At 66.4% G+C, this 88,100-nt stretch carries 86 protein-coding genes and 1 pseudogene; 12 read left to right on the forward strand and 75 right to left on the reverse strand.

Translation table 11 applies throughout. The features are described 5' to 3' along the window. The 19 genes from VNN77_18380 to pheA all read right to left on the reverse strand — a co-directional run. Positions 1 to 226 (reverse strand): DUF5946 family protein (locus VNN77_18380; GenBank protein HXG53369.1); only part of this gene is annotated, 226 nt, incomplete at its 3' end. 149 nt (positions 227 to 375) lie between these two features. Then, on the reverse strand, positions 376 to 789 hold the full coding sequence (locus VNN77_18385) for a hypothetical protein (GenBank protein ID HXG53370.1): 414 nt from the start codon (positions 787 to 789) through the stop codon (positions 376 to 378). Further along, positions 782 to 1,069, reverse strand: a complete 288-nt coding sequence (locus tag VNN77_18390; GenBank protein HXG53371.1) for a hypothetical protein — start codon at positions 1,067 to 1,069, stop codon at positions 782 to 784. Before VNN77_18390 ends, VNN77_18385 begins: the two co-directional genes overlap by 8 nt. 194 nt (positions 1,070 to 1,263) lie before the next feature. Then, positions 1,264 to 2,442 (reverse strand): integron integrase, encoded by a 1,179-nt coding sequence (locus VNN77_18395; protein HXG53372.1) that lies wholly within the window; start codon positions 2,440 to 2,442, stop codon positions 1,264 to 1,266. Beyond that, on the reverse strand, positions 2,385 to 3,965 hold the full coding sequence (locus VNN77_18400) for a DNA polymerase Y family protein (GenBank protein HXG53373.1): 1,581 nt from the start codon (positions 3,963 to 3,965) through the stop codon (positions 2,385 to 2,387). Before VNN77_18400 ends, VNN77_18395 begins: the two co-directional genes overlap by 58 nt. Then, positions 3,943 to 4,542, reverse strand: coding sequence for a recombinase A (locus VNN77_18405; protein HXG53374.1), 600 nt, complete (start codon positions 4,540 to 4,542; stop codon positions 3,943 to 3,945). Before VNN77_18405 ends, VNN77_18400 begins: the two co-directional genes overlap by 23 nt. Positions 4,543 to 4,595: 53 nt before the next feature. Further along, entirely contained in the window at positions 4,596 to 4,997 is a 402-nt protein-coding gene (locus tag VNN77_18410) for a four helix bundle protein (GenBank protein HXG53375.1), read from the reverse strand. Positions 4,998 to 5,076: 79 nt separating this feature from the next. Further along, positions 5,077 to 5,685 (reverse strand): transcriptional repressor LexA, encoded by a 609-nt coding sequence (lexA, locus tag VNN77_18415; protein ID HXG53376.1) that lies wholly within the window; start codon positions 5,683 to 5,685, stop codon positions 5,077 to 5,079. Between the two features lie 279 nt (positions 5,686 to 5,964). Then, entirely contained in the window at positions 5,965 to 7,557 is a 1,593-nt protein-coding gene (locus tag VNN77_18420) for a VWA domain-containing protein (GenBank protein ID HXG53377.1), read from the reverse strand. 21 nt (positions 7,558 to 7,578) lie between these two features. Beyond that, positions 7,579 to 8,976: a magnesium chelatase gene (locus VNN77_18425; GenBank protein ID HXG53378.1), complete on the reverse strand. Its 1,398-nt coding sequence runs from the start codon at positions 8,974 to 8,976 to the stop codon at positions 7,579 to 7,581. Between the two features lie 61 nt (positions 8,977 to 9,037). Continuing rightward, complete coding sequence (locus VNN77_18430) at positions 9,038 to 9,529, reverse strand: HIT domain-containing protein (GenBank protein HXG53379.1); 492 nt, start codon at positions 9,527 to 9,529, stop codon at positions 9,038 to 9,040. Next, entirely contained in the window at positions 9,526 to 9,831 is a 306-nt protein-coding gene (locus VNN77_18435; GenBank protein HXG53380.1) for an integration host factor subunit beta, read from the reverse strand. Before VNN77_18435 ends, VNN77_18430 begins: the two co-directional genes overlap by 4 nt. A gap of 59 nt (positions 9,832 to 9,890) precedes the next feature. Then, positions 9,891 to 10,790, reverse strand: coding sequence for a signal peptide peptidase SppA (sppA, locus tag VNN77_18440; protein HXG53381.1), 900 nt, complete (start codon positions 10,788 to 10,790; stop codon positions 9,891 to 9,893). Positions 10,791 to 10,818: 28 nt separating this feature from the next. Continuing rightward, the gene (locus VNN77_18445) at positions 10,819 to 12,561 is read right to left on the reverse strand and encodes a 30S ribosomal protein S1 (GenBank protein ID HXG53382.1); all 1,743 of its coding nucleotides are present in this window, start codon (positions 12,559 to 12,561) and stop codon (positions 10,819 to 10,821) included. Positions 12,562 to 12,582: 21 nt separating this feature from the next. Beyond that, positions 12,583 to 13,281, reverse strand: coding sequence for a (d)CMP kinase (cmk, locus tag VNN77_18450; protein HXG53383.1), 699 nt, complete (start codon positions 13,279 to 13,281; stop codon positions 12,583 to 12,585). 1 nt (position 13,282) lies between these two features. Then, on the reverse strand, positions 13,283 to 14,572 hold the full coding sequence (aroA, locus tag VNN77_18455; GenBank protein HXG53384.1) for a 3-phosphoshikimate 1-carboxyvinyltransferase: 1,290 nt from the start codon (positions 14,570 to 14,572) through the stop codon (positions 13,283 to 13,285). Further along, positions 14,569 to 15,432, reverse strand: a complete 864-nt coding sequence (locus VNN77_18460) for a prephenate dehydrogenase/arogenate dehydrogenase family protein (GenBank protein ID HXG53385.1) — start codon at positions 15,430 to 15,432, stop codon at positions 14,569 to 14,571. Before VNN77_18460 ends, aroA begins: the two co-directional genes overlap by 4 nt. A gap of 74 nt (positions 15,433 to 15,506) precedes the next feature. Then, entirely contained in the window at positions 15,507 to 16,604 is a 1,098-nt protein-coding gene (gene hisC, locus VNN77_18465) for a histidinol-phosphate transaminase (GenBank protein ID HXG53386.1), read from the reverse strand. After that, positions 16,601 to 17,677, reverse strand: coding sequence for a prephenate dehydratase (gene pheA / locus VNN77_18470; protein HXG53387.1), 1,077 nt, complete (start codon positions 17,675 to 17,677; stop codon positions 16,601 to 16,603). Before pheA ends, hisC begins: the two co-directional genes overlap by 4 nt. 245 nt (positions 17,678 to 17,922) lie before the next feature. On the opposite strand from pheA, the gene VNN77_18475 reads away from it, so the two are divergent. Together VNN77_18475 and murJ are read left to right on the forward strand one after the other, a co-directional pair. Beyond that, positions 17,923 to 18,813 carry an RluA family pseudouridine synthase gene (locus tag VNN77_18475; protein HXG53388.1) on the forward strand — a complete coding sequence of 297 codons (891 nt, stop codon included), beginning with the start codon at positions 17,923 to 17,925 and terminating at the stop codon, positions 18,811 to 18,813. Between the two features lie 273 nt (positions 18,814 to 19,086). After that, on the forward strand, positions 19,087 to 20,718 hold the full coding sequence (gene murJ / locus VNN77_18480) for a murein biosynthesis integral membrane protein MurJ (protein ID HXG53389.1): 1,632 nt from the start codon (positions 19,087 to 19,089) through the stop codon (positions 20,716 to 20,718). Here the strand turns inward: murJ and VNN77_18485 are convergent. Both VNN77_18485 and VNN77_18490 read right to left on the reverse strand, forming a co-directional pair. Beyond that, the gene (locus VNN77_18485) at positions 20,715 to 21,350 is read right to left on the reverse strand and encodes an O-methyltransferase (protein ID HXG53390.1); all 636 of its coding nucleotides are present in this window, start codon (positions 21,348 to 21,350) and stop codon (positions 20,715 to 20,717) included. The two genes, murJ and VNN77_18485, sit on opposite strands and share 4 nt — an antisense overlap. A gap of 34 nt (positions 21,351 to 21,384) precedes the next feature. Beyond that, positions 21,385 to 22,134 (reverse strand): SDR family NAD(P)-dependent oxidoreductase, encoded by a 750-nt coding sequence (locus VNN77_18490; GenBank protein HXG53391.1) that lies wholly within the window; start codon positions 22,132 to 22,134, stop codon positions 21,385 to 21,387. A gap of 92 nt (positions 22,135 to 22,226) precedes the next feature. On the opposite strand from VNN77_18490, the pseudogene VNN77_18495 reads away from it, so the two are divergent. Continuing rightward, positions 22,227 to 23,174, forward strand: a pseudogene (locus VNN77_18495) (GTP-binding protein). Between the two features lie 306 nt (positions 23,175 to 23,480). On the opposite strand, the gene VNN77_18500 reads toward VNN77_18495, so the two are convergent. The 3 genes from VNN77_18500 to mutL form a co-directional block, all read right to left on the reverse strand. Continuing rightward, a complete protein-coding gene (locus tag VNN77_18500) occupies positions 23,481 to 24,872 on the reverse strand; it encodes a M20/M25/M40 family metallo-hydrolase (GenBank protein ID HXG53392.1) in 1,392 nt (463 codons plus the stop codon). After that, the gene (gene miaA / locus VNN77_18505) at positions 24,869 to 25,819 is read right to left on the reverse strand and encodes a tRNA (adenosine(37)-N6)-dimethylallyltransferase MiaA (protein HXG53393.1); all 951 of its coding nucleotides are present in this window, start codon (positions 25,817 to 25,819) and stop codon (positions 24,869 to 24,871) included. Before miaA ends, VNN77_18500 begins: the two co-directional genes overlap by 4 nt. A 73-nt stretch (positions 25,820 to 25,892) precedes the next feature. Further along, positions 25,893 to 27,635, reverse strand: coding sequence for a DNA mismatch repair endonuclease MutL (mutL, locus tag VNN77_18510; GenBank protein HXG53394.1), 1,743 nt, complete (start codon positions 27,633 to 27,635; stop codon positions 25,893 to 25,895). 331 nt (positions 27,636 to 27,966) lie between these two features. On the opposite strand from mutL, the gene VNN77_18515 reads away from it, so the two are divergent. After that, complete coding sequence (locus tag VNN77_18515; GenBank protein HXG53395.1) at positions 27,967 to 28,764, forward strand: bifunctional nuclease domain-containing protein; 798 nt, start codon at positions 27,967 to 27,969, stop codon at positions 28,762 to 28,764. A gap of 16 nt (positions 28,765 to 28,780) precedes the next feature. Here VNN77_18515 and VNN77_18520 read toward each other — a convergent pair whose 3' ends face one another. Beyond that, positions 28,781 to 30,217: a UbiD family decarboxylase gene (locus VNN77_18520; GenBank protein ID HXG53396.1), complete on the reverse strand. Its 1,437-nt coding sequence runs from the start codon at positions 30,215 to 30,217 to the stop codon at positions 28,781 to 28,783. Positions 30,218 to 30,350: 133 nt separating this feature from the next. Here VNN77_18520 and rfaE2 point away from each other — a divergent pair, with 133 nt between their 5' ends. Beyond that, positions 30,351 to 30,821, forward strand: a complete 471-nt coding sequence (gene rfaE2, locus VNN77_18525; GenBank protein HXG53397.1) for a D-glycero-beta-D-manno-heptose 1-phosphate adenylyltransferase — start codon at positions 30,351 to 30,353, stop codon at positions 30,819 to 30,821. A gap of 2 nt (positions 30,822 to 30,823) precedes the next feature. After that, positions 30,824 to 31,015, forward strand: coding sequence for a 50S ribosomal protein L28 (gene rpmB / locus VNN77_18530; GenBank protein HXG53398.1), 192 nt, complete (start codon positions 30,824 to 30,826; stop codon positions 31,013 to 31,015). A gap of 218 nt (positions 31,016 to 31,233) precedes the next feature. On the opposite strand, the gene VNN77_18535 is transcribed toward rpmB, so the two are convergent. From VNN77_18535 to VNN77_18745, 43 genes are all read right to left on the reverse strand, one after another. Beyond that, on the reverse strand, positions 31,234 to 33,435 hold the full coding sequence (locus VNN77_18535; protein HXG53399.1) for a bifunctional (p)ppGpp synthetase/guanosine-3',5'-bis(diphosphate) 3'-pyrophosphohydrolase: 2,202 nt from the start codon (positions 33,433 to 33,435) through the stop codon (positions 31,234 to 31,236). Positions 33,436 to 33,443: 8 nt separating this feature from the next. After that, positions 33,444 to 34,088, reverse strand: coding sequence for a guanylate kinase (gmk, locus tag VNN77_18540; GenBank protein HXG53400.1), 645 nt, complete (start codon positions 34,086 to 34,088; stop codon positions 33,444 to 33,446). Further along, positions 34,085 to 34,939 carry a YicC/YloC family endoribonuclease gene (locus VNN77_18545; protein HXG53401.1) on the reverse strand — a complete coding sequence of 285 codons (855 nt, stop codon included), beginning with the start codon at positions 34,937 to 34,939 and terminating at the stop codon, positions 34,085 to 34,087. Before VNN77_18545 ends, gmk begins: the two co-directional genes overlap by 4 nt. After that, positions 34,936 to 35,946, reverse strand: a complete 1,011-nt coding sequence (rfaE1, locus tag VNN77_18550) for a D-glycero-beta-D-manno-heptose-7-phosphate kinase (GenBank protein ID HXG53402.1) — start codon at positions 35,944 to 35,946, stop codon at positions 34,936 to 34,938. Before rfaE1 ends, VNN77_18545 begins: the two co-directional genes overlap by 4 nt. Beyond that, complete coding sequence (locus VNN77_18555; protein ID HXG53403.1) at positions 35,943 to 37,061, reverse strand: glycosyltransferase family 4 protein; 1,119 nt, start codon at positions 37,059 to 37,061, stop codon at positions 35,943 to 35,945. Before VNN77_18555 ends, rfaE1 begins: the two co-directional genes overlap by 4 nt. Continuing rightward, the gene (locus VNN77_18560; protein HXG53404.1) at positions 37,042 to 37,851 is read right to left on the reverse strand and encodes a glycosyltransferase family 2 protein; all 810 of its coding nucleotides are present in this window, start codon (positions 37,849 to 37,851) and stop codon (positions 37,042 to 37,044) included. The genes VNN77_18555 and VNN77_18560 overlap by 20 nt, the downstream gene beginning before the upstream one ends. A gap of 43 nt (positions 37,852 to 37,894) precedes the next feature. Then, on the reverse strand, positions 37,895 to 38,806 hold the full coding sequence (locus VNN77_18565) for a glycosyltransferase (protein ID HXG53405.1): 912 nt from the start codon (positions 38,804 to 38,806) through the stop codon (positions 37,895 to 37,897). A 7-nt stretch (positions 38,807 to 38,813) separates the two neighbouring features. Further along, positions 38,814 to 39,740 (reverse strand): glycosyltransferase, encoded by a 927-nt coding sequence (locus VNN77_18570; GenBank protein ID HXG53406.1) that lies wholly within the window; start codon positions 39,738 to 39,740, stop codon positions 38,814 to 38,816. Beyond that, positions 39,740 to 40,672: a glycosyltransferase family 2 protein gene (locus VNN77_18575; GenBank protein HXG53407.1), complete on the reverse strand. Its 933-nt coding sequence runs from the start codon at positions 40,670 to 40,672 to the stop codon at positions 39,740 to 39,742. Before VNN77_18575 ends, VNN77_18570 begins: the two co-directional genes overlap by 1 nt. 2 nt (positions 40,673 to 40,674) lie before the next feature. Next, positions 40,675 to 41,364, reverse strand: a complete 690-nt coding sequence (locus VNN77_18580) for a class I SAM-dependent methyltransferase (protein ID HXG53408.1) — start codon at positions 41,362 to 41,364, stop codon at positions 40,675 to 40,677. Between the two features lie 14 nt (positions 41,365 to 41,378). Then, positions 41,379 to 42,269, reverse strand: a complete 891-nt coding sequence (locus VNN77_18585; protein HXG53409.1) for a lipopolysaccharide kinase InaA family protein — start codon at positions 42,267 to 42,269, stop codon at positions 41,379 to 41,381. Continuing rightward, a complete protein-coding gene (locus tag VNN77_18590) occupies positions 42,253 to 43,398 on the reverse strand; it encodes a glycosyltransferase family 4 protein (protein ID HXG53410.1) in 1,146 nt (381 codons plus the stop codon). Before VNN77_18590 ends, VNN77_18585 begins: the two co-directional genes overlap by 17 nt. Beyond that, positions 43,395 to 44,123, reverse strand: a complete 729-nt coding sequence (locus VNN77_18595; GenBank protein HXG53411.1) for a methyltransferase domain-containing protein — start codon at positions 44,121 to 44,123, stop codon at positions 43,395 to 43,397. Before VNN77_18595 ends, VNN77_18590 begins: the two co-directional genes overlap by 4 nt. A 70-nt stretch (positions 44,124 to 44,193) precedes the next feature. After that, positions 44,194 to 45,954, reverse strand: coding sequence for a glycosyltransferase family 39 protein (locus VNN77_18600; protein HXG53412.1), 1,761 nt, complete (start codon positions 45,952 to 45,954; stop codon positions 44,194 to 44,196). Next, positions 45,924 to 46,772, reverse strand: coding sequence for a lipopolysaccharide kinase InaA family protein (locus VNN77_18605; protein ID HXG53413.1), 849 nt, complete (start codon positions 46,770 to 46,772; stop codon positions 45,924 to 45,926). Before VNN77_18605 ends, VNN77_18600 begins: the two co-directional genes overlap by 31 nt. Next, the gene (locus VNN77_18610) at positions 46,762 to 47,814 is read right to left on the reverse strand and encodes a glycosyltransferase family 9 protein (protein ID HXG53414.1); all 1,053 of its coding nucleotides are present in this window, start codon (positions 47,812 to 47,814) and stop codon (positions 46,762 to 46,764) included. The genes VNN77_18605 and VNN77_18610 overlap by 11 nt, the downstream gene beginning before the upstream one ends. Next, the gene (locus VNN77_18615) at positions 47,811 to 48,506 is read right to left on the reverse strand and encodes a lipopolysaccharide kinase InaA family protein (protein ID HXG53415.1); all 696 of its coding nucleotides are present in this window, start codon (positions 48,504 to 48,506) and stop codon (positions 47,811 to 47,813) included. Before VNN77_18615 ends, VNN77_18610 begins: the two co-directional genes overlap by 4 nt. Positions 48,507 to 48,618: 112 nt before the next feature. Then, entirely contained in the window at positions 48,619 to 49,704 is a 1,086-nt protein-coding gene (waaF, locus tag VNN77_18620) for a lipopolysaccharide heptosyltransferase II (GenBank protein ID HXG53416.1), read from the reverse strand. Beyond that, a complete protein-coding gene (locus tag VNN77_18625; protein ID HXG53417.1) occupies positions 49,701 to 49,874 on the reverse strand; it encodes a Trm112 family protein in 174 nt (57 codons plus the stop codon). Before VNN77_18625 ends, waaF begins: the two co-directional genes overlap by 4 nt. Positions 49,875 to 49,991: 117 nt before the next feature. After that, the gene (locus VNN77_18630; protein HXG53418.1) at positions 49,992 to 50,849 is read right to left on the reverse strand and encodes a VOC family protein; all 858 of its coding nucleotides are present in this window, start codon (positions 50,847 to 50,849) and stop codon (positions 49,992 to 49,994) included. Beyond that, on the reverse strand, positions 50,846 to 51,934 hold the full coding sequence (gene lpxK / locus VNN77_18635; GenBank protein ID HXG53419.1) for a tetraacyldisaccharide 4'-kinase: 1,089 nt from the start codon (positions 51,932 to 51,934) through the stop codon (positions 50,846 to 50,848). Before lpxK ends, VNN77_18630 begins: the two co-directional genes overlap by 4 nt. A 23-nt stretch (positions 51,935 to 51,957) precedes the next feature. Continuing rightward, positions 51,958 to 53,223 carry a 3-deoxy-D-manno-octulosonic acid transferase gene (locus VNN77_18640; protein ID HXG53420.1) on the reverse strand — a complete coding sequence of 422 codons (1,266 nt, stop codon included), beginning with the start codon at positions 53,221 to 53,223 and terminating at the stop codon, positions 51,958 to 51,960. 10 nt (positions 53,224 to 53,233) lie between these two features. Next, positions 53,234 to 54,988 (reverse strand): ABC transporter transmembrane domain-containing protein, encoded by a 1,755-nt coding sequence (locus tag VNN77_18645; protein ID HXG53421.1) that lies wholly within the window; start codon positions 54,986 to 54,988, stop codon positions 53,234 to 53,236. Continuing rightward, positions 54,985 to 56,157, reverse strand: coding sequence for a lipid-A-disaccharide synthase (gene lpxB, locus VNN77_18650; GenBank protein ID HXG53422.1), 1,173 nt, complete (start codon positions 56,155 to 56,157; stop codon positions 54,985 to 54,987). Before lpxB ends, VNN77_18645 begins: the two co-directional genes overlap by 4 nt. Continuing rightward, a complete protein-coding gene (locus tag VNN77_18655; protein ID HXG53423.1) occupies positions 56,157 to 57,083 on the reverse strand; it encodes a Gfo/Idh/MocA family oxidoreductase in 927 nt (308 codons plus the stop codon). Before VNN77_18655 ends, lpxB begins: the two co-directional genes overlap by 1 nt. Positions 57,084 to 57,102: 19 nt before the next feature. Continuing rightward, the gene (gene lpxI, locus VNN77_18660; GenBank protein HXG53424.1) at positions 57,103 to 57,909 is read right to left on the reverse strand and encodes a UDP-2,3-diacylglucosamine diphosphatase LpxI; all 807 of its coding nucleotides are present in this window, start codon (positions 57,907 to 57,909) and stop codon (positions 57,103 to 57,105) included. A gap of 36 nt (positions 57,910 to 57,945) precedes the next feature. Then, positions 57,946 to 58,722 carry an acyl-ACP--UDP-N-acetylglucosamine O-acyltransferase gene (gene lpxA / locus VNN77_18665; GenBank protein HXG53425.1) on the reverse strand — a complete coding sequence of 259 codons (777 nt, stop codon included), beginning with the start codon at positions 58,720 to 58,722 and terminating at the stop codon, positions 57,946 to 57,948. 16 nt (positions 58,723 to 58,738) lie between these two features. Further along, on the reverse strand, positions 58,739 to 59,185 hold the full coding sequence (gene fabZ / locus VNN77_18670) for a 3-hydroxyacyl-ACP dehydratase FabZ (protein ID HXG53426.1): 447 nt from the start codon (positions 59,183 to 59,185) through the stop codon (positions 58,739 to 58,741). Between the two features lie 27 nt (positions 59,186 to 59,212). Then, entirely contained in the window at positions 59,213 to 60,250 is a 1,038-nt protein-coding gene (gene lpxD, locus VNN77_18675; protein ID HXG53427.1) for a UDP-3-O-(3-hydroxymyristoyl)glucosamine N-acyltransferase, read from the reverse strand. Next, a complete protein-coding gene (locus VNN77_18680) occupies positions 60,247 to 60,762 on the reverse strand; it encodes an OmpH family outer membrane protein (protein ID HXG53428.1) in 516 nt (171 codons plus the stop codon). Before VNN77_18680 ends, lpxD begins: the two co-directional genes overlap by 4 nt. 44 nt (positions 60,763 to 60,806) lie before the next feature. Then, the gene (bamA, locus tag VNN77_18685) at positions 60,807 to 63,224 is read right to left on the reverse strand and encodes an outer membrane protein assembly factor BamA (protein HXG53429.1); all 2,418 of its coding nucleotides are present in this window, start codon (positions 63,222 to 63,224) and stop codon (positions 60,807 to 60,809) included. Positions 63,225 to 63,305: 81 nt separating this feature from the next. Beyond that, on the reverse strand, positions 63,306 to 63,983 hold the full coding sequence (locus VNN77_18690; protein ID HXG53430.1) for an ABC transporter ATP-binding protein: 678 nt from the start codon (positions 63,981 to 63,983) through the stop codon (positions 63,306 to 63,308). Then, positions 63,976 to 65,226 carry a lipoprotein-releasing ABC transporter permease subunit gene (locus VNN77_18695; GenBank protein HXG53431.1) on the reverse strand — a complete coding sequence of 417 codons (1,251 nt, stop codon included), beginning with the start codon at positions 65,224 to 65,226 and terminating at the stop codon, positions 63,976 to 63,978. Before VNN77_18695 ends, VNN77_18690 begins: the two co-directional genes overlap by 8 nt. 19 nt (positions 65,227 to 65,245) lie before the next feature. Beyond that, positions 65,246 to 66,751, reverse strand: a complete 1,506-nt coding sequence (gene lysS, locus VNN77_18700) for a lysine--tRNA ligase (protein HXG53432.1) — start codon at positions 66,749 to 66,751, stop codon at positions 65,246 to 65,248. A gap of 69 nt (positions 66,752 to 66,820) precedes the next feature. Continuing rightward, complete coding sequence (gene metF / locus VNN77_18705) at positions 66,821 to 67,684, reverse strand: methylenetetrahydrofolate reductase [NAD(P)H] (protein HXG53433.1); 864 nt, start codon at positions 67,682 to 67,684, stop codon at positions 66,821 to 66,823. Between the two features lie 96 nt (positions 67,685 to 67,780). Then, complete coding sequence (locus tag VNN77_18710) at positions 67,781 to 68,206, reverse strand: group 1 truncated hemoglobin (GenBank protein ID HXG53434.1); 426 nt, start codon at positions 68,204 to 68,206, stop codon at positions 67,781 to 67,783. A 32-nt stretch (positions 68,207 to 68,238) separates the two neighbouring features. Beyond that, entirely contained in the window at positions 68,239 to 68,559 is a 321-nt protein-coding gene (locus VNN77_18715; GenBank protein ID HXG53435.1) for an SUF system Fe-S cluster assembly protein, read from the reverse strand. A 19-nt stretch (positions 68,560 to 68,578) separates the two neighbouring features. Then, a complete protein-coding gene (sufT, locus tag VNN77_18720) occupies positions 68,579 to 69,133 on the reverse strand; it encodes a putative Fe-S cluster assembly protein SufT (GenBank protein ID HXG53436.1) in 555 nt (184 codons plus the stop codon). A 21-nt stretch (positions 69,134 to 69,154) separates the two neighbouring features. Then, entirely contained in the window at positions 69,155 to 69,601 is a 447-nt protein-coding gene (locus VNN77_18725; protein ID HXG53437.1) for an SUF system NifU family Fe-S cluster assembly protein, read from the reverse strand. Beyond that, positions 69,601 to 70,848 carry a cysteine desulfurase gene (locus VNN77_18730; protein ID HXG53438.1) on the reverse strand — a complete coding sequence of 416 codons (1,248 nt, stop codon included), beginning with the start codon at positions 70,846 to 70,848 and terminating at the stop codon, positions 69,601 to 69,603. The genes VNN77_18725 and VNN77_18730 overlap by 1 nt, the downstream gene beginning before the upstream one ends. Positions 70,849 to 70,856: 8 nt before the next feature. Next, positions 70,857 to 72,182 (reverse strand): Fe-S cluster assembly protein SufD, encoded by a 1,326-nt coding sequence (gene sufD, locus VNN77_18735; protein ID HXG53439.1) that lies wholly within the window; start codon positions 72,180 to 72,182, stop codon positions 70,857 to 70,859. A gap of 23 nt (positions 72,183 to 72,205) precedes the next feature. Further along, the gene (gene sufC / locus VNN77_18740) at positions 72,206 to 72,964 is read right to left on the reverse strand and encodes a Fe-S cluster assembly ATPase SufC (GenBank protein HXG53440.1); all 759 of its coding nucleotides are present in this window, start codon (positions 72,962 to 72,964) and stop codon (positions 72,206 to 72,208) included. A gap of 13 nt (positions 72,965 to 72,977) precedes the next feature. Continuing rightward, entirely contained in the window at positions 72,978 to 73,430 is a 453-nt protein-coding gene (locus VNN77_18745; GenBank protein ID HXG53441.1) for an Rrf2 family transcriptional regulator, read from the reverse strand. Between the two features lie 138 nt (positions 73,431 to 73,568). On the opposite strand from VNN77_18745, the gene def reads away from it, so the two are divergent. From def to VNN77_18760, 3 genes are all read left to right on the forward strand, one after another. Then, entirely contained in the window at positions 73,569 to 74,102 is a 534-nt protein-coding gene (def, locus tag VNN77_18750; GenBank protein HXG53442.1) for a peptide deformylase, read from the forward strand. A gap of 45 nt (positions 74,103 to 74,147) precedes the next feature. Next, positions 74,148 to 75,443 (forward strand): 5-amino-6-(D-ribitylamino)uracil--L-tyrosine 4-hydroxyphenyl transferase CofH, encoded by a 1,296-nt coding sequence (gene cofH, locus VNN77_18755; GenBank protein ID HXG53443.1) that lies wholly within the window; start codon positions 74,148 to 74,150, stop codon positions 75,441 to 75,443. A 253-nt stretch (positions 75,444 to 75,696) separates the two neighbouring features. Beyond that, positions 75,697 to 76,332 carry a hypothetical protein gene (locus tag VNN77_18760; protein HXG53444.1) on the forward strand — a complete coding sequence of 212 codons (636 nt, stop codon included), beginning with the start codon at positions 75,697 to 75,699 and terminating at the stop codon, positions 76,330 to 76,332. Here the strand turns inward: VNN77_18760 and VNN77_18765 are convergent. The 3 genes from VNN77_18765 to hisS are packed head-to-tail and all read right to left on the reverse strand — an operon-like array spanning position 76,316 to position 80,087. Further along, positions 76,316 to 76,972 (reverse strand): hypothetical protein, encoded by a 657-nt coding sequence (locus VNN77_18765; GenBank protein HXG53445.1) that lies wholly within the window; start codon positions 76,970 to 76,972, stop codon positions 76,316 to 76,318. The two genes, VNN77_18760 and VNN77_18765, sit on opposite strands and share 17 nt — an antisense overlap. Before the next feature lie 45 nt (positions 76,973 to 77,017). Then, positions 77,018 to 78,814: an aspartate--tRNA ligase gene (gene aspS, locus VNN77_18770; protein HXG53446.1), complete on the reverse strand. Its 1,797-nt coding sequence runs from the start codon at positions 78,812 to 78,814 to the stop codon at positions 77,018 to 77,020. Positions 78,815 to 78,818: 4 nt separating this feature from the next. Next, on the reverse strand, positions 78,819 to 80,087 hold the full coding sequence (gene hisS, locus VNN77_18775; GenBank protein HXG53447.1) for a histidine--tRNA ligase: 1,269 nt from the start codon (positions 80,085 to 80,087) through the stop codon (positions 78,819 to 78,821). A 461-nt stretch (positions 80,088 to 80,548) separates the two neighbouring features. Here hisS and VNN77_18780 point away from each other — a divergent pair, with 461 nt between their 5' ends. From VNN77_18780 to VNN77_18790, 3 genes are all read left to right on the forward strand, one after another. Next, entirely contained in the window at positions 80,549 to 81,598 is a 1,050-nt protein-coding gene (locus VNN77_18780; protein ID HXG53448.1) for a cupin domain-containing protein, read from the forward strand. 17 nt (positions 81,599 to 81,615) lie between these two features. Then, positions 81,616 to 82,548, forward strand: coding sequence for an LLM class F420-dependent oxidoreductase (locus VNN77_18785; protein ID HXG53449.1), 933 nt, complete (start codon positions 81,616 to 81,618; stop codon positions 82,546 to 82,548). Between the two features lie 94 nt (positions 82,549 to 82,642). After that, a complete protein-coding gene (locus VNN77_18790; GenBank protein ID HXG53450.1) occupies positions 82,643 to 83,647 on the forward strand; it encodes an asparaginase in 1,005 nt (334 codons plus the stop codon). Positions 83,648 to 83,731: 84 nt separating this feature from the next. On the opposite strand, the gene VNN77_18795 is transcribed toward VNN77_18790, so the two are convergent. The 4 genes from VNN77_18795 to VNN77_18810 are packed head-to-tail and all read right to left on the reverse strand — an operon-like array spanning position 83,732 to position 87,949. Continuing rightward, on the reverse strand, positions 83,732 to 84,901 hold the full coding sequence (locus tag VNN77_18795) for an ABC transporter permease (GenBank protein HXG53451.1): 1,170 nt from the start codon (positions 84,899 to 84,901) through the stop codon (positions 83,732 to 83,734). Between the two features lie 4 nt (positions 84,902 to 84,905). Next, positions 84,906 to 86,066: an FtsX-like permease family protein gene (locus VNN77_18800; protein HXG53452.1), complete on the reverse strand. Its 1,161-nt coding sequence runs from the start codon at positions 86,064 to 86,066 to the stop codon at positions 84,906 to 84,908. A gap of 10 nt (positions 86,067 to 86,076) precedes the next feature. Then, positions 86,077 to 86,751 (reverse strand): ABC transporter ATP-binding protein, encoded by a 675-nt coding sequence (locus VNN77_18805; protein HXG53453.1) that lies wholly within the window; start codon positions 86,749 to 86,751, stop codon positions 86,077 to 86,079. Between the two features lie 10 nt (positions 86,752 to 86,761). Next, a complete protein-coding gene (locus tag VNN77_18810; GenBank protein HXG53454.1) occupies positions 86,762 to 87,949 on the reverse strand; it encodes an efflux RND transporter periplasmic adaptor subunit in 1,188 nt (395 codons plus the stop codon). Positions 87,950 to 88,100: the final 151 nt, after the last annotated feature.

Below are 88,100 nucleotides of genomic sequence, written 5' to 3' on the forward strand. Positions count from 1 at the left end.
GTCCCGAAAACCCTCTTTCAACGTGCAGGTATAGTCCAACGAGCGCAAACGTCAGCCTGATCGGCTTGGTTTGCTCATCCGCGTGCTGTGCAGCCCACGCATCGACGACATGTTGATGAATAAACTCGAGACCTCCGTGACCGAGTGTGTAGCATTGCAGTTGCTCATAGGATTGCTGCTCGGAAATCTCATCACGCTTTGGGGTTGCTTCGTCTACCTTTTCCACTTGGACTCACCAGAATGTCAAGCACCCTTGGGACGCTCGTGATACTAATGCTCCCGCCGCCATCCGCCCAACGTCCACGCCCACCGGCGCGCGCCCACGAATACATGCATGGCACGGCGCTGGCGCGCGCGTCCGCGTGGGGCGTGGGGTTAGGCGTCCTTCTCCGCAATGGCCTTCGCCTCGCGTTTCATTTCTGAAACAACATCGTCAACGGACGGCGCGCGGACCGCAATTACCATGGCAATGATCGTCCACACGAGGGATGCAACACCAGATAACACGAAGATTGCCTCCCACGTTGTTGCCTTTAGCCCAAATGCGTCGCGAAAAGTTGCTGTAGCAAATGCTGTGACAATTGCGACAAGAAGTCCCAAGGGGGCAATCCAACCGCGCTTCTGTTCCAGCTTGCGCAGATGGGTCATCAGGACCAGGCGTACCCTGTCTTCGGTGATCACGATCGCGTCTTGCCCCAGATTCATATGAACCTTCGTGTCACGTGCGATTTGGTCAGCGATCGACTTGGTGTCGATAGATACGGGCGCAGCGGCGGGGTTCTCAGCCATTGGCACCCCCTGCCTTCGAGGGCTCGGACTCCGGTAGCAGTCCGAGCGCACCAAGTGCATGCTGCGACATAAATCCGCACTGGTTACAAACCACAACCACGGAGGGCACACTTGGGCCGCCAATGACCAGACCCCCGAGTTCAGTCTGGATCGGCTGGTTGAAGTAGCCGCCCAGCAGAGAGAAGCTTTGATTGCCACAGCGCGGACAAGGCAAACGTGCTTTTCGCTTTTCGAGAGCCTCGATGATCTTTTTCTTTTGGCTCTCGCTAATTTCTGCCATGGCTAACCTCGGATCGTAACCTCGGGTTCTTGACGCCTAACCAATGAGTATACTGACCAGCGATATTGGGTTACCGGGAATCACTGCGATGAAATTTACTCCTTCAATCAACATTTTGTCAACGAACCCTTTTCGAGGTATATCCAATATCGCTGGTCTGTATAGCACAAATATACCTGCATGGACCGGCCGGATCACAACCCATCGGCTGGACTCCGAACGCCCTTGCCACCCCGGTTCAAGACGTGCGTGTAAATCATTGTCGTGCTCACATCGTTGTGTCCCAATAATTCTTGGACCGTTCTGATATCGTACCCGTTTTCCAATAAATGCGTGGCAAAGGAATGGCGTAAGGTGTGACAGCCCGCTGGCTTGAAAACACCCGCTTTTAGCCGCGCTTCTTTGAACGCGCGTTGCAAAACCGACTCATGCAAATGATGCCGGCGTTTTTCCCCAGTCACAGAATCGGTGTAATGACTGGTCGCCGGAAATACCCATTGCCAGCCCCATTCTCTACCCGCATTTGGATATTTTCGGTCGAGAGCATTCGGTAAGGAAACCCGGCCCAGCCCCCGTTCTAGATCCGCTTCATGCTGCGCGCGGGCTTCTCGAAGATGCTGAGCCAACGAATCTCGGACCGCGCTGGGCAGCATGGTATAGCGATCTTTGTTTCCTTTTCCTGATCGAACGACGATCTCGTTGCGAGAGAAGTCGATATCTTTGACCCGCAGTCGACAGCATTCCATCAGTCGCAAACCACCACCGTACAGAAGAATCGCCATCAAACGTGGAACGCCGTTCATCCGATCGATCACGTTCTTGACTTTGTCTTTCGTGAGCACCACCGGGAGCCGTTTTGGTCTTTTCGCCCGGACGACGCCCTCGATGTAGCCGATCTTTTTGCCCAGCACGTCTTTATAAAGAAATAAAAGTGCGTTGAAGGCTTGGTTCTGGGTCGAGGCGCTGACGTGGAGATCGGTTGCAAGAGCGGAAAGAAACCGACCGATTTCCGCCTCGCCCATTTCCGCTGGATGACGCTTATTATTAAAAAAAATAAAACGCTTGATCCAGTGAACGTACGCCTTTTCCGTCATGTAACTGTAATGCCGGGTACGAATCGCCTGGCGGACCTGGTCGAGCAGCCTCGGTTTCGGAGATGTTGGAGGCGGCTGGACGCGGGTTTGCTTCTGTATCCCGCCCTCGATCACGGCGAGTGTGCGGTTCATCGATTTTGACACATGAACGGTTCCCATAGCCTTGCTCCCCTCTTTAAGAGTTGGAACCATTGGAACTTCCGGAACAGTTGGAGCTTCAGTTATTCGATCGTCCCCTGCAAAAACCACCTTCTTCTTACCCGGTCGTAATAAAGCCACAAAAGATCGCCGCGGCGGGTTTCGGCGAAGTAGTAGTCGCGCCGGATCTCGCGGTTCCACCAGCCGCCGGAAAAGATGTACGGCCCGACGAGTCTGTCGACGCTGCCGTGCCTCGGCCCGAGGACGAGCCAGCCGTCCTCGTGGGTGCTGCGGGGGGCGCAGTCCAGGGGGATCGGTTTGGAGAAAATGCGGCGGATCAAAAAGTTCTCGTTCGAGCAGTTCAAGCCGTTCGATCGCTGCGCTCCGTTCAAACCGTCTTCGTTCGAGTCATCCAAATCGTTAGAGCCGTTATCGGGGGAAGCGCTCGAAACGTTTACTCTGGGGAGGGAGATGCGGTCGAGTGATTCCCAGGCGAAGCGGGCTTCGGGAAGATGTCCGTCTGCGAGCCTGGCGCGCACGACGGCCCCTTCCCCGAACTCCGCGCGCAGGCGCGCCAGCGCCCGGTTGGCGGCCTCGAGGTCGCGCGCCGGCCTTTCGGCGAACAGCCGGAGCTGCTCGCGCGTCGCCGGGCATTCCTCGGCGCTGAGCGCGACCTCCGTAACGCCCCCCGCGAGCTGCAACGACTCCAGCCGAAGGCGCACCAGATCGAGGATCTGCGCCTCGTCCAGCGTCGGCGCCGCGGGGCGCAACCGCTCCTCGATCCTTCCGCCCCGATCGATCAAAAGCGAGAGCCTCAAGGCCAGCAGCGCCCGGCCGCGCGCCGCCACAGCCGCGAGCACGGGGCGGAGGAGCTGCTTGACCAGGAAGAGCAGGCGCGCGGAGTCGCTTTCCGGGCCGTCCAGGATGTGCCGCTCTCCGGCGGGCTCCTCGGGTCTGGCCGGGTCGAGCGGCGCCCAGAGATCGCCCGAGGCCATCCGGTGGAGGCGGTAGGCCGCCGCTCCGAAGCGCTCGTAGAGGCCGACTGCCGGCAGCTCGAGCAGCTCCCCGACGGTGGTGACGCCGAGCTTGAAGAGCGCGTCGCGAAACTCGGGCTCGATCTCCAGGCGCGCGAGCGGCACACTCTCCGCGGCCCGTTTTTCCTCTGCCGGATCGCGAAAGACCGTGATCCCCTGTCTCGTCCTGGCCGCGGCATAGGTGCCGAAGCGGCTGAAGCCTACCGCCACGGCGGCGCTGAACTTCTGCGCCGCGACGTCCGAACGAATCGCGGCTGCCCACTGCTTCGGCGAGGCGTAGAGGCGGCCGAGCCCGTCGCCGTCGAGCCAGAAAACCCCGGCCTCTTCCGCCGAGGGCTCGACGCGTGGAGAAAACCGCATCAATCGACCGCACAGCGTCTCGACCGCCGCCTCGACCTCGCGCGATGAGACCGCGCCGGCGCGCAACCCGGCCGCCAGAGCGAGCGCGGCGGAAAAGCTGAGCCCGGGAAGCACGCCCGCCCGGCGGGCTCTTTCGTTGACGCAGAGGACCGGCGCCTGCGGCCTGTTCTCGGCGACCACGGCGGCGGGATGGGAAGCCCACTCCGGGTGGCGCCTCAGCAGGATCTGCAGCGGGAACGCCGCGAGATTAGCGCAGGCCAGCCGGCCCATGGCAAACCTCCGTGTGACTCCACGTCGGCCCGCGCCGCTTGTCCTTGAGCACGCGCAACGCGCACGTGAAGCGGCGGGCCTCCGCCCGGTTGCGCTCCGCCTGGACGCGCAGCGAAACCAGCGAGCTCAGGGAAAAACGCCGCCGCTCCTTGGCCGTCAGGCAGACCAGGGCGGTATGGTGGTGGTGGGCCAAGCCGCACAGCCGGCTCTGAAGCGGCATGGGAACGTCGGCCTCGCCGAGGTCGAGCACGACGAGGCCGAAGCCGCCGGAGCGCAACAGCTTCTCCCCGGCGCGAGCGATCTGCTCGGGCCGGCCCACGCGCACGACGGCGAGCGCACCGAGATCGACCCCCCGCTCCGCCGCGTCGGGCGGATAGAACGAGCTTTCCTCGAGCGTGACCCAGCCCACCGCCTCGCCGCGCTGCTGCGCCTGGAGGACCAGGCCGAAGGCGGCCGTCAGCGCGGCCGACGCCCCGGCGCCCGAGATCTCGACGAAGCGACCGGATAAGGCAGAATGAGACCATGGTGAAATTTCGACGGCCTGTGAATCAAATTTTCGGGCCGGAGCAAGAAGCATACGAAACGTTCAAGGTTCAAAAGTTCAATGGTTCAAGGTAAAAAACGAGAAAGCTACAGATCCACCCCATCTTTGTATTTCGAACCTCTCATTCCGCTGCGCTTCAGATATTGGATCAGATTGCCGATCATGCCCGACAGCCGTTTGAATGAACTGAGCAACTTCTCCGCGTCGCTTTCCGAAATATAGCCCTGGTCGAGAGCGACGCAGAGCTGGGAACGTACTTCTCCGCAGGACCCTTTGGCGACGTAAAGAAACTGCATGAACTCCTGATTGCCGCCTCGTTCGAAACCTTCGGCGATGTTCGACATGATTGAAACCACCGCACTCCGAATCTGGCTGCGGAGACTGAAATCTCGCCGAAACTTCGGAGGCGCCGTCAGACGATAAATTTCCTGAACCAGACGGCGCGCCTCTCTCCAGATCTCCAGATCCTCGAAGTGTTCTACGCGCATGGGCGTCCCTTGCGTTGAGAATTTTATTTGTCGAAATTTTCTAAACCTTGAACTTTTGAACCATTGAACCCTTGAACTCTTAAAATTTCCTCACCAGTCCCACCACCTTTCCCAGGATGCGGAACTCGCCGCGGGAGACGGTGATCGGCTCGTACCTGTCGTTCTCCGCCCGGAGGATGACCTTTCCCTCCTCCTTGTAGAACCGCTTCAGGGTCGCCTCTCCTTCGATCAACGCGCAGACGATGTCGCCGCTCTCCGCCGCCGACTGCTGCTTGACGATCACGCGGTCGCCTTCGAGAATCCCGGCGCCGATCATGCTGTCTCCCTTGACCGTCAGGGCGAAGAGCTTCCCCGAGCCCATGTCGTCGGGGATCCTCAGGATCCCCTCGACGTTTTCCTCGCTGAGCAGGGGCTTTCCGGCAGCGATCTTGCCGACGATCGGGATCTCGCGGAGCGAGACGGCCGCGGGCCGCCCCGAGGCGTCCATAACCTCGATGGCGCGCTTGCCGACCCGTCGGATGTAGCCCTTCTTCTCCAGGGCCTTGAGGTGGTCGAAGACGCCGTTGGTCGAGGCGATCCGGAACCGGCCGCCGATCTCGGCGATCGACGGGGCATAGCCTTTTTCCCGGATCGACCGCAGGAGAAACTCGTAGATCTCCCTTTGCCGGAGGGTGAGCGCGGGAAGCATGAGACCCGCTATACTGAAAATAATTTCAGGTGTCAAGAGCGTAAAAAATGGTTCAAGCCGTTCAAGCGGTTCAAACCGATTAAAAAAGCGGTCCCCGGACGCTCACCAGAGCGACCGAAGACCCCTGACCGGGAAGAGCAAAAACAGGAAGGCCAGGTTTGTGATTTTCTACCTTGAACTTTTGAACCCTTTGAACCTTTGAACCGCACCGCTTGAACGGAGCGCAGCGGTTGAACGGCTTGAACGGTTTGAACGGGAGCGCAGCGACTATTCGCGCGTTCAGACCCTTTTCCTTTGGTGCGACATGTAGTCGACCAGGAGGTACTCGCCCAGGCGGTCGGGCCGGGTGTAGAAGGCACGGCCCTTGTTGATGCGGGTGAGGTCGTCGACGAAGCCGCGAAGAACCGGGCTGTCGTCGAGCATGAAGGTGTTGATGGTGATGCCCTTGCGGGTGATCCGTTCGGCTTCCTTGAGCGTTTCTTCGGCCGCCCGCTGGCTGATCCCGCCGAAGCTCAGCGGCCACTCGCAGTACAGCCGCCCCTGCCGACAGTACGCCGTCGGCTGGCCGTCGGTGATGACGATCATCTGCTGGTTCGGGCTCGGCCGCCGCTCGAGCAGCTCCGCCGCCAGGTGCAGCCCGTCCTGCAGGTTCGTGAACGGGTCGCCCATGTTCCAGGTGGCCTGCGGCAAATCCTTCGCCTTGAGCTCCACCGCGCGCGTGAAGAAGCCGACGATGCCGAAGTAGTCGCGCGGGTAGAGCGTGCGCACCAGCGCCTCCATCGCCAGCGCCACCTTCTTGGCCGCCGCGAACCGTCCCTCCCAGCTCATCGACCAGCTCATGTCGAGGAGCAGCACCGTCGCCGCGCGGGTGGTGTGCTCGGACTCGTAAACCGAGAAGTCGCCGGGGTCGATCCGCACCGGCACGCCGCCGCCGCGTATCAGCGCGTTCTTGAGCGTCTGGATCATGGCGATCCTGAGCGGGTCTCCCTGCACGTAGGGGCGGGTCTCTTCCGTGATCTGCTCGTGGCTGCCGCGGCGGTTGAGCGAATGGCGCCCGATGCCGTCGCGCCGGAGCTGGCGGTAGATGTCGCGCAGCGCGAGCTGGCCCACGCGCCGCACCGCACGCGGCGTGAGCTCGAAGCGCTCGCCCTGCTCCACCACGTAGCCGCCCTCCTCGAGCAGGGACTGCATCCGCATGATCCCCTCGAAGTCCTGCTTCGGATCGCCGCCGAGGAGCTTTTCGAGGAGCTCCCTGTCGACGTCCTTGAGCTGCATGCTGGAGAGCTGCCCTTCGAGCCGGCGCAGCTCCTCCATGCGCTCCATGATCTCCATCGACTTCTGGAAGTCCGCCGGCGTCTGGCCGCGGAACAGGCTACCCTCGCGCCGGAGCCAGTTCTCCAGCTTGCGGATCTTGTCGAGGTCCTGGAGCAGTTTCCGGAACTCTTCCTCGGCGCGGGAGCTCTCGAACTCGTAGGCGGCGAGCTTCTCGACCGCTTCGCTCACCTTGCGCGGCAGGTCCTCGAGAAACTCCCGCTTGGCGCGGGTCTCCCGCCCCGCCTGATCCATCTCGTCCAGGGCGCGCCGCTCCTCCTCCACCACCGACTCCAGCCGCTCCTCCAGCTCGTCCATCGCGGACTGCAGCCGGTACTGGTCGTAGAGCTTGCGCATCTCCCGGGCGATCTGGGAGAGCAGGTCGTCGAGTCCCTTGGTCTGCTTCTCGCCGCGCTTCAGCCCCTTCTGCATCAGCCGCCGCATCGCCTGCTGCAGGTCGCCGCTGTCGTTCATGTAGTCGTTGAGCTGGTCGAAGACGGTTTCGGCGTCGAGTCCCTCGCGTCCGGAACCGTTCCAGCGGCTGTACCGAAAGTGCACCACGGCTTACCCGTTTCGGCGGCGCTATTTCCCGTAGGTCGCGCGGCCGCCCTCGATTTCCTTGTTCAGCTTCTGGTGGAGATGGAGCCCCTCCAGGACGAACTCCGTGGCCGACGCCATGAGCGCCGGCGACTCCTGGATCCCGAGCGTGCGGATCGCCTCCTTGAGGCCCGGGATCTCCTTGATCCCTTCCAGATAGTCCTGCGACGGCATCTGGTCCGAAACCTCCACCCCCCAGCCCGAATTGAAGTAGTCTACCACTTTTTGCAGCGAATTGAGAGTGAAATGCTGGTCGAAGACCTTGAGGATCGCCCGGTTGAGGAGCTTCTCGATCAGCTCGTCCTCCTTCTTGTCCTCGCCCACGTACTCCAGCTCGATCTTGCCGCTGGTCGAGGCGAGCACCGAGTGGAGGTCGCTGATGCGCGGGACGATCTCCCCCTCGTTGCACCGCAGCGCCCGCTTCTCGGCGTTGCTCACCAGCGTCTCGTAATTGTTGATGGTCACGCGCACGCTCACGCCCGAGGACTGGTTGATCTCGGTCGATTTGCGGGCTTCGAACGTGAGCTGCCCGAGGATCTGCTTCATGAACTCCGGCACCTCGACCTTGCGGCTGCGCCGGTCGATCGGGACCGCCTCCTGCTCCATGATACGCAGCTCGTCCTCGATGCTCTTCGGATAGTGCGTCCGGATCTGGACGTCGAAGCGGTCCTTCAGCGGCGTGATGATGCGCCCGCGGCTGGTGTAGTCCTCCGGGTTGGCGCTCGCCACGATGACCACGTCCAGGGGAAGGCGGATCTTGTACCCCTTGATCTGGACGTCCTTCTCCTCCATGAGGTTGAAGAGGCCCACCTGCACTTTCTCGGTGAGGTCGGGCAGCTCGTTGATCGCGAAGATCCCGCGGTTGGTGCGCGGCACCAACCCGTAGTGGATCGTCTCCTCGTCGGCCAGGTAGCGGCCTTCGGCGACCTTGATCGGATCGATCTCGCCCACCAGGTCGGCGATCGAGACGTCCGGCGTCGCCAGCTTTTCCGCGTAGCGCGCGTCGCGGTCGATCCAGTCGATCGGCAGGTCGTCGCCCATTTCCTGGGCCTTGCGGCGGCAGACGCGGCAGATCGGGCGGTAGGGGTTGTCGTTGATCTCGCAACCCTGGACGATCGGAATCCGTTCGTCGAGCAGGCTCACCAGCCCGCGGATGATGCGGGACTTGCCCTGACCCCGTTCTCCCAGGAACACCATGTGGTGGCCCGACAGGATGGCGTTTTCGATCTCCGGGATGACCGTTTCGTCGTACCCGACGATGCCGGGCAGGATCCGCTTGCCGCTCTGCAGCGCCTGCACCAGATTCTTGCGCATCTCTTCGCGAACCGGCAGCACGGCGATGCCGGCCTTCTTGAGCTCTCCCAGGGTCTTTGCCTCGTTCACGTCGATCCGCCTCCTTGGTCGGTGTTCGCGCCGTCAGATGTCCGGGTCGTTCCCGTCTCTTCTAGGGTAGCAGATTTTCAAAGAAAGAGCGCAGTCGGTCATAGCTGTCGGCCAGGTGCTGTGGCATCACGCGGGTGTCGCTGAGGACCGGCATGAAATTGGTGTCGCCCTCCCACCGCGGCACGATGTGCCAGTGGAGGTGGTCCTCCACCCCGGCCCCGGCGCACTTGCCGAGGTTCATGCCGATGTTGATACCGCCCGGCTTCAGCGCCCGCCGGATGATGTCGACCGAGCGCCGGAGCGTCTCGTTCAGGTCGACGTATTCCTCGTTGGAAAGGCTCGAAAGGTCCTTCTCGTGCCGCTTCGGGGCCACCAGAAGATGGCCGTTGTTATACGGGTACTTGTTGAGCATCACCCCCGTGTGCGGCGTCTGCGCCAGAACCAGGGCCTCGCGCCAGTCGCTCTGGCGGAAATTGTCGCAGAAGATGCAGCCCGATTCGTCCGCGCCCCGATCGATGTAGACCATCCTCCAGGGCGCCCAGAGCTGCTTCACTCGGAGGCTCCCGTCTGGGGCATCTTGCCGTCCACCCGAAAGCGCAGCTCCTTGCCCACCTTGAAGAACGGAACGCGTTTGGCCGCCACGGAAACCAGCGCGCCGCTCTTGGGGTTGCGCCCCTGGCGCGCGCGACGATGCTTCACGACGAAACTGCCGAAACCGCGGATCTCGATCCGTTCGCCCTGGGCGAGCGCCTCGGTCATGGAGTCGAAGATCGCGTTCAAGATCACTTCCGAGTCTCTGCGCGAAAGATGAGGAAACCGCTTGTTGACCTCGTCGATCAGATCCCTTTTCGTCATAGACCCCCCTCACGACACGAAAAACATTTTTACCCTAAAAACGGCTCCTTCCCAACGGGCTACTGCAGCAGCGCCGGCGACCACTCGTAGCGCAACCAGCCCAGCTCGCCGCGGCCCAGACGCCTGCCCGTCAGCAACATGAACAGCCGCTCCCACCACCGCTCCTGTTCGGGTTGCGAATAGTAGATCGCCGGCTCCTCCTCGAGGCCGCCGCGCCGCGCGGCGAGGTCGATCGCGTACTCGAGATTGCCCAGGTGATCGACGAGCCCGAGCTGCTTCGCCTGCGCCCCCGAGTAGACCCGGCCGTCGGCGAGCTTGCGCACCTCCCCCTCCTCCATCCCCCGGCCCTTGGCGACGGCGGCGACGAACTGGCCGTGCACGTTGTCGATCAGCCCCTGGAGGATCGTCCGACCCTCCGGGGAAAGCGGCTGGAAGGGCGAGCCGATGTCCTTGTTCGGCCCGCTCTTGATGCTGTAGCCCTTGATCCCGATCTTCTTCATCAGCTCCTCGACGTTGCTCAGCTGCATGATCACGCCGATCGAGCCGGTGAGCGTGCCCGCGTTGGCGACGATCTGATCGCAGGCGCTCGCGATGTAGTAACCGCCCGAGGTCGCCATGCCTCCCATCGAAGCGACGACCGGCTTCTTCTTCCTGGCCTTTTGCAGCTCGTCGAAGATTTCCTGCGTCGGCCCGACCGCTCCGCCCGGAGAGTCGATGCGGACCACGATCGCCTTGATCCACGGCGCGTCGCGGAAGCGCTTGAGCTCCGCGACCACCTCGCGCGAGTCCTCGATCGCTCCCGCGATCTCGACGATCGCGACGCCGTCGCCGGAAAAAAGCGAGAGCGCCTTGGGATCCCCGCCGGTCAGGTAGGCGTAGAAGAAGGACGCCGAGAAGAAGACCAGAACGAGGACGAAAAGCGCGCCCAAACCCTTCAGAATCGGATGTCTTCCGCCCATGGTACCGCCCGCCGGTCGGAGCGCGCGCCTACTTGGGCTTGCGCCCCGACTGGTTTTCCTCGTCGCGGTCGAGGCGCAGCTCCTCGTTCAGGAGCGACTCGAACGAGAACATGCTCCCTTGCTTTTCCCGCTTGAGGTAGCTCTCCATCTCCTGGCGCTCCTCGGTCTTGCGCAGGGCACGGATGCTGAGGCCGATTTTTCTTTCGTTGGGGTCGACGTGGATGACCTCGGCCGCCACCTCGTCGCCCACCTTGAAAAGCGCCGAAGGCTTCTCGACGCGCTCGGTGCTGAGCTGCGAGACGTGGATCATCCCCTCGACCCCCTCTTCCAGCTCCACGAAAACGCCGAAATCCGGAACGCTGGTGACGCGGCCCTTGACCTTGGTGCCGACGGGATACTTCTCCGCGATCAGCTTCCACGGGTCCGTGGTGAGCTGCTTGATACCGAGCGACATCCTCTCGTTCTCGACGTTGATCCCCAGGACCTTGGCCTCCACGATGTCGCCCTTCTTGTAAAGCTCCGAGGGGTGCTTGATCTTCTTGGTCCAGTGAAGGTCGGAAACGTGGACCAGTCCGTCGATGCCCTCCTCGACGCCGACGAAGATGCCGAAGTCGGTGATGTTGCGGACGGGGCCCTTGACGATCGAGCCGACGGGATACTTCTGGCGCGCCTCTTCCCACGGATTGGGCATCACCTGCTTGAGGCCGAGCGAGATGCGGCGGTGCGCCGGATCGACGTTGAGGATCACCACTTCGACCTGCTGGCCCGGCTGGAGGATTTTCGAAGGGTGGGAGACCTTGCGCGTCCAGGACATCTCGGAGACGTGGATCAGCCCCTCGATCCCGCTTTCCAGCTCGACGAAGGCGCCGTAGTCCATCAGGCTGATCACCTTCCCCCTGACGCGCGAGCCCACAGGGTAGCGTTCCGCGACGGTGTGCCAGGGATCGGGAGTGAGCTGCTTGATGCCGAGCGAGATGCGCTCCTTTTCGCGGTCGAACTTCAGCACCACGACCCTGACGGTCTGGCCGACCTGGAGCACCTCGGAGGGATGGCTGATGCGCCCCCAGGACATGTCGCTGATGTGCAGGATACCGTCGATGCCGCCCAGGTCGACGAAGGCGCCGTAGCTGGTGATGTTCTTGACCGTCCCCTCCAGGATCACGCCCTCTTCGAGAACTTTGAGGATCTCCTGCTTGAGCGCTTCCCGCTCCTTTTCCAGGAGAACCCGGCGGGAAAGGACGACGTTGCCGCGCGGGCGGTTGAATTTCAGCACCGCGAACCGGTCCCGCAGGCCGATGAACTTGTCGAGGTTTCGCGCCGGCCGAATGTCCACATGGGAGCCGGGTAGAAAGCCCGGCACCCCGACGTCGACCTTGAAGCCGCCCTTGACCTTGCCGACGATCACTCCTTCGATGCCCCCGCCCTCGTGGTAGGCCTTCTCGATCTCCTCCCACACTTTCATGTTCTGCGCGCGCAGGCGCGACAGGACGATCCCGCCCCCTTCGGCCTCCGAGGAATCGAAGAAGACGTCGACCTGATCCCCGACCTTTACCTGAAGGTTTCCCTGGCGGTCCTGGAACTCGTGAATCGGGATCTGCCCCTCGGACTTGTAGCCGACGTCGATCAGGACGTGCGTGGCGGTGATCCCCACCACCGTGCCCTTGACGACGCCCCCGGGCTTGACCGCGCGCAGGCTCTCCTCGAAGAGGGCTTGAAAATCATTCGCGCCGCCGGCCGCGGCGCTCTTCTTCTCCAGTTCGTTTTCACTCATGGACCACGACTCCGATCCTTATTAATTTTCGGACAACTTCGCTCGAACGATCCGCATGACGCGCTCGGCCACCTCGGCGGCGCTCAGCGTCGAGGAATCGATCGCCACCGCGTCTTGCGCCCGGCGCAGCGGCGCGAGATCGCGCTCGCTGTCGCGCCGGTCCCGCTCCTCGATCTCCCGCACGGTGCTCTCGAAATCGACGTCGCGACCCGCGGCGCGCAGCTCCAAAAAGCGCCGCCGCGCCCGCTCGCCGACCGAAGCATCCAGGTAGATCTTCACCTCCGCCTCGGGAAAGACCACGGTGCCGATGTCTCTCCCTTCCGCCACCAAACCGCCGCGAGCGCCGATCGCCCGTTGCAGCTCCAGCATCTTGTCCCGCACGACCTTCAGCGCCGACGCTTTCGAGGCCATCTGGCTCACCTCGGGATCTCTGATGGCGTCGGTGACATCGACCCCGTCCAGATAGACCCGCGGGCTCCCGTCGCAGTCCACGAGATCGATACTGGTCCGATTCACCAGATCCTGCAACCGCTCCAAGCTCCTCAAATCTATTCCTTCCTTCAGCACTTTCAAGGCGATCGCCCGGTACATAGCGCCGGTGTCCAGATAAGTAAATCCTAGCTCTTTGGCCACCCGCTTCGCCAGGGTGCTCTTGCCCGCGCCCGAGGGACCGTCGATGGCGATGATGAACCGCCTCGGCTGCGGATCTCCCGGCGCCATGCTACTGCGACCGCAAGCCGTCGAGCAACTCGAAGAAGCCCGGAAACGAGATCGCCACGCAGCCCGCGTCGTCGATCTCCGCTCCGCCGTCGCACACGAGCCCGGCGACCGCCAGCGCCATCGCGACCCGGTGATCCCCGAAGCTCCGCACGGCCGCTCCCCTGAGCCGCCCTCGGCCTTGAATTACCATACCGTCGTCCCGCTCCTCCACCTCGACCCCCAGCCGGCGAAGCCCTTCGGTCATCGCCGCGATCCGGTCCGATTCCTTGTAACGAAGCTCCTTCACTCCGCGCATGGCCGTCGTGCCCCGGGCCGCCGCCGCCGCCACCGCCAGGACCGGGTATTCGTCGATCGTGCGGGCGGAGAACTCCGGGCCGATATCGACGCCTTCAAGGGGACGGTATCGGACCCGCAAATCGGCCACCGCCTCGCCGGTTTCCACGCGCGGCTCGAGGCGCTCGATCGACGCCCCCATCCGCTCGAGGATCTCGATCACCCCGGCCCGCGTGGGGTTTATCCCCACTTCGCGGATCACGATCTCGGAGCCCGGCACGATCGAGGCCGCAACCAGGAAAAACGCCGCCGAGGAGATGTCCCCGGGAACACGCACCTCCCGCCCGCGAAGCCTTTGCCCGCCCCGCACCGAAACCCTGGTTCCCTCGGCGCTCACCTCTCCGCCGAAGCCCCGGATCATGAGCTCGGTGTGGTCGCGGGAGAGCTGCGGCTCCGTGACGGTCGTGACCCCCTCGGCCTGCAGCCCCGCCAGCAAAATCGACGATTTCACCTGCGCGCTCGCCATCGGCATCCGGTAATCGATCGCCTTCAGCGCACCCCCGTGGATCCTGAGCGGCGCAAGCCCGGAGCCGTCCCGGCTTTCGATCCGCGCGCCCATCAGCGCAAGCGGCTCGATGATCCGGCGCATCGGCCGCCGCCGCAGCGAATCGTCGCCGTCGAGGCGGCTTTCGAACGAGCGGCCCGCCAGTACTCCGGAGAGAAGCCTCATCGTCGTCCCCGAGTTGCCGCAGTCGATGGTCGCGGCCGGCGCTTTCAGCCCCTCGAACCCGCGCCCCTCGATCCAGAGCGCGCCCCCCTCGCTCCGGATCGGGACCCCCAGGCTCCGGAACGCTTCCACCGTCCGCCGGTTGTCCTCTCCGCCGGAGAGATTATGCACGCGCGTCGGCCCCTCGGCGATAGCGCCGAAGATCACCGCCCGGTGACCGATCGACTTGTCGCCGGGCACCGTCAGCTCGCCCCGAAGCGGCTCTCTGGCTTCGCCGACCCGTCTCGTCACGGTATCTGAGCCCTGATCTCGTTCGCCCGGGCGAACTCCCTTTCCAGGGCGTCTCCCCGCCCGTCGCGGATCCAACGGTTGATCTCCTGCAGGCGGCCGATGTAATCCGAGAGCGCCTTTCCCACCGCACGACGATTCATCAGACAGATGTCCCGCCACAGCTCCGGGCGGCTCGAAGCGATGCGCGTGAAGTCCTTGAAGCCTCCCGCGCAATAGCTCTTCAGGTCGACGCCGCGGATCCGCGTGCGCCCCAGCGCGCCCACCAGCGCGTAGACGAGCACGTGCGGCAGGTGGCTTACCACCCCGAACACGCGGTCGTGGACCGCCGGGTCCATCGTCTCCACCCGCGCGCCCACGCCGCGCCAGAGCGCGGCCACCTTGCGCAGCGCCGCCGCGTCGGTCCGGCGCGTCGGCGTGAGAATGCAGCGGCGTCCCTCGAAGAGGTCCGCCGTCGCGGCGCGCGCCCCCCACTGCTCGCCGCCTGCGATCGGATGGGCGCCGACGAACGGCAGCTCCCGCGGCAGGAGCCTTTCCATGCCGAGAACGATCTCTTCCTTCACGCTGCCCACGTCCGTGACGACGCAGCCGGGCTTGAGCCACGGGAGAAACTCCTTCGCCAGCGGCACCGTCGCGCGCACCGGCGTTCCCATCATCAGCAGGTCCGTGTCGGCCGGAATGTCCGACGGGCGCACCACGTAGCGGTCGATGATGCCGCGCCGCTGAGCGTAGCGCAGGTTCTTCTCTCCCCGCCCGATGCCCACGACCCCGCCGACCAGTCCTTTTCGGCGTGCCGCCAGAGCGAACGAGCCGCCGATCAAACCCACGCCCACCAGGACCACCCGCCGAAACAACACTGCCACGAAACTTTTCCTTCCCGCCGCGCCCCCTGCGAAGCCCGCGGCCCGCGAATTTTTGACCTCGAACCCGCCGCCCCTCAGGCCGCCCGGATAACGTTCTTCAACGCCGCAATGAAGCGCCGGTTCTCGTCCATCGTCCCGACGGTGACGCGGACGTACTGCGGCAACCCGTAGACGTCCATCGGCCTCACGATGACTCCCTGGGCGAGCAGCCCCCGGTACACGCGCGCGCCGTCGCCGACGCGGATCAGGACGAAGTTCGCCTGGCTCGGGACCTGCTCCAGGCCGAGCGCCTCGATCTCCGCGCGGAGGAACTCCATCCCGGTGCGGTTGACCTCGAGGCTGCGCTGGACGTGCTCCCGGTCTTCGAGCGCGGCGAGGCCGGCCCACTGCGCGGCCGCGTTGACGTTGAAGGGCTGGCGCACGCGGTGCATGAGCCCCACGACCTCCCGCGGCCCGACCCCGTAGCCGAGCCGGAGCCCGGCGAGGCCGTACAGCTTGGAGAAGGTTCTCAGCGTGAACAGCGTCCTGCCGCTCGCCCGGTAATCGAGCGAGTCGGGGTAATCGGGGTCGGTCACGTACTCGAAATAGGCCTCGTCGACGATCACCAGCACTTCGGGCGAGACCCGCTCGAGAAAACGCTCCCACTCGGGGCGCCGGAAGATCGTTCCCGTCGGATTGTTCGGGTTCGCCAGAAAGACGATCCGCGTCCGCGGCGTCACGGCTTCGGCGATCGCCTCGAGGTCGTGGGTGAAATCCCTGAGCGGCACCTCGCGCGAGACGCCGCCGACCGCCTGCACGATGAGCTTGTAGACCACGAACGCCTGGCGCGCCATCACCGCCTCGTCTCCCGGCCGCATGAAGGTCCGCGTCGCCAGCTCGATCAGCTCGTTCGAGCCGTTGCCGAAGATCAGCTCTTCGGGCTCCACCCCGAGCTTTTTCGCGAGCCCCTGCTTCAGGTAGAAGCAGTCGCCGTCGGGATAGAGGTTGAGCTCGCCGAGCCGCTGCCGCAGGACCTCCAGGGCCTTCGGCGACGGCCCGAGCGGGTTTTCGTTCGACGCGAGCTTGACCGAGCCGGTGATTCCCAGCTCCCGCTCGACCTCCTCGATCGGCTTTCCGGGGGCGTAGGGGACCAGCGTGCGGATGTATTCGGGAACCCGTTCGTCGAGCTTCATGTGCCGGCCGGATACGAGCCGAGGATCTTGAGCGTGGTGCAGCCGCGGTCGAGAATCCTGAGCGCCCGCTTCACGCGCGGCTCGTCCTTGTGTCCTTTGAAATCGATGAAAAACCGGTACTCCCAGGGCTTGTCCTTCATCGGACGCGACTCGATCTTGGTCAGGTTGATCCGGTTCCGCGCCAGCGGCTCGAGCATCCGGTGCAGAATTCCCGGCTCGTCCTTGACCGAGAACACCAGCGAGGTCTTGTCGTCTCCCGTCGGCCGCGGCTCGATCTTCCCGATCACCACGAAGCGCGTGATGTTGTTGCTTCGGTCCTCGATGTTGGCCGCCACGATCTCGAGGCCGTAAACGTCCCGCGCCAGGGCGCTGCAGACCGCGCCCAGCGAGCCGTCCTCCTTCGCCATCAGAGCCGCCTGCGCCGTGCTCGCGACCTCTTCCAGCTTCGCCCGCGGAAAGCGGCGCGCCAGCCAGCCGCGGCACTGCGCGAGGGCCTGCGGGTGGGACGCTATGCGCCGGATGCGATCCGCCCTGCCCGTGCGCGACAGCAGGCAATGATGGATGACGACGAAGAGCTCCGCGCAGATGTTCACGTCCGCCTCGACGAGCTGATCGAGCGTCTGCCCCACCACGCCTTCGGTCGAGTTCTCGATCGGGACGACCCCGAACGACGCCCGCTCCTGCACGACCTCCTGGAAGACCGCGTCGATGCTCGGCGCCGCCACCAGCGCCGCCGAGGTGCCGAAACGCTCCCTCGCGGCCGCGTGGCTGTAGGTCGCCTCCGGCCCGAGATACGCCACCCGCAGCGGCGCCTCGAGGGCCCGTGAAGCCGAGATCACTTCCCTGTAAATGGAGCGCAGGGCCTCGTCGGGAAGCGGTCCCCGGTTCAGCAGCCCGAGCCTGCGGAAGATCTCCTTCTCGCGCGCCGGAGCGTAAATCTCTTGGTGATTGAGGCTTTTAGTGCGGCCGATTTTCCGTGCGAGAGACGCCCGGACGTTCAAAAGCGAAACGAGCTTTTCATCAATCTGATCGATCTTTTTTCGCAGAGCATCGACCGACTCATTCCGACTCAATGACAACCTCGCCAGGGCGCCCACTTCGACGGCGGGTACGCTCAAACGCCATGATCGTAACCTATCTTAACTGCTGAAGAATTGCAAATAATGACAGTTTCTGGTTTCTATCTCATGGTTCCGGGTTTCCGCTTGTCCACCCTGAACCTCGCGAACCGCCGCGCTTTGCGCGCCATCGCTTGAACGGAGCGCAGCGGTCGAACGACTCGGACGGCCTCTGAACTGAACTTTCGGACGCAGCACCGGTGAGCGAACAGATCCTCTTTCCCGCAGGAGAAGCTCCGAAAACCCTTGAGAACTTCCTCAAGCGGCGCTTCCCGATCGGCTACGTGCGCAAGCTGTTGCGCAAGCACGGCGTGCGGGTGAACGGCCGAAGGGCGCGCGCCGGCGATATGGTCGAGCCCGGCGACCGGATCGAGATCTACATTCCCTTCGAGGAAAAGCCCGGTTCCAAAACGCCCGCCTCGGCCCCGGCGGCCCCTCTTCCCGTCATCTTCGAGGACGACTCCCTGCTCGTGATCGACAAGCCGCCCGGCCTCGCGGTTCACGAGGGCAGGACCGTTCTGAAACGGGAATCGCTCCTCGGCATGCTCGAGGCCCGCTACCGGGCCCGGGGGATCGTCCCGCGGCTCGTCCACCGGCTCGACCGCGAGACGTCGGGCGTGCTGCTGGTCGCCAAGGACGAAGCGACGGCAGAGCGCCTGAAAGAGGCGTTCGAGCGTCGGGAGGTCGAAAAGGAGTACCTCTGCCTGGTCGCCGGCCGGCTGCCCGAGAACCGGGGCACGATCGACTTTCCGCTTCCCGGGCGGGACGGGCGCATGGTCCGCGCCGCCACGTTCTACCGGGTCGAGCGCCGGTTCCGGGACACGACGCTGGTCCGCGCCCGCATCGAGACCGGAAGGATGCACCAGATCCGGCTTCACTTCGCCGCGCTGGGACATCCCGTCGTCATGGACCGCCAGCACGGCGACTTCGCCTTCAACCGGCGCTTTCGCAAAGCCTACCGGCTCGACCGGCAGTTTCTCCACGCCTCCGCGGTTGCGCTCGAGCACAAGGGCAGGCGCCGCCGCTGGACGGCTCCGCTGCCGCCGGACCTCCAGAGCGTCGTCGACGCGCTCGCCGCCGAAGGCTCATGAGCCAGGCGCGTCTCTGCTGACGCCGACTCCAATCTGTGCTACGAGACGGTGATTGCAGGCCGCTCAAGGAGCTCATGGGCAGCTTGAACATCGGTCGAAAGCGAGCCGGGACCGACCTGGGGACGGTAGCAGCCTGCGGTCCCCGGTTTCCGGGTTTTTGAGCGAACCGTCGGACCTGTGAACGATTGAACCGCGGCGACTCGCAAGGTCCGGGCCGCGAGCCGCCACGATACGATGTCCACTTAGTTACGAGCTCACCATCAAGCCGCGTCCATGGATTCCTCGCGCTCCAAAGCCTCGGAGATCGCCGGCAACGCCGGCCTCGTGAGCCTGGCGGTGATGGCGAGCCGGCTTCTGGGGTTGGTGCGCGACCAGGTCTTCGCGATCTTTTTCGGCGCCGGCCTGCACTACGACGCCTTCCTCACCGCCTTCCGCGTCCCCAATCTGCTGCGCGACCTTTTCGCCGAGGGCGCCCTCTCCTCCGCATTCGTCACCGTCTTCTCCCAGCGGCTGGCGACGCGAGGCGACGCCGAGGCGATCCGGCTCTCCAATCGCGTCGCCACGCTGGCGACGATCGTCATCGGCGCGATCTCGATCGTCGCCTGGTTCTTCACGCCCCAGCTCGTGCGCGCCCTCGCTCCCGGTTTCTTCGAGATTCCGGGCAAGGCGGAGCTGACCGTCCGGCTCACGCGCATCATGATCCCCTTCCTGATGCTCGTTGCCTGGTCGGCGCAGGCCATGGGAGTCCTCAACGCGAAAAACGTCTTCGGCATTCCCGCGCTCGCTTCTGCTTTCTTCAACATCGGGTCGATCGCGGGCGGCCTCCTGCTCGGCTTCTCCCTCGGTCCCGTGCTCGGTCTCGCTCCGATCGAGGGCATGGCGTTCGGCACCCTGGTCGGCGGCTTTCTCCAGTTCGCGGTGCAGTGGCCGAGCCTGGTGCGCGTCGGCTTCAGCTACCGGCCCATGCTCGCGTGGGCCGACCCCGGCGTGCGGCAGGTGCTGCGCTTGATGGGCCCGGCGGTCCTCGGGACCGCCGCCGTCCAGATCAACGTCTTCGTCAACACCAACTTCGCCTCGGCGATCATCGATCCTCAAACGGGCGCGGTCGCGAACGGGCCGGTCTCCTGGTTGAACTACGCCTTCCGCTTCATGCAGCTCCCTATCGGCGTCTTCGGCGTCGCGGTCGCGACCGCCGCCCTGCCGCCGCTCTCGCGTCTGGCGGTACGTCAGGATCCGGCGGAGTTCCGCGCGACGCTCGCCCACGCCCTGGGGCTGGTCTTTCTCTGGTGCATTCCGTCGGCTGTCGGCCTGGCGGTCCTCGGCCGGCCGATCATCGCGCTCATCTTCGAGCACGGCCGCTTCACCGCCTTCGACACGGCGCAGACGGCGAACGCTCTCGCCGCCTACTCCGCCGGCCTCGCCGGATACGCCGCCATCAAGGTGCTCTCGCCCGCTTTCTACGCCCTCCAGGATGCCCGCACGCCGATGATCGTCAGCCTGATCTCGATCGCGATCAACTACGGCTTGAACTCGCTCCTCGTGCAACCGTTCGGCCACGTCGGGCTGGCGTTCTCGACCTCGGGAGTGGCGCTCGCGAACTTCCTCATGCTCGCGCTGCTGATGCGACGCCGGATCGGCGGCCTGGAGGGGCGGCGACTTGCCGCAAGCGTGGCGCGAATCGCCGCGGCCTCGGCCGCGATGGCCGGGGCCGCGTGGGGTGCGAGCGCGCTCTGCGCCGGCCTTCCGCTGCGCGGCATCGCGCTGCGCCTCGCGCAGGTGGGCGTCGCCGTCCCGCTCGGCGCCGCCGTCTTCTACGCGGCCGGCCGCTGCCTCGGCGTCGAGGAGCTGCGCGACTCGGCCGCCGCGGCGCGACGCTGGCTCGCCCGCGCCGGCGTGCGGCTCTAGAGCTTCACCGCCAGCATCATCCCGTCGCGCACGGGCAGGAGCACGTTGGCGACGCGCGGGTCGTTGCGGATCCGCTTGTTCAGGTTGTCGATCGCGGCCGTCGCCGGGTCGGAGGGGTGGAGGACCTTGCCGTCCCTGAGCATGTTGTCGAGAACGATCAGCCCCTTGGGACGCAGCCGCTCCATGCAGGCGTCGTAGTAGGCGCCGTAGTTGATCTTGTCGGCGTCGATGAAGCAGAGGTCGAAGGGCCCCTCGATGCGCTTCAGCGATTCCAGCGCCGGACCCACCCGCACCTCGATCTTGTCGCCGTGGGGGCTCTCCGCGAAGTAGCGCTTCGCGATCGCCGCCAGCTCCGGGTCGATCTCGCAGGTGACGATCCGGCCGCTCTTCGGCAGCGCCTCGGCGAAGGCGAGCGCGCTGTAGCCGGTGAACGTGCCGATCTCGAGGATGCGCCGCGCCCCCGTCATCAACGCCAGCGTCTTCAGGAACATTCCCTCGAGCGGCCCGACCAGCAGCGCGGCGTTCTCGGTCCGGCGATAGGTTTCGAGCCAGAGCTTCTCGTGGAAAGCCGACATCGGCTTGGAATGGCGCTCCGCGTACTGCTCGATGCCAAACGGCCTCAGTTCGATCATAGCGTGGTCCCTTGCCCGGCGCAGGCGCCGCCGGCTACGCCCCGGTCAGCCGCATGCCGCCGTCCACCGGAAGAATCGCCGCCGTCACCATCGAGGCTTCGTCCGACGCCAGGTAGAGGGCCGCGTGCGCCACGTCCTCCGGCTCCCCGATCCGGCCGAGCGGCACCCGCTCCCGGTAGCGCGCCAGCCGCTCCGGCGTCGAGGTGTCGACCATCGGCGTCCGGGTCGGGCCCGGGCAGATGCAGTTCACCCGGATCCGGTGCCGCGCGAAATCCATCGCCATCGCCTCGGTTAGCGTAATCATTCCTCCCTTCGAGGCGCAATAGGCAGCGCGCCCCGCCTGCCCGGCGATTCCCGAGCGGGCGCCGATGTTGAGGATCACGCCGCCGCCCCGTTTGATCATCTCGGGCACCGCCAGGCGCGAGAGGACGAAGACCCCCTTGAGGTTGACCGCGATCGTGCGGTCCCACTGCTCCTCCGTGATCTCGACGATGCTCCCGTTGGTGCGGACGCCGGCACTGTTCACGAGGATGTCGAGGCCGCCGAAGCGTCGCACGCCCTCCGCCATCACCTGCTCCATCCGCCGCAAGTCGCTCACGTCGCCAGCGCCGAACCACGCCCGCCCGCCTGCCCGCTCGATCTCCGCCAGCGTCTCCCGGCCCTTCCTCCCGGTCGTCGAGGTGCCGATGACGGCCGCGCCCTCGCGCGCGAACAACACCGCGATCGCGCGCCCCAGCCCCGATCCGAATCCCGAAACGAAAGCCACCTTGCCGCCGAGCTTCATCGTCCCTCCCCCGCGCTCCGCGCGGCTCGCGGTTGACTGAATACCATTCCGCTGTTAGTTTTTACAGCACCGTTGCAATGGCCCCGCCTTCGATGCGCGACCCCAGCGAAAGAGTGCCGGTGACGGTGCTGACCGGATTCCTCGGCGCCGGCAAGACCACGCTCCTCAACCGCATCCTCACCGCCGATCACGGCCGCCGGGTCGCGGTGATCGTCAACGAGTTCGGCGAAGTCGGCATCGACCACCACCTGCTCCTCTCCTCGGAGCAGGAGATCGTCGAGATGAGCAACGGCTGCATCTGCTGCACCGTGCGCGGCGACCTGCTGCGCAGCCTGTTCCAGCTCTCCGAGCACCGCGCGAAGTTCGACACCCTCATGATCGAGACCACGGGGCTCGCCGACCCCGCGCCGGTGGTGCAGACCTTTTTCGTCGACGAGCGCATCCGCTCGCAGTTCGAGCTGAACGGCGTGGTCACCGTCGTCGATTCCAAGCACATCTGGCAGCAGCTCGATCATTCGGTGGAGGCGCGCGAGCAGATCGCGTTCGCCGACCTGGTGCTGCTCAACAAGCTCGACCTGATCAATCCCGAGGACCTCCAGGAGCTCGAGTTCAAGATCCGCAACCTGAACGGCGCCGCGCGCATCTACCAGACGCGCAACGCCGAGGTCGAGATCGACAAGATCCTCGACCTGCGCAGCGCGGTTCTCGAGGACAGGGTGCGGCAGCACGACCACCGCCACGGCCACACCGAGGACATCTCGACGGTTTCGATCGTCATGCCGGGCGACCTCGACGGCCTCAAGGTCAGCCGGTGGTTCCGCGAGCTGCTCGCCGAGTTCGGGCCGCAGATCCTGCGCATGAAGGGCATCCTCAATCTGCGCAACGACGCCGACCAGTTCGTCTTTCAGGGCGTTCACCTGCTGTTCGAGGGAAGGCCCGGCCGCCCCTGGGAGCCCGGCGAGGAGCGGCTCAACCGCCTGGTCTTCATCGGCCGCAACCTCGACCCCGAGAAGATCCGCACGGGATTCGAGCAGTGCGTCTCGACCGGCAACGGCGGCTCCGCCGCCGACGTCGACCCGTTCGGCCGCAAGCAGGACGTCTCGCCCTTCACCCTCGACCAGATCCGCTACTGGGTGCAGACGATCCTCGGCTTTCCGCCCGACGCGCCGATCGTGATCAAGGAGGTTCCCTGCGTCAAGGCCGGATGCCCGCCGGTGGAGACCGCCATCCTCGTCTTTCTCAAGGGCGAGCCGCCGCGCGTCTTCAAGATCCTCGCGCGCATCAACGAGGTCACCTTCGACCACGTCTACAACCTGATCGAGAATCCCCTCCCCTGCTGCTGAGGCTCAGGGCGTAACGGCCAGCTCCCGCACGAGTTCGAACATCGCCCGCAGCCCGGAGCGAAAAGCATCGAGCGAAATGCGCTCGTCGACGCCGTGGGCGAGCCCTTCGCTGGCCGGGGACTGCGCCAGCGGAACGAACCCGAGACACGGAACGTTCCTCTCGCGGAAGAAACGGCAGTCGGTGAAACCCCGCCCGAGCGGCGAGAGAAGCGGGACGCCAGCGCGCCGCGCCATCGCGCCCAGCACCCGAAACGCTTCGGGATGGCCGGGCGAGCGCGCCGGCGGAAACGACAGCAGAACCTCGATCGCGATCGAGTCGTCGGCGATCACGCGCCGGAGCTCCGCGATGAAGGCTTCGGGATTTTCTCCGGGAAGCAGCCGCACGTCGAGCTCCGCCCAGGCGCGCGCCGGCACCACGTTGATCTTGTCGGAAGCATGCAGCCGCGTGATCGCGATCGTGTTGCGCACGGCACCGGCGTCGCGCGGGTCGCGCGTGAACTCCCGGGCGAACTCGGGATCCTGGAGCGCCTTTCGCAGGTCGCGGTAGCGCTCCCGCCGCTCCGGCGGCGCCGCAGCCGCGGTGTCCGCATAGAACTTCTGCACCTCGGGAAGGACCCTGATCGGCGGCCGGTATTCCGCCAGCCGTCCGAGCGCGCGGATGAGGCTTGCCACCGCGGAGTCGCGTCCCGGCGAGGCGCCGTGGCCCGGGGCTCCCCTGGCGATGAGCCGCAACCAGAGCGGCGCTTTTTCGGCCACCCGTACGTTGAACTGGCGCGGGCGTCCGTCCCGCCCGACCCGGATGCCGCCTCCTTCGCTCAGCACCAGGCCGACGCCGGCGAACAGCCCGGGCTCCGCCTCGAGTAAATGGCCGAGCCCGAGCGCTCCCCCCGCCTCCTCGTCGGCGGTTCCGAGAAAGACGAGGTCGGCGGCGAGCGGCACGCCGCGCCGCTTGAGCTCCAGGAGCGCAAAGAGCTGGAGGATCGCCGGTCCTTTCATGTCCAGCGCGCCCCGCCCCCACATGTAACCGTCCCTGACCGCGCCGGAGAACGGCGGTTCTTTCCACGAGCCCGGGTCCGCCGGTACGACGTCCATGTGATTCAGGAGCACGACCGCGGGCTTCGCGCCCCTGCCCGGAAGGCGGGCGTAGACGTTGCCGCGGCCGGGCGCGCTCTCGATCACCTTCGCCTCGATCCCTTCGCCGTCGAAGATCTCCTTGAAGAAGCGCGCGGCCAGGATCTCGTTGCCCGGCGGATTCGAAGTGTCGATCCGGAGGTAGCGCCCGAGGAGCGCCACCGCGCGGGCTTCGACGGTGCCCCAGTCCTCGACGGCGCCCGCGCCCAGCGGAGCCCAGCAGGAAGCGACCGCAAGAAGAGCCGCGCCGAAAAGCGGCCTCATACAGCCTCCCGAGAGCGCCCCGCCGGCGCGCCCGACAGAAAATCGCGGATCTTGCGCTCGATCGTCTCCGCGTCGCGCTCGGGGTGGAACCAGACGACGTCGCGGTCGCCGCGAAACCACGTGAGCTGCCGCTTGGCCAGCCGGCGCGTATCGCGCTTCATCAGCTCGAAAGCCTCGGCGAACGCCATCGTTCCGGCGACCACCCACCCCATGTGCCGGTATCCGACGCTGTTGAGCGACCTCAACCCGAGGCTGTAACCTCTCGATCGAAGCTCCCGGATCTCGTCGACGAGCCCCAGCTCGATCATGCGGGCGCAACGCCGATCGATGCGCTGGTAAAGCTCTTTTCGGTCGCGCTCGAGGCCGATCTCCAGAACCTCGTAAACCGCATCCCCGAAGGCGTGGCGCGACTGCCACTCGCTGATCGGCCTGCCCGTGGTCTCGAAGACCTCGAGGGCGCGGATCACGCGGCGCGCGTCGTTCGGATGGATGCGCGCCGCCGCACGCGGGTCCACGCGCCGCAGCCGCTCGTGGAGAGGCGCGCTGCCCGATTCCTCCGCCTCGGCGGCCAGCCGCGCCCGCCGCGCCGGGTCCTGGGCTCCGGGCCGGAAAAGTCCTCGCGTCAGCGCCTTGATGTAGAGGCCGGTTCCGCCGCAAACCACGACCGGCCTGCGCCGGCCATGGATCTCCTCGATCGCCGCTGCCGCCAGGTCCCGGTAGCGCGCTGCGCTGAACTCTTCGTCGGGATCGACGACGTCGATCAGATGGTGCGGCACGGCGCGGCGCCGCTCCTCCGGCGGCTTGTCGGTGCCCACGTCGAGGTAGCGATAGACCTGCTGCGAATCGGCGTTGACGATCTCGGCGCCGAGCGCACACGCGACGCGAAAGGCGACCTCGCTCTTGCCGACGGCGGTGGGCCCCAGGATGACGGCGATCCTCGGCTTCATTCCTCCACCGCTACCCCGTTCCGCCATCCCGAGAGACTCAAATCCGTTTTATACAACATGCTTAAGAACGATATCACAACCGGCGCTTGAACATCTTGTCCAGTTCCTCGCGGCCCAGCTCGAGCACCACGGGACGCCCGTGCGGGCACTGGGTGGCGAAATCGATCCCGTCCAGAGCGTCGAGCAACGCCCGGATTTCCGCCGTCTCGAGCTTGCGGTGGGCGCGGATCACGCCGTGGCAGGCGAGGCTCGCCAGCCGCTCCTCGATCTCTCCGGCGGGCGCAGCCGAAGCCTCCACCTCGGCCAGCTCGGCGACCATGCTCCGAACGACCTCTCGGTAGTCGCCCTCCGGCAACAGCGCCGGCACGGCGTGGATGGCGTAGCCTCCCGGCCCGAACGGCTCGAGATCGAAGCCGAGTCGGCTCAATTCCGGAACGGCGCGCTCGAGCAAGGTGCCTTCGCCCGCCGGCAGCTCGAGCGTCTGGGGAACGAGCAGGCTCTGCTTTTCGACGGCGCCTTCCTTCCACTGGCGGCGAAGCCTCTCGAACACAACCCGCTCGTGCGCCGCGTGCTGGTCGATCAGCGCAAGCCCGCGGCTCGAAGCGCAGACGACGTAGCAGCCGAGAACCTGCCCGAGAATCGTCATCGAGCCGAAAAAACCCCGCTCCGATGCTCCGCCTCTCTCCTGCTCCGCCTCGCGGGGAGCCGTTTCCGCGACCCGGGAATCCCTGGCGCCCGGATGCGGCGGCCGGCTGCCGACATACGGGAGCGCCGTTTCCGCGACCGCGGGAAAGGCCTGCGGCGCGCCTGCCGCCGCGGCGGGCTTTTTCGCTTCCCGCCGCAGGCCGTCTTCAACGGCGCCGGCCACGACCTCGTGGACCTCGGCCTGGCGCCGAAACCGCACCTCGATCTTCGCCGGGTGCACGTTCACGTCGACCTCTTCGAGGGGAATCTCCAGGAAGACCAGAGCGGCGGGATAGCGCCCCTTCATCAACAGCGTCCGGTAGCCGTGGAGCACGGCGTGCGTGAGCACCCTGTCGCGGACGTAGCGGCGGTTGACGAAGGTCATCATGTAGCGTGCGTTCGGAAAGGACGCCGGCGCGGTGCTGATAAATCCCCGGACCGCGCGGGCGCCGCGGGCCGACGCGAACGGCGCCATCCCCGCCGCGATCTCGTCGCCCCAGACCTGACGCAGCCGCTCCTTTTCCGTCGCCACCGCCACGTAGTCGGCCAGGAGCGAGCCGCCGTGAAACAGCCGGAAGTGCACTGCGGGGTATGCCAGCGCCATGCGGTTGACCACATCGGCGATGTGGCCCAGCTCGGTCGCCGGCGCCTTGAGAAATTTCCGCCGCGCCGGCGTGTTGAAGAAGAGGTCGCGCACCTCCACCGAGGTCCCCGCAGGCGCCGCCGCCACGACAGGCTCGCTTTTCTTCCCCCCTTCCACCCGCAGGCGGTACGCAGCCTCGCTCCCGCGGCTGCGCGAAACGATCTCTACGCGGGAAACCGACGCAATGCTCGGCAGCGCCTCGCCGCGAAACCCCAGCGTCGCGATCCGCGTGAGCCCCTCCTCGTCCCGCAGCTTGCTCGTCGAGTGGCGCTCCACGGCGAGGCTGAGATCGTCGGGCTCCATGCCCTCGCCGTTATCGACCACGCGCAAAAGCCCGACCCCGCTCGCTTCGGCCCAGACCGAAATCTCGGTGGCGCCCGCGTCGAGAGCGTTCTCGATCAGCTCCTTGACCACCGACGCGGGCCGCTCGACGACCTCGCCCGCGGCGATGCGGCTGGCCATGTCGGCCGAAAGAATCTGGATCTTCAAGCGCTCGCGCCCTTCGCGTCAGACATTAGCCCACCGCCAATTCCCCGGTCAAGAAAAAGGCGTCGTTGAACATCGCGCCGAGAAGCCCTAAGCTACTCCTCGGTTCCCGCTCGAAAGCCCGTGGGTAGCCGGGCGTGCATCGGAAGATGGCCGAGACCCGGGATAACGACAGTGGACGGCTTCCCGTTCCCGGTTTCAGGCCTTTGGGCGAACCACTGGACCCGTGAGCAGTTGAACCGCGGCGCCCCGGAAGGTCTCCGCCACCCGCCGCCATGATGGGATGTCTACGTATTTACGAACTCGCCAATAATTCCATTCGCCCGGGGGCTCTATGCGAATCACGATCGCCGTCTCCACCTTGCCGTTGCTCTTCTCGCTACTGATCCCGCCTGCGCCCCGCGCGGCGCAGGACGCGGACGCCGTCGAAGCGAAGATCAAGACCTTGCTGGTCGATCCGCGATCCCAGACCCCGGTCGTGGTGCTGGAAACGGTGGCGGAAAAACAGCTCCTGCCGATCTGGATCGACGTGGCCGAAGCGCGCGCGATCGCGATGGAGCTCGAGCACATCGGGCCGCCGCGCCCGCTCACTCACGATCTGATCCGCAACCTGCTCCGCGCCCTGGGAGCGACGCTGCAGCGCGTGACCATCACCGAGATCAAGAACGGCACTTACTACGCCATTCTGTCGCTTCGTTTCCAGCGCCAGGACCTGCAGATCGACTCGCGGCCGAGCGACGCCATCGCCGTCGCGCTCAGGATGAAGGCGCCGATCTACGCTTCGCGGCGCGTGCTCGCTCAGGCCCAGCCGGTCCCGGGCTCCGGCGATCAACCCGAGTCGTTGCAGAAGCGGCTCCGCTTCCAGGGGCAGAATCTAACGACCGAGCTGGCCTCGCTCCTCAACGCGCCGGACGCCCGCGGCGTTCTGGTGTCCGACGTCGAGGCGGGGGGACCGGCGATGGCCGCCGGGCTGCAGCGGGGCGACGTCATCACCCGCGCCAACGGGACGAAGATCGACAACGTGACGGACCTCGAAGCCTTCCTGCTGCGTCAAAAGCCCCCGGCTCGCATCCGGTTCGAGGTAATAAAAAAGGGCAAGCCCACGCTCATCGTCGTGGACCTGCCCTCCTGACCGCCGCCGGAACCGGCTATTTCTTGCCGTTGCCGAAGAGCACCGCGCCCCACTTTTTCGCCGTCGCGTCCAGGACCTCGCGGCTCGACTCCGCCACGGCCGGAAAATCCTTCATCCACTCGTACGGCCGCGTCGCGTCGATGATCGCCCGCGAGTTGAAGCCCTTCTTGCCCTTGGGGACAATCGGATCGAGCGGCCCGCTCCAGCAGCGGCGGATGATGTCGATGTCCTCGGCCGGATCGCAGCGGGTGGCCATCGCCCAGATCACGTCGTCCGTGTTCGACGGATCGATGTCGTCGTCGACCACCACCACGAAGCGTCCCAGATAGGCGCCGGCGTGGCACTGCGAGGCGACGAGCGCCGCCTGCTTCGCGTGACCCGGGTAGCGCTGCTTGATCGAAACGATCAGCATCAACCGGCTGCCGCCGGAAACGGTCAGCCACACCCCTTTGACATCGGGCACGCCCGCCTTTTCCATCTCGTCCCAGATCAGGGCGGAACGCAGGTAGGAGCGGTACCAGCCCAGCTCCGCGGGCGGCCTGCCCGGAGGCGACCCCAGGATGATCGGGTCGTTGCGATGATAAAGCCGCTTGACCTTGACGATCGGCTCCGGCCGCTCGTCGCTCGCGTAGTAGCCGGTCCACTCGCCGAACGGCCCCTCGCTGCGCGGCTGATCGAAGATCGCGTCGCCCTCGATCACGATCTCCGCGTTTGCCGGAATCGGCAGGCCCGAGTATTCTCCTTCGATCATTTCCAGCGGCTCGCCCCGGACGCCGCCGATGAACTCGAACTCCGAGACTCCGTAGGGGACCTCGATGCTGCCGCCGAGGAAGATCAGCGGATCGTGGCCGAAGGACATGGCGACCTTGCACGGCCGGCCGGTGCTCGAATACTTTTCGCGGTGGATGCGGCCGTGCTTGCCCGGCGAGATGTAAAAGCCGACCGTGTCCTTGTCGTGGATCATGACCCGATAGGTGCCGTAGTTGACCCACCCCTCGTCGGGATCGCGCGTGATGTCCACGCTGCCGGTGCCGATGTAGCGGCCGCCGTCCTTGTCGTGCCACAGCGGCGTGGGAAACTTCAGCAGATCGATCTCGCCCTCCCGGTAGACGTTCTCGAAGAGCGGGCTCTTGGTCACGAACCTGGGCGGGATCGGCTTGATCTTCTTGTAGTGTTCCTTCCAGATCCGGACGAAGTCCATCTTCGTATCGCCCGGAGGGAGCCCGAGCGTGAGCGCCAGACGCTTCCGCGACGCCAGCGAGTTGGACAGGACCCGATAGCCCTTGGGATAGCCCTTGATCTCGTCGAACAGGACCGCGGGGCCGTCTTCCTTGTGGTGGACCAGCTCGGTGATCGCGCCGATCTCCAGATTCCAGTCGCAGTTCGTGAGCGTCTTCAGCTCGCCCATCTCTTCCGCGATCTGGATCCACTCTCTGAGGTCCTGATATTCCATCGGTCGGTGCTCCTTCCTGGATCGCCGCCGGCAAAAGCGTCGGGATCGGTTGGACCTTAACGGAATTTCCCCGGAGGGTCAAGACGACGGCGCGTTCGTTGAAATCGCCGCCGGCCCGTGGTAGCCAATCCGAGTGCGAGAGAAAATCGTCGATCTTCCGCGTCTCTGCGAGGCCGTCGCGGCGGCCAGGGCCGCGGGCCGGAAGGTCGTCTTCACCAACGGATGCTTCGATCTGCTGCACCGGGGCCACCTCCACGTGCTGCGCGAAGCCAAGGCCCGCGGGGACCTTCTGGTCGTGGGCGTCAACAGCGACCGCTCGGTTCGCGGGCTGAAGGGACCCGGCCGGCCGATCTTGTCCGAGGAGGAGCGGCTCGAGTTGATTGCCGCTCTGGAGATGGTAGATTATGTCGTCCTCTTCGATGCTCCCGATCCGTACGACGTGATCGCCGCGGTTCGCCCCGACGTGCTCGTAAAGGGAGGCGACTGGGCCGAGTCGGAGATCGTGGGAGCGGACATCGTGATCGGGGACGGCGGCACCGTGTGCGTCGTTCCCTACCTGAAGGGGTTTTCGACCAGCGAGATCATAGCGAGGATACGGAGCTGATCATGGCGAGAGTTTGCGCGATTTGCGGCAAGGGCCGCTCCATCGGATACAACGTCAGCCACGCCAACAACAAGACCAAGAGAGCCTGGCGCCCCAACCTGCAGCGCGTCCGCGCCCGATTCGAAGGGAGAGTCAAGCGCGCCCTGGTCTGCACCGACTGCATCCACTCCGGACGGGTGGAGAAGGTGGCTTGAATAAATAGTTCGAGCCGTTCAACCGCTGCGCTCCGTTCAAGCCGTTCAAACCGTGCCGTTGGAACCCGCGGTCGAGGAGATTCTCGACGGTTTTGCGCTGCCGTCGGCTCAAGAAAAGCCTTGAAGGAGTCCTTCGGGAACCGCCGGGCTCCGTTCAGCCGGTCGGACCGTAGCGAGGGCCGAACGGCTCGAACCGCTTGAAGGCCTGAACGGCTCTCTCATCTCGCTTCTTCCTTCAGACCGGTATCGCGCTCGGCGGCCGACACCGCCCGGCCACGGCCCCGCACCGCCCGGTAAACCCCTTTGACCTTCGAGACGTTGCCGAGCACCTGCTTGAGGTGCTCGGAGTCCCGGATCATCACCTCGAAGGTGTTGATCGCCTTCTCCCCGGAGAACGTCCGCACCTGCGCGCGGGCGATATTGGCCTCGGCGCTGGTGATCGCCGCGCTGATGGCGGCCAGCAGGCCCGGGCGATCCACGCAGGAGACCTCGATCTTCACCGGCCTGAGCGACTGAACGCCCTCTTCCCAGCTCACCTCGATCTTGCGATGCGGGTCGCTCTCCAGCACCGTCGAACAATCGACGGTGTGCACGGTCACGCCCCGGCCGCGCGTGATGAAGCCGACGATCCGCTCGCCGGGAAGCGGGTGGCAGCAGAGGGCGAAGCGAACCAGCACGTCGTTGACTCCCTTGACCCGGATTCCGTGGCTCTTGCGCTTGGTCGAAACGAGGCGGAACAGCCGCTCGAGCGACCCCTCGGTGCGCTTGTAGGCGGCGTCGAGCTTTTCCGGAGGCACGAGCTTCGCCAGGACGTGGCGCGACGTGATCTTGCCGTAGCCCAGGGCGGCGAGCAGCGCTTCCTCGTCCCTGAGGCCGAACTCCCCGGCGAGCCATTCGATTTTTCCCTCCCGCCTGAGCGCCGCGTAGTCCAGCCCGTGGCGGTGCAGGTCGCTTTCGAGGATCTCCCGTCCCAGAGCGAGGCTGCGCTCGCGTTGCTGGGACTTGAGCCAGCTCCGGATCTTCGCCTTCGCCCGCGGCGTCTTCACGAGCTTCAGCCAGTCGCGGCTCGGCACCTGGTTGGGAGTGGTGATGATCTCGACGGTATCGCCGCTGCGCAGGATGTACTTGGGCGGCACGAGCTGGCCGTTGACCCGCGCCCCGGAGCAATGCATGCCGATGTCCGAGTGAATGCGGTAGGCGAAATCGATGACGGTCGACCCCTTGGGAAAATTCAAGAGGTCGCCTTTGGGCGTGAAAACGTAGATCTCGTCCGGGAAGAGGTCCTCCTTGAGGCTGTGGAGGAATTCCTGCGGGTCCTGAAGGTTCTGCTGCCACTCGAGCAGCTGACGTAGCCAGGCGAACCGCTGTCCCTCGCTCACCCGGAAGTCCTCCCCCTCCTTGTAGCGCCAGTGCGCCGCCACTCCCTCCTCGGCGACGCGATGCATCTCGTGCGTGCGAATCTGGATCTCCATCCGTTCGCCGTAGGGGCCGATCACGCTGGTGTGGAGCGACTGGTACATGTTCGGCTTCGGCAGCGCGATGTAGTCCTTGAACCGCCCCGGAACCGGCCGCCACATCGAATGGATCACGCCGAGAGCCTCGTAGCATTCCCGCTGGGTGTCGACCAGAACCCGGAAGGCGACGAGATCGTAGATCTGGTCGTAGAGCAGATTCTGGCTCTCCATCTTCTGGTAGATGCTGTAGAAGTGCTTCGGCCGGCCGCTGACCTCGGCCTCGATCCCCTCCGACTCGAGCTTGCGCTGCAGGACCGAGATCACTTCCGCGATGTACTTCTCGCGGTCCGCCTTCTTCTTGGCGACGTTGCGCTTGAGCTGGTAGTAGATCTCCGGGTGGAGATACTTGAGCGCCAGATCCTCCAGCTCGCTCTTGATCCAGGCGATCCCCACGCGGTGCGCGAGCGGCGCGTAGATGTCCAGCGTCTCCTGCGCGGTGAGGATCTGCTTGTCCGGAGGAAGGTGGTCGAGCGTGCGCATGTTGTGGACCCGGTCGGCGAGCTTGATCAGGATCACCCGCACGTCCTTGCCCATGGCGAGCAGCATCTTGCGGAAGTTCTCCGCCTGCTTCTCCTCGCGGCTGGTGAAGTTGGCGCGGCTCAGCTTGGTGACCCCGTCCACCAGAGCCGCGACTTCGCGGCCGAACAGCCCCTTGATCTCGTCGACCGTGGTGAGGGTGTCCTCGACGGTATCGTGCAGGAGCCCGCTCGCGATGCTGGGCTCGTCCATTTTGAGGTCCGCGATGATGCCCGCGACGGCGAGCGGATGGGTGAGGAAGGGTTCCCCGGAAAGCCTCTTCTGGCCCGTGTGCACCCTCGCCGAAAAATCGTACGCCCGGCGGATCAGCTCCACGTTCGCCGCGGGATGGTACGACTGGACCTTTTCGACGAGATCGTTGATGTTCATCGCTCGGCCTACGGCGCCGGCAGCCCCCGAGCCCGGGCGCCGCGCCCGCGCAGGCGCGCGGTCTTCTGCCTTTCCGCCAGGACGATCGCCCGCAACAGCCCCACCGCCTTGCGCACGTTGTCGTTGACGACGTAATAATCGTAGCGCATCAGCTCGCGAATTTCACGCCGGGCGTTGGCGAGCCGGCGCCGGATCGTCTCCCGGCCCTCCGTCCCGCGCCGGGCCAGGCGCCGCTCCAGTTCCTTCCAGGACGGGGGCAGGAGAAAGATCGAAACCGCGCGGGGGTACCTCCGCTTGATCTTGCGGGCGCCCTGGACATCGATGTCGAGCAGCACGTCGACTCCCCGCGCGATGGAGCGGTCGAGCGGCGCCCTCGGGGTTCCGTAAAAGAATCCGTGGACCTTCGCCCATTCGGCGAACGCCCCCCGCGCGCGCATCGCGGCGAACTGCCGCGGCGTGACGAAATGGTATTCGCGCCCGTCGACCTCCGATCCGCGCCGGGCCCGCGTCGTGCACGACACGGACAGACGGATGTCGGGCAGCAACGAAAGCAGCTTGCCGATCACGGTACTTTTTCCCGTCCCCGAGGGCGCCGATACGATGAAGACGATGCCTTCGCGGCCTTTGGCGGCAGACTTGTCCAGTTTTTTCACTCCACGTTCTGGGATTGCTCCCGGATTTTCTCCACCCGCTCCTTCCCCTGAAGCACGAGCTGCACGATAGGGAGCTGCGGCTGCTTGGAGCCGATCGTGTTCAGCTCCCGCTGGATCTCCTGGAGCATGAAATCGATCTTCTTGCCCACCGGCTCACGCTCGCGGAGCACGTCGAAAAGGGCGGCGATGTGGCTCTTCAGCCGCACGATTTCCTCGTTGACGTCGCCCTTGGGGGCGGGGCCCGCCGTCTCGCCCGCCTCGCTCTCCAGCGCCCCTCCGTTGGCCTCTCCGGGGATCCGTTGCAGCCGCGCGGCCGCGGCCGCCGCCCTGGCCTCGAGATCGGCGGCGATCCGGCGCAAATGCACGAGCTGCGACCGCATGTCGGCCTGGAGCTCTCGCCCCTCCCGGCCGCGCGCCTGGTCGAGCCGGCGCAGCGCGAGACCGAGACAGCGAAACAGGCCTCGCTTTTCCGCCGCCGCTCTGGCATCGACCTCCTCCACGCGAAACAGATCGGGGAGCGTCGAAAGCAGCGACAGCTCCGGCTGCCCGGCGAGCTTGAAGCGCTTCTTCGCCTTCTGGATCGACGCCAGGTACTGGCCGAGCAGGTCCTCGTCCAGCAGCAACCGCCGCGTGCGCCCGCGCACCGGGGCGCGGTTGACGAACACGTCGACCCGGCCGCGGTGTACGCGGTCACGGATCAGCTTGCGGATCTCCTCCTCGAACGAGAGATACTCCCGCGGCACGCGCAGCTGCAGATCCAGATGCCGGTGATTGAGGCTGCGCACCTGGACCGTGATCTTCGTTCCGCGATGCTCGCTCGAAGCCTCGCCGTAGCCCGTCATGCTTTTCATAATGTTTCCCCGATCGCCCGCTTGAGCGCGTCCGCCCGGACCGCGACCGTGCCCACCTCGTCGCCCACCAGGCCGGCCGCCAGGTTGGCGAGCACCGCGGCGTCCTCGTAGCTCGCGCCTCCCGCGAGCGCGAGCCCACACACGGCGACGACGGTGTCGCCCGCGCCGGTCACGTCGAAGATCTCCTTCGGCTGGGTCGGAAAGTGGGCCGCCGTCCGCCGCGGGCGGAACAGGCTCATGCCCTCGGGCCCCCGCGTGATCAGCACCGCCTTGGCCCGCCACAGCCGCACCAGCCGCCGGCCCGCCTCTATCAACGAGCTCTCGTCGCGGATCGGGATGCCGGCCGCACCGCTCGCCTCTTCCTTGTTCGGCGTGATCAGCGTCGCCCCACGGTAGCGGCCGTAGTTCTCCTTTTTGGGATCGATGACCACCGGCCTGCCGTCGCGGCCCGCCAGATCGGCCAGCCGCTCGAGCAGCTCGCGGTGAATCACCCCCTTGCCGTAATCCGAGACGACGATCCCGTCGTAGCGGCGGTGGTGGCGCAGCACGTAGTCGCGGATCTTCTTCAGCGTCGGCTCGCGCATCGGCGCGCGGCTTTCGCGGTCGAGCCTGACGATCTGCTGATGCCTCGGTCGGGCGATGATCCGGGTCTTCTGGATGCTCTGGTAGCCTTCGTCGGTGAAAACCCCGTCCGTGGAAACGCCGATCCGCCGGAGGTCCTGGAGAAGCTTCTTTCCCGGCCCGTCCCTGCCCACGGCGCCGCAGGCGGTGACCTGCCCGCCGAGCGTCCGGATGTTGTGGACCACGTTGGCGGCGCCGCCGAGCTGAATGCTTTCCGAGGTGACCCGCAGAACGGGCACCGGCGCTTCCGGAGAGATTCGCTCCACGTCGCCCCAGATGAACCGGTCGAGCATCAGGTCGCCGACCACCAGAAGGTTGATGCGGCGAAACCCGTCGGTGATCTGGCTCAAGCGTCGACGCTCGTCCAGGCTATTCGACCGCCTCATCCCCGCGCGCTCCGGCTCTCAGCCGCCTCTTCGATCAGGTCGTAATAATAGATCTCGTTCTTTTCCGCCATGCGCTCCATCGTGAACTCCCGCTCCACGCGCTCCGCTCCCCGTCTGCCCATCGCCGCCGCCAGCTCGCGGTCGCGCGCCAGTCGCTCGACCGCATCGGCCAGCGCTCGCACGTCGCCCGGCGGCACCAGCGCGCCCGTCACCCGGTCCACGACCAGGTCCGCCAAGCCGCCGACGCGGCTGGCCACCACGGGCTTCGCCGCGGCCATCGCTTCCAGGACCGACACCCCGAGCCCCTCTGCCAGCGACGGCAGCACGAAGACGTCGATCTCTGCGAGAAACCGCGCCACGTCGTCGACGAAACCGGAAAACTCCACGTCCCGATCCAGACCGAGCCGGGCCGCCGAGCGCTCCAGCTCCCGGCGCAGCGCTCCGTCTCCCGCAAGCCGGACCTTCACCGGCATCCCGCGCTCTTTCAACAACGCCGCCGCCTCGAGCAGGAATCGATGGCCTTTTCGCTCTTCCAGGACGGCCGCGGTCCCGACCACCGGTGGATCCCCCGGGCGAACGAATCTCGCGCGCGCCGCTCGAAAACGTTCCGCGTCGACGCCGCTCGGAATCAGCCGGATCGCTTCGCGCCGGACGCCGCCGCGCTCGAGCACCACCGCCACGGCGCTCGATATCGCCACCACCCCGTCCACCGTTCGATTGTAGAGGTGCCGCGTGTACCAGTTGTCAGGCTCCGGGTAATCCATCCTGCGGGTCACGACGTACTTCGGCCCCGCCGGCAGCCAGATGCCGAGCGCGTGGGCCCGCTTCGTATGAAAATGGACGATATCATAGTTTCCGCCGCGGACGAGCCGGCGCATCTTCATTGCGGCCCGCAGGTCGAGATCGTTGCGGGCCACCAGCGGCAGCACAGGCAACCCCGCACTGCGGCAACGGTCGAACAGAAAACCTTGAGGATGCGTCAAGACGTGACAGCGATGGCCCCGACCCGCCAGGTAGCGAGCCAGGCCCAGCACCTGAACCTCTCCACCGCCCCAATCGCGTTCCGGATCGACATGCAACACGCTCAGCAACCGGTTACGACCGGTTCCGGTCACCTTTGCTCTTCTCCTCCAGCTCCAGCTCCCACAACTTAGCATACTTCAGGAAAACGTAAACGGCCGCCGTCAGCGCCACGTAGAAACCCGCGAACCCCTCCAGGAAGCCGCGCTTCAGAACGTAGAAGCGGAAGAACCGGAAGGCCGGTCGAAACAGGGCGTCCGTGAGCCGCCAGCGCGTTCCTTCCGCGGCAAGCTCGCGCGCGGCAACCGAGGTAAAGCGGTTGATCGTTTCCACGTGATCGCTCATGTCGCGATACGTGAAATGGAAGAGCGGATTCTTGAGCCGCTTCACCCTGCCGTCGACGACGATCTTCTCGTGCGGATCCCTGCCCTCCCACCTGGCGCGCGCGCGGCGAAACAGGCGGACGTCGTAGTCCGGGTACCAGCCGCCGCGGCGCCACCAGCGGCCGAGGTAAAAAACCAGCCGTGGCACCGAGAACGCCGCCACGCCGTCGGCCCCGTGGCGCAGCGCCTCCTGGATCTCGGACTTGAGCTCGGGCGAAACGCGTTCGTCGGCGTCGATCATGAGCACCCATTCGCCGGTCGCCTGAGAATGGGCGAAGGCCTTTTGGTTGCGGTAGCCCGACCACGGCCTCTGGATCACCTTGTCGGTGTAGCGCCGGCAGATTTCGACGGTCCGGTCCGTACTGAAGGAATCCACGACGACGATTTCGTCGCACCAGCGAACGCTTTCCAGGCACTCCGCGATGTTGTCTTCCTCGTTGAAGCAGACCACGATCGCGGAAACCGCCGGGGCGGGCCTCGCGCCCGAAGAAGAGCCGGTCATGAAGCGAAAATAGGGACTGGGGGAGCCAAATGCAAACCGCCGCTTACCCGCCGGCGGGCCCGACCCTGAGAGCCTTCATCTTCTCCCGGAGCATCGCCCGGTAATGGAAATAGCGCCCCTTGGCCCGATACTGCCTTCTCTCGTTGCGCCAGAGCGCGTACCAGCCGAAGGCCATGACGGACCGCAGCATGTTGCCGATGATCGCGGCCAGGGATTGCCGCTTGTAGAGGAACCGGCTCACCCCCTGTTGCTCGTGGCGCTTGCGGAAGAAGGCTTCGGTGAATCGATTCCAGTCCACCTCGTGATATACGGCGGCCCGGGGCTCGTAGCCGATCCGCCCGCCGCATGCGATCAGGCGCCCGGCGAACTCGACGTCCTCGGAGATGCCCGAGCGGCCCGGTCCGAGCGCCTCGTTGAACAGCCCGCACCGCGCGAAAGCCTCGCGCCGGATCGCCATGTTCGCTCCGGTCAGCGTGTCGATTTCCCTCGTTTCGGACGGATACTGCAGGAAGTCGATCGTTCGAAACCTCTGATAGCTGCGCTGGAACTCGGCGTTCCCCGCCACCTCCGGCGGCACCAGGATCGGCCCCTGCATGGCATCGAAATCGGTGTCGCGGAAAAACTCCGTCGCCGCCGGCAGCCACTCGGCTGTCACCTCCACGTCGTCGTCGAAAAACGCCAGGATCGATCCGCCCGCGTCGGCGATCGCCCGGTTCTGCGCGCGGCACTTGCCCGGAGCTGGCTCCCGCACGGCTCGAAACACCCGACCGTCGCGGCCGCTGAACTCACGCACCACCGCGTCGATGCGTTCGGAGACGCTGCGGTCGCGCGCGTTGTTCGCCACGATCACCTCGTAAGAGACGCCCGCTCCTGCGAAATGGCGCTCGATGCTGGCCAGCAGTCTCTCGAGAGAGGCCGGACGCTCGAAGGCGGCTATGATGACGCTGAAATCCATGCGCTCTTCACCGGCCGGCCGCCGCCCAGAGCAACAGATAGAGCCAGTACTTCATCGCGTACGGGCGAAGGCTGATCGCCCGTCGCAACGCCTCGCTCGCCGCCGCCCGCTCGTGCCGCCGCCAGCGCCCCTTGGCCAGGCGGTAATGACGGTAGGCGAGCCGGCGCGCGATGCGTCGGCGGCCGAGGGCCGCCGCGGTTTCGGGAAAATCGGACACCAGCCGCTCCAGCACTCGGATGTTTTCCACCAGCCTCAGCTCTTCGTTGCGCGTCATGTTGCCCGGGTGGCGGCGGTACAGAAAGACGACGCGATCCACGTAACCCGCCGGGAAACGCGCCAGCAGCCGGAAAAACAGGTCGAGATCGCCGCAGATGCGCAGCGTCTCGTCGTGTCCCCCCACCGCCTCGTAGCAATCCTTGCGAATCAGCGACGCCTGGAGCCGGATAATGCTCTTCTCGAAAAGGTCGTCCACCGCCACTCCGCGCCGCGCCAACCGCCGCGACTTGCGCGGCGGGATGATCGTCTCCCGCCGGTGCTGCGGCCCGCCCAGGTAGCCGCCGTTCGCGAAAACCAGGCCGCAGTCGGGACGGCTCTCGGCGTAGCGGTAGAGGGTCTGCAGATGGTCCGGCAGGGGCACGTCGTCCGAGTCCTGGATGGCGATCCACGGCGCTCGCGCAAGCCGCACCCCGAGATTGCGAGCCGCCGACGCCCCGCGATTGTCCTGATAGACGTAACGGACCTTCGCGCCGCAGGACTCCACGATCCGGCGCGTATCGTCCGTCGAGCCGTCGTCGACCACGATCACCTCGTAATCCTTAAACGTCTGCCGGAGCACGCCCTCCAGCGTTTCCGGCAAGAAAGGCGCGCGATTGTAGGTGGCGATCACCACCGAAACCCGCGGCGATTCCCCCACCGTCTGCACCGCCGACTCCATTACCTCTTCGCCTCTCCTTCGCCCGAAGGGCCGCGGCTCCCTGCGCCGCGCCACCGGCCGTGAAGCTCCCCCAATCGCTTCATGATCCGGCCTTCCGTCCTGTACGCCTTCTGAACGCGGCCGAGCGCCCTGTAAACGCCGTAGCGCATGCAGTTCACGGCGAGGTCCGGAAGGATCCGCAGCCACAGGGATTCCCGGCGATACAGGCTCCTGCTCAGGCCCTTGCGGTACTCCGTGAGGCGGTGATAAGCGCGGCCGTAGCGCTCCGGGTCCAGCTCGTGGAAGACCACGGCGCCGGGCGCGTAGCCGATCCTGAACCCCGCCGCGCGGATGCGGCGTGAATATTCAGTATCCTCGCTGTACCCCGATGCCCCGGGTCCGAGCCACGGGTTGAATTTTCCCACGACCTCGACGACCCTGCGGTCCAGCGAGACGTTGGTTCCGGTAAAGCCGCGAATCTCGCGCGCCTCCGGACCGTAGTCCACGATCGGGATGTTGTACTCGCGCAGGCGGGCCGGGTCCGCGGGCCGGCCTTGCGGATCGGTTCCGGCAAGCACGCGCCCCTGGGCCACGGCGAAACCCGAAGCGAGGTGGAACTGCCAATGGCTCACCAGCCACGCCGGGTCGACCACGACGTCGTCGTCGATCAGGATCACGATCCCGCCCTCGGCCTCCGCCAGGCCGCGGTTGAGCGCGTTGGACTTGCCCGGGCGCGGCTCCTCGATCACCTTCATCCTGAAGCGCGCCTCCCTGCGCGCCTCCCGCTGCAGCAAAGCGCCGGTCCCGTCCGTCGAGCCGTTGTCGACGAAAAGAAACTCCGCCCGCGGTGGATCCGCCTCTCGCAAGGCCCCGATGCTGGCGAGCAGCCGCTCCAGGCTGCGGGCGCGATTGCGCGTCGGGATGATGACGCTGACGTCCGGCCGAGCGGTCACCGCTATTCTCCGTCGCGGGGGCCGGAGAGGTGCCGCAGCACTCTCCGCGGAAGCGCGCGCCAGTGGCGTCTTTCCGCCCGTCCCCGATTGAACAGCGCCCGCAGCCGGATGAAAACCCGCCTTCTCACCCGGTCAGGGAACCGGCGCCCGGGAGTTTTCCTGATCGCGAAGATTCCGTCCCACTGTCCGAGAATCTGGAAGCGCTCGTCCCTGATGAGCTCCTCGTCGATCGGCGAACGGACCCCTTCCCACGAGTAGCTGTCGTGAAACGCGATGACGCCGCCCGGGCTCACAAGAGGCTCCCAGCCGAAGAAATCCTTCCGCACGCCCGCGTGGCTGTGATCGCCGTCGATCCACAGCAGGCCGATCGGCCGATTCCACCCGCGCAGCGCCTCCTCCGACGGCCGCACGACCGGGACGACCATGTGCGCGACGCCCGAAAGCTCCAGGTTACGCCGGAACTCGTCGATCGTCCCCATCACGTGGGGGTCGACCGCGCAGACCTCCTCCCCCCGCGCCGCTTCGCGCGCCTTGGCGAGCCAGACCGTCGATTTCCCCTTGTAGCTTCCGATCTCGACCACCACGCCCAGCCCCGCGGTGGCCCTGGCCAGGCGGTAGAGGTACAATCCCTCTCTCCGCCCGAGCCAGCCGTCTACGGTCTCCGTAATCTTCCTGGCTGCCTCAAGGGACATTGCAGCATTCCTCTCTACCTTTCCGATCGCCGGAAGAGGCGGCCGGCGGTCCCCGCCGCCTTGGCCCTCGACCTCGCGTCGGCCCAGCGACGGGCTCGGGCGATCTTGTGTACCCAGCGCCGTCGCGTCCCGCCGCCGGCCCCCGACCCGCCTCCCCGGAGATACTCCCCCAGGAAAAACAGGCTTTGCGTCGCGCTCAGGTAGCCGCCCAGCGTGCGGAGCAACTGAACGAGGTTCTTGACCCTTCTGCGCTCGCTCAGGTAACGGCATTGCCGCACGCCTTCGAAGTCGAGCAAAAACAGCCGCTCGCCCTCGCCGGCCGCGCTGACGAGGATGTTCGCGTCCTTCAGGTCGTTGTGATACAGCCGGGCGTCGTGGAGCCGCCGGAACAGCCGCGCCACGCCGCGCAGGAAAGCGCGCCGGCGGCGCATGCCGTCCGCTCCCGCGAGCGCCGCCAGGCTCTCCCGCCAGTAGGCGTCCGCGGTGAGCGCCTGCGGGATCTCCTGCGACAGAAAAAAACTCTTGTCGAGCATCCCCCAGCGCCGGATCTCGACCGCCGCGAGCGGCCGCGCCGTCGCCACCCCGCACCGCGCCAGCACGACCGCTCCCCGCAGCGCGCGGCGCGCCGCCGAAACGCGGAACAGCGAGACGAGCCGGTAAAAGGCCGAATGCGCGTTGTAGCGCTTGACGTACACCACGGTCGAGGTGCCGTCGACGGCGAGGACCGCGCGGCCGATCGTGACTTTTTTCTCGTCTTTTACGATCCGGCACGCGGTCCGGTCAAACAGCCGGTCGGGGTCCGCCAGGACCTCCGGCGCCACCCGGGCAAACCATGGATCGGCCCAAACCGCGGCCGAGCCCACGCGCTTGCGGACGAAGACCGAAGCGCTATCGCGCGCCGACACGCCTTCGGACCTCCCTCAAACAGGCGTCCAGCTTTGCAAAGTGATCCGCCCATGAATAGCGCTCGGCGAGTTCCCTCGCCTCCCCTCCGAGCGCCGCATCGGCGCTGCGTTCCAGCATCAGCGCGAGCTTCGAGGCCAGCTCCGTCGTGTCCGCCGGCTCCTCGACGATGCCGTCGGCCAGAGCCCCTGCGAGGATCTCGGAGGCGCCGACCGCGCGGCTGACGACGACGGGAAGACCGCTCGCCAGCGCCTCCAGCACGACGTTCCCGAACGCTTCCTGCAGCGCCGGGTGCGCCAGCACGTCGGCGGCTGCGTAGAAGCGCTCCACGGCCTGTTGCCGGCCGGTGAAGACGATCCTTCCCGGCGCCAGCCGCTCCGCACGCCTGTGGTAGGCGGCCCACCCGGCGTCGGCGCCGACGACCAGCAGGCGCGCGCGGCGCAGCTCGGGCGCCGCCCACGCGTCGATCAGCCGGTCCAATCCCTTGCGGCGAAATCCGCTGCCGACGAAGAGCGCCAGCGGAGCTTCCTCCGGTATCCCCCATTCGAGACGGACGGCGCGCCGCCACCGCGCGCGCAAAGAAGGATGAAAACGCTCCTGATCCACCCCGTTGTACAGAACCGTGATCCTCTCCGACGCCACGCCGTAGATTTCCGTGAGCTCGCGCGCGACGCGCCTCGAAACCGCAATGATCCCTCCGGTGCGGCTCGAGAGGAACTGCCGCCGCTCCACGGCCAGCAGCGAGCGGTGATAGACGCTCACCGCCTGCCAGCAGCGCCGCGCCGGACCGCCTTCCTCTCCGAGGCTCCGGAGAAACGCGCGATGCGTCCCGCCCCCGCTCCGGATGACGTCCTGCCGCAGCGTCCGCCCGAAGCTCACGACGAGATCGCAGCGCTCGCGCGCGGCGCTGCGTGGCGCCAGAAGCGCGAAGCTCCACAGCCGGGCGGTCCGTCCCGCCGGCAGCGTCGGCACCCGGTGCACCGCGACTCCGGGAGGCGGCGCGACGCTAAACTCGGAGCAGAAGAGATGAATCTCGTGCCCGAGCGCGCGCAGACCTTCGGCGGTCCGGTAGAGATCGCGCTCCGTCCCTCCGCTCAGATCGAGCCGCTTGTGCACGAGAGCGATCTTCATGTCGCTGCTTTTCTCGCCTTCACGACGATGTTGTCCGAAAGGAGCAGCGCGGGCGAAAGCATGTGGCGCAGAATGCGCCAGTTGTAGGCGCGCTGAACCGGATCCTTCTCGGCGCGGATCACCGCCTCCAGGCTCGCCGCGCACATCAACGGAAACAGCAGCGCCGCGAAGAAGAGCGGGGCGAACTTGATCCGCGTGGCGCGCAGCTCCTCGATGGCAAAGCCGTAGTGGAACAGGAGATAGTAAAGCTCGTAGAAATGAATCAGATAGATGTTGGGCGCCTGTCCCGGCCCGCGGGAGTAATGAACCGGCCGGACCCGACCGCGCAGAAATCCCGTGAACAGGAAGCGAAGCCGCGAAAACGCGTTCAGCACGTTCGGCGTGCTCACCAGCAGCACGCCGCCGGGCTTCAAGACCCGCGCGATCTCGCGCACCAGCTGAGCTTGATGTTCGATGTGCTCGATCACCTCGACCAGGTTCACGCCCTCGAAGCACGCGTCGCGGAACGGCAGGAACTCGTTCAGATCCACCCCCGCGATGCGCCACTTCACGCCTTCTATGGGCGGCGGCGCGCCGTAGTCGGTGGCGACGACCTCGAACCCGAGGCCGGCCAGTTTCCGCGCCGTATCGCCGCCCCCGCAGCTCGAATCCAGCACCTTCCGGCCCCCCGCGGCTTCGGAGCGCCAGGAACTCGTGACGGCCCGCAGGATGTGTGCGTTGGGCATGTCGGTTCAATCTCTTCCTGCCGCCGCACCGGGACGGCGCCGCAGCCATTCTTCGATCATCCCTCCGGCCTCAATCGGAGCATCCGCCCGCCGCGCCGCGAACAAGCACCAGCGGCTGGTTCCCGTCGGGCCCGGTTCCATGGCTGCGGAGCACCACGGACCAGCGCGCTGCGCCGTCGTCCAGGGAGCGCCAGACGCTCTCGCCCATGACCACGCATCGCGGCTCGGTCCGCAGCCGGCCCAGCAGTGTCTGGTAATTTCCGGCCACCGCCTCCACGCCTGCGCCGCCGTAGAAGAACACGGAGGAGCCGTCGACGCCCTCCGCGTAGAGCAGCACCGGCCGCCCCGCGCTCCGCGCCAGAGCGGCCGAGACGAAATCCTTGTAGCTCCGCGAGCGCGCGAGAGCCGGGCTGACGAGCGCCTGGACCAGGCAGCCGTTCACGATCGAAACCAGCGCGATTCCGGTCATGGCCCGGCGCCAGCTCCCGAGCAGGAGCGGGCGCGAAGCCCCGAGCCAGAGAAGCCCGGAACCGTAGACAAGGATCGCGGCGGTCCAGGCCGCCGACTTGAGCGCCGCCTCGACGGCCGCGGCCGCGTGCCCGGCTTCCCCTTCGAGCCGGATGCCCGCAAGACCCAGAAGCTCCGCCGCGCTCCAGCCCAGCCCGCGCGCGAACCCGGCCGCGAGGACGAGCACGCCCACCGCGCCCAGCAGGCATCCCACTCCCTTCAAGTAGACGCCGGCGGCCCCCGTATGAACCCGCTCCTGCTCGCGCGCGGCCGCGGCCATCAACAGGCACCACGCCGGGTAAAGCGGCAGGATATACGGCGGCCGCTTCCCCGCCGACAGCGAGAAGAAGACCAGCACCGTGAAGGCCCAGATCAGCAGAAAGAGCCCGCGCTCGTCGCGATGGAGCCGGGAAGCAAAGACGACCCAGGCGACGGCCGGAAGAAACAGGGTCCACGGCATCCCCAGCGTGAAGAGATAAGGAATGAAATAGTAGACGGGCTTCTGATGGCCTGTGCCGCCTTCCCCATGGATAAAAAAGCGGGCCAGATTTTCCTTGACGAACTGCAGCCCGAAGAACTCGCTCCCGCCGTGCCACAGCGCGCTCCCGTACCAGAGCAGGAAGAGCGCCGCGCCGAGCGGCACGCCGGGATGGCGGAGCAGCGCGAGCATGAAATCCCACCTCCTGCGGGCCGCCAGGAACGCGACCACGACGATCCCGCACAGAATCAAGCTGACCGGCCCCTTGGCCAGCACGCCCGCTCCCGAGACCAGAAAAAAAAGATAGGTCCACGCGCCGTGGCGCAGGACGCCCCGGTAGATGGAGAAAAACAGCACCAGCGAGCAGGTCACGAAGAACGCGAGCGCCATGTCGACGCGCGCCTCGACCGCGGCGCCCTGGAAGACCGCGGTGGTGGCCAGCGCCACGGCTCCGAGAAGCCCGGTTTGCGGGTCGTAGATGCGGCTGCCGAGGAAATAGATCAGCAAGACGGCGAGCGTCCCGAAAAACGCCGACGGGAAACGAACGGAAGCCTCGGTCATCTCGCCCCGCGCGAGCGACCCCGCCGCAGCCACCCAGTGAAAGAGCGGCGGTTTCGAGGGAATCACCTCGCCGAGCCGCAGCGGAAACAGCCAGTTGCCGTTGACCACGATGTCGCGCACCACCAGCGCTTCGCGCGGCTCGCCCTTGTCGTGGAACGGGGCCGCGCCGAGAAACACCCAGAAAAGAAGCCCGCAGACGGCGGCCAGCACGGCGAGCCGGGCCGGTTCATTTCGCGACAATGCCTGCAGCACCTTCAGCTCCCGCCCGCGACCCTTCCGCTCCACTTCATCAACGTCCGGAAGCTCCCTTCCGGCGAGACATGGTCACAGTCGCGCCGTCGTTTGCGGGTCTTCGCCTCGAGCCAGCGCAGCAGACGAAGGTCGCCGCCACCGAGCGCTTCGCGACCGACGTAGGCTCGAAAGAAACGCAGGCGATCCTGGAGCGAGATCCCCGGCAGAACCAGCCGGTTGAGCTGTACGAGATTCCGCTTCCAGAGCGATTGCGGCAGCCGCCTCGGATAACGGCGGGTGCGGTCGTTGTCGATGAAGTAGAAGCGCCAGACCCCGTCGGCACGGGCGATCATGACGTTGGCCGCCACCAGATCGCCGTGTACGAAGCCGAGGTCGTGGAGCTTTCGAACCTCGGCCGCAAGCTCCCGGATCAGCTTCCTTTTTTCCAGGATCCACGCGCGGTCCGCCGGCTCGCCGTGGCGTCGAAGCAGAAAGGCCGGCAGCGTCTCGCCCGGGACCGCCCGGGTCAGCAGGAACGCCCGGCGAACGGCCCCGAATCGGCGCTCTTCCCCGGCCGCAACCGCCACCGGGGCGTTCAACCCCTTCTGCGCCAGCGCTGCTCCCTGGTCGAGAGCCCGCAGCGCCTTGGAGACACGAAACACGCTCTTGAGAGCGCTCTCCCGGCCGAAGATCTTGAGAAAACAGTCCCCGACCTCGGCAAGGCGCAACCTCACCGTCGCCGGGTGGCGGCCGACCGCCCCCGCGGCGGATAGCGCCCCGGCCACCTCGCCTCGCAACCTTTCGTTCCACCGGCCCCGCAGGACGCGCAGCCGCCAGGCGCCGTCGCGCAGATCCTCGTATTCAAGCTCCAAAGCCGCTTGTTCCTCTCTTTGCGTCCGGCCCCTCCGCCAACGCGAGCTGCACCTTGTCGGCGATCTCCTCGACGGCGATCGACCGCATGCAGATGCGCCCGATCGGGCAGCGGCGCCGATAACACGGCGCGCACGGCGCGCGTCCCTGCAAGGCGAGGTGGCCGAATCCATGCGGGCCGGTCCTGAGCGGGCTCGTTGCGCCCCAGAGAGAGATCACCGGCGTCCCCACGGCGGCCGCGAGGTGCGCCAGACCGGTATCCGGCCCCACGGCGACCTGCGCTCGCGCGATGACTCCCAGCGCCTCCCGCAGCGAGGTCCGGCCCACCAGATCGGCGATACGCTCCCCGTGGCGCCGCACCGCCTCGGCCGCGATCGCCGCCTCGTCCTTGCCGCCCAGCAGAACGACGTCCAGATCGTAGCGCTGCTGGAGCATGCGCGCGCACTCCGCGATCTGGTCGGCGAACCACCGCTTGCTTTCCCAGCGAGCGCCCGCGAACAGCACCGCGAATCGCGCGCTCACGCCCTCGAGCAGCCGGCGTACCGCCGCCGCCTCGGCCGCGTCGATCTCCAGGCGCCATTCGAGCGGTCCCCGCTCCAGCCCGAGGTAGTCGGCAAATTTCATGTAATGCTCGAGCTTCGGCAGGCCGTCGCCGAAAGCGGGGATGAAATGATTGTTGAAGATCCAGTTGCCCTCCTTCGCGTCCAGGCGGTGAAAGCCCAGCCGCACGGGCGCCCCGGACAGCAAGCTCACCAGGCCGCTCTTGAAATGGCGCTGCAGGTCGAGCACGAGGTCGAAGCGTCCGTTGCGGATCCGCCGCGCGAAGGCCGGAAGCGCCCGCCACCAGCGCGGGCGGTCGAAAACGATCACCTCGTCCACCGCCGGGTGGCGCGCGACGAGCGGCGCGGACGGCGGCTCCACCGACCAGGCGAGCGTGGCTTCGGGATAGGCCCGCCGCAGCGTATTGGCGAGCGGCAGCGCGCGCGCGACGTCGCCGATCGAGCCGTGCAAAACGATGAGGATCCGCCGCGGCCGGAGGTTCATTCGTCCGCCTCCCGGTAGCAACGCACCAGCTCCGCCCAGGCGTCGGGCGCCAGCAGCTTTCGCTCGGGATCGAGCTTCAGGGCCGACCGCAGGAGCCGCTCCAGGTTGCGCTCCGCCAGCGGCCTCGGCACGCCGCCGAGAAACAGGACCGCCCGGTCGAAGTCGATCACGTAGCCCCGAATCCTCCCGTTCTCCTCCCGCAGGAGGATGTTCTTGAGATTCAAATCGCGGTGATACACGCCCTCGCGGTGAAGGGCGCGCACGCTGCGCCCAACCGCGCGCAACACCTCCTCCCTGTTTCCCCCCTTCACGAACCCGTCGTTCAACGCCGCCCAGAAATCCCGGGCGCCGTCGAGCTCGCGGGTCACGAGCCACCCGCGGTAGAACGGCCCCCAGACCTTCCGCACACAGGCAACGTAGACCTCGACCGTGGGAAATCCCCGCCGCCGCAGCTCCTCCGTGACGGCAAGCTCGCGGAACGGCCTGAGCGGCCGTCCGAGAAACACGCCGCCGGTCACGGCGCGCAGCAGCCCTCCATGGCGGTACTCGCGGATCAAAGCCGTCTCGCCGTTGGCGAGACGAAAGGCCCTGAGCCGGGAGCGGCCGGCCAGGTTCCTCGACTCCTCCTGCGGAGCGCTGCCCTGCCAGAGGTCGGGAGGAATGAGCGAGCGCACGTCCTCCCGCACGATCATTCGAAGATCACCCGACGCCACCGCCCGAAAACCCGGCGGGACGTCTGCCACGCTCCAGCGACTCATGGAATCACCCGGTCGTGGGATCTCCGCTGAAAAGCTTCCCCGCCGCTCACAACGAGACCACCCGCGGCGCGTAACCGGCGGCGCCTTCCGCGCCGTCGCGAAGGAGCTCCCTGGCCGCCGCGAGCACGGCTTCCGGCGGGATGAGACGGCTGCAGTCCTCGGTCCCGAGCGGGCAGCGCCGGCCGCCGTGCGAGCCGCAGGGCCTGCAGGGAAGCTTTTTCTCGACGACGATCGCCCGCGCGCTGTAAGGGTAAAAGCCGAGCGCCGGGGTCGTCGCGCAAAAGATCGCCACCACCGGAATCCCGCGGGCCACCGCGATATGCATCGGACCGCTGTCGTTGGTCACGAGCAGCCTGCAGCCTCCCAACGCCGCGCTGAGCAGGCGAAGCGACGTTTTCCCCGCGAGGCTCGTCACGCGGGCCGCGCACGCGGCCTGGATCTCGGCCGCGACGGCCGCGTCCTCGGGGCCGCCGAAAACGACGATCTCGCAGTCCATCTCCAGCTTGAGCAACTCGGCCAGCCGCGCGAAGCTCTGCGCCGGCCATTTCTTGGTCGGCCACACCGACCCCGGGTTGAGGCCGATGATCGGCTTGCCGTCGTCGACGCCCGCCGCCCGCAGCAGCTCTCCCGCAGCGGCCACATCCGCGGGGCTCGACGGCAGTCGCAGCGTCCGCCCGCAGTCCTCCGGCGGCACGCCCAGCGCCCGCACCACGGAGAGATTACGCTCCACGTCGTGACGAGCCGGGTCCCTGTCCGTCCTGAGGTTGAACAGAAACCAGCCGCGGCTCTGACGAAAGCCGGCGCGGCGCGGAATCCGCGCCAGATAGAGCAGGAGCGCCGTGCGCAAAGACTTGTGCGGTGTGACCGCGAGATCGAAGCCCCGCGCGCGGAGCTCCGCCGCCTTGCGCAACAGGCCGCGCAAGCCGCGGTCCGCGCGCCGCTTGTCGTCGACGATGATCTCGTCGATGTCCGGATGGCCCGCGAGCAGCTCCGCCCCCTGGCCGGTGCACAAAAGCGCCAGGCGGGCGGCGGGAAACCGACGCCGCAGCTCGGCGAGCAGAGGAACCGTGAGAACGGTATCTCCGAGAAAGCTGGTCTGCGCCACCAGGATCTTGGCCGCCGCGCCGATCATCGCTGCAGCGGGATCGCCTCGTCGATCAGCATCACGGGAATGTCGTCCTTGATCGGATACATCAGGCGGCAGGCGTCGCAGATCAAACCGTCGCCCGCGTCGTTGAGACGGATCTCCCCCTTGCACTTCGGACAGGCCAGAATTTCCAGCAGCTCCTTGCTGATTCCCATCATGCGCCTCCTGAGCCCTTCTCGTCCGGTCTCGCCCCGGCGCGGCTCGTTTTTCGATTCGCCAAATATAACACGAACTTGGAGGCGCCGCGACGCGCCCGGCAAGCTCGGGCGGGCTCACCGGAAGGGCACCAGGCGATCGTGCCCGCGGCGGTAGCTTCGCGTGGTCTGTTCCGGGTTTCGGAGGACGAGAGCGCGGTGAAACATGGGATGACGCAGGCTTCGAACCTCGTGCTCGACCGTGAAGAGCGCCTTTCCGCTCTCCGGGTCCACGATCTCCTGGAACCGGAACTGATGGTTGCGCACGTCCTCGGAGATGAGCCCCCGCTCCTTCAGGAAGCCGTAGGGTCCCGAGAAGTTCGCCACGTAGATCGCGATGTGGTGGCCGTCGTAAGCCCCGGGCGGCCCGTCGGCTTCGGTAAAGACCAGCTGCTGGTTGCGGCCGATTCGAACGCGCGCCACGTCCCCTCCGCGACCGCTGTCGAGCGCGCACTTCGCACCCAACACGCGTTCGTAAAAGCGGGCGATCCCCGCGGCGTTGCCGACCGCCACGCGGAACTCCACCCACGGGATTCCGAGCGCCATGTCGTCGAACTCCGCGCCTGCGGCGTGGCACTCGAAGCGGTTTCCCCACGGGCAGGTGACCGACACGCGGCCCTCGCCTTCGGCCCATGCGAAACGGGTCCCTTTCAATCGCTCGCCCACCGAAGCGAGCCGGCGTTTGAGGCCGTCGAGCTCCGGGAAAACGAGCCCGATCCGCCCCTGGAGCACCTGAGCCCGCCGCGTCGGCAGGTGAAATTGCTGCTCGCCCGCGTTCACCCACATGTTTTCCAGCCCGACGTTGAGAAACGGGTCCCGCGTCAGTCCGAGGCCGACGACGTAGAAGAGCGTCGCCAGGGACTGGTCCGGCACCTGAAGGTTGACGTGCTCGAGCAGAAGGATGTTGCCGATATCTTCTTCGGAACAGTCCGTCATGACGCCTCTCCCCGGCGCCCGATCCGATCGACGATCGCCTGCACGAGCCGCTCTCCCTCGTCGACCGCAAGCGCCATCCGCAGAGCCAGCAGCTGGTATCGCGCGAACGGGAAGCGCAGCAGCTTCAGGAGGTCCTTCTCGGTGGTCACGATCAGGTCGCAGTTGCGCGCCAGCCGGTTGATTCGCTGCCAGTCCGCCGCCGAGTAGGCATGATGATCCTCGAACTCGACGGCCTCGACGATCTCGCCTTCCCATTCCTGGATCGTGCGGTAGAACCCTTCGGGGTTGCCGATCCCGCTCACCGCCACGATCTTGCTCCGGTAGAGGAGGCTGAGCGGAAACTCCTTCCAGCCCTGCCCGTCGCCGGCGATCAACGCGCGCGGTTGAAGCCGGGCCTCGAACCAGCGCCGCTCCTCGCCCGACGGAAGCCGCCGCTTCCAGCGCTGCGCCCCGCCGGTCACCAGATAGTAGTCCGCCCGCCGAAGCGAGCCGACCGGCTCCCGGAACGGCCCGACGGGGAGCAGGCGCCCATCGGTGTCCGAGCCGAGCAACAGCACATCGACGTCGCGCGCCAGCCGGCGGTGCTGGAAGCCGTCGTCGAGGATGAAAACGTCGACCGGTTCTCTGGCGAGAAGCACGCGTGCGCTTTCGTAACGATCGGCGCCCACGGCCACGCGGCAGCCGTGCAGGCGCGCCATCATCGCCGGCTCGTCTCCGGCGAGATCGACCTCCGCAGCGCCGTCCGCCCCCGCAGGCGGTCGGCCACCGCCGCTCAGGACCACGACTTCCCGGCTCTTTCGCCTGTATCCGCGGCTGAGCACGCCCACACGGTAGCCGCGCCGCTCGAGCTCGCGGGCCAGCCAGATGCAGGCGGGCGTCTTGCCCGTGCCTCCGACGGTGAGATTGCCGACGCTGATCACCGGCCTGTCCAGCCGCATGCCTTTGCGCCATCCGGCCGCGTACGTCAGGTTGCGCGCCTGCACCGCGGTCCGGTAGGCGAGGGCGAAGGGCAGCAACGCCAGCCCCAGAAGCCTCCAGGCGACGCCGTCGCGATTCCACAAATGTCTGACCCACTGCGCGGTCATTGCACCCGCGGCGATTCGCGTCGTCAGGCCGCCCCAGTCTCGAGATATCTTGCCAGCAAAGCCACGCTGCGGTCGAGCACCTCGGGATCCTGCGAGGCCGCCCCATAGGCCCTCTCGCCGACGCTGCGGCAAAGCTCGGCGTCGGCGAGCAGCGCTCCGATCTCCCGGGCGAGATCGTGCTCTCCCCGGATCTCGATGCCGCCGCCGGCCTCCTTCAGGCGCGCCGCGATCTCCGCGAAATGCTCCGTGTGCGGACCGAACAGCACCGGCTTGCGGCAGCGCGCCGGCTCGAGCAGGTTGTGACCGCCCGCCGCGACCAGGCTCCCGCCCACGAACGCCACATCCGCCGCGGCATAGAGATCGACGAGGTCGCCGAGCGTGTCGACCAGCGTCACGTCCTTGGCTCCCGTGAGCCGTCCGTCCAGCCGGCTCTTCCTGTCGAAGTCGAGCCCCTCGGCGCCGATGAGTTTTTCCACCTCGGCGAAACGCTCGGGATGGCGTGGCGCGAGCGCCATCCGGAGATCCGGAAAGCTCCGTTTGAGAGACGCGAAAGCCCGCAGCACGATCTCTTCCTCCCCGCGGTGCGTGCTGCCCGCCACCCAGAGCCTGCCGCCCTCGGCGCGCGGGGTCCGCGTCGGAGATGCCGCCGCCAGCTTCAGGCTCCCGGTCACCGACACACGGCTCGGCTCGGCCCCCAGCCGCACGATCCGCTCCGCGTCTTCCCGCGACTGCATTCCCAGCGCATTGAAACAGGAAAGCGCCTCCCGGAACAGCCGCCCCCAGCGCGCGTAGCCGCGAACCGATCGCGTGGAGATCCGCCCGCTCAGGAGCAACGCCGGGATGCCGCGCCGCCGCGCCTCGCGCAGCAGGTTCGGCCAGATCTCGGTCTCGATGACGACCAGGGCCGCCGGATCGAACCTGGCGAGAGCCGAGCGAACGATCCACACCAGATCGAGCGGCGGATAGACCACCATGTCGGCATGCGGATCCCTGCGCGCGGTCAGATGACCCGTGTGAGTGAAGGCGGAAAGCACGATCGGCCGGCCGGGAAATTCCTTCTTGAGGCGCGCGGTCAGCTCCCGCGTCCCGGTCACTTCTCCGACCGACGCGGCGTGAATCCAGATCGGCCGCTTTTTTCCTCCGGCCGGCAGCGCCGGATACCATCCCAGGCGCTGCAGCGCTCCGGCGCGAAACCGCGGGCCTGAAAGCAGAAGCAGTGGCGCGAGCGGCGCGGCGGCGGCCAATGCTGCCGCCCAGACCGTGTTGTAAATCGGATAAGCGGAACGCACGGGCGCCGTCCTAGTGCAGCGAGGCGCGGCCGGCCGAAGCTTCCTCCTCGAGAAGCTGCAGGCTGTAGAGGCGGCTGTATTCCCCCCGGCGCGCGATCAGCTCCTCGTGCGTTCCCTCCTCGGCGATCGTGCCGTCGACCAGCACCACGATCCGGTGGGCCTTGCGGATCGTGGAAAGCCGGTGCGCGATCACCAGCGTGGTCCGCTTGCTCACGAGGGCGTCCAGCGCCTCCTGCACGAGCTTCTCGGACTCGGAATCCAGCGCCGAGGTCGCTTCGTCCAGAATCAGAATGGGAGCGTCCTTGAGCAGCGCCCGGGCGATCGCCAGCCGCTGCCGTTGCCCGCCCGACAGCTGCAGCCCGAGCTCCCCGATCCGGGTGTCGTAGCCGTTCGGCAGGGCGCAGACGAACTCGTGCGCGTGCGCCGCCTTGGCCGCCGCGACCACCGCCTCGATCGCCAGGTCGGGGCGCCCGTAGGCGATGTTGTTGCGCACGGTGTCGTTGAACAGGAACGTGTGCTGCGTGACGATGCCGATCTGCGACCGCAGCGACCTGAGCGTCACGTCGCGGATGTCCACGCCGTCGATCTTGATGCTGCCCGCCGTCACGTCGTAAAAGCGGGGAATCAGGTCGGCGAGCGTGCTCTTGCCGACGCCGCTCACCCCGACGACGGCCACCATCTCGCCCGCCCGGATCTTGAGGTTGATGTTCTTCAAGACCGGTGTCGAGTCGTAGCGGAAGTGCACGTTCTGGAACTCGATCTCGCGCGCAAAGGGCGCTGCTTCCTTCGCGTGCGGCTTGTCCCGCACCGCCGGCACGACGTCGAGCACCTCGAAGACCCGCTCCGCCGCCGCCATTCCCTGGTGCACCGCCGTGTACGTCCGCGTGAGCCCCTTGAACGGCTGGTACAGCAGGAACATCGCCGTCATGAACGCGTAGAAGTCGCCCTGGGTTCGCCCGCCGACGATGACGCTCCAGCCGCCGTACCAGATGATCGCGGCGATCGCGACGGACGCCAGCACCTCCATCGCCGGGGTCACCAGCGATTTCACCCGGCTGGCGCGCAGCGATTCCTTGAAGACCCGCAAGTTTTCGTCGGCGAACCTCCGGATCTCGTACTCCTCCATGCCGAAGGCCTTGACGATCCGGTTGCCTTGAATGCTCTCCTGCAGCAGCGCGGTGAGGTTCCCCGTGCTGATCTGGCCGCGGCGCGTGAAGCGCTTGATCTTCCGGCTGAAGCGCATGACCGGGAGCACCGACGCGGGGAAGACCACGAACGCGATCGACGCCAGAACCCAGTCCTTGACGAAAGCGACCACGATCAGCACCGCCAGCGACGCGGAGTCGCGGATGAACGAGGCGACGGCGTCCGTCAGCGCGAAGCGCAGCAACAGGACGTCGCTGTTGACCCGGGAGATCAACGTCCCCGTGGGATGCTGGTGGAAAAACGACACCGGCAGGAACTGCATTCGCTCGTTCATGGCGTTGCGGATGTCGTTGACGATCCTGAGGCCGACGTAGTCCCCGAGATAGCTCTGGCCGAAGTTGACCAGCCCGCGGAAGACGAACACCGCCACCACCAGGCCCGGCACGACGGAAAGCATGGCTGGGTCCTTGCGTCCGAACACGTCGTCCGTGACCCTCTGCACCAGGAAGGGGATCGCCCCTTCCGTCGCGCTGTAGCCCAGCATGCAGACCATGCTCAGGATGAAATAGGGCCACACGTAGGGCTTGAGAAAAAAGAGGAGCCTGGAATAGAGCTTCATGTCGCGAACGCCTCGCCCCGGCCGCGCGCCGGCTCCATCAGCTCGAAGGCGAGGCCGGCGACCCGCCGGGCCGCGCCGGGCGCACCGAGCTTCGCTTTCAGCCCGCGCAATTTCTCGATCGTGCTTCGACGGACTTGCGGATCGTCCAGGAACCGGCGGCTTTCCCGCACCAGCGCTTCCGGCGTCAACTGGCCCTGGATCAGCTCCGGCGCCACCCGCTCTCCGGCGACGATGTTGACGAGCCCGACGTGCTCGACGTCGACCAGCAGCCGCGCCAGCCAGTAGGTCGGCCACGCCAGGCGGTAGACGATGACGGTCGGCTTGAGGAGAAGCGCCGCTTCGAGCGTCGCCGTGCCCGACGCCGCCCAGACGAGATCCGCGGCGTTGAGCGCTTCGTAGCGCTCCTCTTCGACGACCGGCACGCGCAGCGGGCAGCGCCCCAGGAGCTCGTCGAGCCGCGGGCGCTCCACCGTGGTCGCGCGGACGCAGAAGAACTGAACCTCACGCTCGCTTCGGTAGCGTGCCGCAGCCTCGAGAAAGACCGGCAGGTGGTAGTCGACCTCGTTGCGCCGGCTTCCTGGCATCAGCCCGATCGTCGGCGTTTCGGGGTCGAGCCCCATGCTCTCCAGCACGGTCGCCCGCTCCTTTTTCGCCTCGACGAGGTCGAGCAGCGGATGGCCGACGAAGCTCACGTTCGCTCCGTGAACGCCGTACAGCCCCACCTCGAACGGGAAAACCACCGCCATCGCGTCGACGAGCCGCGCGATCTTCCGCGCGCGCCCCTTGCGCCACGCCCACACCTGCGGCGCGATGTAGTAGAGCACCGGGATGCCGAGCTTTTTCGCGAGCCTTGCCAGCCGCAGATTGAATTCCGGAAAGTCGATCAGAAGGAGCAGGTCCGGCCGCCGCCGGCGCAGCGCCTGCCGCGCGGCGCGCAGCGCCGCCCAGATGCTCCCGAGCTTCCCGGCCAGCTCGACCAGCCCCATCCCGGCCAACCGTTCCGCGTTCTCGAGCGCCTCGAAACGCGTCTTGCCCAGCTGCTCCCCCCCGATGCCGAAGATCTCGACGGCCGGGTCGCGCTCGTGGATCGCCCGCACCACTCCCGCGCCGTGCATGTCCCCCGACGCCTCGCCCACCACCAGCATGATCCGTCTGGCCCGCGACGCCATCAAAGCTGGGCGCTGATCATCGACGCGATTTCCAGCGCCCGCACCCCGTCCACGCCGCTCACCACCGGAGCCTTTCGTTCCCGGACACAGTCCAGGAACGAATCGATCTCGTCCGCCAGCGCGTCGCCCTCCTGGAACTCGACCTCCTCGCCCCGGATGTCGAGCCAGCCGCCTCCGGGCGGCGGCTTGCGAAAGATCTGTGCCCGCCGCCGATCGTAGTCGATCGAGATGTAGGCGTCCGGCTGGAAGAAGCGCACCTTGCGCTCGCGTTTCATGGAAACCCGACTCGCGGTGACGTTGGCGATGCAGCCGCTCGCGAACGCGATGCGCGCGTTCGCGATGTCCGGCTTGTCGGTCAGCACCGGAACCCCGACCGCCTCGACCCGTTCGACCGCCGACCCGACGAGGCTCGCGATCACGTCGATGTCGTGGATCATGAGATCGAGCACGACGTCGACGTCCGTGCCGCGGTCGATGAAAGGCGCCAGTCGGTGGCACTCGACGAACCTCGGTTCGCGGATCACCCCTTCGAGCCGGCGGATCGCCGGGTTGAACCGCTCGAGGTGCCCCACCTGAAGAATCCGGCTTCCCGCCGCCGCCAGGTCCACCAGCGCCCGCCCCTCTTCGACCGTCGCCGCCAGCGGCTTTTCGACCAGCACGTCCACTCCCGCCTTCAGGAAATCGGTCGCCACCCGCCGGTGCTCCCGCGTCGGCACCGCGATGCTGACGCACTGCACCCGGCCAAGCAGCTCGCGATAGTCGGTGAAGGCCGCCGTTTTGAGACGGGAAGCGATCTCGCGGCACCGCTCCTCATCGATGTCCGCCACCCCCACCAGCCGCGCTTTGGGTGACCGGGCGTACTTTTCGGCGTGGAATTTCCCCAGGTAACCCACCCCGACAACCCCGACGGCGATCCGTTCATCCATGCCCATGTCCTTGTTTTCTCTACTCGGCCACGCCGATGACTGCAATGCCGGCCGCATCCGCCTCCCGGATCACCTGCTCTTTTTCGAGGAGCAGCGTCTTGCCGGCTTCTACTGCCAGCGCCGCCGCGCGCGAGCGCCGCAGGCAATGGATCGTCTCGACCCCGGCGACCGGTACGTCGAAACGTAGGTCCTGTCCGGGCTTGCTCGTCTTCACCACCACGCAACCCGCCCCGGCGAGCTCGCCCCCGCGCTCGATGGCGGCATCGGTTCCCTCCACCGCCTCGACGGCGACCACCACCTGCTTCTTGACCACCACGGTCTGGCCGATTCCCAGGCGCCCGATTTCCTTGGCGGCGCGAAACCCGAGCCTGATGTCCGCCCACTGCGCTTCGGTGGGGCGGCGCCGCGTGAGCACCCCTGCGCCGGCAAGGCTGTGCGAGAGACAGAGCGTGGAGTCCACCACGCGGATCCCTTCGCCCTCGAGCTCGGCCGCGACTCCCCGCAGCAGGGCGTCGTCGTCGCGCCGCCGCATCCGCGCCAGAAAGGCCGCGCCGCGCAGATCGGGCCGGAAATTGTCGAACAGCCGCGCCTTGCGAATCCCGCCGGCAAAAACCGCCTCGGCCACTCCCGCGCGCCGCAGCACGCGGATGATCTTGCCGAGCTGGCCGACGTAGACCCACGTGACGTCGCCGACGATCCGCTCGATCTCCTCCGCGGTCTCACCCCGGTGCGCCACCGCGACCAGCTCGAAGCCCTCGCGCTTCGCCTCGCGCGCGAAGATCAACGGGAACCTGCCGTTCCCTGCAATCAAACCCAGTCGTCTCACGGGCACCAAGCCGGCCTGTCGGAGCCGCGCGGAGGGCTACCGGCAGATCCCCCGCTGGGAGGAGGCGATGAAGCGGACCAACGTCTCGATCTCGGGCGTCTGCGGAACCTCGCGCCTGACCCTTTCCAGAGCGTCCTTCGTCTTGAGCTTCGACTTGAAGATGATTCGGTACGCCTTCTTGAGCGCGTCGATCTGCTCTCTCGTGAAGCGGCGCCGCCGCAGTCCTTCGATGTTCAGGCCGTGCAGCCTCGCTCTGTCTCCGGTCGCGTTGCAGTAGGGCGGAACGTCCTTCGAAACCATCGACCCCGCCCCCACGATGGCCCCCGTCCCGATGCGCGAGAACTGGTGAATCCCGACCAGGCCGCCCACGATGACGTAGTCCTCGATCACCACGTGCCCCCCGAGCGTCGCCCCGTTGGCCACGATGTTGTGATTTCCGAGCAGGCAGTCGTGGGCGATGTGGCAGTACATCATCAGGAGGTTATGATCGCCCACGCGGGTCACCATCCCGCCGGCCGCGGTCCCGGGATTGACGGATACGAACTCGCGCAGAGTGTTGTAGTTGCCGATAATCAGCTCGCTCGGCTCGCCCTTGTACTTGAGGTCCTGCGGCGCCAATCCGACGGTCGCGTACGGGAAGATCACGTTGCCCTCGCCGATCGTGGTGCGCCCCTCGATCACCACGTGCGGCTTCACCTTGGTGCCCCGCCCGATCTTCACATCGGGCCCGATGATCGAATAGGCTCCGATCTCGACGTCCGGGTCCAGCTCCGCGCGCGGGTCGACAATCGCCGTCTGGTGAATCCTGGCCATCCGGAGTCCCGCGCGATCAAGCCTCCTGGCCGAGGTCGACTTCCATGGCCGAAATCTCGGCCTGTGCGACGACCTTGCCGTCCACCAAGGCGATGCCCTGCATCTTCCAGTACGATCCGCGCCGCTTGAGGCAGGTCAGCTCCAGCCGCAGCTGGTCTCCCGGCTCCACGGGCTTCTTGAACTTCACGTTGTCCAGCCCGGTGAGCACGAAGACCTTGTTGTCCTCCGCCGGACCGCGCGCCTGATGCGCGAAGAGCGCCCCGACCTGGGCCATCGCCTCGCAAATCAGCACCCCGGGCATTACCGGCCTCCCGGGAAAGTGGCCCTGAAAGAAGCTCTCGTTGAACGATACGTTCTTGATCCCCACGATCTTCTCCTCGCCGTGGATTTCGACGATGCGATCCACCAGCAGGAAGGGATAGCGGTGCGGGAGATACCTGAGGATCTGCTTGACGTCGAGCATGGGGATCTCGTTCCTTTCAAGGCCGGGTCACGACCGCCCCAATTTCTTCTCCAGCGCCCGCACCGCCGCCCACAACGCGGGCAGCTCCGGGAGCAGCGCCATGACCCGCAGCCACTGCCGGTGCGGAGCGGCCTCGATCCCGCCCGAGAGCACCGCGCCTGCCGGAACGTCCCGGGGAATGCCGGACTGCGGTCCGATCTTGGCCCCGTCGCCGATCACGACGTGATTGACGACCCCCGCCTGACCGGCCAGAATGACGTTGCGGCCGATCCGCGTGCTTCCCGCCACCCCCGCCTGCGCCGCGATCACGCTGTTCTCGCCAACGGTCACATTGTGCGCGATCTGAACCAGATTGTCGATTTTCACGCCCCGCCGGATCACGGTGCGGCCGAGCGTCGCGCGGTCGATCGTGCTGTTCGCTCCGATCTCCACGTCGTCCTCGATCTCGACCACGCCCACCTGCGGGATCTTGACCCGCCCCTCTCCCTCGCCCGCGTAACCGAAGCCATCCGCGCCGATCACCACGCCGGCGTGCAGCACCACGCGGTCTCCGATCCTGCAGCCTTCCCGGACCACGACGTTCGGATGCAGCACGCAGTCGCGCCCGATCGACACCCCCTCGCCCACGAACACTCCGGGAAAGAGGACCGTTCGCTCGCCGACCGAGGCGCCGCGCCCGACGAACACGTTGGGATAGACCGTCGCCTCCGGGGCCACGCGCGCTTCCGGGTCAACGTGCGCCCCGGCGCTGACGCCCGCTCTACGCCTCGGGGCCGGGTGGAACAGCTGCAGGACCTTTGCGAAGGCGACGTAGGGGTCCGCCGCCTTCAGCAGCGCAGGCCCGGGCTTTGCGGCCGCCGGGATCGCTCCCCGCCCGACGATGACCGCGCTGGCCCGGGTGCGCTCGAGGTGCTTCGCGTAGCGCGGATTGGCCAGAAACGTGATCGCGCCCGGACCCGCTTCGTCGATCGGTGCGACCTTCGTGATGACGAGGCCGCCGTCGCCGAGGACCTCCCCGCCGACCGCCCGCGCCAGCTCGGAGAGGGTCTTGGTCGTGGTGCTCACTTCCCCTTGACGCGGCTGTTGTAGACTTCCACCACCTTGTTGGTGATGTCAATCCCCTGGTCGCTGTAGAGTATCTGATTGCGCTCCAGAATCAGCGTGAACTTCTCCGACTTGCCCACCTCTGCGACGATCTTTTCCAGGTCCCGGAGAATATCCGAGGTCATCATCCCTTCCTTCTGCCTGAGCTCCTGCTGGTTGTCCTGCATCGCGCGCTGGTAGTTGACGATCCGCCGCTGGAGATCCGCTTCCAGGTTCCGCCGCTCCTCTTCCTTGAGCAGCGGCCCTTTCTTGTCGAGATCCGCCTTCAACCGCTCCAGCTCCTGCTTCTCCTTGAGCAGCTCCGCCTCGACCTTCTTGACCTGAGCCTGGAATTTCTCCTTGGCCCGCTTGCCCGCCTGCGACTCGGTGATCGCGCGCTGGATGTCGATAAAGCCGATCTTGATCCTGTCCTGCGCCGGCGCCGGAGCCGCAAACAGCACGACGACGCACACGATCCACAACCAATGCTTCACTCAGACCTCCCGGAACCCCTCGAGTTTTTTGAAAGAAAGACCAATCAAGGCTGGCTGCCGATAGAAAATCCCAGCACGGAGGTGTCGTCGCCCGACTTCTTGTTCAGCGGAAAACCGAGCTCGACGCGGAGCGGGCCGAACGGCGACAGCCAGCGCGCTCCCACCCCGACGGAACGCCGGAAGTCGCCGAAGCTGAAGTTATCCGATTCGCGGAACGCCTGGCCCATGTCGAAGAAAGCCACCCCGCGAAGCCCGAACTGTTCCATGATCGGGAACATCAGCTCGGCGTTGAAGACGGCCGCCTTGTCGCCGCCGACGACGTCGGTCGCGCAGCTCTCGACTCCGTCCACATTCGAGCACGTTCGCTCCCTCGGCCCCAGGCTGCGGTCGGCGAAGCCGCGAACCGAGTTGATGCCGCCGAGGAAATAGCGCTCGAACAGGGGCAAGTCCTTTTTCCCGTTCGATCTCTCCGTGAGCCCGAAGCCGTAACCGACGCTCCCGCCGAGGGCGAGCACGTAAGCGCCGCCCCAGTTGGGATCCTTGAGGAGCGGGTAGTGCCAGCGCCCGCTCAGGTCCGACTTGATGAAGCGATTGTCGCCCCCGAGGCCCGCGAACTTCACGGAAAAGGCCGACTTGGTCCCTTCGGTCGGGTTGAAGAAGTGATCACGGCTGTCGTAGGTCAGGCTCGGCGCCATCGCGCTCGTCAGCGAGGTCCCGCGCTCGTTCTGGATCGCGAGCGGCGCGCCGGCTTCGATGCCGTTGATCTTCTCACGCGTCAGCTCGTACGACATCCCGCCGCGCATGTAGTCCCAGATCGTCGGTGGCGCGTTGCTCGCCAGCTCGTCCGAGCCCCGGAGCAGGTCCGGGGCGGGCCGGCCCCAGAACGGAACCCGAAAATCCTTCAACGGGTAGCTCGTGTGGACGCCGAACCCGAGCCGACGCTGGTCGAACGACTCGAACTCACGCTCGGTGTTGAAGGCGTCGAAGCCGAGCGCGAGCCGCGTGTCGCGGAAATAGGGTTCGTTGAAGCTCACGACGAAATCCTGCCGGCTCGTGCCGATCGAAAAGCTGCCGTTCACGCTCTGGCCGCGGCCGAAAAGGTTCTTCTCCGCGATCCCGGCGTTGAACAGGAACCCGTCGCCGCTGCTGTAGCCGGCTCCGACCGAGAAGGTACCGGTGGGACCCTCCTTGACGTCGACGAGAAGGTCGACCGCGTCGGGCTGATCGGTCTTCTTCGTCGTCAGCTGCACGTCCTCGAAATACCCCGAGCGCTGCAGGGCGTTGCGGCTCTGGGTGAGTTTCGTCCCCGAAAACAGCTCCTGTTCCGCCGCCAGCAGCTCGCGCCGCACCACCTTGTCCCGCGTCTTGGTATTGCCCGCGACCAGGATGCGGTTGAAGTAAACCGGCGGGCCTTTGGTGATCACCAGCGCCACGTCGACCACCTTCTCCTCGCTCTGGATCCGGGTGACCGGCTCGATCTGGGCGAAAGCGAAGCCCTTGTTGGAATACAGATCGCCGAGCGCGGTCACGTCTTCCCGCAACCGGCTGCCGCGGAAAATCTGCCCCGGCGTGATCTTGACCCGCTGGAGCATCTTCTCGCCGTCCTCGATGAGATCGCCCCCGATCTCCACCTTGCCCACCCGGTACTGGGGCCCCTCGTGCACGCGGATGACCAGCTCCAGGCCGTCGCGGCGGCGCAGGATCACCGGCTCGTCGATCTTGTGGTCGATGTAGCCGTGATCGTAGTAGTGGTTGTTGAGGATCGCGATGTCGTTGGTGAGCACGTCGCGGTCGAGGACGCCGCGGTTGGTGATGAACGACAAGAGCCACTCTTCCTTCGTCGACATCAAGCCCTTGAGCTCGCTTTCGGAAAACACGCGGTTGCCCTCGAAGGAGATCTTCTTGATCAGCAGCCGGTTCCCCTCCACCACGTCGAGCGTGACCACGGCCTGGTTGTTCGACTCGACGGAGATCGCGTAGTCCACCTTGGCGTTGACGTAGCCCTGTTCGACGTACAGCTTTCGCACCTTCTCGACCCCCTCGGCCACCTTGTTGCGGTCGAGAATCGTCCGCGGAGTGACGCCGAACGCGGTGTCGATCTTCTCCCTGCCGATCTGTGAGACTCCCTGCACCTTCACTTCCCGGACGTAGGGCTTTTCCTTTACGGTGTAGGTGAGAACCCCTTCGGGCGTCAGCGCGGCCTGGACATCGTCGAAAAATCCCATGCGGTAGATCGCCTTCACATCCTGCTCGACGAGCGAGGCGTCGAAGAACTCTCCCGCCCGGCTCTTTACGTGCAGACGGATGCCGTCCTCTTCCACGCGCACGTTTCCCGCGATCTTGACGTCGACGAGCTTCGTCTTTTCCTGACCCGCGGCCCGCGCGGTCAGGAGCGCATAACCGACCATCAGGATCAGGAAGAAAACGGGGAAGCGGCGGGCGGAAGGCGTCTTCGAATCCATGAATCGACAACTACCTGGCCGGTTGGGTGTCAGGTTTTTCTAACAAATTCGCGCACTTTTGTAAAGCGAAATTCCGCCGTCCTATACCGGATGGAGCTGCCCGTTGCGAAGCTCGAGCTGGCGGCCGATTTTGGCCGCAAATCCGCGGTTGTGCGTCGCCACCACCAGCGCCGTTCCGCGCTCTTTGTTCAGGCGAAAGAGCAGCTCCTGCACCTCCTCGCCGATACGCACGTCGAGCGAGCCGGTCGGCTCGTCGGCCAGCACCAGCTTGGGCCGAAGCACCACCGCGCGAGCCAGCGCGACCCGCTGCTGCTCGCCTCCCGAAAGCTTTCCCGGGCGGTGGTTGAGACGATCCTGCAGGCCGACCAGCTGGAGCAGCTCCGCAGCCTCCGCCTCCGCGCGGCGCCGATCGATTCCCTGAATCAGCGCCGGGAGCATGACGTTCTCCAGAGCCGAGAAATCCGGGAGCAGATAATGGAACTGGAAAACGAAGCCGATCTCCCGATTGCGGAAGCGCGCCAGCTCGATCTCGTCGTCCAGCGGCAGCGCCTGGCCCTGATAGAGCACCTGCCCCGCGGTCGGACGGTCGAGCGTCCCCAGGATGTGGAGCAGCGTGCTTTTCCCCACGCCCGATTCGCCGACGATCGCGACGCGCTCGCCGGGCTCGAGGTCGAAGTCGAGTCCCGTGAGAACCCGGATCTCGCGCTCGCCTTCGACGAAGGTCTTCTCCAGGCCGCGCACCGAAAGCAGCTTACTCATAGCGGATGATTTCCACCGGATCGAGCTTGGCGGCCTGGCGCGCCGGGTAGATGCTCGCCACCAGACAGACGGCCAGAGAGGCGAGGGCGATCAGGACGAAGTTTCCGGCGTAGATCCGCACCGGGACGGTGGAGATCAGGAAGACGTCCTTGGGGAGCTCGATGAACTGATACTCCTGGATCAGCAGACAGATGACGTAACCCGCGATCACTCCCAGAACCGTTCCGACGACTCCGATCACGCACCCCTTGATCAGAAAGATCTTGCGGATGCTCTGCCGCGTGGCGCCCATCGACTGCAGGATCGCGATGTCCTTTTTCTTCTCCATGACCACCATGATCAGCGTGGAAACGATATTGAACGCGCCGATCAGGATCATCAGCAGCAGCACGAGGAAATAAACGGTCTTCTCGAGCCGCAGCGCCGAAAACAGGTTGGGCCACAGGCGGGACCAGTCCTCGGTGATGTAAGGGAAGCCCAGCTCCCGCTGGATCCGGTCGGCCACCTCCTTGGCCCGGTCCACGTCGCGCACCTTCATCTCGATGGTGGTGACCCCTCCGTCGAGCTCGAAGAACTTCTGGGCGTCCGCCAGGCTCATGAAGACCAGCGTCGAGTCGATGTCGCTCATGCCGGAATCGAACAAACCGACCACCATGAACCGCCGCACCTTCGGGATCACGCCGATCGCCGTCGGGCTGCCCAGCGGCGAGACCACCTGCACGGGATTTCCGGGAAAAACGCCGAGCTGGCCGGCGAGGCGCCGCCCCAGGATCACGCCCGGCAGGTGCACGGTGCGGTCGTCCACCCGCAGCGCATGCATTTTCTTGAGCCCCCCCAGGCTTCCCTCGCGCAGGTAGCGCTCGACGTCGACCACGGCGTTAACGCGGTCGGGGTCGATGCCACGAACCACCACTCCCGAGACCCGCGGCCCGGCCGTGAGCATCACCTGGCCGTACACCGTCGGGGTCGCCGCCACCACGCCGTCGGTCCGGGCCAGCCGCGGCAGGAGCGCCTCGTAGCCTTCGAGCGGACCGCCCGCCCGGCTGAGCGCGATGTGCGCGTTGATCCCCAGCAGGCGGTCGCGCAGCGTCTCCTCGAACCCGCTCATCACCGCCATCACCACGTTGAGCGTCATGACGCCGATCATCACTCCCAGAACGGAGATCACCGTGATCAGGGAAATGAACGTCTCCCGGCGGCGGGCCCGCAGGTACCTAAGCCCGATGAACCATTCGTACTGCATGGACGTGGCCGTGCCGCGGCTAGCGCTGCGGCCGCAGCAGCGGAAACAGGATGACGTCCCGGATCGAGGGCGAGTCGGTGAACAGCATCACCAGCCGGTCGATGCCGATGCCCTCGCCGGCGGCGGGCGGCATGCCGTATTCCAGCGCCCGGACGAAATCCTCGTCGATGGGATTGGCGGTGTCGTCGCCGGCTTTGCGCGCCTCCATCTGCTCGAGAAAACGCTGGCGCTGGTCGTCCGGATCGTTCAGCTCCGAGAAGGCGTTCGCCAGCTCCCGCCCGCCGATGTACAGCTCGAAGCGGTCCACGAGCGTCGGGTCGGCGTCGTTCTTGCGCGCCAGTGGCGAGACCGCCAGGGGAAACCCGGTCACGAACGTCGGCCTGACGAGGTGCTGCTCGGCGATCTCCTCGAACACCTCGACCAGCAGCTTGCCGTACGGCGCGCCGAGGTCGACCCGCAGGCCGCGCTTCTTCGCGAACTCCCGCAGCCCTTCGTGCGAGGCGATCTCGGCGACTTCCGCCCCGCCGTGGCGCGCGATCGCCTCGGGAATCGCGATCCTTTCCCACGGCGGCGTGAGGTCGATCTCGCGTCCCTCGTACGTGAGCCGCGCGCCGCCAGTGACCTCGCGCGCGAGCGCGGAGAACAGCTCCTCGGTGAGCGTCATCAGGTCCTCGAAGGTCGCGTAGGCCTGATAGAACTCCAGCATCGTGAATTCCGGATTGTGGCGCACCGAGATGCCTTCGTTGCGGAAGCTGCGGTTGAGCTCGAAGACGCGCTCGATGCCCCCGACGAGCAGGCGCTTGAGGAACAGCTCCGGCGCCACCCGCAGATAGAGGTCCATGTCGAGAGCGTTGTGGTGCGTGACGAACGGCCGCGCCGCCGCGCCGCCGGGGATCGGGTGCATCATCGGGGTTTCCACCTCCAGGAAACCCCGCTCCTCGAAGAAACGGCGCACCAGGCGCACGATGCGCGAGCGGGTCTCGAAGACCCGTCGCACTTCCGGGTTCACCATCAGGTCGAGATAGCGCTGGCGGTAGCGCGCCTCGACGTCGGCCAGCCCATGCCACTTCTCCGGCAACGGGTGCAGGCACTTGGCGAGCAGCCGGACGCTTTCCGCCTCGACCGTCAACTCGCCGGTCCGCGTGCGAAACAGGCGGCCGCGCACCCCGACGATGTCGCCCGCGTCGAGCGCCTGGAACAGGGCGTATCCGCGGTCGCCGAGCCGGTCCTTGCGCGCGTAGACCTGCAGTCGGCCCGAGCCGTCCTGAATGTGGAAGAAGGAAGCTCTTCCGAAGTTGCGGATCGTCATGATCCGCCCCGCCACCTGGAAGCGCTCCTCGATCCCCGCGAGCTGCTCCTCGCTGAAGTCGCCGAACCGCGCGGCGATCTCCGCCGTCGAGTGGCTCGGCTTGAAATCGTTGGGATAAAGGGGCAGCCCCGCCTGCCGGAACTGTTCCAGCTTCTGGCGGCGCACCTCCGACTGCTCGCTGGCGCTTTGCGGGACGTCTTTGGAAGCAGGGGCCATGGTTCGCAATTCTTTCGAAAGTACTATTGCGTCGCCCCGAATTCAATCCGTCGGCGACGACGAGGGTGGTCAGAGACCGAGATTGCGGCAGATCGCTTTCACGGAACGGGACTTGTTGAGCGAGTAGAAATGGATTCCCGGAATCCCGAAGCGGAGCAGCCCCTCGCACTGCCGGGTCGCGTATTCGATCCCCAGGCGCACGCACGCTTCGTCGTCGTTCTCGACCTTCGCCAGCGCGGCCTCGAGCGCGGGCGGGATCTTGGCGCGGCAGAGCGCGGTGAAGCGGCGCACCTGAGGAACCGACAGGATCGGCAGGATCCCCGGCACGATCGGCACCCGGACCCCCATCTCTCTCAGATCCTCGACGAAGCGGTAGTAATCGTCGTTGTCGAAAAAGAGCTGCGTGATCACCACCGACGCCCCCGCCTCCACCTTCTCCTTCAGGTAACGCAGGTCGGAAGCCCGGTCCTTCGCCCGGGGATGCACCTCGGGAAAACCGGCCACGGCGATACAGAAGCCGCCGATCGCCACCGCCTCGCGCACCAGCTCGATCGCGTGATGGAACCCGTCGGGGTGAGGCTGCCAATCCACCAGCCCCTGCGGCGGATCGCCGCCGAGCGCGAGCACGTTCTCGATTCCCTTCTCCTTGAGCTGGTAGAGCACCCCCCTCGCCTCCGCCTTGGACTGGCCGACGACCGTCAGATGGCACATCGTCTCCAGGCCGCAGAGCCGATGGATGCGGTCGACCAGGTCCACCGTCTTCTCGCGCGTGCTTCCCCCGGCTCCGTAGGTGACCGAGCAGAAGGCCGGCTTGAGCGACTTCAGCTCCTCGATCTCGCCGAAGAGGTTTTCTTCGCCTTTTTCCGTTTTCGGAGGAAAGAACTCGATCGAGACCGTTAGCGGCCGCTGGGCGTAGAGGTCAGCAATTCTCACGCAGAAGATCCTTGGGGGCGCCCTTGCCCAGGCGCTGTGTCGTAACGCTGTCTAATAGCACAACGTTATGCTCCCGCACAATCCGGAAACGAAAGGTCACGACGGACCGGCGCCCGCTTTGCGAGCCCGCTCGCGGGCCGCGACCGGGTCGCAACCGGAGTCCGCGTCCGAGGTGATCAGCGGGCGCAGCCGATCGGTGTGATCGAGCCAGAGCCGGCGGATCGGTTCGGGAACTCCGTAAAGCTCGAGGGTCTCCGCCAGGATCCGGCGGCGGCGCGCGAAGTGGCCGCCCATGATGGGGTGGCGGGCGTGGGCGACGTCGAGCGGCCGTCCGGTGTAGGGTACGTCCGCGCCGAGCAGGCCCGCGGCGAGCTGGTATTCGAGCTCCTTGAGGCGGGCCTTGTCGACCCCGCGGAAAAAAAACCCGATCATCCGGTCGGCGAACACGCGGTCGATGAACGTATCGATGATCTTTCTCAGACCGGCTTCGCCGCCGAGCTGTTCGAAGGGCGCTTTTTCCACGGATGGTGCCGGCTCTGCCGAATCGCGCTGCGCTAGAGCATCCCGAGCTGGAGCTTGGCGGCCTCCGACATCCGGCTCGGATCCCAGGGCGGGTCCCACACCAGCTCGATCGCGACGTCGCTCACGCCGGGGATATTCCTGATCTTGCCCTCGACCTCGGCCGGGAGCGACTGGACGGCGGGACAGTGGGGCGAGGTCAGAGTCATCCGGATGCGAACCACCGCCTGCTCGTCGACGTTCACGTCGTAGACCAGCCCCAGGTCGTAAATGTTGACGGGAATCTCCGGGTCGAAGCAGGTGCGGAGCGCTTCCAGCACCTGCGCTTCAAGAACGGTGTCCTGCAGGGCGCTCATCGTTCGCCTCGAGAAACTCCTAAACGATGCCGAGCTGCTGCCGCGCGGAAGGCGAGATCATGCTCTGATTCCAGGGCGGATCCCAGACCAGCTCGACGTCGACCTCCGCCACCCCGGGAATCCGGGAGAGCTTGCTCTCGATATCCTGCTTGAGAAACTGGCCCATGCCGCAGCCGCGCGCGGTCAAAGTGAACCGCACCTCCACCCGGCAGCCCTCCGGGCCGGGGGCCACCGAGCAGCGGTAGATCAGGCCGAGGTCGACGATGTTCACCGGGATTTCCGGATCGAAGCACGAGCGCAGCTGCTCCCAGACCCGCTTCTCGACGGTCGCCGCGTCCCGCCTCTCTTCGTCGCCTTCCCGCCACGACTGCGCCGGCGGCTCCAGGCCGATCGCGTCCGCGTCCCGCCCGTCGATACGGACCATGTAACCGCGATCCGTCATGACGGTGAAGCCGGTGCCGAGCGATTGGGTGAGCCACGCCGAGCTCCCGGCGCGGAGCGTTATCCGTTCTCCGCTCGGAATCATCACCGCCTCGCAATCCCTTCTGAGGGTCAGGGGTCGTTCGCTTTTCATAAAACCCTTGCCCCGCCGGCCCTACTCCGTCGTCACCGGCTCCTTGGCGCCCTTGAGCGCCGCGTTGGCCGTATGCCAGGCCAGAGTAGCACATTTCACGCGCGTCGGGAATTTTGCCACGCCGGCGAGAATCCTGAGCTTCCCGACCGCGGCTTCCTCCCCTGTGCTCTGCCCGGTGAGCATGCGGTGCACGCTGTGGAACAGCTCTTCCGCCTCCTTCTCCGTCTTGCCCTTCAGCGCCGCCGTCATCATAGAAGCCGATGCCTTGGAAATCGCGCACCCCGAGCCCTGAAAGCTGATGTCCGCGATCACTCCGTCCACCAGCTGCAGGTAGACGGTGACGTGATCCCCGCACAGCGGGTTGTAGCCCTCGGATTTCCGGTTGGCGTTCGTCATCGGCCGGAAGTTCCTCGGGCTCTTGTTGTGGTCCAGGATCACCTCCTGGTACAGCTCGTCCAGATCCGACATCAGCCGAACACCTTGAGAACCCGGTGGAGCCCTCGCACCAGCGAGTCGACCTCCTCGCGGGTGTTGTAAAACGCGAAGGATGCGCGGGTGGTCGCCGGGACGCCGAAGCGCTGCATCACCGGCATCGCGCAGTGATGCCCGGCGCGCACCGCCACGCCCTCCTGGTCGAGGATGGTGCCCACGTCGTGAGCGTGGATGTCGTCGAAAACAAACGACACCACCCCGGCCTTCTCCCTGGCCGTCCCGATGATCCGCAGGCCGGGAACCGACGACAGGGCTTCGGTCGCATAGCGCAACAGCTCGCGCTCGTGCGCCTCGACCGCGGTCCAGTCGAGAGCCTCGAGATAGTCCACCGCCGCCCCCAGTCCGATGCCGCCCGCGATATGGGGCGTTCCGGCCTCGAACTTGTACGGCAGGACATTGTAATGGGTCTTTTCGAACGTCACCAGGCTGATCATGTCGCCGCCGCCCTGGTACGGCGGCATCGCTTCGAGAAGCTCGGCGCGGCCGTAGAGCACGCCGATGCCCGTCGGGCCGAACATCTTGTGTCCGGAAAACGCATAGAAGTCGCAGCCGATCTCACGGACGTCGACCTTGAGGTGCGGTACCGCCTGCGCGCCGTCGACCAGGACCGGCGCGCCCCGCGCGTGGGCCAACCGGACGACCTCCTTCACCGGCACGACGCTCCCCAGCGCGTTCGAAACGTGCGTGACGGCCACGAGCTTGGTGCGCTCGTTCAACAGCCGCTCGAATTCCTCGAGCACCAGCTCGCCGTCGTGGTTGATCGGAATGACGCGCAGGCGGGCTCCCACCTGCGCGCAGACCATCTGCCACGGCACGATGTTCGAGTGGTGCTCCATGGCCGAGACGACGATCTCGTCGCCCTCCTTCAGAAACGTCCGGGCATAGCTCTGCGCCACCAGGTTGATCGCCTCGGTGCCGCCGCGGACGAAGATGATCTCGTGCGCCGCGCCGGCGTTGATGAAGCGTCGGAGCTTCTCCCGGCTGGCTTCGTAGGCGTCGGTCGCCTGGGCGCTGAGGTAGTGGACCCCGCGGTGGACGTTGGCGTTCTCCAGACTGTAGTAACGCGTGATCGTGTCGATCACCGAGCGCGGCTTCTGGCTCGTCGCGCCGTTGTCCAGGTAGACCAGCGGTTTGCCGCGCACCATGCGGTGCAGCACGGGGAAATCCTCGCGAACGCGATAAACGTCGAAAGCGGCCGCGGCTCTTTTGGGAAGCGCTTCCATCGGAATCTTCAACCGTCCGTCACGGTAAATTTGCCCAGCACGTACTCGTCCAGCCCGGCCCGCATCGGCGGGATGCGGATCCGGTTCACCACCTCGCTCGCGAAGGCGTAGCTCAGCAGGCTTCGGGCGCCGGCGAGATCCAGTCCGCGCGAGCGAAGGTAGAAGAGCGCATCGCGGTCGAGCTGGCCGATGGTCGAGCCGTGGCTGCACTTGACGTCGTCGGCGTAGATCTCGAGCTGGGGCTTCGTGTTGACGCCGGCCCCGTCGGAGAGCAAGAGGTTGCGGTTGACCTGCCGGGCGTTGGACTTCTGCGCCCCCCTGTGCACCAGGATCTTCCCGTCGAAGACCGCGTGCCCGTTGCCCGCGAGAATACCCTTGTAGAGCTCGAAGCTCGTCGCGTGCGGCTTGAGGTGATCGATTCTCGTGTGGTTGTCGACATGCCGCGCGCCGTCCACGAGATAAAGCCCGTTGAGGACGCACTGCGCGCCCTCCCCGTCCAGCGCCACCCGCACGTCGTTACGCACCAGCGCTCCCCCGAGCGTGATGCCGTGCGCCGTCAGGCTGGCGCCCCGCCCCACCCGTGCGACGACCTCTCCCACATGCAGCCCGTTTGCGCCCTCGCGCTGCAGCCGGTAGTGATCGAGCACCGCCCCCGGCTCCTGCACGATCTCCGTGACGGGGTTGTCGAAGTAGGTCCCGGCCTCCAGGCCGATATAGCACTCCACGACCCGGGCGGAAGCTGCCTCGCCGCACACCAGCAGGTTGCGCGGGTGCACCGCCGCCGGGCGCTCGCCGCCGCGGGAAACGAAGATCAGGTAGAGCGGCTCCTCCAGCACTGCGCCGCGCGGCACGTGAACGAACGCCCCGTCCTCGAAAAACGCGGCGTTCAGCGCCACGAAGCTGCGATCACGGTGGCCCGCGCAGCGACCGAGATGCGCGCGCACGATTTCGTGATCGTCCGCGATCGCCCGCGCCAGGCTGCCGGCTTCGACGCTTTGGGCGGCGCCGCGCAGGCTCGAAAGCTCTGCCGCAAGCCGCCCGTCGACGAACACCAGGCGGCTGAAGGCCGGGTCGGCGAACGAGAGGCTGAAGATCTCCTTCGCCGGCGGGCTCCACGGCACGCCGTTGGCCCTCTCGAACGGGCGCGCGACGATCGGCTCGATGCTGGTGAACCTCCACTCCTCGTCCTTTTGCGTCGGAAAGCCGAGCTGCGCGAAGGCCCGGATCGCCTCCTCGCGCAAGTCCTCGAGCCACGAAGGGCCCCGCCCGATGCCGTTTTTGCGGTAGCGGGAAAAGACCGCGACGTAGTGCTCTTTCGTTCGGGTTGCAATCATCGGAAGCGCGTGCCCGGAGCGGCTCACTGCAGGGCGGCCGACTCGCTCTTCACCCAGTCGTAACCCTTGACCTCGAGCTCCAGGGCGAGATCCCTGGCGCCGGATTTCACGATCCGCCCGTCGTACAGGACGTGGACGTAGTCGGGAACGACGTAATTGAGCAGCCGCTGATAATGGGTGATCACGATCATCGCCCGCTCAGGGGAGCGCAACGCGTTGACGCCGGCGGCGACCACGCGCAGCGCGTCGATGTCGAGGCCGGAGTCGGTCTCGTCGAGGATCGCGAGGCTCGGATCGAGCACGGCCATCTGGAGCACTTCGTTGCGCTTCTTTTCGCCGCCGGAGAAACCCTCGTTGAGCGGTCGATTGATCAACGCCTCATCCATTTCCACGAGCCGCGCCTTTTCCTTGATCAGCGCGAGAAACTCCATGGCGTCCAGCTCTTCGAGGCCGCGATGTTTGCGCACCGCGTTCAGCGCGGCCTTGAGGAAATAGCTCGTGCTCACGCCGGGGATCTCCACCGGATACTGAAACGCGAGGAATACCCCTTCTCGCGCCCGTTCTTCCGGGGTCATCGCCAGGAGGTCTTTGCCGCGATAGACGACCTCGCCCTCGACGACTTGATAGCTCTCCCTTCCCGCGAGAACGTGCGCCAGCGTGCTCTTGCCCGACCCGTTCGGCCCCATGATCGCATGGACCTCGCCCGCCCCGACCCGCAGGTCGATGCCGCGCAGGATCTCCTTCTCCTCCACCTTGACGCGTAGATTCTTGATCTCCAACATTCGTCTGTGTGCGCTAACCGGCCGTCTGGACACGCGGCGGCGACAGGCGCCCCCGCAACCCCTGCTTGTCCGCGATGTCCCGAATCGCGATGCTGTCCAGGAACCTCGCCAGCACCGCTTGCGCCTGCTCCCAGATCGACTTCTGCAGGCAGACCGGACAGTACGAGCAATAGCTCGCTCCTTTCTCCACGCACTCCATCAAGACCAGCGGCCGCTCGACGGTCTCGTAGATGTCCTTGATCGTGATCGAGTCCGCGGGCTTGGCCAGCGTGAACCCTCCTTTAGAGCCGACGTGCGACTGAACCAGCCCTCCCGCCACCAGATCCTTCATGATCTTGGAAAGATAGAACGGGGGAATGTCCTGGCTGCGCTCGATATCCGCGCGGCTCACGATCTTTCCTTCGGGCTGCCCGGCGAGATAGGACAGCGCGCGGATCGCGTAGTCCACCCGCCGCCCGACGTTCATCAACGAGCTTCTCTCCGTGGTTCGGGAGCGCCTCATGGCTGAATTGAAATATAGACTCCTTAGGTCTCCATTGTCAAGGCAACCGGGCTCACAGCTCCGCCCTTCCACCGTCTGCGGCCCTGTGCTAAGAGAAAATCCATGTCGATCCTGAAGGTTTCACGGCTCGGACATCCCGTGCTGCGCCGCCCCGCGGACCGTGTCGAGAGGGAGGAGCTCGAAAGCGCCGCCGTCCAGAAGCTCATCGACGACATGATCGAGACGATGCGGGAATACGACGGCGTCGGCCTTGCGGCCAACCAGGTCCACGAGTCGAAGCGGATCGCGGTGCTCGAGGTGGCGGAAAACCCCCGCTACCCGAACAAGCCCGCCGTGCCGCTGACGGTGCTGGTCAATCCGGTCATCGCTCCGGCGGGCGAGGATCTCGAGGAGGACTGGGAGGGCTGCCTCAGCATCCCCGATCTGCGGGGCAAGGTGCCGCGCTACCGCGCGGTCCGGGTCGAGGCCTGGGACCGCCGGGGAGACGATCTGCGCTTCACCGCCACCGGCTTTCACGCGCGCATCATCCAGCACGAGTGCGACCACTTGAACGGCAGGGTCTATCTCGACCGCATGCGCGATTTCACCACGCTCACCTTCCTTCAAGAGCTGGCTCGCTACTGGGCCGGCCGGTAAGCCCGCCGCATTGTCTTTGCTCCGGTGAAAGGCTAGATTCCCCGCATGACGTCCACCGCGTTGCAAACCGCGCTCGATCGCCTTCTCTCGTCCACACGGCTTTCCACGGCCCGTATCCTCGACCGGGCGCTCTCGGATCACGAGCTTTCCATCGACGAGATCACGCAGCTCTTCGACGCGGAAGGCCCCGAGCTCCTGCCCCTGGCGGCTGCGGCCGACTATCTCCGGGAAAAGACCGTCGGCGACATCGTTACTTACGTAGTCAACCGCAACATCAACTTCACCAATGTCTGCGTCAAGGCCTGCGGCTTCTGCGCCTTCAGCCGGGGCCATCTGGCGGAAGAGGGCTATTTCCTGCCGGTCGAGGAGATCGTCCGGCGCGCCCGCGAGGCGGCGGAGCTCGGGGCAACCGAGGTCTGCGTCCAGGCGGGACTTGCGCCGGGAATGGACGGCTGGCACTACGTCAACCTCTGCCGGGCGCTCAAGGAGGCGCTTCCCGATCTCCACATCCACGGCTTTTCGCCGGAGGAAGTGCTCTACGGAGCGACGCTGACGGGTGTCGGCGTCCGGGACTATCTCGTCGCGCTGAAGGAGGCGGGCGTCGGCAGCCTGCCAGGAACGTCGGCCGAGGTCCTGGTCGACGAGGTCCGCAGGCAGATCTCGCCGGGCCGCATCACGACGGCGCAGTGGATTCATCTGATCCAGACCGCACACGAGGTCGGGATCCCGACGACGTCCACGATCATGTACGGCCACATCGAGAGCTCGCGCGACAAGGCGATCCACCTGAGCATCCTCCGCGACATCCAGCGGCGCACCGGAGGGATCACCGAGTTCGTACCGCTCAGCTTCGTGTACGAGGAAGCGCCGATGGCGCAGCGCCGCAAGATCGCCGGCCTGCGGTCCGGCGCGACCGGCGCCGAAGTTCTCAAGATGTACGCGGTCTCGCGCCTTGCCCTTAACCGCTGGATTCCCAACCTTCAGGTCTCGTGGGTGAAGGAGGGACCGAAGCTGTCGCAGACGGCGCTGCTCGCCGGAGCCAACGACTTCGGTGGAACGCTGATCAACGAGAGCATCTCGACCGCCGCCGGCTCGGGCCACGGGCAGCTGATGAAGCCGTCGCAGTTCCGCTCGCTGATCCGCGAGCTGGGCCGCGTTCCTGCCGAGCGCTCCACCACCTATCGGCACCTGAAAGTCTTTCGCGACGCCGACTCCGACGGGGCCGACCGGCTCGACGCCGTCGAGCAGCCCGAAGAACGCTTCGGGTCCTACCACCAGCTGATCCGCCAGCAGAGCTACCGCTTCAGGGACTTCTATCGCGAGCAGAAGGGGAGATCCTGACCCCCGCGCCGCACCGCATGCAAACCAACTTCGCAGCCTGGCCGACAGAACGACGGACGGCCCTGGAGCAGCCAAGACGCGGGAAGTCGCGATTCCAAAGTCTTTGTGCTCCGGGACGTACGGCGCCGCCGTCGAGCGCCGGCTTTCATCGAAGGATCCCGATCGAAACTTGCGCAGAGGTACCGATCCATCGTCTTCGCCGGCGAGGGCCCGCCGGGCGCGTCCGGGACCGATCGCAAGCGCGGACTCTTCAATGAACGGCGACCCGGCCCGCTTCGAGGCGATCGGCAACCGCCTGGGGTTTCGCGTCGCCGAGGAGAACGCGGACCGGCTGAGCCTGGTCTGGCAGGGCGCCCGCTTTCCGGCCTTTCTCTGCCTCGGTATCGCCCTGACGTTGCTTTCCGTTTCGATTCCGATCGTGCTCGCGGTCGCGCGCCGGGGATTCGAGGGGCCCGCGGCCGACCTCTGGTACTTTCCGGTCATGAACGTGATCCTGTTCGGCGTCGCGGTCTATCTCGTCACGCTCAAGCGCACGGTCACCTTCGACCATCGTCGCGGCGTGGCGATCTTCGTCAAGCGCGCGCTGCTCGGCGGCGCCCGGCTCACGCTTCCCTACGGCGAGATCGAGCGCCTCCACCTGGGAACGGACCAGGTTTACGGCGGCTTCGCTGTCGCCGGCTCCTCGGCCGCCGAGCGTTTTCCCGCTCCGGCTCTGCGGCTGGTGACTTGCTTCGGGGCGACGGTCCTCATCGACCGCGCCGGAAGGCGCCGATTGCAGGATCTGGGGGACCGGATCGGCCGGGCGATCGGCAGGCCTTTCACCGCGGAACCATCCGCCGCGGCGCCCGGAGCCGAGCTCTCGGCGCCGCCGCTCAGGCCCGCGTCCTGACCAGCAGCTGGTGCAGCTGCCCGACGGCTTTCTTCACTCCCTCGTGCAGCAATTGCTCGGCGCTGAGCCAGCGCACTCCCCGCTGGCTGATCTCGCCCAGGGCGAAGATGTTCTCGCTGAGGGGCTTTTGCGTTTCGTCGAAGCGCGCGGACCAGACGATGTCGCCCCTGCGCACGTCGATCAGCTCGAGCACGAAGGCGACCGACGCCGGGCTTTTCGCGCCCCATTCGTCGCCCACGCGCTCGCGGTAGCGCTGCACGCGTCCGACCAGCACCGCGTCGGCGAAGACCATCTCCCCGATCCGTCGCAGGCGGGCCGCCTCCCCCTCCGTCGAGACCGTGCCGGCAACCTCCCGCACTTCGCTTTCCGCGACGATCTGCCAGCCCGGAGCCGCGGCCATCGCCGCATAGAGCTGCCGCGCGAGCGTTTCCGAAATCTCCCTTTCGGAGTTTTTCGCCTCGCGCCCCGAGGTAAAGGGAACCTTCGGTTTCTGCGCCGGCTGGGCGGTCTCCGGCGTCACCACCGCGATCCGCCTCACCTTGCGTGCCTGGATATCCGTCGAATGCCGGGTCTGGATGTTTCCCGGCCCGAACGTGCAGCCCGCGAGCGCGAGCGCCAGCACCGGCAGCCGCTTCAGCATGGGCCGCAACGCAACAAATGGCCGTGGTCGCCTCAAGGCCGATCCTCAATCCGCAGCGACGATGCGGATGCCGAGCTCCCGGAGCTGCTTCGGGTCGACGGTCGAAGGGGCGTCGGTGAGCAGACAGACCGCTCGCTGGCTCTTCGGGAAGGCGATCACGTCCCGGAGCGAGCGCGCTCCGCTCAGCACCATCGCGAGCCGGTCGATGCCGAGCGCGATCCCCCCGTGCGGGGGCGCGCCGTAGCTCAGCGCTTCGAGGAAAAAGCCGAATTTCGCCTCGGCCTCTTCCGGGCCGATCCCCATGAGCGCGAGCATCTTCTTCTGCAACCCGAGGTGATGAATCCGGATGCTGCCGCCACCGATCTCCAGCCCGTTCAGAGCAAGGTCGTAAGCCTTGGAGCGCACCTTGAGTGGATCGCTGTCGAGCAGGGCCAGGTCGGCGTCCAGCGGCGCCGTAAAAGGATGGTGCACCGCCGCGTAGCGCCCCTGCTCCGGGTCGAGCTCGAGCAGCGGAAACTCCACGATCCACACCGGCGCATACTGGCGCTCCGGAATCAGTTCGAGCTTCCGCCCGAAATGGATCCGCAGGTTGCCGAGCGTCTCATGAACCACCCCGGCGTCGTCGGCCGAAAAGACGATCACGTCGCCCGGCCGGGCTCCCGCGGCCTGCTCGATCGCCTTGCGCTCCGATTCGGACAGGAATTTCGCGATCGGCGACTGCCAGCCCTCCGGGGCGAGCCGGGTCCAGGCCACTCCTTTGGCGCCGTAGGTCGCCGCCAGCGGGGTGAGATCGTCGAGGTCCTTGCGCGACAGCCCGCCGCCGCCCGGCACCCGGATTCCCTTGACCACGCCGCCTTTTTCGATCGCCGAGGCGAAGACCTTGAACTTGGAGCCACGCAAGACCTCGGTGAAATCGCTCAGCTCGAGGCCGAAACGGATGTCGGGCTTGTCCGATCCGTAACGATCCATCGCCTCCTTCCAGGTGAGCTTCGGAAACGGCCGCGGCAGGTCGATTCCCTTGAGCTCGCGGAACAGCAGCGCGATCATGCCTTCGGTCACCTCGATGACGTCCCCGCTCTGGACGAACGACATCTCCATGTCCAGCTGGGTGAACTCGGGCTGCCGGTCCGCGCGCAGGTCCTCGTCGCGGAAGCACTTGACGATCTGGTAGTAGCGGTCCAGGCCGGCAACCATCAGGATCTGCTTGAAGAGCTGCGGCGACTGCGGCAGCGCGTAGAACTTCCCTGGATAGATCCGGCTCGGAACCAGGTAATCGCGGGCTCCCTCGGGCGTGCTCTTGGTGAGCACCGGCGTCTCGACATCGATGAAACCCAGCCCGTCGAGGTAGTCCCGGATGAGCTTGGTCATGCGGTAGCGGAGAATCAGGTGGCCCAGGCTCTTGGGCCGGCGCAGATCGAGATAGCGGTACTTGAGGCGCGTGTTTTCGCTGGCTTCGGTCTCGTCCTCGATCGGGAACGGCGGCACCTGCGCGGCGTTGAGCAGCTTGAGCTCGCGGCCGAGCAGTTCGACCGCTCCGGTGGCGAGCTGCGCGTTGACCGTGTCTGGCGGCCTGCGTTCGAGCGCGCCGCGGACGGCGATCACGTCCTCTGCGCGAAGCTGCTTCGCCTTCTCGTGGGCGGCGGCGCTCACCGCCGGGTTGAACACCACCTGGAGAAGCCCGCTACGGTCGCGCAGGTCGACGAAGATCAGGCCGCCGTGATCGCGCCGGCTGTGGACCCAGCCGGCGACGGTCAGCTCCCGGCCCGCGGACTCGATCCGCGGCTCGCCGCAGTAACAGCTCCGCTTCCAGTCTCCCAGGGGTTCGTCGAACACTCGTTCCATGGGCCTAGCCGCCCGCCTTTCTCGCCAGCAGCTCCGCTTCGGCGCGCTCCGCCGCGATCTCCTCCTGTCGCTGCTTTCTCATGTCGCGTACGATCAGTCGCCCCCGGGCCAGCTCGTCGTCGCCGACGATCAGCACCGTCTCCGCCTTGAGCTTGTCCGCCCGGCGCATCTGGCTTTTGAGGCTCTTCTCCTCGCCGTCCATTTCCACCGTCAGTCCCTGCCGCCGCAGCGAGCGCACCAGCGGAAAAACCCACTCGCGCGCCCGCCTTCCGATCGCGACGACGTAGAGCGCGGGGCCGCGCGGCCCGTGCGGACCCTTGAGCTTGAGCAGGAGCACGAGCCGTTCCACTCCGATCGCGAAGCCGACGCCGGGGATCGACGGACCTCCCAGGTCATGAACCAGACCGTCGTAGCGTCCGCCCGCGGCGATCGCGTTCTGGGCGCCGAGTTGATCGCTGATCCATTCGAAAGCGGTTCGACAGTAGTAGTCGAGGCCGCGGACCATGCGCGGATTCAGCGCGAACGCCACATCCGCGGCCCCGAGCAGGCGCTGGACCGCTTCGAGGTGCTCCCGGCACGCTTCGCAGAGATGTTCGAGGATCGACGGCGCGTTCCGTGTCTTCTCCGTGCAGCCGGGCTCCTTGCAATCCAGGACCCGCAACGGATTGCGCTCGATCCGCTGCCGGCAATTGAAGCACAGCTGAGCTTCGCGCTCGCGGAGGTATTTTTGCAGCGCTTCCCGGTACGGTGGCCGGCAGCGCACGCAGCCGAGCGAGTTGAGCTGCAGTGATGCCCCCCCGACGCCGACCGCCGCGAAAAAATCGTTGAGCAGCAGCAGCAGCTCGGCGTCGATGAACGGGTCGGAGCGCCCCAGCGCTTCCGCCCCGATCTGGTGGAACTGGCGCATCCTGCCCTTCTGGGGGCGCTCGCGGCGAAACATCGGACCGACGTAGAAGAGCTTGCGCACCGGCTCGGTCTTGTACAGCTCGTTCTCGACGTAGGCCCGCACCACGCCCGCGGTGCCTTCGGGCCTCAGCGTCAGCAGCGACCCTTTGGCGTCCCGGTCGGCGAACGTGTACATCTCCTTTTCCACGATGTCGGTGGTTTCACCGATCGAGCGTGTAAACAGCTCGGTCTTCTCCAGGATCGGGATCCGGATCTCGGAGAAATTGTATGCGGCGAACATCTTCCGCGCCTGCTCCTCGACGACCTGCCAGGTCTCCACATCCCCCGGGAGCACGTCGGAAAAACCTTTGATGGCGCTGACTTTCATCGGAATCCGGCCTTCACTCCATACAGCACAACGATACTCTCAGGTCAAGCAAACGATCACCGTCCGCGCTCCTGCGGGGCCGGCGCGCGCCTCTGCCTGCGCCGACTGGCGGCGCGAACCCGACGCTCGGCTCGGCCTTGGAACTCTTTATGCGCGAGGATGGACAGAGTGGATATGCAACGACCGCCCGCCAGGAAACCTCAAGAGCATTCCCTACGTTAACGTGGCCCGCCCGGCGCGTCAACCTCCGGCCCGGCGGGGAGGTCCCACCGCTCCCAATCCGCGCACGGTCTCGCGTGGCCGCGCGCTTCGGGCCGCGCTCCGGGTGGGCGTGGCCTGTCCGCGCGCCAAGTCAAATTGACAACGCCGAGGCCATTGGATAATGACTGGTCACGCACACCGACGCCGACGGCGGCCCGCGACCGGGCGTCGAGCGGCGTCACGCCCGACGCGGAGCATCGATGGCGGAAGAGAATCTACGGCTGAAGGACCTCGACGAGCGCCTCCGCGGAAAGTGGATTTCGGGGCTCTGGCGCGTTCCCGCGGCGGATCGGCCCGCCGACCCGAGAACCAAAGTCGTTCCTCATCTCTGGCCGTGGGCCGACGTTCTGGACGCCCTGCTCCAGGCCCGCGAGCACGTGACGCTCGAGCGCGGAACCGCCGAGCGCCGCACGCTCCGGCTGGTCAACCCCGGCGTGGCCGATCTGGAGATGACGAGCCACACGATGGTGCTCACGTTCCAGCTCATCCAGCCGGGCGAGGTGGCGCCGCCGCACCGCCACACGATGTCCGCCGTGCGTTTCATCCTCCAGGGCAAGGGAGCCTACACCAACGTCGATCATTGCAAAATGGCCATGGAGGACGGCGACCTGATCCTGACGCCGCGCTGGGCCTGGCACGAGCACGCCCACGAGGGTGGAGAGCCCGTGATCTGGATCGACGGCCTGGACGTTCCCTTCATCCAGGCCCTGCAGGTGATTTCTTTCGAGCCTTATCCCGAAAAGCGGCTGCCGGTGAAAAGCGCCTCCGCCGCACTGCCCTGGGGCTCCGTCCGGCCTGTGGCGCCGCCCGAGGGTACGCGGTCCGCCCCGCTGCACTATCGCTGGCGCGACACCTATGCCGCGCTTCAGCGCCTGGCCGAAGGACCGCCGCATCCCTACGAGGGGTACGCCCTGGAGTACGCCAACCCGCTGACCGGCGGGCCGACCCTGCCGACGCTCTCCTGCCGGATCCAGCTCCTTCACCCGGGCCAGCGAACCGCTCCGCACCGCCACACGAGCACCGCGATCTACCACGTGTTTCGCGGCAGCGGCACGACGACCATCGACGGACGGCCGTTTCACTGGCGGAAGGGAGACACCTTCATCGTACCGCTCTGGCACTGGCACGAGCATGCCAACACCTCCCCCAACGAGGAGGCTCTGCTCTTCTCCATGAACGACGCTCCGATCCTCGACGCCTTCGGCCTGTATCGCGAAGAAGGCCGAGGCGAATCCTATCTCGGCCTTTAGGGCGAAGCGCAACGGCGATGAAGTTCGGCGTCTTTCTTCCCGTCTCCGGCAGAGCCGCAAGCCGCGACACTCTGATGAGTGCTGCTCGACAGGCCGAATCCCTGGGATACGACTGCGTCTGGGCCGCCGATCGGATCGTGATCCCCTGGACGATCGAGACTCCTTATCCCTACAGCCGGGAGTCCACCTTCATCGTGCCGCCGGACCGTCCGTTCTTCGAGCCGCTCACGTGCCTTGCGTTTCTCGCCGGCTGCACGGAAAAGATCCGTCTCGGCATGAGCGTGATGGTCATGCCCTACCGCCATCCGCTCTACTGGGCCAAGACCGCGGCCACGATCGATCACCTCTCGCACGGCCGGCTCGTCCTCGGTCTCGGCGTCGGCTGGATGCGCGAGGAGTTCGCCGCGCTCAACGCGCCGTTCGCCGAGCGCGGCGAGGTCTCCGACGAGCAGCTGCGCCTGCTCGCGCGACTGTGGAGCGACGAGCGCGCGAGCTTCGACGGCCGTTATTACCGGTTCGAGAACATCGCCTTCAACCCGAAGCCCTTCCAAAAGCCGCGGCTGCCCATCTGGATCGGCGGCGAAGGGCGCCGGGCGCAGCGCCGCGCCGGCGTTTACGGCGACGCCTGGTTTCCGTACTTCGTCAGGATCACGCCCTCCGAGCTGACCCGCCGCTTCGAGCACGTCCGCCGCTGCGCGCGCGAGGCGGGCCGGGATCCCGCGGACGTGCAGCTCGCCTGCTGCCTCCCTGTCGAGCTGACCGAACGCGACGTGCCGCAGCAGGAAGACTCCCTGCGCGGCAGCCCCGCTCAGGTCGCCGAGGCGCTGATGCGCTTTCGAGCGGCGGGGGCCGTGCACGTCGGCCTGCAGTTCATGGTCCCCTACTGGCCCGCTCGGCGCGAACAGATCGAGCGTTTCGGGCGCGAGGTGCTCCCCGCCTTCGCTTCGTGATCGCCCGCGCTGCGGCGGCGCCGTCTTGAACTGCTCTTGCCGCTGGGCTAAGAACAGCTATCCCCACGCTGATCGAGAAAGGACCCGTTCAATCATGAGCAGTTTACCGCGCATCGCGCTGATCATCACCGGCGGAACGATCGACTCGCTCGGCAAGGACCGCCTGGACCTGGCCTGGTATATCGAGGCGGGCAAACGGCTGGGCGAGGGCGAGCTTCTGGCGCAGCTTCCCGAGTTGAAGACGATCGCCGAGGTGCGCGAGGTCCCGTTCCGGCGGCTCCCCAGTCACGCGCTCGTCGACAAGGACTGGCTCGATCTGGTGCGCACGATCCACGCGATCTTCGACGAGGACCGGGCCGACGGCATCGTCGTCACCCACGGCACCAACACGATCGAGGAGACGGCCTATTTTCTCAACCTGACGCTCAAGACCGACAAGCCCGTCGTGCTCGTCGGCGCGATGCGGCCCGCGTCCGCGATCAGCGCGGACGGCTATCTCAACGTGGTGAACGCGGTCCGGGTCGCCGCCGATCCCGCTTCGCGCGGACGCGGCTGCCTGCTGGTGATGAACGACACGATCTTCAACGGCCGCGACGTCACCAAGAATGCGACCTATCGAGTCGAGGCTTTCCAGTCGCGCGACCTCGGACCGCTCGGATACGCGGACGGCGACGGCAGGGTCGTCTATTATCATTCCCCGGTGAAGAAGCACACGGTCGAAACCGAGTTCGATGTCCGCGACATGCGGTCGCTGCCGCGCGTCGACATCGTGGTCTCCTACGTCGGCGCCGACGGCAGGATGATCGAGGCCGCCGCGGCGGCGGGCGCCCGCGGCATCGTCAGCGCCGGCACGGGGGCCGGCCGCCCCACGCCGGCGGAGGACGAGGCTTTCGACCGGATGTACAAGGAAAAGGGGATGATCATGTGCCTGTGCAGCCGCGTTGCTGCCGGGCGAGTCGTCCGGAGCCCCGGCCTGGCGCGCCGCGGCTTCGTCGCCGGCGACAACCTCCCGCCGTGGAAGGCCCGCCTGTTGCTCTCGCTGGCGCTCACGAAAACCTCCAACGCCGACGAGATCCAGCGGATGTTCGACACCTATTGACGTTTCCCGGTTCCCGCCTGCCGGTTTCAATATCGGCCGTCGAACGCCGCGAAGCGGCCGGGTCGGAATCCCGCCCGAGCCGCATCACGCCGCACGCAAGGCGTGGACGATGTCGAGGCGCGCCGCGCGAACCGCCGGAAGAAAGCCCCCGGCCAGCCCCATGAGCACGGCGAAGCCCAGCGAGGCGGCGGCGATTCCCGGCGAGAGCGCGAACGAAAACGCCAGCTCGGCGAACGACCCGAAGTTCAGCGTCGAGATCGTGAAGAATCGGAGCAGCGAGGCGAGACCGAGGCCGGCGGCCCCGCCGCTCACGGAAAGCACGAGGGATTCTAGCAGAAACGCCAGCAGGATACTGCGCCGGTGAAAACCGAGCGCGCGCAGCGTGCCGATCTCGACCGTCCGGTTGGCCACCGCCCCGTACATGGTGATCATGGCGCCGATGGTGGCGCCGCAGCTGAAAATCACCGTCACGAAGATTCCGAGAATGCGGATGAACGTGGCCATCATCTCCGACTGCTCCTCGAAAAACGCCTTCTCCCGCTTGACGCTGAGATGCTGCAATCGGTTGTCGGCCTCGAACACGGCGCGCAGCTCCTCGAACGCCTCCGCATGAACGAGCCGAAGGGTGGTCGTGGAGAACGAGGAGCGCCGAAAGGCGTCCATGATCTGGCGGCTGTCCCCCCAGACCTCGGACTCGAAGCCGCTCCCGTCGGCGGCGAAGGTTCCCACCACGGTCCATTGATCGCCGCCGAACTTGATCCGCTCGCCGATCTGCGCGCCGGCGAACCGGCCGGCGATGGCGGCCCCGACGACGACCTCGCGCGCGCCCCAGCGGAACGCCCGCCCTTCGACGATCCGCACGGCCGGCCGCAGCCGGAACGCCGCCTCCTCCACGCCCCGGACGGTGACGTTGCTGATGCCCGACCCCCCGATCTTGTCGAGGTTGATGACCACGACGATCTCCCGGGAGCTCATCGGACGTCCGTCGGGCAGACGCGCCACCTGGGGAAGGCCCGAGACGATCGCGGCCGCCTCGCGATCGAGGATGCTCATGATCTCGCTCATGGCGGCCTTGCGGATCACCACGACGTTGTCGTCCGACCCCGTGGAGCGGAGCGTTTCGCGCACGCCGTCCGCCATCATCAACACCGCCGTGAAGACGAACACGACGAGCGCGATCCCGGAAGCGGTCAGGAACGTGGTCAGGCGCCGGGAACAGGAGCTCCGGACGACGTACTTCAGCGGGACCGCCATCGGCTCAGCCCACGTAGCGCAACCCCTCGACGATCCGCGTGGCGAGCGCGCGGCGAGCGGGGATCAGCGCCGCGAGCACGCCCACGCCGAGCCCCGCCGCGGCACCGGCGAGGATCGTTTCGGGCTTGACGTAGAAGACGGGGAACCATCCCTTGGGCAGCGCGGCCTCGAACGCCTCGACCGCGGGCAGGGTCGCCCCCAGCCCCACCGCGCTCCCCAGGACCGACAGGATCAGCGACTCGCCCGCGATCAACACGCAGAGCTGGCGCCCGGAGAACCCCAGCGCTTTCAGCACCGCGTACTCGTGCGTCCGCTCCCGCGCGGACATCACCATCGTGTTGCCGAGAACCAGGAGAATGATGCCGATGATCACGAACGACATGACGTTCATCGCCGTGATGACGGCGCTGGCCGCAGACAGAAAGCTCTGCTGGAACGCCCGTTCCGTCTCGGTCTTCGTCTCGGCGCGCGAGTTGGCGAAGAGCCGGTCGATCGCCTCGGAGATCGCCGCCGAGTTCTCCGGATCGTCGATACGGACGATGTACCAGCCGACCTCACCCGAGCGCTCCGGCAGCTCGCGCCGCACCCGCTCGTCCAGATAGCGGTAGTGGAACATCATCGTCGCCGGGTCGGTGCTCTGGTCCCGGGGCTCGTAGATACCGCGCACCACGAACTCCCAGCGGCCCGGATAGACGTCTCCCTCGAGCGTCATGATGTCGCCGATCTTCAGGCCGTAGCGCCGCGCGATGTCGCGGCCGATGATGCAGGCGTTGCGTTCCCGGCGGAAGGCTTCGAACTGCTCCGGGGGAACCACGAACTCCGGGTAAACCTCGAAAAAGGTATCCGAATCGACCGCCAGCCGGGCGAAGAACTGGTTCTTGTCGATGTAGACCCCGGAGAACCAGTTGGCGAACGTGACGGCGGTGACCCCGGGAATCTGCGCGATCCGGTCCCGGTAGGCGAGCGGCAGGGGAAAGACGAACGAGACCGCGTGGCGGGTGATCAGGCGATTGGCCGCCGACGCCTCCACTCCCGCGTACCACGCGCTGACCACGGTGCGCAGCAGGGCGAACGCCATCACGGCGACACCGACGCCGATTACCGTGAGCGAGCTTCGCAGCTTGTGCCGGACGGCGTTGCGCAAGAGCAGCTTGAGCAGCTCCACCGGAATCTCCTCACGCCAGCTCGCCCTTGTCCAGGTGGCGGCGCGCCCGGGCCCGCTCGGCGGCTCGAGGATCGTGGGTGACCATCACGATGGTCTTCTTCAGCTCGCGATTGAGCCGCTCCATCAAATCGAGCACCTCCTCGGCCGAGACCTTGTCGAGGTCGCCGGTCGGCTCGTCCGCCACCAGGATCAGCGGATCGGTGACGATGGCCCGGGCGATCGCCACCCGTTGTTCCTGGCCGCCCGAAAGCTGGCGCGGATAGTGGTGCATGCGGTCGGCCAGCCCCACGATCCTCAGCGCGGCCTCCGCGTGAGCGCGCCGTTCCTTTCTCGAAAGCGGGGTCAGCACCAGGGGCAGCTCGACGTTCTCGAGCGCCGTGAGGACCGGGATGAGATTGTAGAACTGGAAAATAAAGCCGATGTGGCGCGCTCGCCACTCGGCCAGCTCGCTCTCGCTCAGCTCGGTGATGTCGGTGCCCGCGACCCGAATGGTCCCCGCGGTGGGCTTGTCGATGCCCGCGATCAGGTTCAGCAGCGTGGTCTTGCCGGATCCCGACGGCCCCATGAGGGCGACGAACTCTCCCGGCGCGATTGCAAGCGAGATGTTCCGCAGGACCGGGATCTCGATGCTGTCGCGCCGGTACGATTTGAACAGGTTGCGAATCTCGATCAGCGGGCTCTCCACGGCTGCAGCGTCACTGTCCTTTCACGGTTACCCTGACGCCGTCGCGCAACGCCTCGGTCGCCCTCGAAACCACCCGCTCGCCTTCCTTCAATCCTTCCTTGACCTCGATCAGCCCCGCGACCTTTCGCCCGATGACCACCGGCGTCTCGACCGCCCGTCCGTCCCGCACGCGGTAGACGACGCGCCGGCCCTCGCGCTCGGCCACGGCTGTCTCCGGTACCGTGAGAAAAGGCCTGGCGTCGCGCCCGCCGGCGTCGGTCGCGGGCGAGAGGAACGCGACCTTGGCGCTCATCTCCGGCAGCACCCGGCGGTCGTACCGACCGAACTTGATCTTCACCATCACCGTCGCCTTCGCCCGGTCGGCGGTCGGGACGATCTTGCTCACGTAACCCGGGTAACGATGCTCGGGGTACGCGTCCAGCGTGATTTCGCACTCCTGCTCGGGGAGGACTCGCGTGATGTTCGCCTCGGAGACGTCCGCCTCGACCTCGAGCGACGACATGTCGGCGATCGTGACGACCGCCGCGCGCGAGCTCGCCGCACCCGCCAGCGGCGCGACGATCTCTCCCACGTCGGCGTTTTTCTGGACCACGGTTCCGTCGAACGGCGCCACGATCCGGGTGTTCTCGACCGCCACCCGGGCCTCCTCGACGGCGAATCGCGCCGCGCCGATCGACGCCACGACCCGCTGGTAGCGCGCGTCGGCGGCATCGTAATCCGCCTGAGCGATCAGGTTCATCGCCAGCAGCCGTCTCTGCCGTTCGAGGTTTTCCCTGGCGTCGTGAAGGTCGGCCTCCGCGAGCCGCAAGTTTTCCTGCGCCCGTCGGAGCGCGGCGACCACGTCGGCGTCGTCGAGGCGCGCGATCACTTGCCCTTTCTTGACGCTGTCCCCTTCCTCGACCCCGAGGTAGACCAGGGTACCGGTCCCCTTCGACGCGACCGCCGCCTTTCTGCGGGCGACCACGTAGCCGCTCGCCGTCAACACGGCTCGCGCCTGCGACGGGGAAGTGAGCGAGACCGCGGCGAGCCGGACCTCGATGCCGGGCCGGAATCGGCCCCAGAGGACGAAGGCGGCGCCGGCGAGCGCGAGCAGCCCGACGAGCCGGAGCACGAGGCGCAGCGCGCGCCGCCTTCGCCACGGACCGCCGCGCTCCGGGCGATCGATCCTCAAAGCCGCGAGATCGGCATCGCCTTCCATAAACGATTTTCCTAGAACCTATCTCAAAATTAGAAACTCGTGTATCATCGGCGCATGTTGAGACTCAGCGATGAACATTGGGCGAGGATCCGGGAGCATTTTCCCGAGGAAAATATTCCCGATGGCCGTCCCGGACGTAAACCGATTCCTA

The organism is Candidatus Zixiibacteriota bacterium, assembly GCA_035574315.1.
Taxonomy (GTDB): domain Bacteria; phylum Desulfobacterota; class Binatia; order UBA9968; family UBA9968; genus DATLYW01.

Excerpts from the sequence above, each read along its gene's own strand:
- VNN77_18590 (HXG53410.1), bottom strand. The coding sequence starts at position 43,398 with ATGAAGATCGCTCTCGTGCACAAGCGGCTCGATCTGAGCGGAGGGACG.
- sufT (HXG53436.1), bottom strand. The coding sequence starts at position 69,133 with ATGAAAAGCGAACGACCCCTGACCCTCAGAAGGGATTGCGAGGCGGTG.
- VNN77_18780 (HXG53448.1), top strand. The coding sequence starts at position 80,549 with ATGGCGGAAGAGAATCTACGGCTGAAGGACCTCGACGAGCGCCTCCGC.
- cmk (HXG53383.1), bottom strand. The coding sequence starts at position 13,281 with ATGGCGCCGGGAGATCCGCAGCCGAGGCGGTTCATCATCGCCATCGAC.
- VNN77_18390 (HXG53371.1), bottom strand. The coding sequence starts at position 1,069 with ATGGCAGAAATTAGCGAGAGCCAAAAGAAAAAGATCATCGAGGCTCTC.
- VNN77_18760 (HXG53444.1), top strand. The coding sequence starts at position 75,697 with ATGAACGGCGACCCGGCCCGCTTCGAGGCGATCGGCAACCGCCTGGGG.
- lpxB (HXG53422.1), bottom strand. The coding sequence starts at position 56,157 with ATGGCGTCGCGGGCCAGACGGATCATGCTGGTGGTGGGCGAGGCGTCG.
- VNN77_18695 (HXG53431.1), bottom strand. The coding sequence starts at position 65,226 with ATGCAGTACGAATGGTTCATCGGGCTTAGGTACCTGCGGGCCCGCCGC.
- VNN77_18445 (HXG53382.1), bottom strand. The coding sequence starts at position 12,561 with ATGAGTGAAAACGAACTGGAGAAGAAGAGCGCCGCGGCCGGCGGCGCG.
- cofH (HXG53443.1), top strand. The coding sequence starts at position 74,148 with ATGACGTCCACCGCGTTGCAAACCGCGCTCGATCGCCTTCTCTCGTCC.
- sufC (HXG53440.1), bottom strand. The coding sequence starts at position 72,964 with ATGTTGGAGATCAAGAATCTACGCGTCAAGGTGGAGGAGAAGGAGATC.
- VNN77_18520 (HXG53396.1), bottom strand. The coding sequence starts at position 30,217 with ATGGAATATCAGGACCTCAGAGAGTGGATCCAGATCGCGGAAGAGATG.
- VNN77_18515 (HXG53395.1), top strand. The coding sequence starts at position 27,967 with ATGCGAATCACGATCGCCGTCTCCACCTTGCCGTTGCTCTTCTCGCTA.
- fabZ (HXG53426.1), bottom strand. The coding sequence starts at position 59,185 with ATGCTCGACGTCAAGCAGATCCTCAGGTATCTCCCGCACCGCTATCCC.
- VNN77_18690 (HXG53430.1), bottom strand. The coding sequence starts at position 63,983 with ATGAGTAAGCTGCTTTCGGTGCGCGGCCTGGAGAAGACCTTCGTCGAA.
- sufD (HXG53439.1), bottom strand. The coding sequence starts at position 72,182 with ATGATTGCAACCCGAACGAAAGAGCACTACGTCGCGGTCTTTTCCCGC.
- miaA (HXG53393.1), bottom strand. The coding sequence starts at position 25,819 with ATGAAGCCGAGGATCGCCGTCATCCTGGGGCCCACCGCCGTCGGCAAG.
- VNN77_18405 (HXG53374.1), bottom strand. The coding sequence starts at position 4,542 with ATGCTTCTTGCTCCGGCCCGAAAATTTGATTCACAGGCCGTCGAAATT.
- bamA (HXG53429.1), bottom strand. The coding sequence starts at position 63,224 with ATGGATTCGAAGACGCCTTCCGCCCGCCGCTTCCCCGTTTTCTTCCTG.
- hisC (HXG53386.1), bottom strand. The coding sequence starts at position 16,604 with ATGAAGCTCGACGAACGGGTTCCCGAATACATCCGCACGCTGGTCCCC.
- VNN77_18580 (HXG53408.1), bottom strand. The coding sequence starts at position 41,364 with ATGTCCCTTGAGGCAGCCAGGAAGATTACGGAGACCGTAGACGGCTGG.
- VNN77_18795 (HXG53451.1), bottom strand. The coding sequence starts at position 84,901 with ATGGCGGTCCCGCTGAAGTACGTCGTCCGGAGCTCCTGTTCCCGGCGC.
- VNN77_18385 (HXG53370.1), bottom strand. The coding sequence starts at position 789 with ATGGCTGAGAACCCCGCCGCTGCGCCCGTATCTATCGACACCAAGTCG.
- VNN77_18560 (HXG53404.1), bottom strand. The coding sequence starts at position 37,851 with ATGACCGGCTCTTCTTCGGGCGCGAGGCCCGCCCCGGCGGTTTCCGCG.
- VNN77_18615 (HXG53415.1), bottom strand. The coding sequence starts at position 48,506 with ATGATCGTGCGGGAGGACGTGCGCTCGCTCATTCCTCCCGACCTCTGG.
- lpxA (HXG53425.1), bottom strand. The coding sequence starts at position 58,722 with ATGGCCAGGATTCACCAGACGGCGATTGTCGACCCGCGCGCGGAGCTG.
- murJ (HXG53389.1), top strand. The coding sequence starts at position 19,087 with ATGGATTCCTCGCGCTCCAAAGCCTCGGAGATCGCCGGCAACGCCGGC.
- VNN77_18545 (HXG53401.1), bottom strand. The coding sequence starts at position 34,939 with ATGAAAAGCATGACGGGCTACGGCGAGGCTTCGAGCGAGCATCGCGGA.
- hisS (HXG53447.1), bottom strand. The coding sequence starts at position 80,087 with ATGAAAGTCAGCGCCATCAAAGGTTTTTCCGACGTGCTCCCGGGGGAT.
- VNN77_18655 (HXG53423.1), bottom strand. The coding sequence starts at position 57,083 with ATGGATGAACGGATCGCCGTCGGGGTTGTCGGGGTGGGTTACCTGGGG.
- rfaE1 (HXG53402.1), bottom strand. The coding sequence starts at position 35,946 with ATGAGGCGGTCGAATAGCCTGGACGAGCGTCGACGCTTGAGCCAGATC.
- VNN77_18745 (HXG53441.1), bottom strand. The coding sequence starts at position 73,430 with ATGAACGTCGGGCGGCGGGTGGACTACGCGATCCGCGCGCTGTCCTAT.
- rpmB (HXG53398.1), top strand. The coding sequence starts at position 30,824 with ATGGCGAGAGTTTGCGCGATTTGCGGCAAGGGCCGCTCCATCGGATAC.
- VNN77_18730 (HXG53438.1), bottom strand. The coding sequence starts at position 70,848 with ATGGAAGCGCTTCCCAAAAGAGCCGCGGCCGCTTTCGACGTTTATCGC.
- VNN77_18630 (HXG53418.1), bottom strand. The coding sequence starts at position 50,849 with ATGACGGACTGTTCCGAAGAAGATATCGGCAACATCCTTCTGCTCGAG.
- VNN77_18625 (HXG53417.1), bottom strand. The coding sequence starts at position 49,874 with ATGGGAATCAGCAAGGAGCTGCTGGAAATTCTGGCCTGTCCGAAGTGC.
- VNN77_18645 (HXG53421.1), bottom strand. The coding sequence starts at position 54,988 with ATGAAGCTCTATTCCAGGCTCCTCTTTTTTCTCAAGCCCTACGTGTGG.
- def (HXG53442.1), top strand. The coding sequence starts at position 73,569 with ATGTCGATCCTGAAGGTTTCACGGCTCGGACATCCCGTGCTGCGCCGC.
- VNN77_18565 (HXG53405.1), bottom strand. The coding sequence starts at position 38,806 with ATGGATTTCAGCGTCATCATAGCCGCCTTCGAGCGTCCGGCCTCTCTC.
- VNN77_18500 (HXG53392.1), bottom strand. The coding sequence starts at position 24,872 with ATGAGGCCGCTTTTCGGCGCGGCTCTTCTTGCGGTCGCTTCCTGCTGG.
- VNN77_18490 (HXG53391.1), bottom strand. The coding sequence starts at position 22,134 with ATGAAGCTCGGCGGCAAGGTGGCTTTCGTTTCGGGATTCGGATCGGGG.
- VNN77_18610 (HXG53414.1), bottom strand. The coding sequence starts at position 47,814 with ATGAACCTCCGGCCGCGGCGGATCCTCATCGTTTTGCACGGCTCGATC.
- VNN77_18715 (HXG53435.1), bottom strand. The coding sequence starts at position 68,559 with ATGAGCGCCCTGCAGGACACCGTTCTTGAAGCGCAGGTGCTGGAAGCG.
- VNN77_18535 (HXG53399.1), bottom strand. The coding sequence starts at position 33,435 with ATGAACATCAACGATCTCGTCGAAAAGGTCCAGTCGTACCATCCCGCG.
- lysS (HXG53432.1), bottom strand. The coding sequence starts at position 66,751 with ATGGCCCCTGCTTCCAAAGACGTCCCGCAAAGCGCCAGCGAGCAGTCG.
- lexA (HXG53376.1), bottom strand. The coding sequence starts at position 5,685 with ATGCTTCCCGCGCTCACCCTCCGGCAAAGGGAGATCTACGAGTTTCTC.
- VNN77_18410 (HXG53375.1), bottom strand. The coding sequence starts at position 4,997 with ATGCGCGTAGAACACTTCGAGGATCTGGAGATCTGGAGAGAGGCGCGC.
- VNN77_18810 (HXG53454.1), bottom strand. The coding sequence starts at position 87,949 with ATGGAAGGCGATGCCGATCTCGCGGCTTTGAGGATCGATCGCCCGGAG.
- VNN77_18725 (HXG53437.1), bottom strand. The coding sequence starts at position 69,601 with ATGTCGGATCTGGACGAGCTGTACCAGGAGGTGATCCTGGACCACAAC.
- VNN77_18595 (HXG53411.1), bottom strand. The coding sequence starts at position 44,123 with ATGCCCAACGCACACATCCTGCGGGCCGTCACGAGTTCCTGGCGCTCC.
- VNN77_18765 (HXG53445.1), bottom strand. The coding sequence starts at position 76,972 with ATGCTGAAGCGGCTGCCGGTGCTGGCGCTCGCGCTCGCGGGCTGCACG.
- VNN77_18485 (HXG53390.1), bottom strand. The coding sequence starts at position 21,350 with ATGATCGAACTGAGGCCGTTTGGCATCGAGCAGTACGCGGAGCGCCAT.
- waaF (HXG53416.1), bottom strand. The coding sequence starts at position 49,704 with ATGATCGGCGCGGCGGCCAAGATCCTGGTGGCGCAGACCAGCTTTCTC.
- VNN77_18400 (HXG53373.1), bottom strand. The coding sequence starts at position 3,965 with ATGGGCCGGCTGGCCTGCGCTAATCTCGCGGCGTTCCCGCTGCAGATC.
- VNN77_18790 (HXG53450.1), top strand. The coding sequence starts at position 82,643 with ATGAGCAGTTTACCGCGCATCGCGCTGATCATCACCGGCGGAACGATC.
- aspS (HXG53446.1), bottom strand. The coding sequence starts at position 78,814 with ATGGAACGAGTGTTCGACGAACCCCTGGGAGACTGGAAGCGGAGCTGT.
- VNN77_18785 (HXG53449.1), top strand. The coding sequence starts at position 81,616 with ATGAAGTTCGGCGTCTTTCTTCCCGTCTCCGGCAGAGCCGCAAGCCGC.
- VNN77_18435 (HXG53380.1), bottom strand. The coding sequence starts at position 9,831 with ATGACGAAAAGGGATCTGATCGACGAGGTCAACAAGCGGTTTCCTCAT.
- lpxK (HXG53419.1), bottom strand. The coding sequence starts at position 51,934 with ATGACCGCGCAGTGGGTCAGACATTTGTGGAATCGCGACGGCGTCGCC.
- sppA (HXG53381.1), bottom strand. The coding sequence starts at position 10,790 with ATGGGCGGAAGACATCCGATTCTGAAGGGTTTGGGCGCGCTTTTCGTC.
- VNN77_18570 (HXG53406.1), bottom strand. The coding sequence starts at position 39,740 with ATGGAGTCGGCGGTGCAGACGGTGGGGGAATCGCCGCGGGTTTCGGTG.